This is a genomic window from Pseudomonas sp. (assembly GCF_030690725.1).
In the GTDB taxonomy this organism is placed as follows: Bacteria; Pseudomonadota; Gammaproteobacteria; order Pseudomonadales; family Pseudomonadaceae; genus Aquipseudomonas.
The window spans coordinates 1-109,441 of the sequence record NZ_JAUYGD010000068.1 but is presented as its reverse complement, the minus strand read 5'-3'; the positions used below and the strand labels follow the sequence as shown (position 1 = coordinate 109,441).

The following is a 109,441-nucleotide window of genomic DNA, read 5'->3' as shown; positions in this document are numbered from 1 at the left end:
TGTCGGTTATCTGGTGGCGGCGTTCGGTGCGCTGGGCTTCTTCTTTCCGGTGTTCGGCAGCGGCAACTCGCCGGCCGCCATCGCGGGCGCTTCCATCGTGCTGTGGGTCATCCACTTGCTGGTGCTGCGCGGTATTCAAGGTGCTGCGGTACTGAATGCGGTGGTCACGCTGGCCAAGATCGTGCCGCTGCTGCTGTTTATCGCGCTGGTGGCCATGGCCTTCAAGGTGGAAACCTTCAGCCTGAACTTCTGGGGCGATGCCAGCCTCGGCTCGGTGCTTGATCAGGTCAAGAGCACCATGCTGGTGACGGTCTGGGTGTTTATCGGCATTGAAGGCGCCAGTGTGTATTCGGCACGGGCGCGCAAACGTGAGGACGTGGGGCGCGCCACAGTTATCGGCTTTCTGATCTGCTTGCTGCTCTTGATGTCGGTGTCGTTGCTGTCGCTTGGGGTATTCAGCCAGCCGACCCTGGCCGGCCTGAAAAACCCATCAATGGCGGGCGTACTGCAAGACGCTGTTGGCACCTGGGGCGCGGTACTGATCTACGTCGGCCTGATTGTCTCGGTGGGCGGCGGCTTTCTGGCCTGGATGCTACTGGCGGCGGAATCCCTGTTCAGCCCAGCGGGCGGCGGCGTGATGCCGAAGTGGCTGGGGCAGACCAACGACAAGCACGTGCCGGCCAATGCGCTGTGGCTCACCAACGGCATGGTGCAGCTGTTTCTGATTCTGACGCTGTTTTCCGAGGCGTCTTATCTGGCGCTGATCTCGCTGTCCACGGCGATGATCCTGCTGCCCTACCTGTTCAGCGCGGCCTACGGCCTGTTGCTGGCCTGGCGCGGTGAGGGCGTCAAAGCGGCCATCCAGCGTGCTGACGTGCCCATCGCTGCGTTGGCCACGGTCTACTGCTTATGGCTGCTGTACGCCGCCGGCTTCAAGTATCTGCTGCTCAGCGCCCTGCTTTATGTCCCGGGCGTGCTGCTCTATGCCTGGGCCAAGCGCCAGCGTCAGGAACGCATGTTTACCCCTTGGGAGTGGGCGATTCTGGCCGCTCTGGTGGTGCTGGCCGGCGTAGCCGCCACGCTGCTGCTGATGGGGCGGCTCGGGCTGTAAGCGCTCTGCATTTTGCATCTGCGCATTTGTGAACAGGAATTCAATGTCATGACGACCCAAGGTTTGCACTCTGAAATTGGCCGCTTGCGCCGTGTACTGGTGTGCCGCCCAGGTCTCGCGCAGCAGCGCCTGACGCCGGCCAATTGCCGCGATTTACTGTTCGACGACGTACTCTGGGTCGAGCAGGCACGCAACGATCACGCCGCCTTCACCAATGCCATGCTCAGCCGCGATGTTGAGGTACTGGAGCTGCATGACCTGCTGGCTACCAGCATGGCCAACCCAGAGGCGCGCACCTGGCTGCTGGACCGCAAACTCGCCCAAGGCACTGTCGATAGCGAGTTGGCGCAGCAACTAAGGCCCTGGCTAGAAGCACTGCCGCCCATGCGCCTGGCTGAACACCTGATCGGCGGGCTGGCGCGTGCCGAGCTGCCGTTTGAGCCAGAAGGGCTGCTGGCCCGCTATGCCACTGCGCATGACTTCCTTCTGCCGCCGCTGCCCAACACGCTGTTTAGCCGCGACAGCAGCTGCTGGATCGGTGATGGCGTGGTGCTGTGCCCCATGTACTGGCCGGCTCGGCGGCAGGAAACGCTGCTGACTGCTGCGGTCTATCGCTTCCATCCGCTGTTCGCTGGCAAGACGAAAATCTGGTGGGGCGACCCCGATGTCGATCATGGCGGTGCGACCCTGGAAGGCGGTGATCTGATGCCGCTGGGGCATGGCGTGGTGTTGGTCGGCATGGGCGAGCGCACCTCGCCGCAGGCTGTAAGCCAGCTGGCCCGGGCATTGTTTGCCCAGGGCGCAGCCACCCACGTGTTGGCCGCGCAGATTCCCAAGTCGCGCGGTGCGATGCACCTGGACACCGTATTTACCTTCTGCGACGTGGACCTGGTGACCTGCTTCCCCGAAATGGTTGACGCGATCCGCGTGCACAGCCTGCGCCCCGGCGAGCGCGAAGGCAGCCTGGATGTGCGCAGCGAAAGCCAACCCTTCCTGGAGGTTGTGGCCGCAGCACTGGGCCTGGCCAAGCTGCGTTCGGTCGCCACCGGCGGCGACGCCTGGCAATCCGAGCGTGAGCAATGGGACGACGGCAACAACCTGCTGGCGCTGGCTCCGGGCGTGGTCATGGGCTACGCCCGCAATACCCACACCAACACCCTGTTGCGCAAAGCCGGTGTTGAGGTGATCACCATTCCCGGTTCGGAGTTGGGCCGCGGTCGTGGTGGTAGCCATTGCATGAGTTGCCCGATTGAGCGTGACGCGCTTTGACCTCTATCCCCTTTGAGAGCAGCCCATGAGCTTTAACCTGCACAACCGTAGCCTGCTGGCATTGAAGGATTTCGCCCCCGATGAGGTGCGCTACCTGCTCGACCTGGCCGCCGAACTCAAACGCTCGAAAGCGGTGGGCAACGAGCAGCCGCGCCTTACGGGTAAAAACATCGTGCTGATTTTTGAGAAACCCTCGACGCGTACCCGCTGCGCATTCGAAGTGGCGGTGCACGACCAAGGCGGGCACGTGACCTATCTGGATGCCGGCAGCTCGCAGCTCGGCCACAAGGAATCGTTGAAGGACACCGCCCGCGTTTTGGGGCGCTACTACGACGGCATCGAGTACCGCGGCTTTCATCAGAGCGTGGTTGAGGAGCTGGCGCTTTACGCCAAGGTGCCGGTGTGGAACGGCCTGACCGATGAGATGCATCCCACACAGATCCTCGCCGACTTGCTGACCATGCAGGAGTTTGGCGAAAAGCCGCTGCATGAATTGAGCTTCTGCTACCTCGGCGACGCCAGCTTCAACATGGGCAGCTCGCTGCTGGTGGGCGGCACGCAAATGGGTATGGATGTGCGTATCTGCTCGCCAACTGATCTACAGCCACCTGCCGAACTGGTGGCGCAAATGCGCGAGCTGGCCAGCCGCACCGGGGCACGCATTACCCTGGAAAGCGACCCGCTGAAGGCCGTGGCCGGCGCAGATTTTCTCTACACCGATGTCTGGGTCTCAATGGGCCAGGACGATGCGGTGTGGCAACAGCGCATCGATAAACTGCTGCCCTATCAGGTGACCACGGCGCTGATGCAGGCCACTGGCAAGCCACGCAGCAAGTTCATGCACTGCCTGCCCGCTTTCCACAATCTGGAAACCGAGGTGGGCCGCGAGGTGCACGAAAAATATGGCCTGAGCGAGATTGAAGTCACCGACGAGGTGTTCGAGTCCGACGCCTCCATCGTCTTCACCCAGGCCGAGAACCGTATGCACACCATCAAGGCCGTGCTGGTCGCGACCCTCGGATGACGCCGCCAGGAGCCCACTCATGAAAGTCGTCGTCGCCCTGGGCGGGAATGCCTTGCTGCGACGTGACCAGCCGCCCACAGCGGAAAACCAGTTAGCCAACATTCGCCGCGCCGCCGCCCAATTGGCGCGCGTGGCCGCCAACCACGACCTGGTGCTGACCCATGGCAACGGCCCGCAGGTGGGGCTATTGGCCCTGCAAGCGGCGGCCTACATTGACGTGGACGCCTACCCGCTGGACGTGCTCGGCGCGCAAACCGACGGCATGATCGGCTACCTGCTTGAGCAGGAGCTGGCCAATCTGTTGCCCGCAACGCGGGCGATCACCACGCTGATCACCCGGGTGGAAGTGGATCTGCAGGACCCGGCCTTCGGCCACCCGAGCAAACCCATCGGGCCGATCTACACCCAGGCCGAGTCCGTACACGTGGCTGCTGCCAGGGGCTGGAGCATGGCGGCGGACGGTGCTGCGTTCCGCCGCGTGGTGGCCTCGCCTCAGCCGCTGCGCGTGCTCGGCATACAGGCGATCCGCTGGCTGTTGGAGCGGGGCGCACTGGTGATTGCGGCCGGTGGCGGCGGTATCCCGGTGGCGCGCCATGGTGAGGGCAAGGTTCTGCATGGCGTGGAAGCGGTGATCGATAAAGACCTGTGCAGCAGCCTGCTGGCGCGTGAGCTGCATGCCGAGGTGCTGGTGATTGCCACCGATGTGGCGGCTATCTACCTCGATTGGGGCAAACCCACGCAACGCGCCCTCGGCGCGGTCACGCCACAACAACTGAGTGAGCACGCGTTCGCCGCAGGCTCCATGGGGCCTAAGGTCGCAGCTGCGCAGGCTTTCGTCCTGGCGACCGGTCAGCGTGCGGTAATCGGTTCGCTGGAGCAGATCGAAGAGATGCTCGCCGGCACCGCCGGCACTCAGGTCTGTCCGGCAGTGATGGACACGGCCCCAGAATCAGCAATGCCAACTCTCTTGATCTCTGACAAAACCTCTCGCACCTGAGCAGCGTTTACTGCTGCAAGCAACGTGTCGGTAGACGACCCAAGGTGGCTCGATGGACTTCAAGGATTACTACAAGGTGCTCGGGCTTGAACCGGGGGCAGATGACAAAGCCGTGAAGACGGCTTACCGCAAACTGGCGCGCAAATATCACCCCGACGTCAGCAAGGAAGCGGATGCGGAAAATAAATTCAAGGAAGTCGCCGAAGCCTATGAGGTGCTGAAAAGCGCGGAAAAGCGCGCCGAGTACGATGAACTGCGCAAATACGCTGAACAAGGCCGCCCCTTTGAGCCGCCACCGGGCTGGCAACCGTCAGGTCATGCGGGGTTTACCGGTGGTAACAGTGCTGGCAGTGAGTATTCCGAGTTTTTCGAGTCGCTGTTTGGTGGCGCGGGGCGTTTCCAGGACGCCGGCCGCAGCCGCGCGCGCAGAGGCCAGGACGTTGAAATGGCTCTGCCGTTGCTGCTGGAAGAAACCCTGAGCGATGACACCAAGACCATTGCCTTCCAGCTCCCGCAATACAGCGCTGACGGTCAGCCTTTGCCGGCGATCAGCAAGACCTTGAATGTAAAAATCCCGCCTGGGGTCAGCAATGGCGAACGCATCCGCCTGAAAGGGCAGGGCGCGCTGGGGGTTGGTGGCGGCGGCCATGGCGACTTGTATTTGGTCATTCACTTCGTGCCCCACCCTTTGTTCGACGTAGAGGGGCACAACCTGGTCCTCACCGTGCCATTGGCGCCTTGGGAGGCCGTGCTGGGCAGCCAAGTTACGCTGCCGACACTGAGAGGCAAAATCAACCTGCGCATACCCGCCAATACCCAAGCAGGGCAACGGCTGCGGGTCAAAGGCAAGGGGCTGCGCAACAAAGCCGGCGAGCCGGGTGACCTGTATGCATTGTTCAAGATCGTCATCCCGGCGCAAGCCGACGAGCCTGTGCGTGCGCTATGGGCACAGCTGGCCGAGCAAGCCGCCTTCAATCCGCGCGCGCAGTGGAGCCAGTGATGAGTAGCCAGATCCTGCAATTAGATATTCACGAGTTCTGCCTGTGCGCTGAGCTGCCGCAGGCGGTGCTGCTGGAGATTGTCGAGCACGGCATCGTCGAACCCTGCGGTGCTACACCGGAGCAATGGCGGTTTAGTAGCCATGCACTGTCCGTCGCCAAGCGGGCGTTGCGCTTACAGGTTGAACTGCAACTTGAGTGGGCCGGTGTGGCCCTGGCGTTGCAGTTGCTTGATGAGCTGGAGCAGCTGCGCGCCGAAAACAGCCACCTGCGGCGCCGCTTGAGCCGCTTCGAACAGCCCTAGCTCGCACGGTGTGACGCCGAGTGTCGCAGTAGCCAATTCCTTTGTTTAGAGACTCAAGGTCATTATGTCAGTCAGCCGAAAATGGATCTTTCCTGCCGCCAGCGTTGCCGTCGTGGCCATTATCGCCGGCCTGCTCTGGTACACCCTGCGCCCCGAGGGCCTGGGGGATGGCTTCGCCAGCGGTAACGGACGGATTGAAGCCACCGACGTTGACGCGGCCAGCAAGCTACCGGGGCGCATCGCCAGCATTGAGGTTGAGGAGGGCGAGTTCGTCGAGGCCGGGCAAGTGATTGCGCGCATGGATACCCAGGTACTCCAGGCGCAAGTGCTGCAGGCCCAGGCGCAAATGCGCCAGGCGCAAAACAGCCAACTGACGGCCAGTGCTCAGGTGCGCCTGCGCGAGAGTGAGAAAGTCACCGCGCAGGCCATCGTGCGCCAGCGCCAGGCGGAAGTGTCTGCCGCGCAAAAGCGCCACGCCCGCAGCGCGATCCTGGTCAAACGCAATGCCATGGCGCAGCAGCAACTGGATGACGACCTTGCCCGGTTGCAAAGCACCCAAGCCGCTCTGGCGGCCGCAGAGTCCCAGGTTATTTCGGCTGAGGCGGGCATTGCCGCCGCACAGTCCCAGGTGATTGAGGCGCAGTCGGCTGTGGAGGCCACCCAAGCCAGCGTCGAGCGCTTACAGATCGATATCGAGGACAGTCAGCTCAAGGCGCCGCGCGCAGGGCGTGTGCAGTACCGCATCGCCGAGCCGGGCGAGGTGATCGGCGCAGGCGGCAAGGTGCTTAATCTGGTCGACCTGAGCGATGTCTACATGACCTTTTTTCTGCCCGAGCAGCAGGCCGGTCGGGTAGCGCTGGGCGCCGAAGTTCGCCTGGTGATCGATGCCGTACCGCAGTATGTCATTCCGGCCAAGGTCAGCTATGTGGCCAGCGTCGCCCAGTTCACGCCGAAAACCGTGGAAACCGCCAGCGAGCGCGAAAAGCTGATGTTTCGGGTTAAAGCACGGCTTGATCCAGAACTGTTGCAGCGCCACCTCACTCAGGTGAAAACCGGCGTACCCGGCGTCGCTTATCTGCGGCTTGACCCACAGGCCGAGTGGCCTGCAGAACTGGCGATCAAGGTTCCGCAGTGAGCGCGCCTGCAGCGCCAGTCGCGCAGCTGCAGGATGTCAGCCTGCAGTACGGCAAAACCTGCGCCCTCAAAGCCGTCAGCCTGGAAATTCCCGCGCAGTGCATGGTTGGTTTGATCGGCCCCGACGGTGTGGGCAAATCCAGCCTGCTGGCGCTGATTGCCGGCGCACGCAAAATCCAGAGCGGGCAGATCGAGGTGCTCGGCGGCGACATGGCCAGCCGCGCTCACCGCCGGCAAGTCTGCCCACACATCGCCTATATGCCCCAGGGGCTGGGCAAGAACCTCTATCCGACGCTCTCGGTGATCGAGAACCTGGACTTCTTTGCCCGCCTGTTTGGCCAGGCCGAGTCCGAACGCAAAACCCGTATTGCCGAACTGCTGCGCAGCACGGGCCTCAGTGAATTTGGTGAGCGGCCGGCGGGCAAGCTGTCCGGCGGCATGAAGCAAAAACTTGGGCTGTGTTGCGCGCTGATCCACGACCCTGACCTGCTGATCCTCGACGAGCCGACCACGGGCGTCGACCCGCTGTCGCGTAACCAGTTCTGGGAATTGATCGAACGCATTCGCCAGCAGCGCCCGCAGATGAGTGTGCTGGTAGCCACCGCCTACATGGAGGAGGCCGAGCGCTTCGACCATTTGCTGGCCATCGATGACGGCGCCGTATTGGCCACCGGCAGCCCGGCCGAGCTGCTGCAACGCACTCAATGTTCAAGTCTGGAAGAGGCGTTTATCGCCCTGATGCCGGAAGCCAAACGCCAGGGCCATAAGCAACTGGTGATCCCGCCACGCCCGGCTGGCGAACAGGATATTGCCATTGAAGCGCGCGACCTGAGCATGTGTTTTGGCGATTTTGTTGCGGTCGATCATGTTGATTTCCGCATCGAGCGCGGGGAAATTTTCGGCTTTCTCGGCTCCAATGGCTGCGGCAAAACCACCACCATGAAGATGCTCACCGGCTTGCTGCCCGCCAGCGAAGGGCAAGCCCTGCTGTTCGGTCAGGTGGTCAATGCCAGCGACATGGCCACGCGCAAGCGGGTCGGCTATATGTCGCAGTCATTCTCGCTGTATGCCGAGCTGAGTGTGCGGCAGAACCTGGTGTTGCACGCCCAGCTGTTTCACGTACCGGCCACGGAGATAGCAGGGCGGGTGACTGCCATGGCTGAGCGTTTTAGCCTTGGCGACGTTATGGAGCAGCTGCCCGAGCGCCTGCCGCTGGGTATTCGTCAGCGTCTTTCACTGGCTGTAGCGGTTATCCATAAGCCAGAAATTTTGATCCTCGATGAGCCGACGTCAGGCGTCGACCCGATTGCCCGTGATGTGTTCTGGCAGATGATGCTCGACCTCTCGCGCAATGACGGTGTGACGATATTTATCTCCACCCACTTTATGAACGAAGCCCTGCGTTGCGACCGCATCTCCTTGATGCACGCCGGCAAAGTGCTAGACAGCGACACGCCCAAGGCCCTGATGGCCAAGCGCGGCCTGCGAACCCTGGAGGCGACTTTTATCGCCTATCTGCAGGATGCCGTCGGCGAAAAAGCTCAACAGCCCGCACCAGAAGCGGCGGCTCCAGCAGCGCAGGCCAATACGCTGAAACGCAAGCGCTTCAGCCTGCTGCGCCTGTTCAGTTATACCCGCCGGGAAGCCCTGGAACTGCGCCGCGACCCGATTCGCGGCAGCATGGCGTTGCTCGGCAGCCTATTGCTGCTGTTTATCATCGGCTACGGCATCAGCCTGGATGTCGAGAACCTCACCTACGCGGTGCTCGACCGCGACCAGACCACCACCAGCCAGGCGTACGCCCTCAACCTGGCCGGCTCGCGCTACTTCATCGAGCAAGCGCCGCTGCGCGATTACGACGAGCTGGACCGGCGCATGCGCAGTGGCGAGATCAGCCTGGCGGTGGAAATCCCGCCCAACTTCGGTCGTGACCTCAAACGCGGTGGCGTACCGCAAATCGGCATGTGGCTCGACGGCGCCATGCCGATGCGCGCCGAAACCATCAAAGGCTATGTGATGGGCCTGCATGCCGGCTACTTGCAGGAGCTGGCCCGCCAGGACAGTGCGTCAACCCGTAGCAGCCTGCCGACCCTGGAAGTGCGCTACCGCTACAACCCGGATGTGGAGAGCCTGAATGCCATGGTGCCGGCGGTGATTCCGCTGCTGCTGATGCTGATTCCGGCCATGCTGACCGCCCTTGGCGTGGTACGCGAAAAGGAGTTGGGCTCGATCATCAACCTGTATGTCACGCCGGTCACCCGCCTGGAGTTTCTGCTTGGCAAACAACTGCCTTACATCGCCCTGGGCATGCTCAATTTTGTGCTGCTGGTGATCGCGGCGGTGTGGGTGTTCGATGTGCCGCTCAAGGGCAGCCTACTGGCTTTGCTAACCGGTGGCCTGCTGTATATCAGCTGCGCCACGGCCATGGGCTTGCTGATGTCGACCTTTACCCGCAGCCAGATTGCTGCGGTATTCGGCACGGCCATCGTCACCCTGATTCCGGCCATCCAGTTCTCCGGGCTGATCTACCCGGTGGCATCACTCGAAGGCTTTGGCGCGCTGGTTGGGCAGATTTATCCCACCTCGCACTTTCTCATCATCAGCCGTGGGGTGTTCTCCAAAGCGCTGGGTTTCACTGAGCTGTACAGCTATTTCATGGCGTTGCTGATTACCATCCCCGTCCTGCTGGCACTGTGCACCAGCCTACTGAAAAAGCAGGAGGCCTGAGATGGAACAGCTGGCGAATATCTACCACCTGGGGCTCAAGGAACTGCGCAGCCTGCAACGTGACCCTGCGCTGCTCTTGCTGATTATCTGGGCCTTTACCCTGGGCATCATCACGGCGGCCACGAGCATGCCGGAGAGCCTGCACAACGCCTCGATTGCAGTGGTCGACGAAGACCGCTCACCGCTCTCGGCACGCTTGATTGATGCCTTTCAGCCGCCGTTTTTTCGCACGCCGCAACGTATCGAACTGAGCGAAATGGATCACGGCATGGACTCCGGGCAGTACACCTTCACCCTCAATATCCCGCCGGATTTCCAGCGCGATGTACTTGCCGGGCATAGCCCCGCGATCCAGCTCAATGTCGATGCCACACAGGTAAGCATGGCATTTACCGGTGCGGGCTATATCCAAATGATCGGCGCCGAGGAAGTCAGCGCGTTCTTGCGCCATTACCGTGCCGATCTGCCGCAGCAGGCCGCATTGGCCGTGCGCGTCGCGTTTAACCCAAACCTGACGCGCAGCTGGTTCGGCTCGGTGATGGAGGTGATCAACCAGATCACTATGCTGTCGATCATTCTCACGGGCGCGGCACTGATTCGCGAACGCGAACACGGCACCATCGAACACCTGCTGGTGATGCCGGTGACGCCACCCGAGATCATGCTGGCCAAGGTCTGGTCGATGGGCTTGGTGGTGCTGCTGGCCACTGCGTTGTCGTTGCTGCTGGTGGTGCAAGGCTGGCTGCACGTGCCGATTGCCGGCTCGCTGCCGCTGTTCTTGTGCGGCGCGTTGCTGCACCTGTTCGCGACTACCTCAATGGGTATTTTCTTCGGCACCGTCGCGCGCTCGATGCCGCAATTGGGCCTGTTGATCATTCTGGTGCTGATCCCGCTGCAGATCCTTTCCGGCGGCACCACACCGCGCGAGAGCATGCCCGAGCTGGTGCAGCAGATCATGCTGGTGGCGCCCACCACCCACTTCGTCGATCTGGCCCAGGCGATTCTCTATCGCGGCGCCGGGTTTTCGACTGTTTGGCCGCAGTTCCTGGCAATCATTGCCATCGGCGCGCTGTTCTTTGCCGGCGCGCTGCTGCGCTTTCGCAAGACGCTGGCACAGATGTCCTGAGGGTGGCGCAGCGAGTGCTTACGCCACCACGGGGTTTGCGAGTAGTTGGCGACAGATAGAAATTGGCCCGCCGCGCTTAAACGAATACCTGCCGAGCCATCCCGCGCGGGATGCGGTTTCTACCCGGCAGTTGCTCCAGGCGCTGCTGCCATTCGGCGCGGGGTTTCAGGGTTGCGGTTGGCTTTACCATTTCAGCCGCTGCAGCAGCCTTCGCCGCTTTTGCGGCGGCTCTAAGCTCAGCAAGACTGGGGGTTTTACGGACAGGTTCGGCAGTGCCTTTTTCAACGCTGCGCAGGCACAGCTTGCATGAAACCTGAGTGACATCCTGGGTGCTGCTCAGGTTCGAGCCCGTGCGTCCACATGCGACATTTTCCGCGGACGCGGTGTAGTGAATAGCCAACGTGTTGTCTCCTGCATTTTTGGGGCGCGGGATTCTACACGCTTCGGTTCGCACGCCAACTGCTTATTGCGGGGCGAGGCGGAGCTAGGGGGGATGAGGGCCGAATAGTGGCGGCAGGTCGAAGCATGCGCAGTGGTTGGTGGCAACCCTTTTGCCCTGGGTTTTCACTTCACTGCGACAGTTGTTGGGCGGAAGGCGCCGGTTGTCGTTGCTCGGCACATGCACGGATTTACTTCGAGTAATGAGAGGATATTAGGAATACTTTTGTTATTGGGCCGAGTTTCCCGGCAATCGTCCGAATCGCTGCTGGGATTAAGGGCGCTACTCCGTGGCGCAGATCCTCAAACTGCGTTGATGGGGGAAAGTTCAAGTTGGAAGGAGTGATTGGCAGGGGCCGCCTGAAGTATTTCTGCATGTGGATAAAAGTGTCTGAGAATCGACGATAAAGCCATTTTTTGTTCAATTGGCATGCGGCAGCCAAACACGGCACCTGTAAGTTCTCTAGTGCCAAATTTTCTATCTTCATGAGGGGCGTGCTTGTTGCGCCCGTCCCCTGCAAAAATTCGCCACTCATTTTCATGCTTCCATGCATCCGACTTTGTATAAATCAATGTGTTGATTCGTTTGGTAGTGTCGAAAGTAATTAATCCAGCCAAAAAGTCGGAAAGTTCGTTTTCCTCAAATAGCATCGGGATATCAGGCGTGTAAGACATTTTATGTGCCATTTGATATGGGCTATCTGCCCCCGGCTCATTCTGGAATCGCAATACTACGCCTTTGTTGCTGTCGGCATAATAGGCCCACATAAGTTGATTGGTAGGTGAGTCTGTCAGGCATAATATTTTGCTCGTGGAAAGATGCTCTCTTGTAGCTTGGTGTGTTTGGTGTATGTTTTTGTCGAGTGCCGCGAATGATTTTTTTATGCCCTCATCCATTTTTTTTATAAAATGCTGCTTTGATATTCCTTGGATATGTGGTCTCAGAATATTAATTGCGACTGACATTTGGTTTTTTGGATGGCCGATGAGTTCGCCCGTAAATACCTTCCATAGTTTTTCTAGAGCATTTTGGAGCACTGCGTTACGGTCAAAGTTAATACTAAGGTCGAACTGGATGTCGTACGGGTCATTTAATGTGGCTGGAGTGCTCCAGCGGAGGGTCTGGTTTTCAAGCACAATTTTTGCAGTGCTATAAGTCATGTATTTATAAAAAGCTTCAGGCATTGTCTCGGGCTCTGACGGACTGATGGACATGGTGCCATCATGGCTCGTCCTACGAGTTAATGTGAACCACCCTGGTTTAAATACAAGCTCGAATTGTTGCCCTTGGCCGATTCTGTTGAAAAAGTTCCAGCGCGATTTTTGTCCATGAAAGAGCATTAGCGACGTTGAAGTCTAGTTCGATCAGACGACGGAGCTGTCTTGGTTTTTACGTAGCAACGCCGAAATTGAGCGATTTATGAGCTGCCAAAAAAGTTCTTTCAGCGGCCGACTGTTTTCAAAAGAATCGGCCGCTAACAACCCATCCCTAATTTTCGTTATTGGTTTCCCCCTAATCATAGGTTCGGGCATGCACATATCGCTGGTCACCGCAATTTGCCATACACGGTATTGCTCGACAGAATCGCGCCCCGATTCGGCTTAATGGCCGGACGTCGAGGCTGAGAAGGGGCTGGGGTTGAACGAGCAGACATTGTCTATGCGCCTGGAACGTGTGGCGGCGTATGTGCCGGCAGGGGCGCGGTTGGCGGATATTGGCTCGGATCACGCCTATCTGCCGGTGGCGTTGATGCGCCGTGGGGCTATCGAGGCTGCAGTGGCGGGGGAGGTGGCGTTGACGCCGTTCCACGCGGCCGAACGCAGCGTGCGTGAAAGCGAGCTGAGCCAGCGCATCAGTGTGCGTCTGGCAGATGGGTTGGCGGCGATTGAGGCGGGCGATGCAATCACGGCAATCAGCATCTGTGGAATGGGCGGCGAGCGGATTCGCGACATCCTCGATAGCGGTAAAGCTCGCCTGAGTGGCCAGGAGCGTTTGATCCTGCAGCCCAACGGCGGCGAGCAGCCGCTGCGCCAATGGCTGATGGAAAATGGCTACCGCATCCTCTGTGAGGAGGTGCTGCGGGAGAATCGCTTTGCCTACGAAATCATCGTGGCCGAGCGTTCTGGCCCGGTGAGCTACAGCGCCGAGGAGCTGTACTTTGGCCCGCTGCAGATGCAGACGCGCAGCCCAGCGTTCCTGGCCAAGTGGCAACGCATGTTGCGTCTAAAGCAGCAGACCCTGGCCGACTTCGCTCAAGCGCGGCAGGCGGTGCCACAGGAGAAAGTGCAGAAGGTCGCTCAACAGACGCAGTGGATTACTGAACTGCTGGCGTAAGCCGGCCTCAGGCGGCGAGTGTGCAGCGCTAGACCGTCGGCACTGTTCCTCCATCGATTACAAATTCACTGCCAGTGATGGCGGCTGCGCGGGGCGAGGCCAGAAAGGCAATCAGGTCAGCCACCTCTGAGGGCTTGGCAGGGCGGCCGAGCGGAATACCGCCGAGGGCATCCATGATGATCCGTTTCCCTCCCTCGTAATCGGTCCCGGCTTCCTGCGCCAGCCGCTCGGCCAAGGCCACCGAGGCTTCGGTTTCAATCCAGCCCGGCGACACCCGCACCACACGCACACCTTGTGGTGAGACTTCTTTCGACAGGCTTTTGCTGTAGGTCGACAGCGCCGCCTTGGCCGCTGCATAGGCCGTGGTGGCTTCGGGCAAGGGCAGGCGGTTCTGAATCGAGGTCACATGGATGATCACCCCGCTCTGGCGCTGCAGCATCTGCGGGAGCAGGGCGCGATCCAGACGCACGGCCGGCAGCAGGTTCAGATCGAGTTCGCTTTGCCACTGTGCGTCGTCCAGTACCGCAAAGCCGCCGCTGGGGGCCGACGAACCGCCCAGGACGTGGACGATGATGTCCACAGCGCCCAGCCGTTGCCTGGCTGCGGCGACCAGGGTTGCGCAGCCTGCCGGGGTCGCGAGGTCGGCCTGTACGAACAGCTCAGCCGGCAGATCGCTGCTGGCCTGTCGGGCGCAAGTCAGCACCTGTGCCCCTTCGTCAAGAAACAGCTCGACTACCGCGCGGCCGACGCCTTTGGTGCCGCCGGTGACCAGCACGCGTTTGCCGCTCAGGTCGAGGTTCATGGCGCAATCTCCAGCGTGCGGATCTGGCCGTCCTGCAGCAGAAACACATGATTCAGTTGCAGCGGGCTGCCGGGGAAGTTCCCGACCAGACGCGCCGTCACAGTCAGCGAATCGTCATTCTGCGTCGCCGCCAGTGGCTCGACGCGGTAGGTGAATGTCTGGCGGGTTTCCTGTTGCCAGGCTTCGATGGCGGCAATGCCCTGGTGTGTGCGGTTTTCGTCGGTCACGCTGGCGTCCGTGTAGAAGCAGGCGGCAAGGCGCGAGATGTCACCGCCATTGCTGACATCAAAGTAGGTCTGTACGGCGTCAGGCAGGTTCAGGTTCATGGCCTGATCTCCTCTCACAGTGGGTTGGGATTCACGACTGTGATCTTGCCGCTCGATGGATAGTTTGCTCAACTGGGACAGCTGTTAATGACATATCCCGAAAATCAGGACAATCACATGGCAGATTCGCGCCTTGGTCTCAATGAGTTGGAAGCGGTGCTGGCTGTAGCGCGCCGTGCCTCGTTTCGCCAGGCGGCCATCGACCTCGATGTGTCGACCACGGCCTTGAGCAACACCATTGCCAAGCTGGAGGCGAGCCTCGAAACGCGGCTGTTCAATCGCACCACCCGCAGCGTGTCGCTGACCGAAGCGGGCGCGATGTACCTGGAGCAGGTCGGCCCGGCGTTGCAGGACGTGCGGGCAGCGCTGGAGGCGGTGCGCTCGCACAATGCCGGGCCGTCGGGAGTGTTACGCATCAATGCGTTCGCCAGTGCTGCTCGCTCAGCGTTGCTGCCGCTGGTGCTGGCGTTTCTGCAGCGTTACCCGAAGGTGCATATCGACCTGGTGACCGAAGGCCGCTTGGTGGACATAGTCGCCGATGGTTTCGATCTGGGCGTACGGGCTGAGAGTCTTGTGCCCAGCGATATGATCGTGATCCCGCTTGGCCAGCCGCAGCGCTACGCCGTGGTCGGCTCGCCCGCGTACTTTGCCCAGCACGGCCGGCCGCGTAGCCCAGCGGACCTGCTCAAGCATCCGTGCATCCGCATCCGCTTACCCAATGGGGCGATTTATCCCTGGCATTTTGAGCGCGCGGGTGAGGTGATCCGGCTTGATGTGAGCGGCCAGCTCACTCTGGACGAGCCGAGTGTCGCCAAGGCGGTGGTGCAGGAGGGCGTGGGGCTGGGCTTTTTTATGCAGCAGGACGTTCAGGCTGAACTCGACGCCGGACAGTTCGAACGGGTGCTGGAGGAGTGGACGCCGCCCCGTGACAACCTGTGCCTGTACTATCCGAACCGACGTAACCCGTCCGCTGCGCTCAAGGCATTCACCGCCCTGGCACGCGGCAATCTGCCGAGCAAAGATCCGCGGGGGTAATTCACCGACTGCCCACCGCAGCCTGCTATCAGGCGATCAAACCCAGGGTCAGTCCCTTCAAGGTGGCGGCTGCGCGGGTGGAGCAACCCAGTTTGCGGAAAATGCTTTCCATGTGGGTGCGCACGGTGCTCGGGCTGATCTCCAGTCGGCGCGCCACTTCCTTGTTGCTAGCGCCGCGGCTGATTTCCAGGAGGATGGAGCATTCGCGGGTGGTAAGCAGCGCGCTCTTCGGCTGCGGCAGCCGGCGTTCGCCGCGTGCGGCTGCGATCACCGCTTCGCAGATGTCGCCGTCAAACAGGCCGCGGCTGGCGTCCTGTTTGAGCAGCCGCGCTGCCTCCGATTCGCTGTGGGCGGGTCGCCAGGGCCTGGCGCTTCTTAACGCTACCCAGGCGACAGCGCTGGCGAGTAGGCGATACTCAGCGCGCTGGGCATCGGCCGACGCGCCGCGAAAGTAGCCGCTGCCGTCGAGTCGTTCGTAGGCATGGGCGGCAATTTCACCAGGGATGGTCAGCTCACTGATCTGTCGTGATGCCTTATGCGTCCAGTAGGGGACGAGGTGGATGCGCTCTGTGGCGCCGTAGGGTAGCGGCCCGGCAGTGTTCCACAGCTGATTGGAGACGGCTGCGCGGCCCAGGCCATGGATCAGCGCCGCCTTGCCAATCTCGGTCTGGGCTGGCTCCGACAGCCCCCACAAGCGCGCGGCCTCGACGGCAATCAGCGCCACCTGCCGGGAATAACCTGCCAGCCAGGGCAACTTCAAATCGATCACGTCACCCACCAGGGTCAGTGATACGGGGCGTTCGAGCCTGGTGCCGTCCAGCCCGTCGGGCGGTGTTTCCAGTTCCGCCAACCATGCCTTGGCATTGCTCACCAGCAGCGCGGCGAGGGCGGCGGGGTAGCGGCGGTCGGCCTGTTGGCTGATCCAGTTCAGCGCGGCGTCCAGGCCATGGGCGCGACAGAGGATGTCCAGATCCCCGGCCAGCACCACCTGGTAGGTCACGTCCGGGATGTGCTCATGGCTTACGCCAAACGGCCGACCGGTGCCGTCATAGGTTTCGAATATCCGACACAAGCCTGAGTCGACGGCCTCGCCGAGCTCGAGGGTTTTCGCGATCTGCGCAGATACCTCGCAGTGCACCACAGCGAGTGGAGCCGCCTGGTGCACGGCGTTCATCTGTTCGGCGCCTAGGGTCTGGTCGAGCATCGCGCGGCGGCCATCGACATCATTGCCCAGCAGATGGGCGAAGCCATCGGCGTTGGCGGTGCAGCCGGACCAACGCAGCAAGGCGACCTGCTGCGCCGTCGTCAGATGGTCGCCGTCGCCGTGCATGGCGCGGGCCAGCATCTGCGCCAAGCGGGCAACGCGTTGGGAGTGGCCGAGTGGCTGGCCCATGCTGAGGTCGCCGACCTGGGAGATAGCCGCCAGTGCCCCGCTCAAGGAGATGTCGAATCGCAACGCGCTAGCCATAAGAAAAGCCCCAGGGTCGGATAAATGACCGATACCCGCCAAGCATGTGGGTCCGCAGAATTTGAGCTCCCAACACAGGAGTTCACCCCATGAAAACATTCAAGTCGCAACTCGTCACCGCCGCCTTCGCCCTGGCCAGCACCTTCGTGGCGAGTGTCAGCCAGGCAGGCGAGGCAACGCCTTCGGTGGTCATCGTACACGGCGCCTTCGCCGACGGCTCTGACTGGGCCAAGGTGGTGCCGTATCTGCAGGCCGAAGGGGTTGCCGTGACGGTCGTGCAAAACCCGCTGACCTCGCTGGCCGATGATGTTGCCGCCACGCAACGCGTGCTGAACAACCAGTCGGGCAACGTGGTGCTGGTCGGGCATTCATGGGGCGGCACAGTGATCAGTGAAGCCGGCGCCCATGAGAAAGTCAGCGCCCTGGTGTACATCGCTGCCTTCGCCCCCGACGCTGGGCAATTCACTGGCGAACAGGGCAAGGGCGCGCCCACACCTCCCGGCATCAGCCAGATCAAGGCAGACAGCAACGGCTTCCTCTACCTGACGCCAGAAGGCATGGCCAAGGACTTCGCCCAGGACCTGCCGGCGGCACAAACCGCTGTGATGACCGCGACCCAAGGCCCGATCAAGGCATCGGCTTTCGATGACCGCACCACAGTCGCTGCCTGGAAGACCAAACCGTCCTGGTACCTGCTCGCCACTGACGACCGCATGATTCACCCCGACGTGCAGCGCTCCAGTGCCAAGCGTATCGGCGCCACCTTGATCGAAGTAAGCGCCAGCCATGTGCCGCAGCAGTCGCAGCCGGCCGCAGTAGCCAAGGTGATTCTCGAAGCGGTACGCAGTGTCGATGCGCAGTGATTGTTGCTCACCGATAAGGTGCATAAAGCGCGGTAATACGTAGGGTGGGTTAGGCGCGAACCGGGTTCAGATAAACACCACCGACGCTCAACGCGCCGTAACCCACCCTACAAAGTCGGCCTGCACAGATAATGGGTACATAGCCAAAAATGAAGCGCTTAACCTCTCCCGGATGTGCTCGCAGCCACTGCATCGTTTCAGCAGTAGGCTGTGAGCAGGCGCTACGCTAGTAGCGCTTTATGCAATTCTTAAAGCCAATCTCGACGTTGGGCGGTGAGTGTGGATAGGTTTCAGGAGATGAAGGTGCTGCTGGCCGTTGCCGAGGCGGAAAGCTTTGCCGGTGGCGCCAAGCTGGTGGGCATGTCGCCGCCCAGTGTGACCCGGGTGATTGCCGGTTTGGAGAAGCGCTTGGGTACGCTGCTGCTGGCGCGCAGCACCCGTAGTTTACGCCTGACCGAGGCGGGGCGGCGTTATGTGGAGGATTGCAAACGCATCCTGCTGGAGCTGGAAGAGGCCGAAGAGTTGGCCACCGGCAGCAGTATTCGTGCACGGGGTAATCTCACCGTGACGGCGCCGGTGATGTTCGGCGAGCTGTACCTGATTCCGCTGATTACCGAGTACCTGTCGGCGCATCCGCAGGTGACGATCAATGCGCTGTTGGTGGATCGCCTGGTGAATATGGTGGAGGAGGGCGTGGATGTCGCCATCCGTATTGGCCAGTTGCCGGAAACCGGTCTGCAGGCCATCAAGGTCGGGCACATCCGCCCGGTTATCTGCGCCGCGCCGGCCTTTCTCGAACGCTTTGGTCGACCGCAGGAGCCCAAGGAGGTTATGGCTGCGCCCATCGTGATGTCGTCCGCCAGCAGCCTGCTTACTGATTGGCAGTTCAACCTGGGCAGCAGCTCTCTGACCCTGCATCCCAAACCGCGTCTGCTGGTGAGCTCCAATCAGGCGGCGATCAATGCCGCATGCCTGGGCTGGGGGCTGACGCGGGTGTTGTCGTATCAGGTGGCTGAGCGGGTGGCCAAAGGTGAGCTGGAGATCATTCTCGATAGCTTTGAGGCCGCGGCGCTGCCGGTGCATGTGCTCTATCAAGGCGGCGGACGGGTGCCGGCCAAGGTGCGCACCTTTGTCGACTTTTGTGCCAGTCGTTTCCTGCAGGACCCGGCGCTGCAAAAGGTCGGGAGCGCCTAGCGCATGAGCCGCTATCAGCAGATGCAGGTGTTCGCAGCCGTGGTGCAAGCCGGTAGCCTGGCAGCGGCGGCGCGGCAGCTGGCGCTTTCCCCTGCGACCATCATGCGCAGCATTGCCGCACTGGAAGCACGGCTGAACAACCGCCTGCTTATTCGCGGGCCGCGCGGCGTCGAGTTGAGCCCGACGGGCGAGCAGTTTGCCGTCAGCTGTCGACAGATTTTCGAACAAGCCGCGGTTGCCGAACGCTCCGCCGCCGGCCTGCATGCATGCCCTGCCGGTCGCTTGACCCTGTCGTTACCGATGCTGATGGATCAGCAGGTATTGATGCCTATCGCCCTCGATTATCTGGCGGCGTTCCCCGACGTGCAGCTGGTTACCCGGGCCAGCGAAGGCGTGCCCAAACTGCTTGAGGAAGGCATTGATATCGCCCTGGTGGTGGGCCATTTGCCGAACTCTTCCGGGTTCGCCATGCCGGTGGGTAGGGTGCGGCCGATTGTCTGCGGCGCTCCCGGCTATTTGGCAAAGTGGGGGCGCCCGCAGACGCCGGATGACCTCAAAGCACACCGCGCGGTATTGACCACAGCCAGCGGCCAGCACAACGAATGGCGCTTTCGCTGCGAGCGCGCCACGCGACTGGTGAGGCCCGCGCCAGTGCTGACCTGCACCACCCAGCGCGCGGCCATCCATGCCGCAACCCTGGGATTGGGGCTGATTCGCTGCATGAGCTACGAGGTGCACCATGAAGTGCGCAGCGGCTTGCTTGAGCCGGTATTGAGCGGCTTTGTTAGCCAGGACCTGCCTGCACAGTTGATCTACCGCGACGGCCGCCGGGCCGAGGCACGGGTGCGCACTTTTATCGACTTCGCCACGCCCAGGCTGCGCGCTCATCCGGCATTTCTTGGCTAACAGCCGCATTCTTTTGCAAAACGAAATTATGCATTGCTCTGCATGGTGATTCTGCTTAGCCGCGAGTGAGCGCAGCATGAACCTACCAGCGCAAAAGCCGCCAACCCGGTTTGACGCCGCTGACTACCCTGACCCCATACGGAGCCGCACCATGTCTCAGCCAGCTATCAAACTTTATCGTGTCCCGCTTTCAGGCCATGCCCATCGCGTCGAGCTGTTGCTGTCACTGCTGCAGCTGCCCACCGAACTGGTATTTGTCGACATCCCCAATGGGGCACATAAAAAGCCTGAATTCCTCGCGATCAACGCTTTCGGCCAAGTGCCGGTTATCGACGACAACGGCACCATCCTCAGCGACTCGAATGCCATCCTGGTTTATCTGGCGAAGAAATATGGCAAGGGCGCCTGGCTGCCTGAAGAGCCTCTCGCGGCGGCGCGTATTCAGCGCTGGCTTTCAGTTGCGGCCGGCCAACTGGCTTACGGCCCGGCATCTGCGCGGCTGATCACGGTGTTCGGCGCACGATTGAATACCGAGGAAGTGATCGCTCGCTCCCACGTCCTGCTCAAAGTGATGGATGGAGAACTGGCCAGCACGCCTTTCCTGGCGGGCGACAGCGCCACCCTCGCTGATATCGCCAACTACAGCTATATCGCCCATGCCCCGGAAGGCAATGTCTCGCTGCAGGCCTACCCGAATGTGCGCGCCTGGCTGGAGCGGGTCGAAGCCCTGCCAGGTTTTGTGCCGATGCAGCGAACTGCAGCAGGTCTGCAGGCAGCTTGAGTCCGCCACAGGCTGCCGGGCCTCCCGGCAGCCGTCTTGAGGAGCGCATTGCATGGATCATCTGCCCAAACACCGTCGCTCGCCCTGGCATGCCGGGGAAAAAACGCTTCAGGAAACCTACGGCGTCTCCGAACGGCTGGAGGTAATCGGGCAGAAGGTTATTCGCGATTACATGCCCGACCAGCACCGCGAGTTTTACCAGCAACTGCCGTTTATGCTGGTCGGCGCGGTCGATGCACAGCAGCGACCCTGGGCGACTCTGCTTGAGGGGCCGGAAGGTTTCGTCACCTCGCCCGATCCGCAGCAGTTGCTACTGACTGTACAGCCTGATGCGCAGGACCCGGCCGCTGCCGGCCTGCAACCCGGCCAGGCCATTGGCCTGCTCGGCATCGAACTGCATACGCGTCGGCGCAACCGCATCAACGGGGTGATCCAGCAGGTGTCTGCCGCTGGCCTGGCTGTGGCGGTCGAGCATTCCTACGGCAACTGCCCCAAGTACATCCAGGCCCGCAGCTATAGCCGCACTACGGCGCCGCTGAAGCAGCGCGCCGCGCGCGAGGATTTCACCGCGCTGAATGCCCGCACCACCGAGATGATCCGCGCGGCTGACACCTTCTTTATCGCCAGCTACTTCGACCATGACGCGCACAGTCGCTCGGTGGATGTTTCACATCGCGGCGGCCGCGCCGGCTTTGTCAAAGTCGAAGGCAATCGGCTGACCATCCCCGATTACGCCGGCAACCTGTTCTTCAACACCTTGGGCAACCTGCAGGCCAACCCTGTCGCCGGCTTGCTGTTTGTCGATTTCACTACGGGCGACCTGCTGCAACTCACCGGGCGCACTGAGCTGATTCTCGATAGCCCGATGATCCACGCCTTTGAAAGTGCCGAGCGTCTGTGGACCTTCGAGGTTGAACAGGCGGTATTGCGCCCGGCTGCCGTATCGCTGCGCTGGGAATTTCACGACTACGCGCCGACCAGCCTGGCCACCGGTAATTGGGCTGACGCGGACGAGAAACTGCGGCAGAACGAGCAACGCCGACAGTGGCAACAATGGCGCGTGACCCAGGTGCAGCAGGAGAGCCAGGACATCCGCTCGTTTTATCTCCAGCCGCTGGATAAGTCGGCGGTGGCGTTCACCCCTGGGCAGCATATGCCGCTACGCCTGCAAACAGCTGGTGCTGAGGCACCGCTGATCCGTACCTACAGCGTTTCCAGCGCGCCGTCTGACGGGCATATCCGCATCAGCGTCAAGGCCCAGGGGCCGGCCTCGTATCACCTGCACCAACAGGTGCAGGTGGGCGATGTGCTGGAGGTTCGCCCGCCGATGGGCAGCTTCACCCTAAGCGAGGAAACCGAGCGTCCGGTGGTGTTGATCGCTGCCGGGGTTGGCATTACACCTTTGCTCTCGATGATCCGCGAGCTGGCCGCGCAGAATGTTCAGCAGCAGCGGCAACGCCATGTGCATCTATTCCAGAGCGCCAGAACCCTGGAGGACTTGCCGTTTCAGGCCGAACTCAAGGCGCTGCAGCAACGTGATGCCGAGCACCTGCATATCCACCGCGCACTCAGCAGCCCAGGCACTGAGGCGGTTGTTGGCCGTGACTTTGAAATCGCCGGCCGCCTCGACTTTGCCCAGGTCAAGGCGCGGCTGCCGCTGGATGACTACGACTTCTACCTGTGCGGCCCCGGCGGTTTTCTGCAGGCCATGTACGACGGGCTGCGGGCGCTGAATATCCCTGATGAGCGTCTCCATGCCGAGGCATTCGGCCCATCGACGCTAAAGCGCTTAGCCGTTGAACAGTCTGCTGTGCCGATTCAGCTGCCCGCCGCCAGCGCCCCTGTGCCGGTTTATTTCTCCACATCAGCAAAGGAAGCACGCTGGACACCGGGCAGTGGCAGCCTGCTGGAACTGGCGGAAAGCCGGGGTCTTAATCCCGACTTCAGCTGCCGTGGCGGCTCTTGCGGGACCTGCAAAACGCGCCTGGTCAGCGGCAACGTGCATTACCCCAACCCACCGGCGCAACTACCGGAGAGTGACAGCGTGTTGATCTGCTGCGCAGTACCGGCGGAACTGGACGGCGCTATCCAACCCCTGGTGCTTGATCTCTAGTGAGGTGCTGCGACATGAACAGCGAAATACTTGGCGGCTACGACTCGCCCGCAGCGTTGCGGGAAACGCCAGGTGAGTGGGAGGTGAACTATCTGCTGCCACAAATGCTGCCCGGTGCGGAGTACCCGACGTACGCCACGACGGCCTGGCTATCGCACGGATTGAAGCAGCTGTTCGCCGCGTTGCGGACGCCAAGAATGGCTCCCCGGTGGTTCAGTCGACGCGCTGTGAGTGCGCAGCCATAACCCGTTATCGCCTCTCTCCATTTACAAAAAACAGGAGCAACCGCCATGTCTAACGCTGAAATTCGTCAACCGATTCCGCCCTTTACCCGCGAGTCCGCCATCTTAAAAGTCCGCCTCGCCGAAGATGGCTGGAACAGCCGCGATGCGGCAAAAGTGGCCCTGGCCTATACCCCGGATACCCAATGGCGCAACCGCGCGGAGTTCGTCACCAGCCGTGCCGAGGCGCAGGCGTTTTTAGCGCGCAAATGGCGCAAGGAGCTGGAGTATCGGCTGATCAAGGAACTGTGGGCGTTTACCGATAACCGCATCGCCGTGCGGTATGCCTATGAATGGCACGACGACTCGGGCAACTGGTATCGCTCCTACGGTAACGAGAACTGGGAGTTCGCCGAAAACGGCCTGATGGCCCACCGCTTTGCCTGTATCAATGACCTGCCCATTCAGGAGTCCGAACGCAAATTCCGCTGGCCATTGGGGCGTCGTCCTGATGACCATCCGGGGCTGTCGCAATTGGGGCTATAGGTCCAGTCGACTTAGGCTGGTTAGCGTTGCGCGGTAGTGGGCGGTAGTCAGCTTTCGGTCAGGAACGGGCTGTCTGGCTTATAAATAAATCAGTCCCCTTTTTCACTTAGTCCCCTTTTTCACTTTTTCACAACTTGGTGGTTCACCTCGACCAATTCTTACTGGTTTTGCCCTAAAAGTTCTTCAGAAGTTAGCCACGGTGCCATCGCCATATAGCTGCTTTCCTTCTGCGACCGATCTCCAAGCAGCTCGTACCGGGTTCTTAACAGATTCATCACTGAGGCGAGCCTTTGCGTGAGACTGGAGCTCCTTGGAGTCAACGAGGTTACCAACAGCAGAGTTATCGGGGAGAGCATAACTTTGCCCATGGTTGGAGCTGAATGCATGCTTCAAGAAGTGCAGGGCAAATTGATCTAGCGTTGGATCTTGCTGTTTGAGCGCTTTGAACACCTTCTTGGCTAGTGGACTTGGGGCTGACTGCATGATCGTCCAAAGAATACGTGAGGGATCGCATTTGGACCAAAGCGAGCCATTTTCCACTGCCTTAATGGCATTTTTCGTAAATGCTTCAACTGCAGTTTTTTGCTCATCGGGAATGCATTCGAGCGGATTGTCATCCTGATGGCGGTAATAACTCCTGCTCATGAAGTAAGCGGTTGCAGATAGCGACCCAGGATCAGTCGCAATCGAGAGGGCAACTTCACCTGCACTGAAGCCGGAGTGAGGGATCAGATTTTTGATAGCAGAGATAGCCAAGGCATCCGCTGTCATGGACAAGAATTTCCGCGGCTCGCCAGAGCGGGCTGAAGGCTCTTTATCGACCATACGGGCAATTGCCAAGCACAGTTCAAGAGGATCTTCGACCTCCTCTTGTGAGGTTGACTTTGTGATGCTCCCCACCAAGTCGAGGAAACCTAAGCAGTTTTCTGGGGTGAGCTTTGCTTCGATTTCTGTGCGTCTACGGGGGCTAACAACATATTGCCTGGCCTCTACCAGACTTACATCGGTGGTCCCAATTGCCATGCTTAAGGCGATGTTCAGGCGGCTAGGGGCAGCTAGATGTCCTTCGATGTCGATTGAGCGGTCGAATACGGATCTACCACTAGCTTCGGATGATGCTGGGAAAAGGTGATGCACGAGCTTGCGGACTGCATCTGGATTCGGGCTTTTTGCAAACAGCTTGTTCATCTTTTTCCGGTGTACTTTTTCGAGATTGATCTGCTTGCCGCCCACATAGACGGGCGTCTGCTGAGTCGTGAACAAGTCCGGATTCTTTCGCAGTGCGTGATAAACGAGGGGGGCTCGAACCATCAGGCAGGCCAGTCCTAGAATGTCTGCAAGTACGATCTCCCCGCGCAATCCTGGCTCAATAACACTCAAGGTGTTCATTACCCGGGTCACATCTCGTGGATGCTCCAGCAGCTCGCGAAGGCCATAGAAATATAGGGACTGGAGCCGCTCATCCTGGTTCTTGAAGTAGTTCGCGCTCGCTGCATCGGGTAGCGCGTCCAGAGCATTGTTCAGGAGCCGCAAGCGTGCGTGGGCGGAAATCGCTGGTAGAGGAAGGCGGACCTGAACAATCTTATCGAGGTAGCTGGCGGCCTGGGGCACTGTCACTGCCTTCAGGGCGCGGCAGACATAGTCAGGGTCCCAGGCCACCACGTAACCCACATTGGGCAAATGACCTACAGCCTTGATAATCCGAACCATCTCGAAGACTTCGGTTGGGAACAGACGATCTACGTCATCAATGAATACGTAGATCTTTTTATCTAGCTTTCGCAGAGCTCTTTCGAGCCGCTCTTTCTGGCCTTCGATATCGCGCATTTTCTCGTCAGCAAACCCGCCGGCAGCATTACCCCCTGACTCGACAACGGCTTTGACAAGCGATGCCAATGGCTCTGCCCCTGGAACCCATTTCACGAGATCAAAGACCTTGGCGTAGTTGAGCAGAGCCGCCGATGCTTTTTGGGCTTTTGCTGCGTGATCTTGAACGTCGATTGCAGCCGCGATGGCGGCTAGGAATTGGCGAAGGAGCGCATCTCGATCACCGATCAGCCAAGGATTGAAGTGAGCGATTACTGGTGGCTTGCGTGAGTCTCGCTTGAGCAGCTGCTCCATCATGGAGAACACCGATGACTTGCCGCTGCCCCACGGACCCTCAATCGAAAGCACAAACCCTGCCGTCGAAGACACCCGTTGGAGAGCCTTAACCGCGGCGGCAGCAAACCCTCCCCGGTCCAGCATGTCTTGGTCTAGTGCATCTGTTTTCGATAGGGGCTGGTCAGAGTCGATGAACGGAAGCTCTTTCTTCATGGTTGTGATGCATCCGATGCGTAGGGTGGGGCTCATGCTCGGTGACGTGCGCCGGGCTGTCGGAACGGAGGAGCAGTAACAGCAGAATCAGTACAAGGAAAAGTAAGGCTTTCGACATGTGGTACTCAAGGTCTGGGTGATCAACCTTGTTTGTATCCGGCGAGGTAATTTACTTCCACTCAAAGCGCTGCAGATGGTCTCAAGTCCCCTGCGGCTGTAGGTTGGCGTCCCCTCAAGAGTCATGCTGATTGGTAAGGGTAAGGGTCTGCAGGTTGCGCTGCTCTCGCTGGTACTCCTGCTGGTTTCCGTGCCGTGCATGACTCTGTGGGCGTTGCTCGGTGTGGGCAGTGCGCGGGCGTTGGGCTCGCCACAGGCGCTTAGGCGTCTGAACCAGATACTGGCAGGCAGGCTGCTACTTTCTGACTGGTTGGCTGTGCTGCTTTGATAGCCGCGCAATGGCTGCACATTAACAGCAATACAGCGACGGGATTGCCGCCTTGCGCGGCAATCCCGTTTTGCTTCTAACCGCGCGACAGCGGTGGCGTGCGCGGTGGCACCAGGCGCTTCGATCCGGTGGACTCGAACGCAGCGGCAAAGCGCAGCAGGGCCGAGTCGTCATAGGCGCGGCCGGCGAAGGTTAGGCCTGCGGGCATGCCGATATCGGCCATTACGCCCATCGGCACGGTGACGGTGGGCACGCCGAGGTGACGGATGGCCAGGTTGCCGTTGGCCACCCAGACGCCGTTGCTCCAGGCGATATCCGCAGACTCTGGATTGACGTCCGCATCCGCCGGGCCGACGTCGGCGACGGTGGGGAACAGCACGGCGTCGAGGCCGAGGTTATCCATCCAGTCTTCCAGATCAATCTTGCGGGTGTGTTCCAGGCCGCGTAGGCCATCGGCCAGGGTTTCGATCTGCTCCCAGTTCTTCAGGCCGCGCTTGGCCATGTTGACGTATTCATCCATGCCTGCGGCCAGGTCGCCCTCGCGGTTGGGCAGGGTGCCGGGGTCGTGGGGAAAAATCTGCGGGCCGTCGACGTCGGCCAGCTTGTTCAGCTTGGGATCACCGTTGGCGCGCAGGAAGTCGTCAAAGGCCCAGCCGCTCAGCTCCCACAGTTCATCATGCAAAAATTCCGGGGTGACGATGCCGCGGTTGTATACGGTCGGCGCACCGGGGCGGTCGCCTTCGCAGTTGGACACCAGCGGGAAGTCCACTTCGATGACTTCGGCGCCGGCGGCTTCCAGCGCCTTGCGCGCGGCCTCCCACAGGTCGATCACTGAGGCTCGGGTGTGGATGCGCTGGCCGGTTGGGCCACCGATGCCAGGGTTTTCGCTGGTGCCGGCGGCGTCATCCTGGTTGATAAACATGCGCGGCACGCCAAAGCGTTTGCCGGCCAGGGCATCGGCCTTGGCGGCGAGGTCGGCATAGGCGGCGGGGCGCACGTCGGAGGCTTTCGGGATCGCGACCCAAGGCTGCAGGCGCCAGAGGTCGCCACGGTTGTCCGGGTCGTCGGCGACCACGATATCGAGTACTTCGAGCAAGTCGGCCATGGTTCGCGCGTAGGGCACCACCACGTCCATGGTCGGCGTCAGTGGCCAGTTACCGCGCACCGAGATCACTCCGCGCGACGGCGTGTAGGCGCACAGGCCATTGTTCGAGGCTGGGCCGCGACCGCTGGACCAGGTTTCTTCGGCCAGACCAAAGGCAGCAAAGCTCGCCGCTGTGGCGGTGCCGGCACCGTTGGATGAGCCGGAAGCGAAAGGCGCGGTGAGGTAGCCGGCGTTGTACGGGCTTTCCGCCCGGCCATAGACGCCGCGCTGCATGCCGCCGTTGGCCATGGGCGGCATATTGGTTTTGCCCAGGCAGATGGCCCCGGCGCCGCGCAGACGCTCGACGGTAAAGGCATCGCGATAGGCGACCAGGTTCTTGAAGGCCGGGCTGCCAGAGGCGGCGGTGAGGCCCTTGACCAGGTAGCTGTCCTTGGCGGTGTAGGGAATGCCGTCAAGTGGGCCAAGCGTTGCGCCACGGGCACGGCGCGCATCGGATGCCTGGGCTTCCTTGAGCGCATCGGGGTTGCGCACCACCACTGCATTGAGTCGGGTCGGCGTGCCGGCAGCGTCGTAGGCGTCGATGCGGGCGAGGTAGGCCTGCACCAGTTCGACCGCCGTGGTCTGGCCGGCTTCGAGCGCGGCGCGCAGTGAAGCAATGGAAAGCTCGGTTACCTCGATCATGCTGTCACCGCTGGCTGTTGAAGAGGGTTGTTCATATCGGTTCTCGTGGCGCTGTTGGGTACGCGTTGAATAGGTTGCTGGCGGCTATTTTAGCCGCGTGCCGGCGTGGTCAGGCCCTTGATCACCGCCGGGCGGGCGACAAAGGCTTGTAGCACCCGCTGCACATTGCTAAAGCGCTCGAACTCCACCAGCTCGCCGGCCTCGTAGAAGCCCACCAGGTTGCGCACCCAGGGGAACACAGCGATATCGGCGATGCTGTAGTCCTCGCCCATGATCCAGCTACGGCCTTGCAGGCGTTGCTCGAGTACCCCGAGCAGGCGCTGGGATTCGGCGACGTAGCGGTCGCGCGGGCGTTTGTCCGGGTAATCCTTGCCGGCGAATTTATGGAAGAAGCCCAGCTGGCCAAACATCGGGCCGATGCCGCCCATCTGCCACATCAACCACTGCAGGGTTTCGTAGCGCGTGGCGGGGTCCTGGGCCAAGAGCTGGCCGGTCTTTTCCGCCAGGTAGATCAGAATCGCCCCGGACTCGAACAGTGCCAGCGGTTTGCCGCCTGGGCCGTTGGGGTCGAGGATCGCCGGGATCTTGTTGTTGGGGTTGAGCGAGAGAAATTCTTCACTGAGCTGATCGTTAGTGTCGAAGCTGACCAAGTGCGGTTCATAGGCCAGGCCGATCTCTTCCAGCATGATTGAGGCTTTCACGCCGTTGGGCGTGGGCAGCGAATACAGCTGCAGGCGCTCGGGGTGTTGGGCGGGCCATTTTTGCGTAATAGGGTAAGCGGCAAGGGCTGACATGGGCGCTCCGGATTAAGGTGGCGAAAGGCGCAGGATAACGGTGATTGGCCATTTGGTCAGGTTGCAGGTTTTTCCCCGCGCGCAGAAATCGGTATGGTTGGGGCCATCTCAACCCCAGCCCACTGGAGAACCCCGATGAGCCTGCACGGCGAATACGACAACCAGAATATCTTTGCCCAGATCATCCGCGGCGAAGCCCCTTGCTACAAGCTCTACGAGGATGAGGATGTGCTGGCCTTCCTCGATGTGTTTCCGCAGTCCTTCGGTCATACCCTGGTGATCCCCAAGCGCTCGGCGGCGCGCAATATTCTGGACATCGACAGCGACAGCCTGAGCAAGGTGATGGCTGTGGTGCAGAAACTTACGGGTGTGATCATCGACGAGCTGGAACCAGCTGGGGTGCAGGTGGCGCAGTTCAATGGCGCGCCTGCTGGGCAGACGGTGTTCCATATTCATATGCATATCGTGCCGCGCTATGCCGGCGAGACGCTCAGTGTGCACGCCGGCGGCAAGGCGACTCCAGAAGAGCTGGCGGCGCTGCAGACGCGTCTGCTCAAGCGCATCGCCAGCTGATAAAACCCTGGCTGTGGCGGCGTGAAAGTCTGTACTTGAGGCCGGCCGCGCCAGGGGCAATACTCAAGCCGTTTTGGCTGTTTCTCTTTGCTGTTTTCTGCGCCCATGGAGGGCTTCCATGCGTCATATGCGATTGATTTGTGCCGTTTTACCGCTGTTGCTGTTGGCCGGCTGTTCGTCCTGGAAGCCCGCGCCAGAGGATGTCAAACCTGTGCCAGCGGACCGTTTGTTGGGCTATCAGGAGCCGCTGGGGCGGGGCGGAGAGTTGCAGGTCAATCGTGATGTTGGCGGCATGGGCGGTGGTTGCTATGTAGCCGTTCTGGTCGACCGCAAGGTGGCCGCGCGCATCGGCGTGGGCGAGCAGGTGCGTTTTCAGGTGCCGGTCGGCACGCGGGTGCTGAGCATTGGTATCGATGAGATGGACGACACCCTGTGCGGCATGGGCCGCCTGCGTCGTGAGCTGGCGGTGAAGGTCGAGCCGGGCTCGCAGCAGAACTTCCGTATCGTCAGCGATAACCGCAAAGGTTTCGACATCCTGCCGATTACCCAGTAACGCGCAACGCGCCGGTGCCTGCCCGTCAGGTGCCGGTGTGCTCGCTCAGCAAGGCTTCCAACCACTGCATAAATACCCGCACCCGCTGCGGCTGATGACGGCGCTGGGCATACAGCAGGCTGATCGGCATGGGCGGCGGCAGATAATCCGGCAACAGGCTGTGCAGCTGCCCGCTGGCCAGCAGCTCGCTGACGCCGATCAGCGGCGCCTGAATAATCCCCAGGCCGCCCAGGCATGCGCCTTCATAAGCATCGACGTTATTCACCGTGACATTCCCCGCCATCGGCAGCTGCTGCAGTACGCCGCCGGCCAAGTATTCGAAACCCTCTGAGCGACTGCCGAGCACCGGCACGTAGTGGATCAGCCGATGTTGGGCCAGGTCATCAAGGCTCTGCGGTGTGCCGTAGCGCGCCAGGTAGGCGCCGCTGGCACAGTTGACCATCGGCAATTGGCCGAGCGGCCGTACGATCAGGTTGGGCTCGTTGACCACGCCGATGCGCAGCACGCAGTCGAAGCCTTCGCGCACCAGATCGACGCGCCGATCACTGCTGCTGATCTCCAGTTCGATACCTGGGTGCAGCGCAGTAAATTCCCCCAGACGCGGTGCCACCAGACGTCGCGCCAGGCCAGTGGGCATGTCGATGCGTAGGCGGCCGCTAAGCTGCGCGCCGTCCTGGCGGAACAGGCCTTCCAACTCATCCATATTGGCCAGCATGTCCTTGCTGCGTTCATACAGCACCAGGCCGTCCTGAGTCGGTTGCACCTTGCGTGTGGTGCGGTGCAGCAGACGTGTGCCGAGCAGGGTTTCCAGGCTCTGCACTTGCTGCGACACGCTCGACCTGGGCAACCCAAGGCTGTCGGCGGCCTGGGTAAAACTGGCCAGCTCGTTGACGCGGACAAAGGTGCGCAGCAGTTCCAGGGTATTCATGGGCAGCAGCTCCGCTGAATTGTTCGTGATTTATGATCAGTGTTTTCAATTTTGCATAGTTTATCCAGCTTAAGGCGAGCAATAACCTGTGCTCACTGATTTCAACCACGGCACTGCTAGTCAACTGAAGGAGCACGCATATGACCCGTAAAATCGCACTGATCACTGGCGCAAGCCGCGGCCTGGGGCGCAACACCGCCCTGCATCTGGCGGCGCAGGGTATCGACATCATCGGCACCTATCACAGCCAGGCGGCTGATGCGCAGAGACTGGCAGTTGAGATCGAACAACTCGGCGCGCGTGCGCTGATGCTGCAACTGGATGTCAGCCAGAGCAGCAGCTTTGCCGCGTTTGCCGCAGCAGTGACGGCGGGGCTGCAGAGCACCTTCGGCCGCAGCGATTTCGATTTTCTGATTAACAACGCCGGTATCGGCATCCACGCCAGCTTTGCCGAAACCACTGAGGCGCAGTTTGATCAGCTGGTGAATATTCAGCTCAAGGGGCCGTTCTTCCTGACTCAGCAACTGCTGCCGCTGATCGCCGAGCAGGGCCGCATCGTCAATATCTCCACCGGCCTGGCACGTTTCAGCCTGCCGGGTTATGCCGCCTATGCGGCGATGAAGGGTGGTATCGAGGTGTGGACGCGCTACCTGGCCAAGGAGCTGGGGCCGCGCGGTATCAGCGTCAACGTGCTGGCCCCCGGCGCTATCGAGACCGATTTCGGTGGCGGCTTGGTGCGCGACAACAGCCAGGTCAACGCCTTTATCGCCGCCAATACCGCCCTGGGCCGGGTCGGCCTGCCGGACGATATCGGCGGCGCGATTGCCATGCTGCTAAGCGACGGCGGCCGCTGGATTACCGGGCAGCGGATTGAGGCATCGGGTGGCATGTTCCTTTGACGCTGTTCATCCTGTGATGGGGCTGGCTGCGTTTAGCTGGCAGAGGCGTAGAATCCGCTCGGTTTAATAACGGAGGCGGGTTGTGAAGGGATTGCCGATTGCCATTGTCGGGGCCGGTACGGCGGGGTTGGCCACGGCGTTGTTCCTCGTTCGTCAGGGTTTCAGCGTGCGCCTGCTGGAGCGCGTGCCGGAGCTGCAGCCAGTGGGGGCCGGGGTGTTATTGCAGCCTTCGGGGCTGGCGGTGTTGCAGCAACTGGGGTTGTTTGCCGAGTGCAGCGGCTTGGGCGCGGCGGTCAGCCGCTTGTACGGTACCTCGGGCAATGGTCGGGTGATTCTCGATACCCGTTATGCACATTGGCAACCCGGCAGTTTCGGCATGGGCATTCACCGCAGCGTATTGCTCACCGCCTTGCTCAATGCGGCGCGGCAGGCTGGGGTGCAGATTGAAACCGGCGTGCATATCAGTCGTTTCAGCCAGCACGGCAGCCATGTGCAGCTGTATCGCCAGGACGAACAGGGCGTCGAGCAGCCATTCGGCGAGTTTGCCGCGTTGGTGCTGGCCGATGGCGTGCGCTCGGCCCTACGCGGGCTGATGCAGGTCAAACAGTGGTTGCAGCCGTACCCCTGGGGTGCGCTGTGGAGCATTGTGCCGACCCCGACTTCGTCGGCAAACGCGCCGGATGCCACGGACCTGCGCCAGTGGTACCGAGACTGCGCGCAGATGTTCGGCATCATGCCCACCGGGCGTACCCACCTGAACCGCGAGCAGGCCCTGAGCAGCCTGTTCTGGAGCCTGCCGGTGGCGCAGTTTGCTGCCTGGCGTGAGGCCGGTTTGGCGGCCTGGAAAGCCCAGGTGCTGCAACTGGCCGGCAGCGCTGCCGAACCCTTTGTTGAGCTGATTGAGCATCCTGAACAACTGAGCCAGGCGGTGTATGCCGATGTGCGCATGCAGCGCTGGCATGATGGCCGGGTAATCGCCATCGGCGACTGCGCCCACGCCATGAGCCCACAACTGGGCCAAGGCGCCAATATGGCCCTGGTGGATGCGGCTGCTTTATCCGCCGCAGTCACCACGCAAAGCACACCGAGCGACTGCGACTGGTCAGCAGTATTCGCCGCCTATGCCAGCAGCCGGCGTGATCACCTGCGCTACTACCGTCAAGCTAGCCGCCTGCTCACCCCACTGTTCCAATCCCACAGCCGCAGCCTGGCCTGGTTGCGTGACAGTGTGTTGCTGCTGGCGCGGCACAACCCTCTGGGCCGCGCGCATGCGGTCAGCACCCTGGTGGGTGGGCGCAGTGGTTGGCTGTGGTCAAACGCTGAACAGTGCGCACTGCATACGTGGAACGGGGAGCAGGCGCAGGGCGAGTGACTGTGGAGTGGGCACGAAGCGCGTGGCCACCTTGTACAAGGCTTAGCGGTTTGTGAGTACCTAACGCGCCAAGCCGGATCATCAGCTAGAACGCCCCAGCCGTTACAGCTGCTCTGCCAGCGCGCTCTGGTTATCCGCGACGAATCTGGCCACTTCGGCATCGCCTTGATGCAGTTTTTCGAAGCAGTGCTGGTGCAGTACGGCATACAGGTATTGCGGGTCGACTACTGGGTCTTGCGCGTCGTGCAGGCCGGCGGTGCGGGCGGCCTGGTCAAGCGTCGTGCTGCAGGCCAGAAGCGCCTTGTCGATCTCTGCCAAGAGCTGCTGTTGTGCGTCTTCCAGCAGTACGCAGAGTTGTTCTTCTTGGGCCTCGGTCATAGCGGTTGTTCCTGGGTTGGATTGAGGGGTGTACTGTCGAGTGTTTTTAGCTGTTGCAACTGGCGCCGGAGCATCCAGATCACCACCAGGCTCAGGCAGACGTTGGACAGCGGCAGTGCCAGCCATACGCCGTTAAGGCCCAGCAGCAGTGGCATCAGCGCGAGGAAGGGCAGTTGGATCAACATATTGCCCACCGTCACCAGGGTGGCGTAGCGGGCCTGGCCCATGGCCTGAAAGAAGCTGGCGGCCAGAATGATAAAACCATCAAGAAACATGGCGAACAGGTGCAGGCGCAGGCCCAATACGCTGGCGTCCAGCAGGGCTTGGTCGCTGCCGCTGAAAATCCCGGCAAACAGCCTGGGCAGGATTAACAGCGCCGCAGTCATCAGTACGCCACTGCCCACCGCCGTGAGCAGACCCAGGCGCAGCACACGGCGGACCTTGTCCGGCTCGCGGGCGCCGTAGAAGTAGCTGACCAGCGGCTGCATGCCGCCGCACACGCCTTCGGCAAACATGTAGTAGAAGGCCATCAGGTAGCCGGCGATGGCGTAGGCGGCCACCTGCAAGGGGCTGCCGTAGTGCATAAACAGCAGGTTGTGCAGCACCACGACCAGGCTCATGTAGAGGTACATCAGCATGCTGGAGAAGCCGGTGGTGAGGATGTCCAGGCTCTTGCGCAGGTTTAGCGTACAGGCGGCCAGGGCCATCTGCAGCGGGTTGTGACGGCTGCAGATAAAACCCAGGCAGATCAGCACCGACAGGCTTTCGCCGATCACCGTGGCCAGGGCTGCGCCGTGCAGGCCCCACTCCAACTTGATGATAAACAGGTAATCGAGCGCCACGTTGGTGAGGGCGCCCACCAGCATGGCCAGGGTCGCCAGGCGCGGTGCGCCGAGGTTGCGCACCAGTAGGGGCAGGGCGATGGAGCCGAATACCAAGGGCGTGGCCCAGCCGAGCACCAGCAGGTAGTCGTTACCCAGTTGCGCCAGGTCGTTCTCGGCGCCTTGCATGGCCATAAACGCCGGTCCACTCAGCACCACCAGCACGCCTGTAGGTATGCCCAGGAGAACCAGCAGCCAGAGGGCCTGGGCCAGGTAGCTACGTGCCTCCGGCCACTGCGCGGCGCCTTGGGCCAGGGAGCATTGAGCGCCGCCGCCCATGCCGATCATCATGCCGATGGCCAGCATCACCCCGGACAGTGGCCAGGCCATGTTGATCGCCGACAAACCGGTGGCACCCATGGCGTGGCCGATAAAGATGCCGTCGACGACCATGTACAGGCCGCTGATCATCAAGGCGGCGATGGCCGGGATGCTGTAGCGCCAGAAGGTGCGGGTGATGCTTTGACTGTTCATAAGGTTTTCACGGGTAAACGATTGCGCGGCTGGGTCAGCCGATTTCGAGGGTCTGGCAGGCTTTGGCCAGTAACTGGCTGAGCTGCTGCATTTCTTCAGGGCTGAGGTTCTGTTCCAGGCTGGCGGCGGTTTGCACGTAGACATCGCGCTCTTCCTGTTCCAGCGCATTGGATTTGGCCGTGGCCAGCAGGCGCATGGCGCGGCCGTCGTCACTGCAGGGCAGGCGCTGCAGGTAGCCGCGTGCTTCCAGTTTGCTGGCCATGGCACTGGCGCTGGCTTTGCTGACGCTCATGCGCTCGGCCAGTTCGGTCAGGCGCAGGCCGTTTTCGGCGGACATCAGGGCATACAGGTAATCCAGCTCGCTGTTGCTCAGCTCCATGCTGCCGCTGTGCTGGGCGTACTGCCGCCAGTGGTGCCACATGTGCCATTGCAGGCGTTTAAGGCTGTCGGTGATGGGCATGCGTGCTCTCCGTTATATTTCGTTAGGCTAACTAACTATATGAAGTGTAGCAAGCCTGCAGTTGATCGACGGAGGCCTGTGTAGGGCTTGAGGTCAACGATAGCGGGCGAGTATTTCGTCGAATTCGCCAGCCTGTTTCATCTGCACCATGGCGCGCAGCAGAGCCATGGTCGGGACATCCGGGGCATCGCGGACGATGCAGGCGATGGGATCGCTAGCCACTTCGCTCAGGTAGTGCAGTTTCTCCCCGGGCGCCTGGTGGCGGTTGAACCAGTGCAGCGAGAGTTCGTTGCTGATGGCGTAGCGGTAGCGCCGGGCGCTGAGTTTGAGCAGCACCTGATCCTGGGTGCGAGCGTCTTCGCGCTGGATCTGCTTGCTGGCGAACAGCGGTTCCAGGCGCGGATAGGTGAAGCCGAGGACGGTGCCCAGGCGCTCATTGAGCAGCTGCTCGGGTTGCAGTTTTTCGGCAGTTACGCCTGCCAGCACATCGCGCTGGGTCATAAAAGGCAAGCTCCAGATATAGCGATAGTGGCCGCTGTTGACCCAGTTCGGGCTGACGTAGCAGCGCACATCGATCTCGCCGCTATCCAATGCATGCTGTACGCGCATACGCGGCATCACCACCAGCTCGGCCTTGCGTCCAACCTTGGCGGCCATGCGCTGTTGCAGGTCGACCAGAATGCCTTCCACCGCCTTGCCGTCTTCGATACGCACCATGGGCATGGCCCAGCTGTCGTTGATCGAGAAGCGCAGCGCCCGCTCGGCGGCGAGTGATGCGCCGCTCAATGTGAGCAACAGCAGGGCAGGCAACAGCTTGGGCACCAGGGCAGATCCTTTGCGCTGTGGGCGCTTCAGCGGGTCATCGGCAGGGCTGCGCCCATCAGTGCAAACATTCCGCCGCAGCAACGGTTGAAGCCTTTGCCAGTGCGTTGCAACCAGGGGCGAACGCGATGGGCCATGCGTGCCAGCAGGTATTCGACACTGCCTTCGACCACGGCAAAGGTCAGCGCCATGATGGCGAACTGCAGCCAGAGGTCGCCGCGCGGGTCGAGAAACTGCGGCAGAAACGCGCCGAAAAACAGGATCACCTTGGGATTTGACAGCGCCGACAGCAGGCCCTGGCGAAACAGCTTGAAAGCGCTGGTCTCTGTGGCCTTCTCAGCCATCGCAAGGTGCAAGGGTGGCGCGCGCCAGAGCTGAATGCCGAGCCAGATCAGGTAGGCGCCACCGAGCCATTTGAGAATGGTCAGGGCCTGCGCCGAGGCTTGCAGCAAGGTGCCGATACCGAGCATCGACAAGGCCATCAGCAGGGTAAAACCCAGCACTCCGCCGCTGACGGTAAACAGGGTTTTGCGATGGCCATATAAAGCGCCATGGCTGAGCGCGAGCAGGCCGTTGGGGCCTGGGGTCAGCGCCAGGCCAAATACCGCCGTGACAAAAAGCAGCCAGGTATGCAGAGCCATAAGACAGGTATCCAGAAGCGGGAGAGTGCAGGGCAGAGCCTGCGTGCTTCTGTTTTTTCATGCTGTGACTGGATAGTCAAGCCGCCTTAGGTCGCAGCGGCGGATATGCCGAGGCAACGACCCTGCCGGTGAAGGCAGGGCCGTCGTTATCAGCGGTTGGCTTCCTTGAAGTTATCGTCGGACGGTTCCTTGCTGTAGGCGCCCTGATCCTGCACCAGTTTCTTGCTGCCATTCATCAGCGTGGTGATGCGGCTGTCGCTGGTTTTCGCCGAGGCGGCCTGGTTGCTGGTGCCGCTGATCAGCGGTGGGTTGCTGCTGAACGACCACAGGTAGTGCCACACGGCGGCATTGTGTTTCTCGGTCAGCTGTGTGGTGTTGAAGTACCAGGGTTTTAGCTCGCTGAAGGCGGTCATGTTCATCAGCCCGGTGTTGCTGTCGCCGATAAAACCGGTGCTGCTGGCCCCGGAGGTGCGGTAGACCTCGAAGATCACGCCCTTGGTTTTCAGCTCGCTGACATAGGTGCGGCACACTTCGCCGACCCACTTGTTGCCTAGGAAGCTTTTCGCGTTGTTGGAGTAGAAGGGGTCGAGCAGGGCGACGCGCTTGGGCAGCAGCTTGCTGTTAACTGTTCCGGCCGTGACGGCATCGCTGATCTTCTTGGTCAGGACGATGGCCATCTGGTTGCCCAGGGAGTGCCCGGCAATGCGGATATTGCTGCCGCTGTAGCCGGCGAGGTTGGCCTTATAGCTGTTGAACAGCAGGTCGCTGGCCGATTGAGTTGGACCGCTGGCGTAAACCCCGCTGCTGTTGCGCCAGCGCATGGCGCGCGGGCCGCTGGCGGTCCAGATCTTGGCTTCGGCGTCTTTGACTTCGCCTTCATCGGCGAACTGGTTCCAATACAGCACGCCGACGTTGTAACCGGCGGCGAGCCAGGCGTGGGCCAGATCCAGGTCTGGGCCGCCGGCATCTTTACGGTTGAAGGTTTCGCGATTCTTCTTTTGCGTCGAGCCGTTCTGCCAGCCGTGGATATAGATCAGGGTCGGCTTGCTGGCCACGTAATAGGCGTTGCTCTGGCCGGGCACGGCTTTTTGCCAGCTGTCGCCGTAACCGAACCAGTACAGGCCGTGGTCGAGATTCTGGAAGGTGCTGTCGGGGAACACACCCACGGCGGCCTGGCTCAATGGGGCAAAACTCAGCACCAGCAGTAAAAGCAGCTTGCGCATGGCGGAAACCTTTCTTGTTATTAGGGAAAGGCGAGCATATAGATTGTCCGACAATCATCTATCACCCGGACGGGTGAGGCTGCTCAAGCGCCAGTGCGCGGGCGCTGGCGGGATGTGTCTTGCGCCACGTTGTGAGCATCTTTGCCTCAATAGCCGGCAGCTTGTTGCAGTTGGCCTGACGTGCTGAGCGGACGAAGCCCCCCTGGCTGTGGCAAACTCCGTGGCTCGTAACAGGACGTTTCATGGATCGAGTTTGCTGAGCCTGTCAGCCGTTTTTTTGCCCATGGCCTAGCCTGCCCTGGGCGTATTGCATAACTGGCCGCTGCCTGCGGCGAAGAACAGAGGAATGACTGTGCATAACGTCGTGATCAGTGGTACCGGCCTCTATACCCCGGCAAACAGTATTTCCAACGATGAGTTGGTCGAGTCGTTCAACGCCTTTGTCCAGCAATTCAATGCCGACAACGCCGCGGCCATCGCCAGCGGTGAAGTTGAAGCGCTGAGCGAATCGAGCAGCGGCTTTATCGAAAAAGCCTCGGGCATCAAGAGCCGCTTTGTCATGGACAAGGCCGGCATCCTCGACCCCAAGCGCATGGCGCCGCGCCTACCGGAGCGCAGCAATGAAGACTGGGGCATCCTCTGCGAAATGGCCGTAGGCGCCGCCAAGGACGCCATGGCCCGCGCCGGCAAGACTGCCGCCGATATCGACGGGGTGATCGTTGCCTGCTCCAACCTGCAGCGCGCCTACCCGGCGGTGGCGATTGAAGTGCAGGCCGCACTGGGCATCCAGGGTTTTGGCTATGACATGAACGTCGCCTGTTCCTCGGCCACCTTCGGCATCCAGGCTGCGGCCAACAGCGTGCAACTGGGTCAGGCCCGCGCAGTGCTGATGGTCAACCCGGAAATCTGCACCGGCCACCTGAACTTCCGCGACCGCGACAGCCACTTTATCTTCGGTGATGCCGCCACCGCGGTGATCATCGAACGTGCCGACCAGGCCACCTCGAACTACCAGTTCGATATCGTCGGCACCAAGCTGATCACCCAGTTCAGCAACAATATCCGCAACAACTTCGGCTTCCTCAACCGCTGTGCGGAAGAGGGCGTTGGCGCCCGTGACAAGCTGTTCGTCCAGGAAGGCCGCAAGGTGTTCAAGGATGTCTGCCCGATGGTTGCCGAGCTGATTGCCGCACACCTGGCGGAGAACAAGCTGAACGTCGGCGACGTGAAGCGTTTCTGGCTGCACCAGGCCAACCTCAACATGAACCTGCTGATCGCGCGCAAGCTGCTCGGCCGCGATGCCGAGCCAGGCGAAGCGCCGGTGATTCTCGATACCTACGCCAACACCAGCTCGGCCGGTTCGGTAATCGCCCTGCACAAATACCAGGAAGACCTGCCGAGCGGCGCCCTGGGCGTGCTCAGCTCGTTCGGTGCGGGCTATTCGATTGGTAGCGTGATTCTGCGTAAGCATTGATGGAGTACCCGGCTGATCAGGCGCTGCTGACTCGTCTACGGGCGGGCGAGCAGAAGGCCTACCGCGAGCTGGTCGCCACCTATCAGGGGGCGATGCGCGCGGTGGCTTTTGCCATTGTCGGCAGTCGCAATGCCGATGAAGTGGTGCAGGATGCCTGGCTGGCCGTGGTGCGCAGCCTTGATGGTTTTCAGGCGCGCTCCAGCCTGAAGACCTGGCTGCTGACCATCACCGCTAACACCGCGAAAACCCGCCTCAAGGGCAATCGCCGCGAAGTGCTACTCGACGATATTCCCTCGCCCCACGGCAGCATTGGTGATGAGCGTTTCAGCGCCGATGGCCATTGGCTGCTGGCGCCGCATGCCTGGCATCACGACTCCCCGGAAGCACTGCTGACCGAGGACGAATTGCGCGAATGCCTGGAGAAAACCCTGGCCAGCCTGTCCGAGTTGCAGGGCAGCGTATTGCACCTGCGTGAGCGCGAAGGGCTGGAGTTGGAGGAGATCTGTAATCTTTTGCAGGTCTCGCTCTCCAATGTGCGGGTGCTGCTGCACCGCGCGCGTCTCAAGGTATTCGCCACCTTGGAGCATTTTGAGGAGACCGGCCAATGTTGAGCTGTAAGGAGTTGGTGGCCCACTCCAGTGAGTTTATTGATGGTCAGTTGGGCCTGGGTAAACGCATGTCAGTGCGTTTGCATCTGGCCATGTGTCAGCACTGCCGGCGGTTTATCAAACAGATGCGCCTGAGTCAGGCGGTACTGCGGCAACTGCCGCCCGGGCAGAGCGCCGAGCTGGATAAGTTAGCGGCCAAGCTGGCCGAAGTTCGGCGCAATAACGGCTGATTGCCAGGCGATTGGCCTGGCTCAGTTCTCGGTTATTCGGCTTCCTGCGCGGCCTTAAGCGCCTCATAGGCCGGCGCGGCGTAGATGCCGACTTCCACCGCCAGCTCCATCACCCGCGCCAAGTCTGTGCTGTACACCAGTACGGCTTGCAGCTCGTCATCCAGCGGCTCGCTGAAATCCAGCAAGATATAACCTTTGGTTTCCGGGCTGAGGCTGGCGAGTTGCACCTGGATGCGATTGAGCGCTTTCAGTGGCTCGACCTTGGCCAGTTGCTTGGCTTTGAGCACAAAGCTCACCTCTGGTCCGAACGATTCGACGATCTGCTGAAACAGCGCATCATAACTATCGGCCTGAAACAGCACGGTTTCCGGCAGGCTGCCGATCACCACCCATTCGCCCAGCGGGATCGGGAAGCTGTCGTCGAAATTGATATCCGGGTTGGCGGCGAGAAACGCCTGCGGGTCGGCATAGGCCTGGGCGGCCTCGGTGGCGATGCGCGTGACTTCTTCCGGCAGCATGCAGCCCGAGCTTATTTTGCTGATCAGTTCTTCAAGCTGGGCTTTCATTGGGGTCATCCTGCGGCAGAAAAGAGGTCGGCAAGGATAGCCGCAAATGGCTGTAAACGCTGCATTTGTGCGCTTTTGCGGGCGCATTGGCGGCCATTCTTACGTGTTTTTAACTGCCCGGCATAGAGCCTGTCTGTGCGATTGCGTACAGACAAAAAAACAGATTGGCTTATGCTGTCGTGTGCAGTTCAGGCTCTGTAGCGAGCGCATATCAATCGCCAACAGGCCTAAGAAGACCGGAGACAGTGATGTCCGCAGCCCCCTATCCGCAACAAAACCATCTGCTTGCCACCTTGCCTGACGAAGTGCTGGAGCGCCTGTTGCCGCACCTTGAGCTGGTGGAAATGCCGCTCGGCATGGTGCTCTACGAATCGGGCGATACGCTGCGGCATGTGTACTTTCCCACCGATTCGATTGTGTCCCTGCTGTATGTGATGGAAAGCGGCGCGTCGGCGGAGATTTCCGTGGTGGGCAATGACGGGGTGATTGGCGTGGCGCTGTTTATGGGTGGCGAAAGCACCACCAGCCGCGCCCTGGTGCAAAGTGCCGGCAGCGCTTATCGGGTGCTCGGCAAACGCTTTAAAGAAGAGTTCAACCGCCATGGCGACATGCTGCAGCTGATGCTGCGTTACAGCCAGGCGCTGATTACCCAGATGGCGCAGACGGCGGTGTGCAACCGCCATCACTCGATTGACCAGCAGCTGTGCCGCTGGCTGTTGCTGTCGCTGGATCGCCTCTCCGGCAGTCAGCTGGCCATGACCCAGGAACTGATCGCCAATATGCTCGGCGTGCGCCGCGAGGGCGTTACCGAGGCGGCCGGCAAACTGCATCGCCTGGGTGTGATCGATTACAGCCGTGGGCTGATCACCGTGCTGGATCGCGACAAGCTCGAACGCCTGAGCTGCGAGTGTTATGCCGTGGTCAAGCGCGAAACAGACCGCCTGCTGCCTTATAAAGTGGCGCATCCGGCGCACTAACCTGTTACGCGCGCGGTTAGCAATTTAATGGCTTGGCTTGAGTGCCGTAGCGCACAGAGCTTTGCCAGATGCTCAGGCAGACTGCAGCGGCGAGAGCGTCAGGCACCGCTGTCGTGCCATTTTTTGGCAAGCGTCGTGCTCGGGACAAGTGAATGTCTGTTAAAGCACCGCTGCATATCCTCAGCCTTCTGATCGAAGGGCTGCCGGCCAAACAACGCAAACAACTCCTTGATAACTGCGAGCCGGTGGACCTGGTTTTTGGCAATGTGCTGCATGAAGCCAACCGGCCGATTCGCCATGTCTACTTCCCCCTCAGCGGCTTTATCTCACTGGTCACCACCCTGGATGGGCATCAGCCGCTGGAAATGGGCCTGATCGGCAATGAAGGCATGCTCGGTGCCACTCTCGCTCTGGGCATCGGCCTGGCGCCTATGCGTGCGGTGGTGCAGGGTTCCGGCAGTGCCTTGCGCATCAGCAGCCAGTTGTTCAAGCAGGAGTTGCTCAGCAGCCCGGCGCTGTTGCGTTCGCTCAAACGCTACCTGTATGTGGTGCTGGCGCAGTTGTCACAGAGCGCGGCCTGCACGCATTTTCATGCAATCGAGCCGCGCCTGGCGCGCTGGCTGCTGATGACCCACGACCGCGCCCACGCCGATCATTTCCACCTGACCCACGAGTTTCTTGCCGACATGCTCGGGGTGCGCCGCAGTGGTGTATCGATTGCCGCCGCGGCATTGCAGGCGCGCGGCTTGATCAGTTACAGCCGGGGCGAGATCAATATCCTTGATCGCGTCGGGCTGGAACGCGCGGCCTGTGAGTGTTATGCCGCATTGCAGGCCGATTACCGCGCGCAGTTCTAACCCAGAGTGCCGGTTACCTGGTGCAGCGTATTGATCGGCGAACTGATGCCGCTGCGCAGCAGGTTGGCGAAGTTTTGCGCGCTGACCGGGTGGCTGAACAGAAAGCCCTGGCCTTCGCTGCAGTGATGGCTGCGTAGAAACTCCAGCTGCGCGGTTTCTTCGATGCCTTCGGCGATCACTCGTTTCTTGAGGCTGTTACCCATGGCAATCACGGCGCTGACGATAATGCCGTTGCTGTTGTGGATATCCTGAACAAAAGAGCGATCAATTTTCAGCACATCGATGGGGAACTGGCTGAGGTAGCTGAGGCTTGAGTAACCGGTGCCGAAATCGTCCACCGCCAGTTGTACGCCGAGCGTCTTGAGCTGCTGCAGGATCGTGGCGCTGGCCTGGGCGTCGCGCATCAGCACGCTTTCGGTGATCTCCAGTTGCAGGTTGTTGGGGTCAAGGCCGGTGACCCTCAGGGCGCTTTCCACGCTGTCGACAAAATCCTTGCGGCGAAACTCCAGGGCCGAGATGTTCACCGCCACCGACTCCAGGGCATAGCCGCAGTTCTCCCAGCGTTTGGCTTGGGCGCAGGCGTGCAGCAGCACCCAGCGGCCCAGCGGCACGATCAGCCCGCAGGCCTCGGCCACTGGAATAAACCGCCCTGGCAGAATCATGCCCCAGGCCGGGTGCTGCCAGCGGATCAGCGCCTCGGCGCTGGTGATTTTGCCGCTGTGCAGGTCGATCTTCGGCTGGTAGTGAAGGACAAATTCGCTGTTTTCCATGGCTGTACGCAGGTGCGCTTCGATCAACTGGCGCTCAACTGCGTGAACATTCATCTCGTGGCGGAAGAACTGGTAGTTGTTGCGGCCTTCTTCCTTGGCCAGGTACATCGCCGTGTCGGCATTCTTGATCAGGCCTTCGGCATCCGTGGCATCGTTGGGGTAGGTGCTGATGCCGATGCTGGAAGTGATGTGCAGCTGCTGCTGGCCAATGCTGTGGCTCACGGCCAGGGCACTGAGGATTTTTTCAGCGGTGCGTGCGGCATCTTCGGCCGAGTGGCTTTCGCTGAGCAGCACAACAAATTCGTCGCCGCCCAAACGGCTGACCGTGTCGGAGCTGCGTACGCAGTCACTCAGGCGCAGCGCCACCGCTTGCAGCAGCTGGTCGCCGACGCCGTGGCCGAGCGAGTCGTTGATGTGCTTGAAGTTATCCAGGTCGAGAAACAGCAGCGCCAGATGGCTGCTGCGCCGCTCGGCCAGGGCAATCGCCTGGTTGATGCGGTCATTGAGCAGGGCACGGTTGGGCAGGTTGGTCAGGGCGTCATGCTGCGCCAGGTGGGCCATCTTTTCGGTCATGGCGTGGGCGGCGGTCATGTCGTGGAAGACCATCACCGCGCCTTTGAGGCGCCCGGCTGAATCATGGATCGGCGCGGCGGAATCTTCGATGGCGGACTCGCTGCCATCGCGGCGGATCAGTATCGTGCCGGCCGCCAGCACTTTGCCTTCATCGTGCTGCAGCACCTTGGCGATGGGGTTGGCCACCGCCTCGCGGGTTTTGTCATTGACCAGGTGCATCACGCTGGCGATTGGCAGGCCATGGGCTTCGTCGAGTTGCCAGCCGGTCATATGTTCGGCGGCGCTGTTGAGGTAGTCGACGTTGCCCTGCAGATCGGTGCTGATCACCGCATCACTGATCGAGTTGAGCGTCAGTTCGGCGCGGGCTTTTTCGATGAACAGCGCTTCTTCTACGGCCTTGCGCAGGATGATATTGCGCAGCGACTGCGGCACCAGAGAGCTGCCCAGATACCCTTTGGACAGGCAGCCCTGGGCGCCACGCCGAATCACCTCATCGGTCTGCGCATCGTCATCAATATCGCTAAGGGTCATGATCGGAATGCTTGGTACCAGGGCGAACAGTTGATCAAAGGTCGCCAGGCCCTGGCTGTCGGGCAATTCCAGGTCCACCAGAATGGCATCTATGGCTTTGTGCTCAGCGGCTTGCAAGCGCGCTAGGGCGAGGTCAAGGCGCGCCACCGATTCGCTGCTAAAGGGTCCGTCCTGGGCTCTTTTCAGGGCTTTTTCCAGTGTGTCGGCATCTTTACAGTCAGCGGTGATGATCAGAATGCGATTAACCATGGTGCCAGTACGTCCTTGCGCAACATTGCGCAGGGCGTGTTAAGCGCTGCGTTGCCGATATGGCAGTAACCTTCGTGGTGAGTGCAGTGTTGCAGCGCACTCAGAAACGTAGCTTTGGCAGGGCTGGTTCATCGTTTTGTGGTGCTTTGACCGGCAGGTTGATCCAGCGGTTGCCTGGACGCTCCGTGCTATTGGCGGGGGTGGCACTCTCTGTTTCGGGCTGCAGTCTGGCGTTGTAGAGGTCGTCGCTCTCGTCCGCTGCGGCGCTTGGTGCGTGCAGCGGCGCGCGGCTGAACACGTCAGGCGCAAAAACCTCGGCATATGCGCTGCCGCTTAGCAGCGCCGCCAGTATCAGGGTACTGCAGCGGGTCATTGCGCGGGTGTATCCAAGCCTGTGCATCTCATCTCTCCACTGCAGCCGAGCTTTATCTGGAGCCTTTCCAACGTACAACGTCCGGCCGTGGCGATTGACCCGCGCGAGCGTCGAAAACTGCGTGTATCTAGGTGGGTTTATTGCTCAAGGAGGCGCCGCGCGGTCTGTGTCTGAGGCTGGCCGTGCGGGCGTAAAGGCAAGGTGGCGCTGGGTTGGTCTATCCATAATCACCTCTGAGCAAATCCCATGCGGGCGCACATAACGGGGGCAGGGATCTTAGATACATGGCTTGTCGGGGCGTTGTCGGTGCGCTAGCGCACCTAGCGTGCATGCGGCTTAAAGCCTGCTCGGTTTAGCCAGCCAGGCTGCTAAACTGGCGCACTTTTCACCGCCCGACCATCCTCTGGAGCCTGTTGTGAGCCCGCGTATTCACCCTTTGGCCGGTCAGCCGGCACCTGCTTCCCTGTTGACCGATATCTCTGCGCTGCTGGCAGCCTATTACGATCTGCAGCCGGACCTGAGCGTGGCCAGCCAGCGCGTGGCATTTGGCACCTCCGGGCATCGCGGCAGCTCCATGGCGCACAGCTTCAACCAGGCGCATGTGCTGGCGATCAGCCAGGCGATCTGTGATTACCGCAGCAGTCAGGGCATCAGCGGCCCGCTGTTTATCGGCGCCGACACCCATGCGCTGTCGCAACCGGCGCTGGACAGCGCGATTGAAGTGCTGGCAGCCAATGGCGTACAGACCATGATCTCCGCTGGCGGTGAGTTCACCCCGACGCCAGCGATCAGCCAGGCCATCCTGGTGCACAACCAGGGCCGCAGCTCTAGCCTTGCCGATGGCATCGTCATCACCCCGTCGCACAACCCGCCGGACAGCGGCGGCTTCAAGTACAACCCAACCAATGGCGGCCCGGCCGACAGTGATATCACCACCTGGGTGCAGAATCGCGCCAATGCGCTGCTGGAAGGCGGCCTGCGTGAGGTCAAGCGCATGCCCCTGGCGCAGGCGCGGCAGGCGGCCAATGTGCAGGAATACGATTACCTCGGCAGTTATGTGAATGACCTGGGTAATGTCATCGACTTCGCCCCGATTCGCGCAGCCGGCCTGCGCCTGGGTGTCGACCCATTGGGCGGCGCCGGGGTGCATTACTGGGCGCGCATCGCCGAGCAGTACGGCCTCAATCTGGATGTGGTGAGCGAGATTATCGATCCGCAGTTCGCCTTTATGAGCCTGGATTGGGATGGGCAGATCCGCATGGACCCATCCTCCAGCCATGCCATGCAGCGCCTGATCGGCCTGAAGAACGGTTACGACATCGCTTTTGCCTGCGACACCGACTACGACCGTCACGGCATCGTCGCGCCAAGCGTCGGCTTGCTGCCGGCCAACCACTTCCTCAGTGTGGCCATCGATTACCTGTTCCAGCACCGCCCGCAGTGGAGCGCCACGGCGGCGGTGGGCAAAACCCTGGTCAGCAGCGCGATGATTGACCGCGTCGCTGCGCGCTTGGGCCGGCCACTGCAGGAAGTACCAGTGGGTTTCAAATGGTTTGCCGGCGGCCTGTTCGACGGCTCGCTGGGGTTTGGCGGCGAGGAGAGCGCCGGGGCGACCTTCCTGCGCCGCGATGGCCGGGTCTGGACCACTGACAAGGACGGCATTGCCCTGGCCCTGCTGGCCGCCGAGATGACCGCCGTCAGCGGCCGTGACCCTGGCGAGCTGTACCAGGGTCTGAGCGATGAGTTCGGCGCAATCTATGCCGACCGCATCGACGCACCGGCGACACCTGCGCAGAAAAAAGCCCTGGGCAAACTCTCGCCGGCGCAGATCAGCAGCCGCGAGTTGGCCGGTGATGCCATCACCCAGGTGCTCGACAAGGCGCCGGGCAATGGCGCGGCGATTGGCGGGATCAAGGTGATCAGCGAAGGCGGCTGGTTTGCCGCGCGGCCATCGGGCACCGAAGACATCTACAAGATCTACGCCGAGAGCTTTCGCGATGCGGCGCACCTGCAGCGTATCTTTAGCGAGGCGCAGCAGATCGTCGATGGTGCCCTGACTGGCGAATAGAGCTGCGTCCGTTGGTGCGATAGCGCACCGACGGCGGCTGCGGTGGCGTACAGGATGAAAGAGCGCTTGGGTGCCATCTCGGCACCTGTTGTTCCGGCGCGCTGCAACTCATCAAGGAGAACGCCATGAGCCTGGGTACCATTTTATTGATCGTGCTGGTGCTGTTGCTGGTCGGCGCCATACCGGCCTGGCCACACAGCCGCAGCTGGGGCTACGGGCCTACGGGCGGCTTGGGCGTAGTGGTGGTGGTGCTGTTGGTGCTGCTATTAATGGGCCGAATTTAAAGGCTATGTAGCCATTGCGTGTGCATGCAATGGGTAGGTTGGTGTTGAGCGCCGCGAAGCCCAACAGGCTGTGACAGGTCTCGTTGGGCTTCGTCGCGTTGCTCCTCAACCCAACCTACCCACTTGGCTGACGTGTCCCTTTCACCTGATCTGATCAGGCGTTAGTCTGCGCAGCGTATCCCTCGCTGTGGTCGCCGCATGTACCGTCTTGATCTGAAAATCCGCCTGCATAACGGCTCTGATATTGCCATCGGCCCCGGTAAGGCCGAGCTGTTGGCGGCTATTGCCCAGCACGGCTCGATCAGCGCCGCCGCGCGCGCCATGGGCATGTCCTATCGGCGTGCCTGGCTGTTGGTGGAAACCATGAACCGCAGCTTCAAACAGCCGCTGGTCAGCACCCTGGCCGGCGGCAAACAGGGCGGTGGCACCCAGCTTACCGCCACTGGTGAGCTTGTTCTGCAGCGCTACCGCGCCCTCTGCGCCGCCGCCTTGGCAACGGTGCAGAGTGGCTGTGATGAGCTGGCCGAGCTGCTGGCCGAAGCGCCCTCTAATACCGACCTATAACTCGATCCGCAGACGATGCGCCGCGCCATCCAGCGCCACTTTCAGCTGTCCTTGTGAGCAATCGATAGGCTGCTCGTCCAGCCAGGCCTGGCGAATGCCCTGGCTGCGTTGTGCCGGGTTGCTCAGCTCAATCTGGTAATGGCTGCCGGCCAGGGCGATACGTGCGCTAAAGCCTGGCCAGTCGGCCGGAATGCAGGGGTTGAGCAGCAGCCAGTCACCCTCGCGGCGAATACCGAGAATTCCCTCCACGCCGGCGCGGTACATCCAGCCGGCCGCCCCGGTGTACCAGGTCCAGCCGCCGCGCCCGTTGTGCGGCGCCACCGCGTAAACATCGGCGGCCAGCACATAGGGCTCGACCTTGTAGCGCTGGCAGGCTTCAGGGCTGTTGCCGTGGTTGATCGGGTTGACCAGGTCAAACAGGTCGAACGCCTGCTTGGCCGAGCCGAGCTGGCAGTACGCCAGAATCGCCCACATCGCTGCGTGGCTGTATTGCCCACCGTTCTCCCGCAGGCCCGGCGGGTAGCCCTTGATATAGCCGGGCTCCAGTGGGGTTTTGTCGAACGGCGGGGTGAACAGCAGGGCGATGCCGTCGTCCTCGCGGATCAGCTGGCGCTGCATGGCGGCCATGGCCATATTCGCCCGCAGCGGATCGGCGCTGGCCGACAGCACCGCCCAGGACTGGGCAATCGAGTCGATCCGGCATTCGCTGCTTTGTACCGAGCCGAGCCAGGTGCCGTCATCGAAGGTCGCGCGGCGGTACCACTGGCCGTCCCAGGCATAGGTCTCCAGTGCCAGGCGCAGCTGCTCGGCATGCGCTCGCCAGCGGGCCACGCGGGCGCTGTCGTGCGCCTCGGCATAGGGGCTGAACAGCGCGATGCTGCGCAGCAGTAACCAGCCGAGCCACACACTTTCGCCCTTGCCGTGCTCGCCGACACGGTTCATGCCGTCGTTCCAGTCGCCGCCACCAATCAGCGGCAGGCCCAGTTCGCCGGTCAGTTGCAGGCACTGGTCGAGGCCACGGGCGCAATGCTCAAACAGCGAGGCCGGCGCATCGGCCTGCATCGGCTGGAAGAACGCATCGTGCTCGCCGGCGGCCAGCAGCGGGCCTTCGAGAAAGTCCAGCGGCTCATCGAGAATTGCCGCATCGCCGCTGCACTGGATGTACTGCGCGGTGGCGTAGGCCAGCCACACCCGGTCATCGGAGATGCGCGTGCGCACGCCCTGGCCGGAATGCGGCAGCCACCAGTGCTGCACATCGCCTTCGATAAACTGGCGGCTGGCCGCGCGCAGGATATGCGCGCGGGTCATGGCCGGGCTGGCGAAGGTGAGGGCCATGCCGTCCTGCAGCTGGTCGCGGAAGCCGTAGGCGCCGCTGGCCTGGTAGAACGCCGAGCGCGCCCAGACGCGGCAGGCCAGGGTCTGATAGAGCAGCCAGCCGTTGAGCATGATGTCCATGGCGCGGCTTGGGGTTTGCACCTGTACCGCGCCGAGCACCCGTTGCCAGTGCGCCTGCACCTGGGCCAGTACGGCGTCCAGATCGGCCTGGCGATACTGCGCAATCAAGGCACTGGCCTGCTGTTCGCTGGCGCATTGGCCGAGCAGCCAGAGCACTTCAACGCTTTCCCCCGGCTGCAGTTCCAGCTGGCATTGCAGCGCGGTGCAGGGATCGAGCCCCGCGCCCAGGCTGCCGCTTAGCGGTATTTGCCGGGCCAGTGCGGCGGGTTGCGTGAGGTTACCGTTACGCCCGATAAACTCGCTGCGATCAGCGGTCCAGCTGCTTTGCCGGCCGCCCAGGTCGCTGAATGCGCTGCGCCCGGTAAAGGCGATGCTCCACGGGTTGCGTGCCAGGATGGCACCGGTGGCGCTGTCCTGGCGGCTGAGGATAAACGGTGCATTGGCCGCCCGTGTGCTGCCCAGCACCCATTCGGCATAGGCGGTAACGCTCAGGCGGCGTGGCCGGCCGGAGAGGTTACGCAGGGTCAGCCGGGAGATCTTGATCGGGTCGTCCAGCGGCACGAACTGCAGCAGCTCCATGGCAATGCCGCTGGCCTGGTGGCTGAAGCGGCTGTAACCAAAGCCATGCCGCGCTTCATAGTGGCCGCTGTCGCGCAGCGGTTGGGCGGTGGGGCTGAACAGCGCCAGGCTGTCTTCGTCGCGCACATACAGGGCTTCGCCTGGCGGGTCGCTGACCGGGTCGTTGGACCAGGGCGTGAGCTGGTTTTCCCGGCTGTTGTCGGCCCAGGTGTAGCCGCTGCCTTCGGCCGAGACCTGAAAGCCGAACTGCGGGTTGGCGATCACGTTGATCCACGGCGCCGGGGTGTTGCTCCAGGCGTTCAGGCGCACCACATACTCGCGACCATCTAGGTCGAAACCGCCCAGGCCATTGGCAAACTCCAGCGGGCTGAGCGGCGCCGTGTGGCATATGGGAATAGGCTGCGCACTGTGGTTGCCGGTGCTGGCAGGTACGGCGCTGGGGCAGGGCGGGATACGCGCCAGCTGCTCGCTGATCGGCCCGCGATGGGCCACCAGCAGCACCCGTGCCACCGCTTGCAGGTGCTCACGGAACTCGCCACTGAGCAGGTCGGCGCGCAGCACGAACACCGAGCCTTGCGCCAGTTCGGCGGCAAAGCGCGGGCGTGACTGGCTGCTGCGCACGGCGGTTTCGATGGCCACCTGCAGGTCCTGCAGGTAGGAGGAGGCATGTTCGTTGACGATCACCAGGTCCACGGCCAGGCGCTTCATCCGCCAGTATTCGTGGGCGCGCAGCAGTTGCCGCACCTGGGCAATGTCTTCGGCGTCACTGATGCGCAGCAGGACGATCGGCAGGTCGCCGGAAATCCCTTGGGACCACAGCCCGGACTGGCTGCCGAGGCCGCGCAGCAGGCTGGCCGGTGGTGCGCGAAAACGCGAGTCGGCATACAGGATCGGCGCCGCCAGGCGCTGAAAATCGGCGGCTTCGGCGGCGAGCATGTCGAGGTGGCGCAATTGCACCTGGGCCTGGGTCCAGGCCAGGGTTTTCGCGCGCTCGAAGGCGCTGCGGTCGTGGTGCTTGTCGATCAAATCAAGCAGCGCCTCACGGGTAGGCGCCACCACCGTCCAGAACGCCACACGGGCAATCTTGCCGGGCTCGATCAGCAGACGCTGGCGCAGCGAGAAGATCGGGTCCAGTACCGTGCCGACGGTATTCGATAGGCGCTGGCCCTGGCGGATTACCGCGGCGGCATGCAGCGCACAACTGCGTCCGAGAAACTTCGCACGGTCGGATTCGTACTGCGGCTCGGCGCTCACGTCACCTTCAACCACGGCAAAATGCGCGGCCCACAACGGCTGCTCGCTGGCGCTGCGCGGACGCCGTGTGGCAATCAGCGCGGCGAAGGCGGGCAGGTATTCGGTGACCACAAACAGTTTGGAGAACGCTGGGTGGGCGTTGTCGCTGGCGGCGCTGGCGAGCACCAGTTCGGCGTAGGAGGTCAGTTCGATTTCCCGCGCCACGCGGCCGCTGTTGGTCAGCGAAACACGGCGTACCTCACCGTCGTCTTCGCCGGAGACCAACACTTCCAGGCTGGTGGTGAGGTTGCCGTCGTGGCGGCTGTAGCTGGCGTAGTCCTCGGCGAACACTACTTCGTCATAGGGGTTGCCGCTGCTCGGCTGCGCGCCTAGGGACCAGTGCGTGCCGTTGCGGGTGTCCCAGAGAAAGATAAAGGAGCCGTGCTGGTCGCGGGTGCTGTCTTCCTGCCAGCGGGTGATGGCGATGTCGCGCCAGCGGCTGTAACCCGCACCGCTGGCAGTGAGCATCACGCTGTAACGGCCGTTACTGAGCAGGTGGGTGACCGGCGGGTTGCCGTTGAAGTGGTTCAAGCGGCGTTCATTGTGCAGCGTGCAATCGGCTTCTGCGGCGCAGGCGCTGACCTCTTCGGCGCGCGGGTGGGCGACGGCGACATTGCGCGGCATGCGTTCCTGCAACAGCAGCTCGCAGGCCTGGATCATGGGTTCACGGTGAAAGCGCGCACGCATCTGGCCGTCATGCAGGGTGTTGGCAATGGCGACGATGCTCATGCCCTGGTGGTGGGCCATAAAGTTGCGCACGATGGCAAACGGCTGCTCATCCGGCAGCCGTGTGCGGGTGAAGTCCAGCGCTTCATAGAAGCCATAACGGCCCAATGCGCCCTTGGCGGCTAGGCGGCGGTAGTTGGCCAGGGCGCCTTGTGGGTCGACCATGGTCGCCAGGCCCGTGGCGTACGGGGCAATTACCCGGTTGGCGGACAAGCCGCGCTTGAGGCCCAGGCCCGGTACGCCGAAGTTCGAGTATTGGTAGGTCTGCTCCATGTCGCGGGCGTTGTAGGCCGATTCGGAAATCCCCCAGGGGATGCCCAAATCATTGCCATAGGCGGCCTGGCGCGCGACCACCAGGCGGTTGGTCTGCTCCAGCAGACTGCCGGCCGGGGCGCGCATCACCAGCGAGGGCATCAGGTATTCGAACATCGAGCCGGACCAGGAAATCAGCGCTGAGCCGCTGCCCAGTGGCGTGGCGGTGCGGCCCAGGCGGAACCAGTGGCGGGTGCTGACATCGCCCTTGGCGATGGCGAACAGGCTGGCCAGGCGCGCCTCCGAGGCGAGCAGGTCATAGCAGCTGCTGTCCAGGCTGTTGTCCGCCAGGCAGAAGCCAATCGACAGCAGTTTGCGCTCCGGCTCCAGCAGGAAGGCGAAATCCATGCCCAGGGCCATGTTGCGCGCCTGCTCGGCAACGCTGCGCAGTTCGTCGTGCAAGGTTATACGCTGGCTATCCGTCAGCTCGGCATCCTGTTGCAAGTCGCCCAAGGCCTGGGCCAATGCCTGCAGCCAGAACTGCAGGTCGCCGGCCTGGTTGTCCGTGTCCAGTGGGGCGAAACCGCTGGCTAGCTGCGCGGCTTTTTCACTCAGGCGCAGCAGGGTTGGCAGCAGGCCGTGCAGCGGCTGTGCGCCATTCAGGCCCGCTTCGATCTGTTGCAGTAATTCGTGCAGCTGTTGGCTGCGTTCATTCCCGGCGGCGGGCAGGGCCGCCAGCGCGGCGCGGGCCAGGTGCAGGTTGTCGTGCAGGCCCAGGCGCGCATCCGCGCTGACCGGCGCCTTGAGCCATTCCTCGCAGGCATTGGCGACCACCAGCAGGTGGCCGGCCAGGTTGCCGCTGTCCACCGACGACACATAGGCCGGCGCCAGCGGGCGTAAATCTTCGGTGTCGTACCAGTTGAAGAAGTGCCCGCGATGGCGCTGCAGCTGCTCCATAACCGCCAGGGTGGCTTGCAAGCGGGCGAGGGTGCGCTGGGTGCCGGCCCAGCCGAAATCGCGGGCGGCGATGGCGGAGAGCAGGTACAGGCCCATATTGGTCGGCGAGGTGCGGTGGGCGATGACCGGCTTGGGGTCTTCCTGAAAGTTATCCGGTGGCAGCTGGTTGTCGGCTGGCGTGACGAAGGTTTCGAAGAAGCGCCAGGTGCGCCGGGCGATCAGCCGCAGCTCAGTGGTTTGCGACGGGTCGACCAGCAGGCGCTTGGACATGCGCGGTGAACGGCTAACCCGCATGGCGATAGCTGGCGCGCTAAGCCAGAGCAAAGCGAACGGCAGCACCAGCGGCCAGATGGCCGGCGACCAGAGCAGGGCAGCGGCGCAGAGCAACAGGCCGAGCAGCGTGCCGCCAGCCATGCCGCTGTAAAAGCCCAGCAGCTTCAGGCGCGGGCTGATCGACGCTTGTGCGGCAGTGGTCCACTCCAGCAGGTTGCGCCGGGTGATCAGCAGGCGGGTCAGGGTGCGGCTGATCGCATCGAGCATGCGCCAGCTCTGGTCGGCGAGAAACGTCAGGTTCAGCACGCTTTGCTGCAGCGCCAGCAGCAGGTCATCGCGCAGCTTGCCGAGGTGGCTGCGCCAGCGGATACCGGCGCGCGCCGGCAGCAGGCCGAAGCATAACGGCAGCAAGGCCGGGATCAGCAGGCTGGCAATCAGTAGCAGGCTGGCGCACAGCGCTGCCGGCAACGGCAGCAGCCAGCTCAGGCCCAGCGCTGCCAGGGTGGCGGGGGCCAGCAGGGAGCGGCGCAGGTTGTCGAGCATCTTCCAGCGGCCGATGTTCGGCAGCGCTTGTTTGCCGCGTAGCGGGCCGAAAATCCACGGCAGCAGCTGCCAGTCGCCACGGGTCCAGCGGTGCTGGCGTTTGCCGGCGACGTCGTAGCGCGAGGGGAATTCCTCGACCACTTCCACATCCGAGGCCAGGCCTGCGCGGGCGAAGACGCCTTCGAACAGGTCATGGCTAAGCATGCTGTTTTCGCCTACTCGGCCGGCCAAGGCGGCCTCGAAGGCATCGATGTCGTAGATGCCCTTGCCGGTAAAGGAGCCTTCGCCGAACAGGTCCTGGTACACATCGGACACGGCTGCGGCGTAGGGGTCCATACCGCCGGGGCTGGAGAAGACCTTCTGGTACAGCGAGCCTTCGCGCTGCAAGGGCAGTGACGGGGTTACCCGGGGCTGCAGAATCGCGTAGCCGCCGACCACCCGTTGTAGCTCGGTGTTGAAGCGCGGCTGGTTCAGTGGGTGGGCCATCTTGCCGATCAGCCGCAGCGCCGCATCACGCGGCAGGCGGGTGTCGGCATCCAGGGTAATGACATAGCGCACATCTGTGGGCACGCGCTGGCTGAGCCCCGGCACCTGGGTAAAGCTGGTGTCAGTGGCGCCACGCAGCAGGCGGTTGAGTTCATGCAGCTTGCCGCGTTTGCGCTCCCAGCCCATCCAGACGTTTTCACTGGGGTTGAACTGCCGGCGGCGGTGCAGCAGGAGAAAACGACTGCCGGCGATGCCGGGGCCGTAACGCTGGTTGAGCTGGTCGATGGCGGCGCTGGCCAGTTGCAGCAGGGCGTCGTCGCTGGCCAGGTGCTCCTGGTCGGCATCCAGGCCATCGGTGAGCAGGGCGAAGGTTAGGTCGCCGCCATGCCCGGCCAGGTGATGCACTTCCAGGCGCTCGATCTGCTCCAGCAGATCGGCCTTGCTGCCGAGCAGGGTCGGCACGGCAATCAGCGTGCGCAGGTTGCTGGGCACCCCTTCGCTAAGCTCCAGGCCCGGCAGGCCCATGGCGCCGAAACTATTACTTACAGCGCGGTTGACCAGCGCGGTGGCCACTTCAGTGGCCGGCAGAAAACCTAGCAAGCCCAGCGCCAGCAGCCAGCCAGCGGTGACGCCCTGGCCGGCCAGGCTGTACAGCGCCAGACCCAGTAGCAGGCTGGCCAGGCCGACGATGGCGCCGACGTAGCCGGGCATGCCGAGGTGGATATGGCCACGGCTGATGCGCAGACGCAGCGGTGGACGGAAGTTGATGCGCTGCTCCAGCGCCAGGCGGCCTTCGGCGATCAGGTGGTAGCCGGGGTCGCTTGTGCGTGGGTCGGCATGCTCGGTTGCGCCGGCCAGTTGGCTGGCCTGCAGGGCCTGTTCGGCAACCTCCAGTTCACTGCAGGTGCTGCCACGGGCCAATTGCTCAATGGCGCTGCGGTACTGGTTGCGGGTGGCGAAATCCATCGCGGCAAAGTCGCTGCGCGCGCCCAGGCGGGCATCTACCAGGCTGACGTTCTCGAACAGCTGCGCCCAGTCGATGGAGGAGATCAGGCGCATGCTGTTGATGATATTGCGCACCGTGAGGTTGGACGCGCCCTGGCGCTGCAGGGCGTGTTGCACCACTTCATCGATGCTGCTGCCCTGCGCGCCGAGGCGCTCTTCCAGCCAGCCCAGCGCTGGCGTGGTGAGCGGATCATGGTCACGCAGGCGCTTGGCCAGTTGTGCGGCAAACGGCTCGCTTAACGCGGTGCGGGCGCGCTCGTGCAGTTCCCTGTCGAGCGCCGCGTGCGGGGCGTCTTTACCCAGCAGGCGGCTGGCCAGGGCATCGGCGTCGGCCCGCGCGCTGCGCCCGGCGGTCATCTGGTCGGCCAGGCGGCGCAGGTTCTCGATCAGCACGATGCGCAAGGTGATGGCCACCGCCCACAGCTCGCCGATGGTCAGCGGCTGCACCTGCTGATAGGCGACGAGAAAGCGCTGCAGGATGTCCGGGTCGAAGTGGCTGTCGGTGTGGGCGATAAACGCCCAGGCCATACCCAGCACCCGTGGGTAACCGGCAAAGGGGCCGCTGGCGAGTTTTGGCAGCTGGCGGTAATAGCCGGGCGGCAGGTCATCGCGGATCTCGCGAATCTGCTCTTCGACCAGGTGGTAGTTGTCCAGCAGCCACTCGGCCGCTGGCACCACGCCGCGGCCATTGGCCAGCTCCGCAGCACTGGCGCGGTAGGCGGCGAGCAGCACCTTGGCGTTGTCATTCAGGCGGCGATGCAGGGACAGCACGGCGGGCGGCTTGTTGCTCACCGGCTGGGCAGCGGCCAGGGTGCAGGCGTGTTGTTCGAGGCGTTCGATGCCGAACAGTTCTTCGCGTACTGGGGCGTGATCAAGCCATGGCGAGGGTGCAGCGGCACGGCTGAATAGAGCAGAGAAGACTGAGGTCATAGGGCGCGGTTCCAGCCATCATTGGCATGCGCGATAGGCGTCGAGGTGCGAGACCCATCTGAGAAACCGCGACAGCGGACCTACGAAGTCACGATTGCCGTGCCCCTGTTGCTTCGCCGTGCTGATTTTGCATATTGGCCGCTGACGCTGGTGTGACCGGTCAACACCCAAGACCCGGGTACCGCGATGGCGGGGTAAACCTGCACCATCGGGAAGAATGCTGTCGCAGCATTGTCGCCACCCTACAGCACGCTGCTGGCTGGCGTCTGTTCGCTAACGGACATAGCTGCAAATGGGCCGGCGTTTAGCGAAGTTGGGTTTCTGCCAGGGTCAGGCTGCGCGGAATAAGCGATGCGTCCCAGTGCTGGCTGGCCCAGTGCAGCAGTTCAGCGGGCTGGCCGTAGCTGGCTCCATCCGGCAACTGCTGGCCAAGCGCACGCAGAGCGCGGATCAGCAGTGGCGTTGCTTGATCGGTAGGCAGCGGTGGCGAGCGGTAGGATTTTCCCAGCTTGTGGCCATCCGGCTGGATAATCAGCGGCACATGCAGGTAGCGCGGCTGCGGCAAGCCCAGCAGCTCCTGCAGGTACAGCTGGCGCGGGGTGGAGTCGAGCAGGTCGGCGCCGCGCACTATATCGGTGATGCCCTGCCAGGCATCGTCGAGCACCACCGCCAGCTGGTAGGCATACAGGCCGTCGCGGCGCTGGATCACGAAGTCGCCGACCTCGCGGCCCAGATGCTGGCGGTACTCGCCCTGCACGCGGTCGACAAAGTGGTAGCTCAGCTCCGGCACGCGCAGGCGGATCGCCGCATCGGCAAAACCGTGGCCGGCATTGCGGCAGGTGCCGGGGTAGATGCCCTGGCTGCCTTCCAGTTGCTTGCGCGAGCAGGTGCAGGCGTAGGCCAGGCCCTGGCTGAGCAGGCGTTCGACCAGCGCTGCGTACTCGCCGTGGCGCGCGCTTTGCCGCACCAGCTCGCCATCCCACTCGAAGCCGTAGCTTTCCAGGGTGCTGAGAATGCCTTCTTGGGCGCCGGCGACTTCGCGTGGCGGGTCGAGGTCTTCCATACGCAGCAGCCAGCGACCATTTACCGCGCGCGCGTCAAGGTACGACGCAAGGGCTGCGACCAGTGAGCCGAAGTGCAGATAACCGCTCGGGGTGGGGGCGAAGCGGCCGATATACGCGGGTGTGTTCATTTGCCGTGGCACACACAGGGAGACAGAAACAACAGAGGGTGCCGAAGCACCCTCTGGGTCAGATCAGGAACCGATCTGTTTTTCTTTGATTTCCGCCAGCGTCTTGCAATCGATGCAAAGGGTGGCGGTGGGGCGTGCTTCCAGTCGGCGGATGCCGATTTCTACGCCGCAGGAATCGCACCAGCCGTAGTCGTTGTCTTCGATCAGTTGCAGGGTTTCGTCGATCTTCTTGATCAGCTTGCGCTCGCGATCACGGGCACGCAGTTCCAGGCTGAATTCTTCTTCCTGGCTGGCGCGGTCCGCTGGATCGGGGAAGTTGGCTGCTTCGTCCTGCATATGGTGCACAGTACGATCAACTTCCTGCATCAATTCCAGCTTCCACTTGTTGAGGATGCCGGTGAAGTGGGCGCGCATCGGCTCACCCATGTATTCCTCACCCTTTGTTTCTTTATAGGGCTCGAAACCACGAGTCAGTTGGCTGCTTTTTGCTTTTGCTTTGGTGGGCATGGATGACCGCCTCTCACTCTCTCTAATCCACTGCGCAGGACGGTGTCCCTTGCCGATCCTACGTCGCGTAGAACTGGCCCTGCGGCTGCAAGCGGGCGAACTTACCAGAACAACTCCCGCCGCGCCACTCCCGGTTGTCGTGGTTGCGCCGGGTATGCTTTAGAATCCGCGCCTTAATCCAGACCAAGGCAGTCCCATGGCCCAGTCCTACAGTGCGCGCAGCCGCGCCATAGAACCTTTTCACGTGATGGCGCTGCTGGCTCGTGCCAATCAGCTGCAGGCCGACGGCCATGATGTGATTCACCTGGAAATCGGCGAGCCGGATTTCACCACCGCCGCGCCGATTGTCGCTGCCGGGCAGGCGGCCTTGGCCGATGGGCACACCCGTTACACCGCCGCACGCGGCCTGCCGGCCTTGCGTGAGGCGATTTCCAGTTTCTATGGCCAGCGTTACGGTCTGGATATCGACCCGCAGCGCATTCTGATCACGCCCGGTGGTTCTGGTGCGCTGCTGCTGGCCACCAGCCTGCTGGTCGACCCCGGCAAGCACTGGCTGCTGGCCGACCCCGGTTACCCCTGCAATCGGCACTTTCTGCGCCTGGTCGAGGGCGCAGCGCAGTTGGTGCCGGTTGGCCCGGATGTGCGTTATCAGCTGACTCCAGACCTGATCGAGCGTTATTGGGACCAGGATAGCGTTGGCGCGCTGGTGGCGTCCCCGGCCAACCCGACCGGCACCTTGCTTAGCCGTGATGAGCTGGGCGGGCTGTCTCAGGCGCTAAAAGCGCGCGGCGGGCATCTGGTGGTGGATGAGATCTACCACGGCCTGACCTACGGCGTGGACGCCGCCAGCGTGCTGGAAGTGGACGATGAGGCCTTTGTACTCAATAGTTTTTCCAAGTATTTCGGCATGACCGGCTGGCGTCTGGGCTGGCTGGTGGCGCCACCGGCTGCGGTGCCGGAACTGGAGAAGCTGGCGCAGAACCTTTATATCAGCGCGCCGAGCATGGCTCAGCATGCCGCGCTGGCCTGTTTTCAGCCGCAGACCCTGGAGATCCTCGAGCAGCGCCGCCACGAGTTTCAGCGCCGTCGTGATTTCCTCCTGCCGGCGTTGCGTGAGCTGGGCTTCAAGATCGCCGTGGAGCCGGAGGGCGCCTTCTATTTATATGCCGATATCAGCGCCTTCGGCGGCGATGCCTTTGCCTTCTGCCAGCACTTTCTGGAAACCGAGCATGTGGCCTTTACCCCCGGCCTGGATTTTGGCCGCTATCAGGCCACGCAGCATGTGCGTTTTGCCTACACCCAGGATCTACCGCGCCTGCAACAGGCGGTGGATCGCATCAAGCGTGGCCTGATCAGTTGGCAGGCCCATGCAGTTTGAGCCGCCGCTGGAAGAAGGGCGCCTGCTGCGCCGCTACAAGCGCTTTCTCGCCGATATCGAGAGCGCCAGCGGCGAGCGGCTGACCATCCACTGCGCCAATACCGGCTCGATGCTCAACTGCATGAGCGAGGGCGCGCGCATCTGGTTCAGCCGCAGCAACGACCCCAAACGCAAGCTGCCGGGCACCTGGGAGATCGGCGAGACACCGCACGGGCGTTTGGCGGTGATCAATACCGGGCGGGCTAATGCCCTGGTGGAAGAGGCGCTAAATGCTGGACTGATCACCGAGCTAAACGGCTTTACCAGCCTCAAGCGCGAAGTGCCTTACGGTCAGGAGCGCAGCCGGATCGACTTTCGTCTGGACTACCCCACAGGCGTGGCGTTCGTCGAAGTTAAGAGCGTCACCCTGGGGTTCGCCGATAGCCGCGTCGCCGCCTTTCCCGATGCGCGCACCGAGCGCGGCAGCAAACACCTGCGCGAACTGGCGGCACTGGCCCGTGAAGGGATTCGCGCGGTGCAGCTGTATTGCGTGAACCTGACGGACATCGACGCGGTGCGCCCAGCCGATGAAATCGACCCAGCCTATGCCGCTGCGTTGCGTGAGGCGGTGAGCGCCGGTGTTGAGGTGTTGGCCTATGGTGCGGTGATCAGCGCGCAGGAAGTGCGGTTGATCAAGCGTCTGGATGTGCGGTTGTAGGAACGGAGCTTTCCGTTTCAACCCGTAGCCCGAACAAGCGCAGCGCAGTCCGGGGTTGGATGTTTGCGCAGTGGCCTGTGAGTAGGATGGTGATTGTTTCCCGGATTGCGCTAAGGCTTATCCGGGCTACGGTGCTGTTGTAGGAGCGGATCTGTCCGTTTCAACCCGTAGCCCGAACAAGCGCAGCGCAGTCCGGGGATGGATGACTGCGAAGTGGTCTGCGAGTTGGGAGATGATTGCTCCCCGGATTGCGCCGGGGCTTATCCGGGCTGCGGTGCCCGCGCCTACAGGGGCGTCAATGCTGCGTTCTGCCGGCCGGCAGCTCCGCTACTGGTTGCATGGCAGTACGTAGATGCTGCTCGAACAGCTCGACAATCGCCGGCCAGCCCTGGCGCGAGGCATGTAGCCGGGCATTCAGGCGCACCCGGCGCAGGCCCTCGTGGTCGGTCAGCAACCAGCTGGCGGCGTCGATAAAGCCTTGTTCGTCCTCGGCCACTGCCAACGCGCCGTTATGCCCGTGGCGGATATGTTGCGCAGCCGCCGCCTGATCAAACGCCACCACGCCAAGCCCGGAAGCCAGGGCTTCGAGCACCACATTGCCGAAGGTTTCCGACAGGCTGGGAAACACAAACAGATCGCCTGAGGCGTAATGCGCAGCCAGCGCTTCGCCGCGCTGCAGGCCGCAGAACACTGCATCCGGTAGTTGCTGCTGCAGGCTGGCGCGCTGCGGGCCGTCGCCGACCAGAATCAGTTTCAGCCGCCGCTGCGGGTGCGCCTGTTGCAGCGCCTGAAAGCTCTTGCTGAGCAGGACCAGGTTCTTTTCTGCGGCCAGACGGCCGACATGCAGGATGGCGATGTCCTGTTCCGCCAGGCCCCAGCGCTCGCGCAAAGCTGTGCAGCGTTTGGCCGGGTGGAACAGCTGGCTGTCGACGCCCCTTGAGAGCAGTTCCAGATTGTCGAAGCCACGCCGCTGCAACTCGATCTGCTGGCTGACGCTGGGCACCAGGGTCATCTGCGAGCGGTTATGGAACCAGCGCAGGTAATTGGTCAGCAGGCGGGTTAACAGGCCAAAGCCGTAATGCCCGGTGTATTGCTGAAAGTTGGTGTGAAAACCGCTGACCACCGGAATCTGCAAACGCCGCGCGGCGCGCAGGGCGGACAGACCCAACGGGCCTTCAGTGGCGATATACAGCACATCCGGGCGCTGCCGTTGCCAGTTGCGCAGCAGCTTGTGCATCGACGACTGACCCCACTGCAAACCGGGGTAGCCGGGCAGCGGCCAGCCACGGGTCAGCAGCAGGTCCTGATCGACCGCGCCGCGCGGGTCGACGCTTTGTCGCGGACGTACCAGTTGCACGCGATGGCCATGGCCACGCAAGCCCTCGACCAGGCGCCCGAGGGTATTGGCTACGCCGTTGATTTCCGGCGGGAAGGTTTCGCTGATCAGCGCGATATGCAGGGAAGCTGTGCTCATGGCAGCAGTCTCCGCTGCCGCTATGTAATGACTGTGACGCTTTGGTTGCGTTTGTATTTCAGTCGAGCAGTTCGATCAGCTGTTGGCGCAGCCAGGTGTGCGCCGGGTCGAGGTGCTGTTGCTGATGCCAGATCAAGCTGACCTGCACCGGCGGCATATCGAAGGGCAGCGGCGCGATTTCCAGCGCATGCACCGGAGCGAAGGCTTCGGCCAGACGCGCGGGCACGGTGCCGAGCAGGTCGGTTTGAGCGACGATGGCTGGGATCGGCAGGTAGTTGGGTAGATGCAGCGCCGCCTGCCGGCGCACCCTGGCCGAGCCGAGGACGATTTCCAGCGGCGAGCCACGTCCGGCGCGTGGGGTTACCGTGATATGCCGCGCCTGCTGGTAATCCTCAAGGCTCAGCCCGCCGGCAAAGGCTGGGTGGCCGGCGCGGCCGATGGCCACCAGCGGTTCTTCGCGCAGCGGCGCGTAATGCAGGTCGGGCGAATCGAAGTGCAGGTAGTCGATGGCCAGGTCCAGCGCGCCGCTTTCCAAACGCTGCACCAGGCTGTCGGCATCATCGGCTTGCACCAGCAGCTCGACCTGTGCGGCGACTCGCGTCAGATGCGCCTGCAACATGGGCAGCAGCGCGGCTTGCGCGTAGTCGTTAAGCGACAGGCTGAAGGCATGCGGCGTTTGCGGGTCAAACGGCTCGGCCGGGCCCAGTCCTGTCTGCAGCAGGCGCAGCGCCTGGCGCACCGGCACATACAGAGCCTGGGCGCGGGCGGTGGGGGTCAGGCCACGGGCGGTGCGCAGGAACAGCTCTTCACCCAGTTGCTGGCGTAGGCGGGCGAGGGCGTTGCTCACCGTCGACTGGCTCAGGTGCAGGCGTTCGGCAGCGCGGGTCAGGTTGCCTTCCTGCATCAGCGCATCGAAGACCAGCAGCAGGTTGAGGTCGAGCTGACGCAAATTCGTTATCAAGAATAATGCTCTTTCTGAATATCCATTATCGGAATGATCTGGCCGCGCCTAGACTGCTGTCAATCCGCACAGGAGTCATGCCGTGGCCTATAACAACGACAATGCCCAGGCTTTCCGCACACGTTATCGGGATGCCATCCACCCGCTGTACAACCCCTGGCTGCATGCCGGCTTTGTGTTGGCCTACGGCCTGACTTGTATAAGCCTGCTGTGGCGCACGCTGGACGCGGTGGCGCTCTGGCAGTGGCTGCTGGTACCGCTGACTCTGGTGTTCTTCAGCTGGGGCGAGTACCAGGTGCACAAGCGTCTGGGGCACAACAAGACGCGCTTCGGCCAGCTGTTCTACAAGCGCCACACCGGCGATCACCACAGCTTTTTCATCGAAGGCCAGATGCGCTACGAGACGCCGCGTGACTGGCGGGTGATCCTCTTTCCCGCCTGGCTGATCGTGCTCTATAGCCTGCCGCTGCTGGGCATCTGGTGGCTGTTGGCGCACCTCGACGGCAACCTGGCGGCGCTGTTCGTCGGCAGCATGCTGCTGGGGTATATGAGCTACGAGGTGGTGCATGCCTGCGAGCATCTACCGGCCGAGCACCCTGTCGCGCGGTTGCCGTGGATTCGCCAGATGCGCCGCCTGCATGCGTTGCACCATCGCCGTGAGCTGATGCATTCGCGCAACTTCGGCATCGTCCATCCGCTGATGGACTGGCTGTACGGCACCCTGCACTGGGAGCCGGAGCCGACGTATCAGCAGAACCGCCAGCAGCATCGCGTGCATATCGCCCGCCCTGCGGACGCGGTGCTGAGCTATGCCGCCGCCCCGGCGCATTGGCCCGAATGGCACCCGTCGTCGTTACGCATCTATGTAAGTGATGGGGGCCGCGAGGGCGCGTTGCTCGCCGGTGAAGTATTTGAGGAAGATATCCACGCCGGTGGCCGCGCCGGCCATCTGCGCTGGGATGTGCTCGACTACCAGCCGGCACGCCGCTGGCAGGCCAGCGCCCGAGGCGATCACGGCCTGGGGCTGCTGCTGACCTACGAATGCATAGAAGTGGAGGGCGGTTGCGAGTTTGTCCGCACCCTGGAATACGGTTTCGACGGTGCGCTGATGCGCCTGGCCAACCGCCTGCTGCTGAGTCGGCGTATCGAGCGTGAATCCCAGGCTTCGATGCAGGCGCTGCGCGTGGTACTGGAGCGCAACTAGTGTCATGACAGGGTTCAACTGTTGCAAACCTGTAGGAGCACGCCATGCGTGCGAATCGCCGGCATGGCCGGCTCCTACAACCCGTTGGCTAACGCCGCATGGGGCTCCACGATACTTGATCGTTGATACGACACTAGCCTGCAGCGAAAGGACTCAGGGGGCGGGCGTGAGCGCCTGCTCCTGGCGTTCACGCACCCAGAACACCGTGGCGCCAGCCACGGCTGCCGGCATCATCAGGATATTCAGTCCTGGCACCAACAGCGCTGCATAGGTGATGCCGCCAAATCCAAGGCTCTGCCAGCGCTTTTCCCGCAGCCAGGCGAGCATGTCCTGCCAGCTCATCTTGTTGTTGTCTGCCGGGTAGTCGATGTACTGAATCGCCATCATCCATACGCCAAATAGCAGCCACAGCGGCGCCGCGATCAGGTTGACCACCGGGATAAAGCTCAGGATCAGCAGGCCAATGGCGCGCGGCAGAAAGTAGCCCAGCTTGCGCATTTCGCGGCCCAGGGTGCGTGGCACCATTTCAATCAGTTCGCCCCAGCGGAAGGCTGGGAACGGGTCTTCGCCGCGCACCACCACCTCGACCTTCTCCGCAAGAAAGCCGTTAAACGGCGCAGCGATGATATTGGCCAGTAGGGTGAAGCTGAAAAACACCATCAGCAGTACCAGCACCACAAACAGCGGCCACAGCACGTATTCAAGAAAGCTCAGCCAGCTCGGCAGGCTGGGCATAAAGGTATCGACCCAGCCGCCGAACTGCTGCAAGGCCAGGTAAATCAGGCCAATAAACAGGATCAGGTTGATCGTCAGGGGCAGCAGCACAAACAGCCGCAGGCCAGGGCTCAGCACCAGTTTCAGGCCTTCGCTGAGGTATTGCGGGCCGGTCAGTACGGGAGCGGGCATGGGGAGAGTCTCCGCGAGGTTGAAGTCGCGCCGACCTTACCGGCTTTGTGTGGCAGGTGAAAGCCTCTGCAACGGGCGCTAACGATTGCCGGTGTGCGCTTATAGCGCTTGCCTATGCACAGTATTGGCAAAGCATATTTCCGCAGTGCGTCGGGCAGGCATAGGCTGCGCAGCATCCCTTTGTGGGGCTTTCGACCTTATTACCTTCCCCTAGGTCCTCGCGAAAGTCCCTTTTTATTGCTGCCGGCATTGCCGGGAGGAGCTGTTGATGTCTGCTGATCGTCATGCCCGCGTGATCATTCTGGGCTCCGGCCCTGCCGGCTACAGCGCTGCGGTCTACGCCGCACGGGCCAATCTTAAGCCGCTGCTGATCACCGGCCTGCAGGCCGGCGGCCAACTGACCACCACCACCGAGGTGGATAACTGGCCGGGTGATGTGCATGGCTTGACTGGCCCTGCGCTGATGCAGCGCATGCAGGAGCATGCCGAGCGCTTCGAGACGGAAATTGTTTACGACCATATCAATGCCGTGGACCTGGCCGGCAAGCCGTTCACCCTGGTTGGCGACAGTGGCACTTACAGCTGCGATGCGTTGATTATCGCCACCGGTGCCAGCGCCCGTTACCTGGGGCTGCCAAGTGAAGAAAGCTTTATGGGCAAGGGTGTTTCCGCTTGCGCCACTTGCGATGGTTTCTTCTACCGCAACCGCGATGTAGCGGTGGTCGGTGGCGGCAATACTGCGGTGGAAGAGGCGCTGTACCTGGCCAATATCGCCAGCAAGGTGACCCTGGTGCATCGCCGTGAAACCTTCCGCGCCGAGAAAATTCTGCAGGACAAGCTGCAGGCGCGGGTCGCCGAAGGCAAGATCGTCCTCAAGCTGAATGCCGAGGTGGATGAAGTGCTCGGCAACAACATGGGCGTGACCTGCGTGCGGGTGAAGAACAACGATGGCAGCTTTGATGAGCTGAGCGTTGACGGCCTGTTCGTCGCCATCGGCCATACGCCGAACACCTCGTTGTTCGAGGGGCAACTGGCGCTGAAGGACGGCTATCTGGTGGTCAACGGCGGCCGTGAAGGCAATGCTACCGCCACCAGCGTACCGGGCGTTTTTGCTGCCGGCGATGTGGCTGATCACGTCTACCGCCAGGCGATCACCTCGGCCGGGGCCGGCTGCATGGCGGCGCTGGATGTGGAGCGTTATCTCGACGGTCAGTAGGTCTGAGAATGCCAAAAGCCTCGATTGATTCGAGGCTTTTTTCTATCTGCTGTCTGCTTAGACCCAAGTATTCAACTTCAAATCCCGCGAACTCATGCGCAGAAACTGATCGCTGGCTTTGACCAGCAGGGCATGCTCGTCGACGGTCAGTTCGCTGCTCTTTTTGCCCTGCGCTTCGCTGCGGTACAGGGTTCTCCCGCCTTCTTCGCGCAGGCGCTGGTAGCGCTGGCTGCGTGCTTCCACCTTGAGCGTCAGCAGGTCGACGTAGGCGACTTGCATCAGTTCGCTCTGCCCGGTTTCCAGGGCGCAGCGCTGCAGGGCTGGGGTGTGGGTAAAAGGCGATTCGGAGAGCATCACCTGCTGGCATTCGCTGAGGTCCGGGCGTGGTTCGCCGTTGTGGAACCAGTTGCCACGGATATCGCGCTTGAGGTTGAGGCTGCGTTGGCCGTGGTTGTCGACCTTCAGCCACAGGCGCCGAAAGCGCCAGCGTGGGTCGCAGTTGAGCACGTAGGTGGCAGCGATGCTGTGGCCTTGCAGGCTTTGCATCAGATGACTGGTGGCGTTGATGCCGTGTTCATCGATGTTCAGGCGCAGGTTTTCCACGCCGGGGTTGTGCCATGGTTTCCATACCAAGGTCTGCTGCATTTCAGCGACTCCAAGCCAGGTAAGGTTGGAGAAACCGGGGAGGCGCGGCAATGACGCTGCACGGAGCACCTTCCCTGGTGTTCTCGTTCAAGTAATGGCGCGCAGCATAGGGGGATTTAAGTGTGATGTCTGTCAGCTTTTGCCGACAGTTGCGCAAGAACTTGCACGCTTGGTCTGTCGAGTGATTACAAACTGTTGCGCTGCAGTGACGGTTGCTCGAAACGTACACCAGTCAGGCCGGTGTCCATCAGTGCGCGGATATTGCCGTGGTCGCTGCCGCTCGGGGTGGCCAATACGCTGCGGTAATGTTCGCCAAAGCACAGCAGGGTTTCTTCCAGGCTCAGGCCTTCGAGCAGGGCCAGACCGAGGGTTTTGCACGAGCCTTCGTTCTGCCCGGCCGCGTTGGCCACATTGCCATTGCTGAAGGCGCTGGGCTGGTATTGGTAGTGCTCGGCGATAAACGCCAGAGTTTCGGCGAAGGTGAAGTGCTCGCCGCGCAGCTTGGCGCGAAAGTCGGTGAGGTTGCTCATTACTTGTTTCCTTTGCTGAAGGCGGCCTGCTGCTCGGCGCTGGCTTCCTTCTGGTATTTGGCTTTCCACTCGGCATACGGCATGCCGTAGACCTCTTCACGCGCCTCATCCGGGGTGATGGCCACACCGATATCGTCGGCGGCGGCCTTGAACCACTTGGACAGGCAGTTACGGCAGAAACCGGCGAGATTCATCATGTCGATGTTCTGCACATCCGGGCGTGAGCGCAGGTGCTGCACCAGGCTGCGAAAGGCGGCGGCTTCAAGTTCGAGGCGTTCTTGCTCGGTCATGGCGATGCTCTCTAAAGGCAGGCGGGAGTGCGTGGCGGCGATGATAAGAGCATGCCCGCCTGGCGGCAACGACCCGGCGCAGGACGCACCGGGAATCATCTGAGCAATTTTTCAGCCTGTTGCTTAACGGTGCCCGGCGAGGGTGATCGACACCGATTCGGCAAAGCGCAGGGCGTGCAGCTTGTCCACTTCCACTTCGGCATAACATACCGCCTGATTTCCCATCACCAGGTCGAGGATTTCCTGGGTCAGGCGCTCTAGCAAGGCGAAGCGGTTGCCTTCGACGTGGCTAATCACTGCCTTGGTGATGGTGCGGTAGTTGAGGGCGTGGTCGATATCGTTATCACGCACCGCTTCCACGGCGGGATAGAGGATAGTCAGGTTGATCAACACGTCCTGCTTGTTGTTGATCTCCTCTTCCTTGATGCCAATGTAGGTGCGCAGGCGCAGGTCCTTGACGCGGATGCGCGCCATCCCAGGTTCCAGTCGCGGCATTACTTGCTCCGTCCGATCAGTTGCAGGAATTCATGGCGAGTGTTGCAGGATTCGCGGAAGGCTCCAAGCATCACCGAGGAGGTCATCACCGAATTCTGCTTCTCCACGCCGCGCATCATCATGCACATGTGTTTGGCCTCAACCACCACGGCCACGCCAGCGGCGTTGGTAACCTGCTGGATCGCATCGGCGATCTGTTTGGTGAGGTTTTCCTGGATCTGCAGGCGGCGGGCAAACATATCGACGATGCGCGCCACTTTCGACAGGCCGAGCACCTTGCCGGTGGGGATATAGGCCACGTGAGCCTTGCCGATAAAGGGCAGCAAGTGGTGCTCGCACAGCGAGTACAGCTCGATATCACGGACGATCACCATCTCGTCGTTATCCGACTCGAACAGTGCGCCGTTGACCACTTCGTCAAGGCTCTTGTGGTAGCCGTTGCACAGGTACTGCATGGCCTTGGCGGCGCGTTTGGGCGTGTCCAGCAGGCCTTCACGTTCGGGGTTTTCACCAACGCCGAGGAGAATCTCGCGGTAGTGGTCGGGCAGTTCTGGGGTCATTACAGGGTCCTCGCGGCCAGGCTCATTTGAGATGGCGGCCGCCGTTGACAGTCAGTGTGGTGCCGGTGACGTAGGGGTTGTCGAGCAGGTAGCGCAAGCTTTGGTAGATCACCAGCGGCCCGGGTTCGATGCCCAGTGCCGATTTGTTCAGGGTTTTGCTGCGGTAGTCGGCGTCGTCGTCCGGGTTGAATAGGATCAGCGCCGGGGCGATGCCGTTGACCTTGATCTGTGGGGCGAAGCGCGCGGCAAACGACAGGGTCAGGCTGTCCAGTCCGGCCTTGCTGGCGCAGTAGGCCGGCCGGTTGGCGCTGCCTTTGCGCGCCACGTCATCGCTGATATGCACGATATCGGCCGGCGTTGAGCGCGCCAGCAGCGCTTGGCAATGCAGGTTGATCAGGTAGGGCGCGAGCATGTGCACGCTAAACAGTTGCTGGAAGGCCGCCGCTTCTTCGCCCGGCGCCTCCACCAGCCAGTCGGAGGCGTTGTGCACAATGGCGCGCAGGCTGTCGGTGTGGTTCTTGAGCTGTTCGATAAACGCCAGGATGCCGGCTTCGCTGGCAAAGTCCGCCTGCAGGGCCAGGGCGCCGCGCTGCCTGAGCGCAGCAAGGCCATCGCGCTCGCTGCGGTAGCTGACGATCACGGCGTGACCATCATCAAGCAGGCGTTCGGCGCAGTACAGGCCGATACGCTGGCTGGCTCCGGTTATCAGGATAGGGGCGGCGCTGGCGCTCATGCTCGACTCGACAGAAGAAAAGGGTGGGTTCAGCGACGCTGTGCCGGGTTACCTGACCAGTAGGGCGCGGCCTCGACTGAACCAGAAGTAAAGTTATACCAGCAATAGGCTTTGTACAACCATGCGGCCTGTGCGGGTACTGGTCTATTCCACATCATTTAGCCTATTTCATTGAGCTGTATCGGTATTTTTTGTTCGGGAGGGCTGAATAAAATTGTTTTTATCGTGTACAAGGTTGGTTTTCTTGTACAGGTATGTGCCGTTATGAAGCCTTGGCAGTTGAGCATTGCGGTGCTGTGTGGGCGGGTGCGCCATGTCGAGGTGCTCACCCTGCGCTGTTGTGGCTACAAGGTGCAGGTGGTAGGCAAGGCTGGCGGCGTGCGCACGTTGGAGTATGCGGCGGGGCGAGCGCTGTGGCCTGGATTGGCATTGCTCAAGGCGCGTCTGCGTCGTTGCGGCGTGCGGCAGATGCTGTTGCTGCAGCCGGAAAGCCACGATGAAATTATTGCTCGCCCGGCCTTGCTTGAGCCTGATCCAGGGCTGTGGATCAAGCTGCGCTGATGGCTTATCGCGGGTTTCTGCTGGCAGTGCAGGTGGCGTTTCTGCAGCGCCGGCTGGCGTCCGGGTGGGGCAGCCAGTCGAGGTGTGGGCGTAGCCGGCAGAACAGTCGGTAACCCAGCTCCAGCAGCGGCCGTAATGCCGGCCAAGCCAGCGGCGCGGCCCAACGCTCGAGGCCGGCTGCACGCCAGCTCCACAGCGTGGCATCAAGGCCGGTCACCCATTGGCCATCGGCGAAGCGGGCATGCAGGCGGTTCTGCAGGGTTTCTCGGCTGTGGCCGACGGACTCGGGATGAAAGTCGTTGAGGCCGATATCGACCAGGCACAGGCGCTGCACATCGGCACGCTGACGCAGCAGTTGGATCTCGCGGGCGCACAACGGGCAGTCGCCATCGTAGAAGAGGGTCAGGGGCCAACAGGGTTGCTTGTTCATGGTCTAACTCTTTGTATAAGTCTTGTACAAAGTATGCCGGAAATAGCTGAGTTACAATGCGTGCAACATTTTTTCTGTGATACCTGCGCCCATGTCCGATCACGTTGGTACTGCGTCCCTCGTTTCGAGTGCCCTCAAGCAGGAAGAGTTATTTCCTATCCGTGAGGTGGCGCGCCTGACCGGCGTCAATCCGGTCACGTTGCGGGCCTGGGAGCGGCGCTATGGGCTGATCCAGCCAACCCGCACCGACAGCGGTCATCGCCTGTATTCGCAGGTGGATATCGAGTCGGTGCGCAGCATCCTGGCGTGGATCGAGCGCGGTGTGGCGGTGAGTAAGGTTGGCAAGATTCTGGCCAAAAGCAGCTCGATCAAATCTGCCAGTTCACCGGTCTATGAAGAGGTCAGCGCCAGCGAGTGGGGCGAGTGGCAAGCCCAGTTGCGCCGCGCCATCAGTGCCTTCGATGAGCCGCGCCTGGATCGTCTGTATGGCCAGATTTTCTCCAGCTACCCGCTACCGGTGGTGTTTCAGGACATCCTCATGCCGCTGTGGCAGGAGCTGTTGCTGCGTCAGGACGAGTACGGCCAGACCAGTGAATGGCTGTTTCTCGATACCTTCCTGCGTGCCCGTACCTTGCAGCGCCTGCAGGTGTTGCGCGCCCAGGTTGAGGAGCGTGTGCTGTTGGCAGCCTTGCCGGGCCACTGCCGCGAGCTAGAGCTGCTGGTGGCTGGGCTGCTGCTGAGCAGCGCCGATACCGCCGTCAGTGTGCTCGGGCTGGGTCAGCCGCTGGAAGAACTGACCTTGATCTGTGAAAAAATGCAGCCCCAGGCCCTGGTGCTGTTTTCCAATCAGCCGCCCAGTGATGACTTGCCCAAGGTGCTCTCGCGTCTGGCGCTGGCGCTGGATTGCCCGCTGGTGATGGCCGGCGATGGTGCCGATCTGGCCGAGGAAAGCCTCAGCGGTTCGCCGATTGCCTGCCTGGGCAACGAAGGGCGCCTGATGCAGCGCCGCCTGCAGCAGTTTCTGGCTGGCCACCTGGATACCTGATTTCTTCTATTAAGCACGCCTGAATAAGCGCAGTCGCCGTTGTGGCAACTGCGCTTTCGCCTGCCTGCAATTTGTTGCTGATTCCGATTAGTTGTACAGCTTGTACAGAAAACTGCTTGCTATCTGGAGTTTTAGGCTATACAAAAGCTATACATTGTTTGTTTGTGTATAGCTTGTATCCACTTGTACAGCTTGAGGACTCAGCAACATGACCCAATATCGTGCACCCCTTCGTGATATGCGTTTCGTTTTTGACGAGGTGCTCGACGCTTATGCCACCCTGCAGTCGCTGCCTAGTCAGCGCGAGTTCGGAAACGACCTCGGTGGCGCCATTCTGGAAGAAGCCGCCAAGCTGGCGGAAAACGTGCTGGCCCCATTGAATGGGTCAGGCGACAAGCAAGGCTGCGCGTATGACCCGCAGAGCAAGTCGGTAAAAACCCCGGATGGTTTCCGCGCCGCCTATCAGCAGTTCGCCGAAGGCGGCTGGACCGCGCTGGCCTGCTCGCCTGAGTTCGGCGGCCAGGGGCTGCCCCATGTGCTGAATATGATGGTCGAGGAGATGGTCTGCTCGGCCAACCTGTCGCTGGGCATGTACCCGGGTCTGACCCATGGCGCGATCAATGCGCTGACCGCTCATGGTGCGCGTGAATTGCAGGAGCGCTACCTGCCGAAGCTGATCAGCGGTGAATGGACTGGCACCATGTGCCTGACCGAGCCGCAGTGCGGCACCGACCTGGGCTTGATCCGCACCCGCGCCGTACCGCAGGCGGACGGCAGCTATGCCATCAGCGGCACCAAGATCTGGATCACCGGCGGCGAGCACGATCTGGTCGACAATATCCTGCACCTGGTACTGGCTAAACTGCCCGATGCACCGGACAGCGTGAAAGGCATTTCGCTGTTCCTAGTGCCCAAGTTTCTTGAAGATGGCAGCCGTAATCCGGCCTTCTGCGGCGGCCTGGAACACAAGATGGGTATCAAGGGCTCGGCCACCTGCGTGATGAATTTCGAAGGCGCCCAGGGCTGGTTGATCGGCGAGCCGAACAAGGGCCTCAAATGCATGTTCACCATGATGAACTCGGCGCGCCTGATGGTCGGCATGCAGGGTCTCGGCATTGCCGAAAGCGCTTATCAGGTCAGCCTCGGTTTTGCTAAAGAACGCCTGCAAAGCCGTTCGCTGTCCGGCCCGAAAGCAGCGGACAAACCGGCCGATCCGATCATCGTGCACCCGGATGTGCGGCGTATGCTGCTGCGCCAGAAGGTGATGATCGAAGGTTGCCGCGCGCTGGCGTACTTCACGGGCCTGCATGAAGACGTCGCCCATGATCACGAAGATCCTGCGGTACGCGAGCAGGCCGATGATCTGGTGCAGCTGCTGACCCCGGTTGTGAAGTCCTTCCTCACTGATGAAGGTTTTAACTGCGCCAACGAAGGCCTGCAGGTGCTAGGTGGTTCCGGCTTCACCGAAGACTGGGGCATTGAGCAACTGGTACGTGATTCGCGAATTACCCGCATCTATGAAGGCACCAACGGCATTCAGGCGCTGGATCTGGTCGGGCGCAAGCTTGGTCTGGGTGGCGGCCGTGCGGTGCGTAATTACTTCGCCCTGGTCGAAGGTTGGCTCAAGGCCAATGCCGAGGCTGAGCACGTCACTGCGGTAGGTGCTGCCCTCAATCAGTTGCAGCAAGCCACGCTGTGGATTGCCAGCGAGGGGATGAAAGACCCCGAGCAGGCCGGCGCCGCAGCAACCCCTTACTTGCGTTTGTTTGCCCTGACCAGCCTGGCCTGGATGTGGGCACGCATGGCTGCGGTGGCCAAGGCCAAGCTGGCGGCCGGCAGCACGGAAACCCTGTTCTACGGCGCCAAGCTGAAGTCTGCGGATTTCTTTATGGCGCGCATCCTGACTGAAACCGCCAGCCTGCTGGCTGAGGTCAAGGCCGGCAAAGCCACGCTGATGGCCTTCAACGAAGAGGAATTTGCTGCCTGACACGACTGCGCAATCCGATAGCCATCAGTTCCGCCCATTTTCGGCTATCGGATTTTTTTATCCCTGCTGCAGGCGTTTCGCCTGCACTTTAGGCCCGCCTGATTGCGGGTCTTTTTTTGTCTGGGATTTGCGCGGAATGTGTTGGGGGCTCAACGGCGCCCAGCATGCAGCCGTTGTTCCTGCTGCAGGTGTTGCTGGTAGATAAACTGGCGCAGCTGCTCATCGCTTTGCGGGTCCAGGGTGTGCAGCTGGTAGGCCAGCAGGCCGTCTTCGGTTGCACGGACGAAAACCCCAGTCACGGCAATCGGCGTGTGCTCGTCTACCGGCAACACCAGATGAAAGCGCTTGGGCGCCTTACGCCGGGCCCGATGCTCGATCAACGCCCCATTCATCGACAGCTGATGAATCCACAGGTCGCTCGGTTGCGCATTGGGCGTATGCAGCGGTAACGGTTCGGGCAGGGGCGAGCGCCAGGCACGGTTGATCTCACCTTCATCGAAAATCTGCGGAGCGCTGAGCTGCAGGCAGGGCGTGCTCTGCTCATCCTGGCTGAGGTGCAGGTCGAAGGTCAGGTGCTGGTTGGCGATATGCGCATGCAGGCTCAGCGGCTCATTGACGGCGCAATGTGAGAGCAGCTCGCTGAGCTGTTTGCCAATATCCACCGACAAGCGCGGTTGGCTGCGCTGTTCGGTGGTTGCGGGCTGGTGCAGCTGGCGGATAAAGGCCAGTTCTGCCTGGGTCAGGAGTGCCTGTTCTTGCATGGAAGCGGTCTGCATCAATCCCTAGAAGCTGTTGTGACCGCTGCACTGGGGATTAGTTACTGCCGGTCGTCGCCTGCAGGCGCGCCAGTTCTGCCTTGAGTGTCGCCAGTTCGGCTTCCAGCTGGGTGACCCGCTCCTGCGCCTCGACCTGCTCGGTAACGTTCTTCTGGATACCGATGTAATAGGTCAGCTGGTCGGCATCATTGACCACCGGGGTGATCGACAGCTCGTTCCAGAACGGCGTGCCGTCTTTGCGGTAGTTACGGATGATCTGCCGGCATGGGCGGTGCGTCTTCACCGCTTCGCGGATGGCAGCCAGGCCCGGCTGGTCGCGGTCACCGGCCTGGAGGAAGCGGCAATCCTGATAGAGGATGTCTTCGCTGGCGTAGCCAGTGAGCTTTTCAAAGGCGGGGTTGGCATAGATCAGGATGTTGTCGTCACCTTCCTGTTCGGCCACCACGATGCCGTCGTTGGAGGCGTTGATCACCAGTTGCAGCAGTTTGGCGTTGATCATGAGGCGATTTCCCAGGCTATGTCGGCTGCATTCTAAAACATCCGGGCGGGCTGTCTACTTGCGGCATAATGCCGGGCTTATCGATTTGGTTCTGACTGTTTCGGAGTTCTGCATGAAGATCGCCATCCTTTCCGGTTCGGTGTACGGCACCGCCGAGGAAGTTGCCCGCCACGCCGAGCGCCTGCTCAACGCCGCCGGCCATGAGGCCTGGCACAACCCGCGCGCCAGCCTGGCGGATATTCAGGCCTTTGCCCCCGAGGCGTTTCTGGCGGTGACCTCCACCACCGGCATGGGCGAGTTGCCGGATAACCTGCAGCCACTGTACTTCGCCATTCGTGACCATCTGCCGGCCTGGAGCGGGCTGCCGGGTGGGGTGATTGCATTGGGCGATTCCAGCTATGGCGATACCTTCTGTGGCGGCGGCGAGCTGGTGCGTGAGTTGTATGCCGAACTGGGCATCCGTGAAGTGCAGCCGATGCTGCGCTTGGACAGCAGCGAAAGCGTGACTCCGGAAAGCGACGCCGAGCCCTGGCTGGCCGACTTTATTGCGGCGCTGCAAGGCTGATGCACCCACGCGCGCAGGAACTGATAAGCACGCTGCAGCTGCAGGCGCATCCGGAAGGCGGTTATTACCGCCGTTTGTATGAGTCCTCTGCGCAGCTGGATGGCGGTCGCCTGTGTGGCACGGCGATCATTTTCCTGTTGCCGGCCGGCGCGGTCAGCCGCTGGCATCGAGTGGATGCCGATGAGCTTTGGCACTTCTATGAAGGTGCGCCGTTGGAGCTGCTGCTGGCCGAGCAGCCCGATGCGGTGCGCTGCGCACGTCTGGGGCCGGTGGCTATTGGCCAACTGCCGCAGCGCCTGGTGCCAGCACATGCCTGGCAGGCGGCGCGCAGCACCGGAGCGTTTACCCTGGTCGGTTGCACGGTAACCCCGGGTTTCGACTTTGCCGGCTTCCAGCTGCTCAGTGATGACCTTGAGGCTCAGCGCGACTGGCCCATGCTCACCCAGTTGCATCCCGAACTGGTTTGACCTGCAAGGCCACCATGCTGGCCGCCAGAGCGACTCACCTTTGCGGCATCCCTCGCTAGACTCCTGGGCACTTTAATAACAAAAGCCGAGGAATCCACCATGACCGTTGCCCACGCACTGCCTGTTGTCAGCCTCAAGGATCATGTATCCGCCGCCGAATGGCAGACCCGGGTGGATCTCGCCGCCTGCTACCGGCTGATCGCCCTGTATGGTTGGGATGACCTGATCTTCACCCATATTTCGGCGAAGATTCCCGGCAGCGAAGATTTCCTGATCAACCCCTACGGTCTGATGTTCCACGAGATCACCGCCTCCAGCCTGGTGAAGATCGACCTGGCCGGCAACAAGCTGATGGATAGCCCGTTCGACATCAACCCCGCCGGCTACACCATCCACAGCGCCGTGCACGAGGTGCGCCACGATGTTGGTTGCGTGCTGCATATCCACACCCCGCAGGGTATTGCGGTTTCCGCGCAGAAGCAGGGTTTGCTACCACTGTCGCAGCAGTCGCTGTTCGTTCTCGCCAGCCTCGCTTACCACGGCTATGAAGGCGTGGCGCTGAACCATGATGAGAAGTCGCGGCTGCAGGCGGACCTGGGCGATAAGAACTTTATGATCCTGCCCAACCACGGCCTGCTCACCGCCTTTGGCAGCATTGCCGATGCCTTCCTCGGCATGTTCACCCTGCAGCGTGCCTGCGAGATTCAGGTGATGGCGCAGAACGGTGGCATCGAGCTGATCCATATCCCGCAACAGGTGCTCGATGGTGCTCGCGCAATGATCGCCGGGGTGATGAAAAGCCCGCAGGGCATGGGCGGCGCCTTGCCGTGGCCGGCGCTGCTGCGCAAGCTGGATCAACAGATGCCGGGTTACGCAGCATGACGGCGCTGCCAGGCATTGCCCTGGCGGATTGGCGCAGCGCGGGCCAGGACTTCAGCTTTAACGGCCATGGCATCCGCTATTGGACGGCCGGGCAGGGCGAGCCGCTGTTGCTGATTCACGGCTTCCCCACTGCCAGCTGGGATTGGCATTACCTGTGGGCTGCGTTGGCTGAGCGCTATCAGGTAATTGCCTGCGATATGCTCGGCTTTGGCGACTCGGCCAAACCGCGCGGGCATGTCTACAGCCTGCTGGAACAGGCTGATCTGCAACAGGCGCTGTTGGCGCATCTGGGTATTGGTCAGCCGGTGCATCTGCTGGCCCATGACTATGGCGACAGCGTGGCGCAGGAACTGCTCGCCCGGCACCAGGATGGGCGTATCGCGCTGGCCAGTTGCGTGTTTCTCAATGGCGGGCTGTTTCCGGAAACCCATCGCCCGGTGCTGGTGCAGAAGCTGCTGCTCAGCCCCATCGGCCCGCTGATCGGCCGGCTATTTAGCCGCCAGAAGCTGGCCGCCAGCTTTGCCAAGGTGTTCGGCCCGCACACTCAACCGAGCGCCGGTGAACTGGATGACTTCTGGAGCCTGATCGTTGCCAATAACGGCCCCGCGGTGATGCATCGACTGATCCGCTATATGCCCGAGCGCCGCGTCAATCGCGAGCGTTGGGTGGCGGCGATGCAGGCCACTGCCGTGCCGATGCGGGTGATCGATGGCGCTGTCGACCCGATCTCCGGGGCACATATGGTGGCGCGCTATCGTGAGCTGATCCCCCAGCCGGACACCGTGCTGCTGGAGGGTATTGGTCATTATCCGCAGACCGAGGCGCCAGATCAGGTGCTTGCTCATTATTTGCAGTTCCGTCAACGGCTGGAGGCCGCAATATGCAGCGACGCACTGTCCTGAAAGGAGCCGCCTTGGGCGGTGTGGCAGTTCTGGGCGCCGGGTTCTGGGCATTGCCCAGTGGCGAGGCGCCCGCTGCCCTGAGCCTGGAGGGCGCGCAGCAGGTGTTGGCCGGGCTGGTCGATAAACCGCTGTCGAGCCTTAAAGGCTGGAGCCCGGCAGAGGTATTCAACCACTGCGCGCAAAGCATCGAGTACTCCATCAGCGGTTACCCCGAGCTTAAGCCCAGCTGGTTTCGCAGCAGTGTCGGCCCGCTGGCCTTTAGCGTATTTGCCGCGCGCGGGGCCATGCGCCATTCGCTGGATGAGGCCATTCCCGGCGCTGCTCCGCTGAGTACGCCAGCCACTCAGGCCCAGGCGTTGCAGCGTTTGCAGCAGGCGTTTGCCGATTTCGCTGCGTATCAAGGCGAGTTACAGCCGCATTTTGCCTATGGCGTGCTTAACCATGCCGATTACGCGCAGGCCCATGTGCTGCATCTGTATAACCACCTCAGCCTGATCCGCAGGGCTAACGCATAAAACAGCAGCCCCTGAAAACTCGCCGCTAAAGCGCCTCCTACAACTCGATCAACCGTGGGAGGGGCTTTAGCCGCGACAAGCGGGCTACCTTTATGTGGTTGCCTTAGCCTGACTATCCCGCTGCTTTATTGCGCACCATTCAGCGTCGTGCGTACCTATTGTGACCGGAGCGCGACTGCTGGACACTCGGCGCATTGTTAATCTGCCGAGGAATGCTGCATGAGCGACGCCATCCGTTTTCAAGATCAGGTTGTAATCGTCACCGGGGCCGGCGGTGGTCTGGGCCGCGCCCATGCGCTGTTGTTCGCTAAACACGGTGCCAAGGTGGTGGTCAACGATCTCGGCGGCAGCACCCACGGTGAAGGCGCCAATGCCTCGGCGGCCGATAAGGTGGTTGAGGAAATCCGCGCCGCTGGCGGTACCGCAGTGGCCAATCATGACTCGGTGACCGACGGCGAGAAGATCGTGCAGTGCGCGCTGGATACCTTCGGCCGCATCGATGTGGTGGTGAACAACGCCGGCATCCTGCGCGACAAGACCTTCCACAAGATGGAGGACGCCGACTGGGACCTGGTTTACAAGGTTCACGTCGAGGGTGCCTACAAGGTCACCCGCGCCGCCTGGCCGCATATGCGTGAGCAGGGTTATGGGCGGGTGATCTTCACCGCGTCCACCTCGGGCATCTACGGCAACTTCGGGCAGTCCAACTACGGCATGGCCAAGCTCGGCTTGTACGGCCTGACCCGCACCCTGGCCCTCGAAGGGCGCAAGAGCAACATCCTGGTCAACGCCATCGCCCCAACCGGCGGTACGCGCATGACCGAAGGCCTGATTCCGCCGCAGGTGTTTGAACAGCTCAAGCCCGAGCTGGTCAGCCCGCTGGTGGTGTACCTGGCGAGCAGCGCCTGCGAAGAAACCTCCGGCCTCTTTGAAGTCGGCGGTGGCTGGATGGGCAAAGTGCGTTGGGAGCGCAGTCTGGGTGCTGGCTTCGATCCGCGTGAAGGCTACAGCCCGGAAGACGTGGCGGCCAACTTCGCGCAGATTTGCGACTTCGAGGGCGCCGCCCATCCGAAGGACAATATCGAAGCGATGAAAGAGATGATGGCCAACCTGCAGAAGTTCGCCCTCTGATTGCGCCACTCTGGCGGGGGGATCGGTCAGCAGGCTGATTTCTCCGTCATAAAGGTTTTAAGGTGAAGGCCGGCTAAATGCTGGCCTTCGGCTTTTTGACTGTAGGAGCTGGCCATGCCCGCGAAATCACCATCGCGGCAATGGGCCTGGGTATCAAGATGACTCCGTAGCCCGAATAAGCGCCAGCGCAATCCGGGTTTGGTTTCCCGGATTGCGCCGTGTGCCACGGCTTAGCCGGGCTACGATCGGTGGCTTGGCTGTTTTATCTGTAGGAGTTTCCATGAGCGTGATCATCGAAAAGAACGGTCCCGTCACCACCCTGATCATCAACCGCGCCGAGGTGCGCAACGCGGTTGATCGGCCAACTGCCGAGGCGCTGGCCGCTGCCTTGCGTGCCTTTGAAGCTGACGAGCAGGCGCGGGTGGCGGTATTAGCCGGGGCGGGCGGGACCTTCTGCGCCGGCGCTGATCTGGGGGCGGTGGCCGCAGGCGCTGAGCGTGCCAATCGCCTGGAAACCGAGGGCGACGGGCCGATGGGGCCGAGCCGTATGCAGCTGAGTAAACCGCTGATTGCCGCCATCGAAGGCCATGCGGTGGCAGGCGGCCTGGAGCTGGCGCTGCTCGCTGATCTGCGGGTGATGGCCGATAACGCCGTGCTCGGGGTGTTTTGCCGACGTTTTGGTGTGCCGCTGATCGACGGTGGCACCGTGCGTTTGCCACGGATTATCGGCCAAGGTCGTGCGCTGGATCTGATCCTAACCGGTCGCCCGGTATTGGCCGAGGAGGCGCTGAGCATGGGCCTGGTCAACCGGGTGGTCGCCGCCGGCACTGCCTTGTCCGCCGCGCAGCAGCTGGCGCTGGAGATCGCCGGTTTCCCGCAACGCTGCATGCTCGCCGACCGCGCCAGCGCTTATACGCAGTGGGATCTGCCGTTTGTCCAGGCCATGGCCAATGAGTTTGCTGGTGGTATGGCGGTGATCGCCAGTGGCGAAACCCAGGCCGGCGCGCAGCGCTTCAAGGATGGCACGGGGCGCCACGGTAGATTCTGAGCCGCGTGTTTACGGCTTTCCCGGAATCCCGTATTTGCGCAGGCGCATGGCAATCGCACTGTGCGAGGTGTGCAGACGGGTCGCCAGTTGCCGGGTCGAGGGATGGCTGGGGTAGAGTTTTTCCAGCAGGGCTTTTTCGAACTGGTCCACTGCCGCTTCCAGGCTGCTGACTTCGCCCTCGGCCTGCTGCGCGGCCACTGCGGTGCCAGCGATATCCAGATCATCGATCTGTACCAGATTGCTTTCGCAGATCGCTGCAGCGCGGAAGATCACGTTCTGCAATTGACGCACATTGCCCGGCCAGCGGTTGCCCAGCAGAGCCGGATAGGTGTCTGGCGTCAGGCGGCAGGGCAGGCGTTGGATCTGCGCGCAGGCCTGCTGCATAAAGTGCCGCGCCAGCAGCAGGATGTCCTGGCCGCGCTCGCGTAGCGGTGGCACTTCCAGGTTGAGCACGTTGAGGCGATAAAACAGGTCTTCGCGGAACGCGCCCTCGTTGACCATCTTTTCCAGGTCGCGGTGGGTGGCGCTGAGGATGCGCACATTGACCTTGACCTCACGCTCGCCACCGACCCGGCGGAAGGTGCCGTCGCTTAAAAAGCGCAGCAGCTTGGCCTGCAGGTAGGGCGACATTTCGCCGATTTCATCGAGAAACACCGTGCCCTGGTTGGCCAGCTCCAGCAGCCCTGGCTTGCCGCCGCGCTGGGCCCCGGTAAAGGCCCCAGGGGCGTAACCGAATAGCTCGCTTTCGGCGAGGTTCTCCGGCAATGCCGCGCAGTTCAGCGCAAGAAATGGCGCGGTACGTCGCGTGCTGATGGCGTGACAGGCGCGCGCCACCAATTCCTTGCCGGTGCCGGTTTCACCCTGGATCAGCAGGGGGGCGTCGAGGGTGGCGACGCGCTGGGCGCGGGTTTTCAGGTTGCGAATCGGTGCGGAATCGCCGAGCAGCGAGTCGAAGCCCTCGGCGTGATCATGGTGCAGCGCCGCCAGGCGTTCGCCGATGCGGCTCGGTGCGTACAAGCTAAGCAGGCCGCCGGCCAGTTGCCGTGCGCCGCCGTCGACGCCTTCGGTGATTGGTTGTGCATCCAGCAGCAGGGCCTGGCCCTTGAGGGTAACTTCGCGCATCGGCAGGCGAAAGCCCTGGTCGAGCAGCGCTTGGTGCAGGTCTTTGTCGGCGAATAGCTCACCAATACCCAGACCATCAGGCTGTTGGCCGCAGAGTTCGATCAGCGCCGGGTTGGCCAGTAGCACACGGCCCTGGCTGTCGACCGCCAATACCGGGTCGGTCATGGCGGCGAGCAGGGCATCGAGCTGCAGATGGCGGCGTTGGCCGGGGAGGATGTCGACAATGGTTACCGCCTGCACGCCACGCACCTTGAACAGCGCCTCGCGCAGCTCATCGAGCACCTCGGGGCTCAGGGTCGGCGCGTCGATGTAGACGTTCGGCGGCACCATCTCCACCGCATCCAGGTTGAGATTGCGCCCGCCGAGCAGGGCCAGCACTTCCTGGGTGATGCCAACGCGGTCGATAAAGGTGACGTGAATACGCATGGGAACGGGCGGCCGACTTGCTTACAGGTGCGCCAGTATGCCCGGTCTGCCTGGCTTAGTTAAATCTGTCGGCTCGCTGCCGGCGTGCTGCTGGTAGGCCTTGGGCGACAGACCGTACCAACCCTTGAAGGCCTTGTAGAAGGCACTTGGCTCGCTGAAGCCCAGCTCGCGGCTGAGCGCCTCGATCCGGCAATCCGGTTGCTGCAGACGTTGCAGCGCATGCTGGCGGCGTACTTGAGTCAGTAGCTCGGAGAAGCAGCAGTCTTCCTCGCGCAGGTGGCGATGCAGGGTTTGCCGGCTGATACCCAGATGCCGCGCCACGCCCTCTGCCGACAGCTCGCCACTGAGCAGGCTCTGTTCGATCAGCTGCAGCACCTGCAGGCGGGTGCTGTGCTGCGCCGGCAGCTGGGCCTGCATGGCACTCACGCGTTGCTGCATCAGCCCTTTGAGATAGGCATTGGCCCCCGGCACCGGCAGCAGCAGATCACTCTCCAGCAGATCCAGGTAATCGAATCCCTCGGCGAAGCGTGGCGGCACCCCGAATACCTGTCGATAGATCGCCGGTGCCGCCAGCGGCGCATGGCGGAAACCCACGGCCTGCGGCATCAGTCGCACCCCCGTGAGCTGGCGCGCCCAGCACAGCGCTGAGCTGATGCTGTGTTCGCAGACGACGGCGTGGCCGAGCAGCGGTGCGTTGAACAGGAAGTGGATGCGCACCCGCCCGCCAGATGACTCGACGCGCAGGTTCTCGCCCTCGCTCATGACCGGGATATAGCGGCGAAACAGTTCAATGGCCTCGCCCAGCGTAGCGCTCTGCGCGGCCAAGTGGGCAACCGGCCCGCGGGTGTGCAGGCCGCGCTGCTGGCCGACCAGCAGGCCGATCTCCGCACACGCGCCACGGCTGGCTGCGCGCTGCCAGAGTTGCAATGCCCAGCGTACCGGTACGCGCATTTCCAGGTTCTTCAGCTGCTCCAGCTCGACGCCCAGCGCCTGCAGATCGTCCGGGCCGACCAGGGCGAACCCCTGCAGCGACAGGTAGAGATCGAGCAACTGTGAGGCGGTCGCGCTAGGCGTGTGTACCGGCAGCATGGGCAATCCTTGTTCCAGCCAGAGGGAGTTCGATTGTGCGCCGCCGGTGAGACAAATTGCCATGGTGATGCAACCCCAGGCTATTAACAGCATGGCGCTGACTGACTAGATTGATCGGCAAACAACAACGAGTGCCTCGCACCGCCTGGAGTCCTGCACCATGAATCATGCTGACCTGATCACCTTGCCGCGCCTGCTGTCTCGCTTGCCGCGCCTGCTTGTCGACTTGCCCGCTATCGTCAAGGGGCTGCATATTGGCAACCGCAGCCGTGGCGATTACCCCGTCAGCCTGGCCAGTTGCATTGAGGAGGCGGCGCGCGACAACCCGCATGGCGTGGCGCTGATCCAGGGCGACGAACAACTTACCTACGCCGAGTTTGACCGCTGGGCTAACCAGCTGGCGCACTATCTGCGTGCTCATGGTCTGCGCCAGGGCGACAGCGTGGCGCTGATGTTCGAGAACCGCTTCGAGCTGCTCGCCGGGGTCGTCGCCTGTGCCAAGCTCGGCGCGGTCAGCGCGCTGATCAACAGCAGTCAGCGCGGCCGCGTGCTGGCCCACAGCATCAGCCTGGCATCGCCGCGCATGGTGCTGGTGGGCGAGGAACTGCTGGACGCTTTCACGGAAATCGCAGCGGAGGTGGCGCTGCCCGCCGATGCCTGCCACTACTTTGCCGACCGCCCAACCTGGCGCGACCCCGGCGAGGCGCCCGCAGGCTGGCAGCACCCGGCCGCCGTGCTGCAGGACTATCCCGTCGATGCGCCGTTGCTGGAACGCGCAGTACGCGCCGACGACCCCTGTTTTTATATCTACACCTCCGGCACCACCGGCCTGCCGAAAGCCGTGGTGTTCAACCACGGGCGCTTTATGAAGGGCTACGGTGCTTTCGGTTTCGCTGCCGTGCGCTTGGGCCGCGAGGACCGCATGTACGTCAGCCTGCCGTTCTATCACGGCACCGCCATGGTGGTGTGTTGGGGCTCGGTACTGGCTGGCCAGGCGGCGCTGATCATGGTGCGCAAGTTCAGCGCCAGCCGTTTCTGGGATGAAGTGGAGCGGCATCGGGCGACCGCCTTCGGCTATGTCGGCGAGCTGTGCCGCTACCTACTCGACCAGCCGGCACGCCCCAGCGACGCTACCAACCCGATCCGCGTGATGGTCGGCAACGGCCTGCGCCCGAGCATCTGGCAGGCGTTCAAGCAGCGCTTCGCGGTCGAGCGGGTGGTCGAGCTGTATGCCTCCAGTGAGGGCAATATCGGCTTTACCAACCTGCTCAATCTCGACAACACCGTGGGCTTCTCGCCCTATCCCTACGCCATCGTCCGCTATGACCAGGAGCGCGAGGCGCCGCTGCGCGAGAACGGCCACCTGCAGCGTGTGGCCAAGGGCGAGGCTGGCCTGCTATTGGGCAAGATCACCGACAAGTCGCCGTTCCATGGTTATACCAATGAGCGCGACACCGAGCGCTGCATCCTGCGCGATGTGTTCGAACAGGGCGACGCCTGGTTCAACACCGGCGACCTGATGCGCGACATGGGCTTTCGCCATGCGCAGTTTGTCGACCGCCTGGGTGATACCTTCCGCTGGAAGGGCGAGAACGTTTCCACCACCCAGGTCGAAGCGGTGCTGGATGGCGTTGCCGAGGTCAGCGAGACCGTGGTCTATGGCGTCGAGGTGCCCAACACCAATGGCCGCGCCGGTATGGCCTGCATCCGTCTGGCCTGTGCGCCGGGGGATTTTGATTTCCAGGCCCTGCTCACGCACTTGCGCCAGGAACTGCCGGCCTACGCCGTGCCGCTGTTCTTAAGGCTGAGCGCGGAAATGGAAACCACCGGTACCTTCAAGCACAAGAAAGCGCCGTTGAAGGAGCAAGCCTACGACCTCGACCGCTGCAGCGACCCGCTGTATGCCTGGCTGCCCGGCTCTGACTGCTATGTGCCGCTGAACCGTAAGCTGCACGCGGCCATCAGCGCCGGGAACTACCGCTACTAAGGCCTGACACCTGACTCGCCCTTCGCGTATCGAAGGGCATTCAACCGCAGGTCAGGCGGATGATCACTTCGCTTTCATCGATATCGATATTCAGGCGCTGCGGGTTGTAATCCATGGTCGCGGCGTCGCCGGGGGCGAGCACGCGCAGGGTTTTGGCGTTGGCCTGTTGCTGCACCTGCTGGATCAGCTCGGCGCTGGCATTCTGGCCGAGCACGCCTTGCAGGTTTTCGACGCTGCAATCGCCGGTGATTTCGGCGGTTTGCTGCGCCGGCGGCTGCGAGCTGCAACCGGCCAGCAGGGCGAGCAGGCTGAGGCTGGCGAGGTGGTGACGAAGAGCCATGGTCTATTTCCTTGTCTGGGTAAAACCAGGTCCAGCCTAGCAGCCGCATCCGCTGTAGCTCAACGTTGGCCTGGAAAATCAGCCAGGTTACTGCATCAGCATTTCCGCAAGCCCGGCCAACTTCCCTACAATTGCGCTTTTCCCCAGAGCAGGAGGTTCTGTGCAAGCGGTGATCTCGATTCAACAGCTGAGCAAGACCTACGCCAGCGGCCATCCGGCCCTGCAGGACATCAATCTGGATATTCGCCAGGGCGAGATCTTTGCGCTGCTCGGCCCCAATGGCGCGGGCAAGACCACCCTGATCAGCATCATCTGCGGCATCGTCAATCCAGGCGGTGGGCGGGTGCTGGTGGGCGGCCAGGACATCATCAAGGACTACCGCGCCTCGCGTTCGCAGATCGGGTTGGTGCCTCAGGAGCTGGTCAGCGATGTGTTCGAAACTGTCTGGGCCACGGTGAAATTCAGCCGTGGCCTGTTCGGCAAAAAGCCCAATCCGGCCTATCTGGAGCAACTGCTCAAGGACCTGTCGCTGTGGGACAAGCGCGACGCGAAGATTTTCGAGCTGTCCGGCGGCATGAAACGCCGGGTGATGATCGCCAAGGCGCTAAGCCACGAGCCGCAGATTCTGTTCCTCGACGAGCCGACTGCTGGCGTCGACGTCGAGCTGCGCCGCGATATGTGGAATATGGTGCGCCGTCTGCGTGAGCGCGGGGTGACCATTATCCTCACCACCCACTACATCGAAGAAGCCGAGGAAATGGCCGACCGCATCGGGGTGATCAGCAAGGGCCGGATCATTCTGGTGGAAGACAAGCAGGCACTGATGCATAAGCTCGGCAAGAAGCAGCTGACCCTGCAACTACAGCACCCGCTGGCGAGCATCCCCGCCGAGCTGGCGCGTTACCCGCTGGAGCTGAGCGACGAGGGCCATGCCCTGGTGTTTACCTTCGATACCCAGAGCGAGCACACCGGCATCGCCGAACTGCTCAAGGACCTCGCCCAGCACGGCATCGACTTCAAGGATCTGCAGTCCAGCCAGAGTTCGCTGGAAGAAATCTTTGTGTCTTTGGTCAAGGAGTCGCGCGCATGAATTTCTACGCAATCCGTGCCATATACCTGTTCGAGCTGGCGCGCACCTGGCGCACCTTGTTGCAGAGCATCGCCACCCCGGTGATCAGCACGTCGCTGTATTTCGTGGTGTTCGGTTCGGCCATCGGTTCGAGCATGACCCAGGTGCAGGGGGTCAGTTACGGCGCGTTTATCGTGCCGGGGCTGATCATGCTGGCGCTGCTCACCGAGAGCATTTCCAACGCCTCGTTCGGCATCTACATGCCCAAGTATTCGGGGAGCATCTACGAGCTGCTGTCGGCGCCGGTGTCCTACCTGGAAATCCTCATCGGCTATGTTGGCGCGGCGGCCACCAAGTCGATCATTCTCGGCTTGGTGATCCTGATTACCGCGCGGCTGTTTGTTGATTTCGAGATTCTCCACCCGCTGTGGATGCTGGCGTTTCTGGTGCTTACCGCGCTGACCTTTAGCCTGTTCGGCTTCATCATCGGCGTCTGGGCCGATGGCTGGGAGAAGTTGCAGGTGGTGCCGGCGCTGATCGTCACACCGCTGACCTTTCTCGGTGGCGCGTTCTACTCGATCAGCATGTTGCCGCCGGCCTGGCAGACGGTGACGCTGTTCAACCCGGTGGTGTACCTGATCAGCGCGTTCCGCTGGAGTTTCTATGGCGTCTCCGACGTCAACGTCGGCCTGAGTTTGGCGATGATTCTCGGCTTTCTGTTGCTGTGCATCCTGGCCGTGGGCTTTATCTTCAAAACCGGTTATCGGCTGAAAAGCTGAAGCGCGCCTAATGCGGTAGGGTGAAACGGTTCTGGTTGCGCGGCAGGGGAGTATCGCGCAACCACTGCCGTTATGGAGTGCAATGCAATGGACCATTCTGCCGCCTTGCCGGCTCTGCTGGCGCAGCTCTACCGCGATGAATCGCGCCGCGTACTGGCCACCTTGATCCGTCTGCTGGGCGATTTTGACCTGGCCGAGGAGGCGCTGCACGAAGCCTTTCGTGCAGCGATGGAGCAATGGCCGCAGACCGGTGTGCCGGCCAATCCTCGGGCCTGGTTGGTGTCGGCGGGGCGCTTCAAGGCCATCGACAACCTGCGCCGGCAGCGGCGTTTCCAGCCGCTGGATGACCACGTTGAGTTGGCCTATGACGCACCGCTGGACGAGGGCGAGTTGCTTGAAGACGACCGCCTGCGGCTGATCTTTACCTGCTGCCACCCAGCGCTGGCCAGCGATGCCCAGGTGGCCCTGACCCTGCGTGAAGTCTGCGATCTGGGCACCGAGGAAATCGCCCGCGCCTTCCTCACCACGCCCGCCACCCTGGCCCAGCGTATCGTCCGCGCCAAGGCGAAGATTCGCGACGCACGCATCCCCTATGAAGTGCCTGGACGCAGCGAACTACCCGAGCGCTTGGACGCCGTATTGCGGGTGATCTACCTGGTGTTCAACGAAGGCTATTTCGCCAGCTCAGGCGATTCGCTGACCCGCGCGCACCTGTCCGATGAGGCCATTCGCCTGGCGCGTCTGCTGCTGGAACTGCTGCCCGAGCCGGAAGTGCAGGGCCTGCTGGCGTTGATGCTGTTGCACGAATCGCGGCGCAGTGCGCGCAGCTCGGCCAGCGGCGAAGTGGTGCTGCTGGAGGCGCAAGATCGCAGCCAGTGGGACCCCGCGCTAATTGTCGAAGGTGACTCCCTGGTGTTGCAGGCCCTGCATTCGCGGCGCTTCGGCGCCTACACCCTGCAAGCGGCGATTGCCGCCGTGCATGCCGAGGCCACTTGCGCCGCTGAGACCGACTGGGCGCAGATCGTCGGGCTCTACGACGCTTTGCTGCGTCTGAATCCGTCGCCGGTGATTGAGCTCAATCGCGCCGTGGCGGTGGCCATGCAGCAAGGCCCCGAGGCCGGCCTGACGCTGATCGACGCGCTGCTGGCCAGCGGCGAACTGGCCGATTACCACCTGGCCCACGCCGCCAGCGCCGACCTCAATCGCCGCTTGGGCCGCGTGGCCCCTGCGCGTGATGCCTATCAGCGGGCATTGCAACTGGCGCAGCAGGGCGCTGATCGGCAGTTTCTGCAGATGCGTCTGGACGAGTTGCCGACCGGCTAAGCCGCCATCCGCCTGGCGGATAAGCGCAGCTTGGCTACCGTTGGTCGGGCCTGAAATATTTTGGGAGGCGTTGTCGATTCAGCGCCGCGTCATTCGATTAGTCAGTAACCGCGCCACAACACCGGAGAACGCCATGAAATACCTGTGCCTGGTCTACAGCAACGAGCATGAGCTGCATAACTCGCCCGACAGCCCGCGTGACGAGGAGTGTTTTGCCTACGCCGAGTCGGTAGCAGAAAGCGGCCGCATGCTCGCCGCCGAGGCGCTGGAGTCGGTGCAGACCGCCACCACCGTGCGTATGCGCGGCGGCAAGCTGTCGATCATCGACGGGCCGTTTGCCGAGACCAAGGAACAGTTGGCGGGTTTCTATCTGGTGGAAGCCCGCGACCTTAACGAAGCTATTCAACTGGCCGGGCATATTCCGGCGGCGCGCGTCGGTTGTGTGGAAGTCCGCCCGGTGCGCGAGCTACAGGTCTAGAGCGCACGCTGCCCGCGTTGCTCAATCAACGGAAAAGGAGCACTGCATATGAGTCGTCCTGAATACCCCAAGATTGCCAGCCGTGAGCAGTGGCTGCTTGCCCGCAAGGCCTTGCTGGCCAATGAAAAGGCGCTGACCCAGCAACGCGATGCGCTGAACGCCGAGCGCCGCCAACTGCCAATGGTCAAGGTCGAAGCCGATTACCGTTTTCAGGGGCCAGAGGGTGAACTGAGCCTGGCCGATCTGTTCGCCGGGCGCAGCCAGCTGATCATCTACCACTTCATGTATCACATGGACCGCGGCGAGGGCTGCGACGGTTGTTCCTGTGTGGTCGACAATATCGGCCATCAGGCCCACCTGCATGCCCGCGACACGACCCTGGTGCTGGTTTCCCGCGCGCCACTGGCCGATCTGCAGGCGTTTCAGCGGCGCATGGGCTGGACCGTACCCTGGTATTCCTCGCTGGGCAGCGCGTTCAACTACGACTACCACGCCACCACCGACGAGCAGGTCGCTCCGGTCGAGTACAACTACCGTGACAAGGCCGAACTAGAGCGTCTGGGCCTGAATTACCACGTGCAGGGCGAGCAGCCCGGCGTCAGCGTATTTCTGCGCGACGGTGCGCAGGTCTATCACTGCTATTCCAGTTACGGCCGTGGTCTGGAGATGCTGATGAGCAGCTTTCACTACCTCGACCTCACGCCCTTCGGCCGTGGTGAGGGTTGGGATGGCATGCCCGATCTGGAGGGCAAGGGCATGCACTGGACCCGCCTGCACGACGAATACCAGCAACCGGCAGCGGCGCATGCCTGCTGCGCCTCGACCCAGAAATAAGCACAAGGAGCACGACCATGAGCAACGCCCAAGCGCAGATTCAACAGCAACTGGACTCCTGGTCCGCCGCCTGCCGCAGCAAGGATGTCAGCAGCATCATGAGCCACTACGCCGAGGATGTAGTGGCTTACGACGCCATCGGCCCTCTCCGGTTTCAGGGCCGCGCGGCCTATCAGGCGCATTGGCAGGCCTGCATGGAAATGTGTCCCGGCCCGGGCTTGTTCGAGATCCATCAGCCGAGCTTTCTGCTCAGTGGCGACCTGGCCGTGGCGCATTACCTATTCCACTGCGGTGGCACCGATGACAAGGGCGAAATGCACAGCAGCTGGATGCGCGTAAGCCAGTGTTTCCGCCTGCAGGGCGGGCAATGGTTGATCGCCCATGAGCATTTCTCCATGCCGTGCGACATGGAAAGCGGAAAAGTTTTGTTTGATTTGCAGCCATAGTCTTGTAACTCACGGGGCATAAGGCTTGTAGCGAATTGCCGGAGGGTGCATTGCAGATTTGTGGCTACGACCAACGTCTTAGGGCTTGCCTAAAGGGGGGCTTAGTGGCGTAGGCTGGAGTTGTCGCCTTGCTTGGCGACGCTTTCGCGAACAGTTGAAGAAGGAAAGCTTTATGCAAATCCAAGTTCACAGCGATAACCACATCGAAGGCAGTGCTCGTCTGGTTGAGTGGGTGAGTGCCAGTGTTGCCAGCAAGCTGGAGCGCTTCGATGACGAGTTGACCCGCATCGTTGTCCATCTGCATGACGACAACGGCGCCAAAGCCGGCGCGCACGACAAACGCTGCCAGATCGAAGCACGGCCAAAGGGCCTGCAACCTATTTCCGTCACCCACAAGGCCGAGTCACTGGAACAGGCCATCGACGGCTCCATCGAAAAACTGCACCACGCCCTTGAGCATCAATTCGGCAAACTGCGCAGCAAGCGCGTCACGCCACTGCACGCCGATGAGGCGAGCGATATTCCCGGTCAGGACGCACTGTTGGAAGAGGACTTCCTCGCCGAGGAGCAGCTGCGCGCCGTCAACTAAACGCCACGGGCAGCCGGCCAGGCTGGCTGACCATCTACCCACTACACGCGCCCCCGCAGCTTTCTGCGGGGGCGCTGTCGTTTTCAGGCCTAGGTTGCGCGCGGCTTGTCAGCGGCAACGGCCTGCCTAAAGCGGCAAAGTGATTCCCCTTGGGCGAAAGATGAATGGGCAGAAAAGCCCGTTTTACTGGCTTGCAGAGGGTTGGCCCATATTCTGCAGAAATGCCTGCCAGCTGACCTAAGCAGGGATTCGCCATGACCAGTATCTCCAACAACTCGCCGCTGGCGAGCTACTTCGCCAACACCGCCAAACCCAGCACGGCCGGGGCTGCTGGCAGTGGCAGCAGTACGGATAAACCGAACACCAGCGCGCCAGACCCGCTTGCGGAAATCCGCCGCTTTGCCAGCGGCATGGTGGCCAACAGCCGCGGCGGCCTGCTGCGCGCGATGAACGCCGAGAGCAGCGGTGCCAGCAACGCGATTGCCAGTGATCGCTTTCGCCCGGCGGCTGAGCCGGAGAGCGATACCTCGAAAATTGCCCTGCCGGATGTTGCCGAACTGGACCGTGAAGACGCTGCCAAGCTGCTGGCGCAGATCAACAAACTGGTCGACGCCGGCCTGGACAAGACCGACAGCTTTGTCGGCTACAACGGCGACCAGCAGACCGACTCGCTGACCACCTACCGCGACTGGTTGCAGGCCAGGGGCGGCGTCAGCATCTACGTTTAAGAAGCCGTCTCGGATCTGCTGCGCGTCGGCCCTGCTGCGTTAAGAACAGACTCGGCAAGCCGCTTGCGGCTAACGCGCTTCAGCGCGGCCCGAAGGGCGAGTGAAACGAGTACTGCTCATTTACACCAGTAAACTCCGCTTCCTTGCCTGTTCTTGCCTTGCATGGCTCTAGCTCGCGAGACCCGAAACAGCTTCTGAGTCTTTTTCATCGCTGATCCGGCCTACGCATTGGGCTGGTTTCAGCGCGCGAGGTGCGCCAAGATCACCCGACCACAGTTATGAGCACGCCGCATGGGTATGCTCAGGTCGAGGGGTTTTATGGCTAGCAAGGAATTTATTCGGGCGTTCGCCGCTTTGGGGTTGGCGCTGGTGTGCGCTGCAGGTGCGCAGGCCGCCGAGGATGCGCAACTGGTCGGCTTGATCAACAGCTACCGCAGCGAAGTGCAGCGCTGTGGCGATCAGGCTTCCGCCGAGCTGCCGCCGCTGACGGCCGATCCGCGTCTGGTGCAGCCGGTGGGTCGCTCGGGGGATTTGCAGCAAGCGATGAGTGCGGCGGGCTATCCGATGGTCAACGTGCAGGCAATCAGCCTGTCCGGCCCGCGTGATGCAGCGGCGGCGCTGAAAGTGCTGCAGGAGAGCTTCTGCAAGATTGTGCTCGATCCGCAGTTTGTCGATATCGGCGTCAAGCAGCAGGACCGTGAGTGGCGCATTCTGCTGGCCCGACCGCTACTGGCGGCGCGCCTGGGCGACTGGCAGGCGGAAGGGCAGAAACTGCTTGAACAACTCAATACTGCGCGCAGCACGGCTCGCCAGTGCGGCAGCCAAGCCTTTGCCGTCGCAGCGCCGCTGACTTGGAATGCCACACTGGGCAGCACCGCCGAAGCCCACAGCCGGGCCATGGCCAACGGCAACTTCTTCGATCACCAGGACCCTGACGGCCGCACCCCCGGCGACCGGGCGGAACTGGCCGGCTACAGCGGCCAGCGTGTCGGTGAAAATATCGCCGCCGGCTTGGATAGCGCCAGCAAAGTGCTCGCCGGCTGGCTGGCCAGCCCCGGCCACTGCGCCAACCTGATGAACCCGCAATTCAGCGAACTGGGCGCCGCCTACGCCAACGATCCCAAGAGCGACGCGGGGATTTACTGGACGGCTTTGTTTGGCGCGCCGTAACCCGTGGTGGTAGCGCTGCTCAGCGCACATTGATGCGCAGCGCCACCCCGCCGACTATCTTGCCGTTCTCTCGCTGCACCAAATCCAGGGTAAAGCTGCTGCCGCGCTTGGCGTCTGCCGGCACCATGACGCGCAGTCCCAACCGTTGCGACTCCAGTGGGCGTAGCACGACTGGCAGCTGCGCCTGTTTACCCTTGGCAAACTTCAGCTCCAGTGCGGCGGGAAAGGTCTCGGCGAGTCGCTCCGGGGTCTTACTGGTCAATAGCTGATCGGTGCTTGGCATTGCCGCGCAGGCGTGGCTGGCGCAATCCAGTGGCTCATCTGCCATAGGTTTTGCTCTGGCTGTCGAAGTGTCTGCCAGCTCCGGCAAGCGCAGGGCACTGGCCTTGAGCGTGGGCGCCAGCGCGCGTTTATCCAGCAGCAGGCTGGCTTGCAGTGTTTCCAGCCCCTCGGGGCGCAGCAGTTCGAATAGCACGCTGCGCGTCTGCCGGGCGCGCAGACTGGTGGCCATAAAGGGCAACACTATCCACAGATTGGGGGCCAGATCGATCACGCTGAGGTTCTTCTGCGCCAGGTTGTTCTGCTGCCACACATGGCGTCCGGCCTGCGGATGATCGAAACGGCTGAACAGCGCAGCCAGCAGGCAAGGGTGGCTGCCCACTGGCGGTATTGCATTGCGCGGCAGGCGCGCCTTGACGATGCGCGTCTCGCCGGGGCCTAGGTCGAAATCCGCTGCTGCGGTAACCGCCGGGAGGAAGTCGGCTGGGTAGACAAACTGGCTACCGGCGTACTGCTTGATATTGAAACTGACCACCAGATACCGTGCGCTGGCCGTGGCGCTCCGGTTGCGCACGCGGGCGTGAATCCAGTTGTCCTGGCCGAACTCAAGGTTCTGATGTTCCAGGCCATCGTCGTCGCGGTTACGAATCCACAGATCCGGTGAATCCCAGAAACGTCCGCCCCAGTTGTTGGCGCCGGGATCGGCGGCATCGTCGCGCAGCCAGACATCCGGCAGCGGCGCCGGATCGGGTAGGCCGTAGACGAAGCGGTGGAAGGCATCCACGCAGGTTGGGTTGCCACCACGGGCCAGTAGAAAGCACTCCAGCTCTTCGGTTTTTACCGGTTGCGGGTAACGCGCCAGATAGAAACTGCGCATCAGATCGCCCAGCGGCGCGGCACCGAGCAAGCCAGCCATGCCTTTCCAGAAACGTTCGCCAGCTCCGTAGGAGGAACCGTGGGTAACCCGCACCCACGGGTTGCGCGGGCACAACGCTAATGCCGCTTCGGCGAAGTTGAAGGGCTGCACACCCGCCGCGCCGTTGTCGTGGTAGGTCGTCCAGGCTTCGTCGAACCAGGCGTCGGCCTGGCTTGCCGGCTTCAGCCCGCGCGCCCACCAGCTGTGAAAGGTTTCGTGGCGCAGTGGGCCGGTGCTGGTAGTGGTGCCGCCGTCGTATTCCATGCCGCCCTGGTGGATAAAGGCGGTAAAGCGGTTGCCGTGGATATAGCGTCCGGAGCTGTTTTCGTTGTCAGCGAGGAAGCCGGCGATGGCGTTGGCCTGGTTAAGCAGATTGGCGGCGTTGCTGGTGAGTTTCCAGGTGGTGATCGCGACATTGCTGCCGGATACCGGCAGCACGGTATTCACCGTGGTGCTTTGTAGGCTGTCGCTGGCGCGTAGCTCCAGCAGTGGCGACAGGGCGCTGAAACGCGCGGGAAAGTCGATGCGCCAGTGATTGGCGCCCAGCACGTTGAGGGTGCCATTGCTGATCGGTGTATGCGCCACGGCGGTGCCTGTCAGGCGCAGTTGTAGGCTTAGCTCGAACTGATCGTGAATCAGGTTGGCCGGCACAAAGGCTTCCAGATAACGCCCTGCGCCCAGGTCAGTAAAACCGAAGTTGAATGCCAGTCGCGGGCCCGCGCTCCAGACGATCTGCGGTAGGTAGGAGCCGGCCATGGAGGCCTGCGGCACGCCGACCGCATAGGTCAGGCGCAGGCTGTGGCTGCTGCCTGCATCCAGCACCCGGTTGAGCACGCGCAGATTGGCATTGGCGCCACCGCCGAAGTCATGGCTGGCAACATCGGCTGGCGCAACCACCACGCTATCCAGCCACACACCGGTGACGCTTTGGCGCAGGTCGAAGATCGGGCAGCCAGCATGTTTGCCGAGGCGAAACTCCAGGGTGGCGTCGCCGCTGATCTGCTGCGTGGCGGCATCGAACAGCAAGCTGGCGTCGATTCGCACGATATCCATGGGCACCGCCCACAGACCATCGACCAGTTTGGGTGGCGGTGCCAGGGCCAGGCTGCTGTTTGGCGCAGCCAGTGGCGGTAGCTTGGCCAGCAAACCGGCCAGACCGCTGACGCATTCGCCTTCGCTGGCCACGCAGTTGCCGCTGTTGCGCTTGAGAATGGCGCGCCAGCCATAGCTGCGGGCCGCCTGCACATGGGCCAGGTTCTCGGTAATAAAGATCGCCCGTTCACTGGCCGCGCTGTGCTGGGCCTTGCTCAGCGCCAGATCGAAGATCGCTTGTGCGGGTTTGCCGAGGTTGCCCGGCAGTTCGCTGGACAGGGTGATCAGCGCCGGCTCGATATAGCGGGCCAGATGCAGCGCTGTAAGTGTCGCCAGCACGTTGGCCACGCTGGTGCTGGCTGCCTGATCGGACAGCAGGCCGAGGCGATAGCCGCGTGCCTTGAGCACTTGCAGGCAATCCAGGCAGTCGGCATAACGCATCCGTACGCCGCCGGGGCCGGTAAATGTCAGGGTATCGCCCAGGTCGAAGAAGACTATGGTGGGAACAATTGAGCCAGACATGGTGCCTCCTTGGCGATGCGTAAAAGGCTCTTGCTAGGGGCCGTGCCTCTGCACGGCATGCTCCGTTCAGGGCGCGCGGCGATAGCTGAAGCGACAGCCCGCAGGGTCGGTAAAGGTCAGGGTGCCGTCACTGAGGCTGTAGGTGTAAGTGACGACTTCGTCATTGGCGGTAGAAATGGCCAGCTTGCCGGGCCCCTGCAGCGCCCAAGTACCCTGGTCCCACCAGGTGAAGGTGCCGGCGGGTTCGCTGCTGCCGACATACAGGCCATTGCTCTGCAGGTGCAGGTGCGCGGCATAACCGGCGGCGCATTGTTCCTGGCTGTTCTTGTGCCAGTTGCCTGACAGTTGTGCCTCATGCAATTCCATTCTGACTCTCCTTGGTCGCTTGGTTTGGAGTGCGCGGGGCATGGGCCCCGCGCATTCCGTTTTACTGCGTTTGCACTACTTGGCGCTGGTCAGGCGAGTTGGCTTGGCCTTGGCCTTGCCGGCCTTCGGCAAACTGCCGCCCGCGTCGCCGAGCAAGCGTTCGAGCTTGTCATGCTCGCTGCCGCTCATCACCGTGTCGTAATCGAGCAGCGCCGTCGCCGCTTTGGCGTCTGGTTTGCGCTTCATAAAACGACTGGCCAGGCGCTTGGTCTCGATGGCGGCAAAGTGCGGTTTGAGCACCGGAGAGTCCAACGCCGCCTGGATCGCCGCGATGCCGTCAGTCAGGTGATCACCGCCGATGGCCAGCACCAGATGGGCATCCGGGGTGGTGAGCACCTTGTGCGCAGCTTCCGCGTGATTGGCGTCGACGGCAGCGGTGACCATCACACTGGCGCTGTCCGCCAGATGGGCAAGCATGCCATCCACTTCCCAATGCACTTCGACCTGCACCTGGTGGATGCCCGATACACCGAACAACGCACCTTCGGCGCCGCGCATCAGGGTCATCGACTCCTCGATCTGCTCACCAGGGTTAAGCACCTTGAATGGCGAGTCTTCGATGCAGTGGATGATGGTGCGGAAGGTCCGCACGTTGCCCGATGGGTCGGTCACGCTGCCGCTGACGCTCTCGCTTTTCAGGCTCAGGCTTGCCGGCACCAGCAGCGGCTGATCACCATGGTTGCGCAGGGTGACGCCGATCCGCACTGGTGCCCCCAACGGCAGTTCGCCGAGCAGCGGGGTGATCTTCAGATCCAGGCCAAGCACGTCCGCTTCCAGATCCGTCGGCGAGATGCTTGGGGTGGCTGTGGAGGCGCTGCCGAAGGCTACCGAACCTGGACGCACGAAGGGGTCAGGGTAGTGACGCAGTTGCTTGAGGTTATCCGGGTGGAAGGACCACTGGATATTGCTCGGGAACGGCGTGGCAGGCGTACCGGCAGCCGCGATCACATCGCTCGTGCACATAAAGCCGAAGTCCGCCGAGTTGTGGTACAGGCCCATGGCATGCCCCAGCTCATGCACCGCAGTGCGGAAGTAGGGCGCTGCCGCCGTGCCAAAGCGCTGACCGCTGACCGTGCCCCAGCCGGCGGAAATGGTCCAGTGCGAGGCAATCCCCACACCCTCGCGTGGCACGTTGTTGGAGTCGGTGCCGCCGTTGTCGTACATGATTCCGCGTGGAGTGGAGTCGATGTTCTTCACCGCCAGCACGTGATAGCGCCACTCGCTGTCGAGGTTGACCACCGCGCGCCGCGCCAGCATGGCCGCGTGCATTTCTGCATTGGACCAGGAGTTGCCGCTGGGCTCGGCGACATTGGTATCGCTGAGGTGCACTGTGGTTTGCCAACCCACCGCATCCATCAGGCTGGTCCAGGTATGGCCGATGCCGCTGTTGGTTGGTCGTTCGGAACCGCTGACGGTGTCGATCTCCACCGTGCAGCGGCGCAGGTAGGTGGATAGCCAGCCCATGGTCAAGCGTCCGACCACCACATTGGCAGCGTTTTTCACATCGCCTTCGGCATAGTCCGAGGGTGACGGAAAGCCTGCTGGCCCAGTCATCCGTACCATCTGCGCAGTCAGCGTGCTCTCCAGCGCCCAGCTATTGGGCTCTGTGAAGCGATACAGCTGGAAGCCCAGACTGAAGCTGTTGCCCAGGTAGAAGTACTCCGGCAGCGTCGTCACCCGCACGTAGTAGCGGTAGCGCGAGCGCGGCAGAATCGGGATGCCCGACGCCGGGTTGGGGCCCGCCAGCAGGATGGGTCTGGGCGTCAGGCTGACACTGGGTTTGAGAGTGTTTTGCAGCGGTATAGGCGAGGTGATGGGCAGCGGCAGGAAGATCACCGGCCGCTGATAAAGGTCGCCACTGGCCGTGCGGCCTTCGCTGTGCGACTCGACCCGCAGCGTGCCGTCATACGACACCAGCGGTGCACCACTGGGCTTGTAGTTGAGCAGCCAGCAGCCGGCCCGCAAGCTGCGCAACTGCGGGAGGATGATTGGTCCGGGTTGCAGCTGCAGGTTGGGATTGATCGCCAGGTTGGCGTTGCTGATGTTGGCGTTACTAAGGCCGGGGCCATCTTCTGCGCTGGGCGGAAGCAGGTCGGGCATGGGCGGGATTTTCGAACTTTCAGGCAGATGCGACATTGCTGAACACTCCTATTCAACAAGGGGCGCACCCTGCCCGTAAAACTTCTCACTGCTCGAGCTACTGCACTGCTGTGGCACGTCACCCTTGGATTGATATCCATGTGGTTGATCTCATGCACACAGCGCGAAGCACATGAGGAAAATCAGTATGGGACGGCGTTTTTCAATGTGATGTGCCGTCCATCCGGCAAGCTATGCAGTAAGACGAACGGATGCTGGCGTTTGGCTATGGCGCGTGCCTGACGCTCCGCTTATTTGAGCGGCGGGTGAACCCTGGTTCTGGCCGTGGTGCGGGCGGCCAGGCTCATCAGCTGCTGGAATTTTGGACACTCTAGGTGATTTTCCGCCGGGCAGGAGGCCGCGTGGCGCAGGCCGTCGCGGATGGCGCTGAGGCGTTTGATGCTGCGGTCCAGCTCGACGGCCTTGGCTTGCAGCTGCGCGCGGTCAATCGCCGGCTGGTTGCCTGCGGCGAGCATGGTGGCGATTTCATCCAGGGAAAACCCCGCCTCGCGGCCGAGGGCGATCAGCGCCAGGCGTTGGATCACCGATTCGCTGAACACCCGCTTGAGGCCATTACGGCCGATAGAGCGGATCAGGCCTTTCTCTTCGTAATAGCGCAGGGTCGACGCCGGCAAACCGGACCAGCGTGAGACTTTACCGATATCCATCTCTTTCATCCTTGACCTCAAGTTGACTTGAACTGGCAGGCTTATGAAAACAGCCTTTCAGACAAAGCAAAAGAGGTGAATATGAACAGTCAATTGATCCTGCACATGCTGTTGGTGGGCATGGGCGCAACGCTGCTGATGGATGCCTGGGCGCTGGCGCGGCGGCGCTGGTTCGGCATTGCCTCGCTGGACTACGCCCTGGTCGGCCGCTGGCTGGGGCATATGCGCCATGGCCGTTTCCAGCATGCGGCCATCGGCAAGGCGCAACCGGTGCGTGGCGAGCGGCTGCTGGGTTGGTGCAGCCATTACCTGATCGGAGTGGCCTTCGTCGGCCTGTTTGTGGCGCTAGTCGGGCCGCACTGGCTATGCCGGCCAACGCTGTTGCCGGCGTTGCTGCTCGGCATTGTCAGCGTGGCGGCGCCGTTGCTGCTGATGCAGCCGGGGTTCGGCATGGGCCTGGCGGCTTCACGGATGGCCAATCCCTGGCAGGTCAGGTTGCGTGCGTTGGTCACCCATCTGGTGTTCGGCCTGGGTGTGTACCTGGCCGGCTGGCTGGGGGCGCAGCTGTTGGCCTTGCCCCTTTGCCGCTAAAGCCAGTTGCTTAGCCCAGCACCTGCGCCAGATGTTGCTCATAGCGGAGGATGTCGGCCTCGATGGCGGGGCGCTTCATCACGTCGACGCAGAGGAAGGTTGGTAGGGCGCTCATGCCGAGAAACTGGTTGGCCTTGTGGAAGGGCAGGTAGACGGCGTCCACGCCATTACCTTCGAAGAAGTCAGTCGGGTCGTCGAAGGCTTGCTGCGGGGCGTTCCAGGTCAGTGACAGCATGTATTGCTTGCCCTGAATCAGGCCGCCGCTGCCGTATTTTTGCGAGGCGTCCGAGCGGGTGCGGCCGTCACTGGCGTAGAGGCTGCCGTGGCCTTCGGTAAACACCTCGTCGATGTACTTCTTCACCGTCCAGGGCGCGCCCATCCACCAGCCGGGCATCTGATAGATGATCACGTCGGCCCAGAGGAATTTCGCCACCTCTTCGGCGACGTCGTAGCCGCTGTCGATATGGCTGTGTTTGAGGTCAAAACCGGCGCGGTCGAGAAAGGCCAGTGCGGTGTCGTGCAGGGTGGTGTTGTAGCGGCCATCGGAATGGGCGAACTGTTTACCGCCGTTGAGCAGCAGGATCTTCTTCATGGCATGGGCCTCGGTAAATTGATGGCGGCATGCTAGGGCGCGCAGGCGGGTAGCAACAGCCGCTGGCACGCAAATGACATGTGACTAAAAGGCATGAATTGATCAGTTTTAGCTGTTGTAGGGTAAATAAACCCACCCTGCCAGGAGCCTCAGATGGCTGATCACTACGGATTTATCCTGCACGCCCACACCCGGCCGGAAAAGGCCGCCGAGTTTGCGGCGCTGTTCCGCGCCTATGTCGAGCCCAGCCGCGCCGAGGCGGGCTGCATCGCCTACCACATGCTGCGCGATAGCCACGATCCGACGCTGTTTATCTTCTATGAGGTCTGGCAGTCGCAGGAGCATCTGGCCATCCACAGTGCCTTGCCGCATATGCGCGAGTTTTATGCGCGGCGTATGGACTACCTGCGCAGTGATTTCGAGATTCGCCAGATCGAGATGCTTAGCCCGGCGAGCTGAGGGTGGCGAACAGGCCGGCGTTATACGGCCTGTTGATCCCGCAGGCGGCTTATTGCTGCGGCGCGGGGCTGGTGTCGGGCGCAGCGGACCAGATGCGGTAACGCACCTGCACATCGGCCGGGGCGTAGATCACCAGCGGCAGCTTGCTGTTGTAACGCACCAGCAGCGGCTCGCCACCCACCGGGACAAACGCCTGCTTGCGGCTGTTGTCGGGGCAGGCCATCAGGGTGCTCATCGCCGGGCCGACCTGGCCCAGCTCGTAGTAGTTGTAGCTCCAGCCTTCGACGGTTTTCTCCTGCCACTGGCCGCCGAGGCGCTGGGTGTTGCAGTCCACTTCCAGGGTTTTGCCGGCGATCAGCTCGACCTTGTGTTCGGCCTCATCGGCTTGTGCCGGTAGCTCGATCACATGGCGGTTATAGCCGCTGCTGGCCGCCGGGTAAGGCTTGAGCGCCTCGGGCGTGGCGGCGCAAGCTGCCAGGGGCAGGGCGCAGGCGAGAACGAGCAGGGGCAGTTTTGGCGAGGTCATAAAAAGTCCTTGGTGCATGGGCCTTGTGGGCCGTCCGTTGATAGATGTTGCCGATTACTTGATGGGCTTCTCGACCACCACATAACGCTTGCCGCCACTGCGTTTGGCCACGTACATGGCTTCATCCGCGTGGCGCACCAGTTGCAGTTCACTCTGGCCGTGCTCGGGGTGCACTGCGATGCCCAGGCTTGGCGCACTGATCAGGCTGTGGCCTTCCAGCAGGTAGGGCGCGCTGAGGGCGGCAATAATCTTTTCGGCCACCAGGGTGGCATCTTCCTGGCGGCCGATATTGTCGACGATCACCGCGAACTCGTCGCCGCCCAAACGGCCCACCGTATCGGACTCACGCACGCATTGGCGCAGGCGCCGCGCGACTTCCTGCAGCAGCAGGTCGCCGGCGCTGTGGCCGAAGGTGTCGTTGATCTGTTTGAAGTTATCCATATCGAGATACAGCACCGCCAGGCGCAGGCTGTCGCGTTTGGCCCGCTGCAATGCACTGCGTAAGCGATCGAGAAACAGCGTGCGGTTCGACAGCTCGGTTAGTTGGTCGTATTGGGCGAGAAACTCCAGGCGCGACTGCGTGCGCTTGCGCTCTATCGCCGCCGCCACCTGGCTCGACACGAACTGCAGCAGCTCCTGGTCCTGCTCGTTGTAACGCACGCTGGCGCTGTGGTTCTGCAGCGTCAGGGCGCCGATGGTCTGGCTGCCGGAAATCAGCGGTACGCCCAGCCAGTCGAGGGCATGCGTTGCTGTTGCACCATGCTGGGCAAGCCACTGCGGGGCTGTATCAGGGGTTAACAGCAGGGCAGTGCCTGAGCGAATCACTTCGGCGCAGAACGCGTTGGTGACGGCCGGTGCGCCACATGGGTCGACCTGATAGGCAAGGCTGAGCTGGTCACTCGCTGCGTCGTGTAGCGCTACGTAGAAATGCTTGGCCGGCAGTAACTGCGCGATCACCTCATGCACGCGGCCGTAGAGCATGTGCAAGTCGCTAACCGCGTGGGCCGCTTCCGATACCGCATACAGCGCCGCCTGTACCGCCTCGGCCCGTTTGCGCCGGGTGATATCGCGCGCCACACCGACCCGCACCTGCTCGGCCTCAAGCCAATGGGCCGACCACATGATATGCACGATATGGCCGTCTTTATGGATGTAGCGGTTCTCGTGGTCATGCGAGGGCTGGCCCGAGTTGATGCGCTTGACCAGCGCCCGGCTGGCGGCGCGGTCGTCCGGATGCATCAGTTCAAAGGCGGTGCGGCCAATCATTTCGTCGGGCCGATAACCGAAGACCCGTTCGCTGGCCGCGCTGACGGAGAGAAAGCGGCCGTCTTTATCCACTACGCAGACAACGTCCAGTAGCAGATCCAGTAGTTTGTCGTGGGGCAGGTGCGGGTTTGACGTCATGGCCGTGAATATACTGCCCAGTCTGCGCGGTTCGCTAGCGCTATGCTTGCCCCGGATGCGTGAGTCGGTCTAAGGCCGCAATCAGTCATGGCGGTTAATCGGCATTGAGCGGGCGAGTGGGTTGAACCGCCGGCCAGAGCAGCGGCAGCACATGCTCGCGCAGTAGCGGCGCCAGGGTTGCTGGCGGTACGTCACCGGGGGCGAGCCAGCGCAGTTCTTCCAACTCGGCGGCGGCGCTGACATTGTGCGGCAGGCGCGCCTGGAACACGCTGGCGTCGATCCAGGTATCGGCCTCGTTGGCTGCTGCTGCGCGGAACTGGCCGAGTGGCTGCAGGGCGCTGGCTGGCAGGCTGAGGTTAAGCTCTTCGGCCAGCTCGCGGGTCAGCGCGCTGATGGCGTCTTCACCCGGCTCGGCCTTGCCGCCGGGCAGCATAAAGGCCTGGGTGTTGCGTTTGCGCACCAGCAGCAGGCGACCGGTATCGTCGAGCAGGCAGGCGGCGGAAATAGTCAGAATGGTCATTGGCGTTTCGCTTGTATGTGGCGCGCTCAGCGCGGTTTCTCTGTGGCGGCTGTCATGCTGCGCTCAATGCACGATCAACCGTTCGCGTACCAGCGCCTGCGCTTGCTGGGCCATCTGGTCGAGGAGGCGGTCGCGCTGTTTCTCTGCATCACTCATGGCTCGCTTGCCGTGCTGCTTCACCAGGTAGGCGTGAATCTGCCGGACCTCCGTGGATTGGAAGATCGGCGCCAAGTCCTGCACCGCCAGCATGCCGTCCGCGCTGTAGTTGCGGGTGCTCATCAGCACCTGCGGCCCGCGCGCCGCCAGCACCTGAAAACCCATGGTCTCGAAGATGGCGACCTTGCCCGCCACGCAGGCCAGTTCGGCATGCGGGTGGCGGCTGGTCATCTGCTGCAGCATGGCGCCGGCAATCCCATGGCGACGCTGGCTGGCCTGCACGGCCATATAAGCCAGGGTGCAGGACTCGGGGGCATCCTTGGCCGGCAGGTACAGGGCAAAGCCCAGCACCTGGGACGGGTCCTGATCGCTCAGGGCGAGGATCAACCGCGCGCTGCTGTCGATGGCAGTGTCCATGGCCTGCAGATACAGGTGCATCTCGTAGCCAATCACGTACTGGTACAGCTGATACAGCGGGTTGCTCGGCGTCAGCGACAGCGGGCTGATGTCGCTGAGGTAGTCCACCACCATCTGCAGAATCTGGCTTTGCAGCGATTCGGGTGGCGGGCTATCCAGGTGTACAAGGGTGAACATCGTCAGTCTGGCTCCGAGGCGTGCGCGTTGGTGCGGTCGCGAGGGCGGCATTGTAGCGCCCTCGGCTTGGTGTGCTGGCATCGGCGTGCGGGTTGTTGCGTGCGGCGGGCAGACGCTGAACGGCGCAGACCTGGCTTGGGCTATGATGCGCGCCCGCGCAAGCCGCCCGCCCATCATCAGGTCACCATGTCCGTTAATGCCCTCTACACCGACCTGTCTGATTATTACGACCTGATGTGCGCGGATATTGACTACCAGGCGCAAAGCCACTGTATCCACCGGCTGCAGCAGCTGTTCGGCAACGCCGGCAGCCGCCACCTCGACCTGGCCTGCGGGACGGGGCCGCATGTGCGCCATTTTATCGATGCCGGCTACACCAGCAGCGGCCTCGACATTAACCAGCCGATGCTGGACAAGGCCGCCATACGCTGCCCGCAAGCGCACTTTGCCTTGCAGGACATGTGCGGCTTTACCGTGAGTGAGCCGCTGGACCTGATCACCTGCTTTCTCTATTCCATCCATTACAGCGGCGCCATCGAGCGGCTGAAAGCCTGTATCGCTAGCGTGCATGCGGCGCTTGAGGTTGAAGGGCTGTTCTGCTTCAACGTGGTCGACAAGGGCAAAATCGATAACAGCCTGTTTGCCGCGCACAGCGCCCAACACGCTGACGACCACTTCACCTTCAGCTCCGGCTGGCATTACGCCGGCGAGGGCGAGACGCAGGTGCTGCGCCTGCAGATTGAAAAGACCACGGCCGAGCACACTCTTGTGTGGCACGACGAGCACCCGATGGTGGCCGTGGGCTTTGTTGAGCTACAGGCGCTGTTGCAGCCGTACTTTGCGGTGCATGTGTTTGAGCATGACTACCAGAAACTTATCCCGTGGGATGGGCTGTCGGGGAATGCGATTTTTGCCTGCGTAAAGCGTGCTTGAGCGCTCTCGTTGCGCGGCCCTGACTTGCTGAGCAGGGTGTAGCCGTGAGGCGGGCTAAGTTTGCTGGCGCACAGACGCCAGGCAGCAGCGCGCATGACAATGCAGTGTCGTTCACTATGGGGTCGGGCACATCGCCAGAGAATTTCATAAAGCGGCGTATTGGAGTCAATCGCATGAGTATTTCCAAACTGCTGTTTACCGGCATGCTGCTTGCCACCCTGGGCCTGAGTGGTTGTTCGAATATGTCCCATCAGGACAAGACCACCGCTGGCGGCGCAGTGATTGGTGGCGCGGCTGGTCACCTGTTATGCGGCGGCGTGCTGTGCACCGGCGTCGGGGCCGCCGTGGGCGGGGTGATTGGTCACGAAGTTGGCAAGGACGATAAGAAAAAGAAATAACGCGAGCAGCCCGTAGGGTGGATGACGCTTTTTCATCCACCATGGCGGCGGTTGTCCGGGCTACTTGCTGACCATCAAGGTGGACAAGCTTCGCGTTGTCCACCCTACAAAGAAGCTACCGGGGAGTAGGCCGCTGGTGTTCAGGCCGGTTCTGGCATCCGGTTTACCTGCAGCGCCTGCTGCAGCTGCGTCACCAAGGCATCGACCTGGTTCATAGCTTGAGCCACGGACTCGGCCAGCAGTTCACCGCCTACTTCCTGCCCCTCGATGGCAATCTGATGCACCTGGGTGATGCCGATAAAGCCGAGGGCGGTGATCAGGCTGGGTTCCAGATGGTTCATATGCGCCATCGCGCCGCCGGCGCCAAAGCCGACTCCACCTCGCGCCGAGAGGATGACGGCATGCCGGGGGCGGTCGGCGAGCAGCGGCACGTAAGGATCGAGTGGCTTGCTTTCGTCGACCTCCACCGTTCTGCCAGCACGTACGATCTGGTCGATCCACGCCTTGAGCGCGGCCGGCATGCTGAAGTTGTAGAGCGGCGCGCCAATCACCAGCACGTCCGCGGCAATTAATTCATCGACCAGTTGCTCGCTCTCCGTCAGGGTGTCCTGCATCCACGGCTCGCGTTTTTCCTCTGGGGTAAAGGCGGCGGCGATCCAGTCGTGGTCGATGATCGAGGGCGGATTCTGGCCGATGTCGCGGTAGGTGAGGCTGTCTTGCGCGCGGCGGGCCAGCCATTGGCTGACAAAGCGCTGAGTGAGGTTGCGGCTGTGCGAGCCGTGCAGATCCTTGCCGGCGAGGCCGGGGCGGGCGCTGGCGTCCAGGTGCAGGATATGTGGCATGTCGAGTCTCCTTTCGAAGTTGAATTCATCTGTTATTCGCAGCAGACTCAGGCTAAGTTCAGCCGGAACGGGCGACAAACGACGATTATTTTCATGTATGGGTGAGGAGATTTCATCTATGGCGCAGCGCTGGTTACCTTCACTTTCTGCCCTGCGAGCTTTTGAAGCGGCCGCGCGTCACGAAAGCGCCAAGCAGGCCGCCGAAGAACTTTCGGTGACCGCCACGGCGATCAGCCACCAGATTCGCGCCCTGGAAGAGTCGCTCGGGGTCGCGTTGTTTCTGCGCAAGCCGCGCCAACTGGAATTGACCGCCCAAGGCCGCGAGCTGCAACAGGTGCTGGAAAGCGCCTTCGACAACATCAGCGCAACGGCCACACGCCTGAGCGCGCTGCCTTGCCGGCAGGCCATTACCCTCAGCACCACGCCGGCCGTGGCGGTGCGCTGGCTGCTGCCCTGGGTGTGCATGCTGCGCGAAGCCCATCCGAATATTGACCTGCGCATCCACGCCTCGCATGAGCCGGTCACGCTGGATGGCGTCACTGCGGATATCGCCATTCGTTATGGCGACGGCCGCTGGCCGGGGCTGGTGGCGGAGAAGCTGTTAGACAACAGCTTTATCCCGGCCTGCAGCCCACACCTCGGTTTGCATGATGCAGCCGAGCTGCCCAAGCATTCGCTGATTCACTTTCGCAATCAGGCTGCGGTTTCTTCACCCCTTGATTGGGCCCTGTGGCAGAAGAAGGCCCAGGTGCCGGGGCTGGATGTCGGCGCCGGGCTGGTGTTCTCCGACGAGACCCATGCCGTCTCGGCCGCCATCGGCGCGCAGGGCGTGGCGCTGATGAGCCGTCAGCTGATCGAGGATGAACTGCGCGAAGGGCGCCTGGTACAGCCCTTCGGCCCGGAGCTGGAAGGCAAGCCGTTCTTTCTCGTGTACCCGGAAAACCGCAAGCACGACCCGACCATTCAGGCAGTACGCGATTGGGTGATGGCGGTGCCGGGCGGGCTTTGCACGCTGTAGGTTGGGCGGCATAGCCGGCACTCACGGGGCTGGCGTATTGCTGCTTTTTAGGCTTCAATTGCTGCCTTTAAAGCAGCAATTTGGTGTTCTTATGTCGCTAGCCACACTGCTCTTCAGCGAATATCGGCGCAAGGTGCTGACGCTTATGCTCTTGCATGCGGACCGGCAATACCATCAGCGAGAGATCGCCCGGCTTACCGGTACGCTCTCCGGTACGCTGAGTCGCGAGCTGACCAAGATGGTAGAGGCAGGCCTGCTGCTGAAAGTGCCGGTCGGCAACCAAATGCATTACCGCGCCAATCGTGATTGCCCCATTTTTGAAGAGCTTGCCAGCATCCTGCGCAAGACCAGTGGTTTGGCAGATGTATTGGCGGGCGGGTTAGAACCACTCGCAGGACGGATCGAAGTCGCTTTCGTATTCGGTTCTATGGCCAGTGGCAAGGCGAACGCCGCGAGCGATATCGATTTGCTGGTCATCGGCGATGTGGGCTTTAGCGAGCTGGTGACCGAACTCTACCCGCTGCAGGAAATTCTGGGCCGTGAGATCAACCCCAAGGTGTATCCCAAAGCCGAGTGGTTGCAGCTGGTGGCTGAGCAGGGGGCGTTTGTAAGGCAGCTTTTGCAAAGGCCAAAACTGTTTGTGATTGGCACGGAGCATGACTTGATCGAGTCCAAGGAGCGGGAATGACACTGGAAAATTTGCTGGGTCGTTTGCTGGAGCGCATCGAGCCGGATGAGGCAAATGTCGGGCGTCTGCTTGAGGCCGCCAAACGCAGCTTGGCGGACGCCCAGCTGGCCGACATGAGTAGCGAAGGCCGTTTCGAAATGGCCTATAAGTGCATCATGCAATCGGAGAATGCGGCGCTCCAGGCCAATGGCTTCCGGACGCTGACCAGTACGCCGGGCCACCACCAGACCATGATTCAGAGCTTGCCACGTACCATCGGTTTGGATAGCAAGACCATGGTGGTACTCGATGGCCTGCGTAAGCAGCGCAATGTCGCGGACTATTCCGTAGAACCGGTCAGCGCCGCCATGGCTCAAGAGGCTGTGGCTCGGGCGAGCGAATTGCTCGAACAGGTAGAGCAATGGCTGCGAGCACATAAGAACTAATTGGAGTGCCGGGTTGGTTGTTATCCGCCGCTTCCCTGTTGCCTGATCGAATGGCTTCGCTCGCCCTGCGGCTTTTACTCCGCTGCGCTGATTTGTGGCTTAAACCAAGGTAATGGTGATTAAAGGCGCGTCATTTTCAATTCGATGAAGAAAGTGTTAGCGCGTTTTGTCGGTGTTTCTCCGTGGTGGGATCGACCAGGATGATCCCAGTCCACAGCGAGTGACAACGATGAAGCAGCCGATCAAACACTTAGGCTATTGGCTGTGTGCGCTGATGTTCACTGCCGCCGCCGGATGTGCAAGCCAACCACCTGAAAGAGCCAACACCATGAAAAAGCCATTGGTATCCCTTGCCGTACTCAAAGCCAAGCCCGGTAAACAAGAGGCACTTAAAGCGGGCTTGTTGACCCTGATAGAACCGACGCGGGCCGAGCCGGGCAACCTTGATTACGTGTTGTTTGAACGAAGGGATGAGCCCGGCACGTTCTATATGCGTGAAGCGTTCAAGGATCAGGCGGCGCTGGATGCGCATTTTGCGACGCCGTATTTTCAGCGGTTTGCCGCCACGGCTGATGATTTGCTCAGTGAGCCATTGCAGCTGATTTTCTTGGAGCAGGTTTCGGAATGAGCGCGTAGGGTGGATGACGTTTTTCCATCCACCATTGCGGTGGTTGTCCGGGCTACTTGCTGTTTGAATGCGTGGGAGGGGCTTTAGCCGCGAGCTTTGCCGCTTCTTTGGGGCTTTGTATGCGCCGCTTATATGTTGTCTGGTCGAACGGTTCCGCCCTTACGGCGGCTCACTTTTGGCAGACGCCCCAAAAGTAAGCAAAAAGTCTTGCCCCTTGCATCCGGGTCTCGCTGCGCTCGACTTCCCTCTTTCCATCATTGCTCCAGGGCCCGCCGCGAAGGGCCATCCCTGGCCCATCGCGGCTCTCGCGGCATCCATGCCGCTCAACCCCTTACGCAACGATTCCACTCGGCCTTCTGATGGGGCGTTTGGCGTCGTCTGTGAGATTGCTGATGAGTGACAGAAGGCATACCAGCGTTCCGTAGGATGGGTTGAGCTAGGCGATACCCATGCGGTCGATTACACGCTTGATGGGTATCGCTGCGCTCCACCCATCCTACGAATTGGCCGCTACTCCGTAGGGCTTGCCCGCGATGCTTCTGCTGTTGCTCTGCTTTTGCCTTTCGCTCTGCCGTCCACAAATCGCCCAAACAACGCGGTCCCCGAATCCCGTCAGGAGGCCGAGTGGAGGTGCTGTGGAGAGGGGCGTTTGGCATGGATGCCAAACGAGGAACGATGGGCCAGGGATGGCCCACCGTGACGACCCTCGGAGCAGCGCCGGAGCGAGGGAAGTTGAGCGCAGCGAAACCCGGATGCCGGGCGC

108 protein-coding genes and 1 pseudogene (1 of these 109 cut by a window edge) are annotated in these 109,441 nt (G+C 62.0%); 63 read left to right on the top strand and 46 right to left on the bottom strand.

The features are described from left to right. The 9 genes from arcD to Q8O69_RS17895 form a co-directional block, all read left to right on the top strand. On the top strand, nucleotides 1-1,111 hold the 3' portion of the coding sequence (arcD, locus tag Q8O69_RS17935; RefSeq protein ID WP_305593569.1) for an arginine-ornithine antiporter. The gene continues 389 nt to the left of window position 1, outside the view; 1,111 of the gene's 1,500 nt are visible here — the last part of the coding sequence; the start codon falls outside the window, past its left edge; its stop codon occupies nucleotides 1,109-1,111. A 48-nt stretch (nucleotides 1,112-1,159) separates the two neighbouring features. Beyond that, nucleotides 1,160-2,380, top strand: coding sequence for an arginine deiminase (arcA, locus tag Q8O69_RS17930; RefSeq protein ID WP_305593568.1), 1,221 nt, complete (start codon nucleotides 1,160-1,162; stop codon nucleotides 2,378-2,380). Nucleotides 2,381-2,405: 25 nt separating this feature from the next. Continuing rightward, nucleotides 2,406-3,404 (top strand): ornithine carbamoyltransferase, encoded by a 999-nt coding sequence (gene argF / locus Q8O69_RS17925; RefSeq protein WP_305593567.1) that lies wholly within the window; start codon nucleotides 2,406-2,408, stop codon nucleotides 3,402-3,404. 19 nt (nucleotides 3,405-3,423) lie between these two features. Continuing rightward, nucleotides 3,424-4,401 (top strand): carbamate kinase, encoded by a 978-nt coding sequence (gene arcC, locus Q8O69_RS17920; protein WP_305593566.1) that lies wholly within the window; start codon nucleotides 3,424-3,426, stop codon nucleotides 4,399-4,401. A gap of 52 nt (nucleotides 4,402-4,453) precedes the next feature. Then, complete coding sequence (locus tag Q8O69_RS17915; RefSeq protein ID WP_305593565.1) at nucleotides 4,454-5,401, top strand: DnaJ C-terminal domain-containing protein; 948 nt, start codon at nucleotides 4,454-4,456, stop codon at nucleotides 5,399-5,401. Further along, nucleotides 5,401-5,703: a chaperone modulator CbpM gene (locus Q8O69_RS17910; RefSeq protein ID WP_305593564.1), complete on the top strand. Its 303-nt coding sequence runs from the start codon at nucleotides 5,401-5,403 to the stop codon at nucleotides 5,701-5,703. The genes Q8O69_RS17915 and Q8O69_RS17910 overlap by 1 nt, the downstream gene beginning before the upstream one ends. A 64-nt stretch (nucleotides 5,704-5,767) precedes the next feature. Next, nucleotides 5,768-6,838, top strand: coding sequence for an HlyD family secretion protein (locus Q8O69_RS17905; protein ID WP_305593563.1), 1,071 nt, complete (start codon nucleotides 5,768-5,770; stop codon nucleotides 6,836-6,838). Beyond that, nucleotides 6,835-9,564 (top strand): ribosome-associated ATPase/putative transporter RbbA, encoded by a 2,730-nt coding sequence (rbbA, locus tag Q8O69_RS17900; RefSeq protein WP_305593562.1) that lies wholly within the window; start codon nucleotides 6,835-6,837, stop codon nucleotides 9,562-9,564. Before Q8O69_RS17905 ends, rbbA begins: the two co-directional genes overlap by 4 nt. Nucleotide 9,565: 1 nt before the next feature. Continuing rightward, the gene (locus Q8O69_RS17895) at nucleotides 9,566-10,690 is read left to right on the top strand and encodes an ABC transporter permease (RefSeq protein ID WP_305593561.1); all 1,125 of its coding nucleotides are present in this window, start codon (nucleotides 9,566-9,568) and stop codon (nucleotides 10,688-10,690) included. A gap of 76 nt (nucleotides 10,691-10,766) precedes the next feature. Here Q8O69_RS17895 and Q8O69_RS17890 read toward each other — a convergent pair whose 3' ends face one another. Together Q8O69_RS17890 and Q8O69_RS17885 are read right to left on the bottom strand one after the other, a co-directional pair. Continuing rightward, nucleotides 10,767-11,090, bottom strand: coding sequence for a hypothetical protein (locus tag Q8O69_RS17890; RefSeq protein ID WP_305593560.1), 324 nt, complete (start codon nucleotides 11,088-11,090; stop codon nucleotides 10,767-10,769). Nucleotides 11,091-11,431: 341 nt separating this feature from the next. After that, nucleotides 11,432-12,343 carry a DUF2971 domain-containing protein gene (locus Q8O69_RS17885; protein WP_305593559.1) on the bottom strand — a complete coding sequence of 304 codons (912 nt, stop codon included), beginning with the start codon at nucleotides 12,341-12,343 and terminating at the stop codon, nucleotides 11,432-11,434. Between the two features lie 424 nt (nucleotides 12,344-12,767). Between Q8O69_RS17885 and Q8O69_RS17880 the strand changes: the two genes are divergently transcribed. Continuing rightward, nucleotides 12,768-13,463, top strand: coding sequence for a tRNA (adenine(22)-N(1))-methyltransferase TrmK (locus Q8O69_RS17880; RefSeq protein WP_305593558.1), 696 nt, complete (start codon nucleotides 12,768-12,770; stop codon nucleotides 13,461-13,463). Nucleotides 13,464-13,491: 28 nt separating this feature from the next. On the opposite strand, the gene Q8O69_RS17875 is transcribed toward Q8O69_RS17880, so the two are convergent. Continuing rightward, complete coding sequence (locus Q8O69_RS17875) at nucleotides 13,492-14,265, bottom strand: SDR family oxidoreductase (protein WP_305593557.1); 774 nt, start codon at nucleotides 14,263-14,265, stop codon at nucleotides 13,492-13,494. Continuing rightward, complete coding sequence (locus Q8O69_RS17870) at nucleotides 14,262-14,591, bottom strand: nuclear transport factor 2 family protein (protein WP_305593556.1); 330 nt, start codon at nucleotides 14,589-14,591, stop codon at nucleotides 14,262-14,264. Before Q8O69_RS17870 ends, Q8O69_RS17875 begins: the two co-directional genes overlap by 4 nt. Before the next feature lie 117 nt (nucleotides 14,592-14,708). Between Q8O69_RS17870 and Q8O69_RS17865 the strand changes: the two genes are divergently transcribed. Beyond that, the gene (locus Q8O69_RS17865) at nucleotides 14,709-15,626 is read left to right on the top strand and encodes a LysR family transcriptional regulator (RefSeq protein WP_305593555.1); all 918 of its coding nucleotides are present in this window, start codon (nucleotides 14,709-14,711) and stop codon (nucleotides 15,624-15,626) included. A gap of 28 nt (nucleotides 15,627-15,654) precedes the next feature. Here Q8O69_RS17865 and Q8O69_RS17860 read toward each other — a convergent pair whose 3' ends face one another. After that, on the bottom strand, nucleotides 15,655-17,094 hold the full coding sequence (locus tag Q8O69_RS17860) for an HD domain-containing phosphohydrolase (RefSeq protein ID WP_305593554.1): 1,440 nt from the start codon (nucleotides 17,092-17,094) through the stop codon (nucleotides 15,655-15,657). A gap of 89 nt (nucleotides 17,095-17,183) precedes the next feature. On the opposite strand from Q8O69_RS17860, the gene Q8O69_RS17855 reads away from it, so the two are divergent. The 7 genes from Q8O69_RS17855 to Q8O69_RS17825 all read left to right on the top strand — a co-directional run bounded on the left by Q8O69_RS17855 (nucleotide 17,184) and on the right by Q8O69_RS17825 (nucleotide 23,718). Then, nucleotides 17,184-17,957 (top strand): alpha/beta fold hydrolase, encoded by a 774-nt coding sequence (locus Q8O69_RS17855; protein WP_305593553.1) that lies wholly within the window; start codon nucleotides 17,184-17,186, stop codon nucleotides 17,955-17,957. Nucleotides 17,958-18,254: 297 nt separating this feature from the next. After that, on the top strand, nucleotides 18,255-19,151 hold the full coding sequence (locus tag Q8O69_RS17850; protein WP_305593615.1) for a LysR family transcriptional regulator: 897 nt from the start codon (nucleotides 18,255-18,257) through the stop codon (nucleotides 19,149-19,151). A 3-nt stretch (nucleotides 19,152-19,154) separates the two neighbouring features. Next, nucleotides 19,155-20,057 carry a LysR family transcriptional regulator gene (locus tag Q8O69_RS17845; RefSeq protein WP_305593552.1) on the top strand — a complete coding sequence of 301 codons (903 nt, stop codon included), beginning with the start codon at nucleotides 19,155-19,157 and terminating at the stop codon, nucleotides 20,055-20,057. A 151-nt stretch (nucleotides 20,058-20,208) separates the two neighbouring features. After that, nucleotides 20,209-20,838, top strand: coding sequence for a glutathione S-transferase (locus Q8O69_RS17840; protein ID WP_305593551.1), 630 nt, complete (start codon nucleotides 20,209-20,211; stop codon nucleotides 20,836-20,838). Between the two features lie 52 nt (nucleotides 20,839-20,890). Beyond that, nucleotides 20,891-22,951, top strand: a complete 2,061-nt coding sequence (locus Q8O69_RS17835; RefSeq protein ID WP_305593550.1) for a pyridoxamine 5'-phosphate oxidase family protein — start codon at nucleotides 20,891-20,893, stop codon at nucleotides 22,949-22,951. Nucleotides 22,952-22,965: 14 nt separating this feature from the next. Then, the gene (locus tag Q8O69_RS17830) at nucleotides 22,966-23,196 is read left to right on the top strand and encodes a hypothetical protein (protein ID WP_305593549.1); all 231 of its coding nucleotides are present in this window, start codon (nucleotides 22,966-22,968) and stop codon (nucleotides 23,194-23,196) included. 45 nt (nucleotides 23,197-23,241) lie between these two features. After that, entirely contained in the window at nucleotides 23,242-23,718 is a 477-nt protein-coding gene (locus Q8O69_RS17825) for a nuclear transport factor 2 family protein (protein WP_305593548.1), read from the top strand. A 183-nt stretch (nucleotides 23,719-23,901) separates the two neighbouring features. Here the strand turns inward: Q8O69_RS17825 and Q8O69_RS17820 are convergent, their stop codons facing one another. Beyond that, nucleotides 23,902-26,034: a P-loop NTPase fold protein gene (locus Q8O69_RS17820; protein ID WP_305593547.1), complete on the bottom strand. Its 2,133-nt coding sequence runs from the start codon at nucleotides 26,032-26,034 to the stop codon at nucleotides 23,902-23,904. Between the two features lie 274 nt (nucleotides 26,035-26,308). Between Q8O69_RS17820 and Q8O69_RS17815 the strand changes: the two are divergent. Further along, a pseudogene (locus Q8O69_RS17815) lies at nucleotides 26,309-26,479 on the top strand (LysE family translocator); the annotation flags it as partial. 76 nt (nucleotides 26,480-26,555) lie between these two features. Here the strand turns inward: Q8O69_RS17815 and Q8O69_RS17810 are convergent. Together Q8O69_RS17810 and Q8O69_RS17805 are read right to left on the bottom strand one after the other, a co-directional pair. Beyond that, nucleotides 26,556-28,265, bottom strand: coding sequence for an amidase (locus tag Q8O69_RS17810; protein WP_305593546.1), 1,710 nt, complete (start codon nucleotides 28,263-28,265; stop codon nucleotides 26,556-26,558). An 89-nt stretch (nucleotides 28,266-28,354) separates the two neighbouring features. After that, nucleotides 28,355-29,059 (bottom strand): glutathione binding-like protein, encoded by a 705-nt coding sequence (locus Q8O69_RS17805; protein WP_305593545.1) that lies wholly within the window; start codon nucleotides 29,057-29,059, stop codon nucleotides 28,355-28,357. 135 nt (nucleotides 29,060-29,194) lie between these two features. Here Q8O69_RS17805 and Q8O69_RS17800 point away from each other — a divergent pair, with 135 nt between their 5' ends. Continuing rightward, nucleotides 29,195-29,632, top strand: coding sequence for an HIT family protein (locus Q8O69_RS17800; protein WP_305593544.1), 438 nt, complete (start codon nucleotides 29,195-29,197; stop codon nucleotides 29,630-29,632). A 127-nt stretch (nucleotides 29,633-29,759) separates the two neighbouring features. Further along, nucleotides 29,760-30,185, top strand: coding sequence for a 3-isopropylmalate dehydratase (locus tag Q8O69_RS17795; RefSeq protein ID WP_305593614.1), 426 nt, complete (start codon nucleotides 29,760-29,762; stop codon nucleotides 30,183-30,185). A gap of 25 nt (nucleotides 30,186-30,210) precedes the next feature. Here Q8O69_RS17795 and Q8O69_RS17790 read toward each other — a convergent pair whose 3' ends face one another. Then, complete coding sequence (locus tag Q8O69_RS17790; protein WP_305593543.1) at nucleotides 30,211-31,113, bottom strand: LysR family transcriptional regulator; 903 nt, start codon at nucleotides 31,111-31,113, stop codon at nucleotides 30,211-30,213. Nucleotides 31,114-31,253: 140 nt separating this feature from the next. Here Q8O69_RS17790 and Q8O69_RS17785 point away from each other — a divergent pair, with 140 nt between their 5' ends. Beyond that, nucleotides 31,254-32,012 (top strand): SDR family NAD(P)-dependent oxidoreductase, encoded by a 759-nt coding sequence (locus Q8O69_RS17785; RefSeq protein WP_305593542.1) that lies wholly within the window; start codon nucleotides 31,254-31,256, stop codon nucleotides 32,010-32,012. An 82-nt stretch (nucleotides 32,013-32,094) separates the two neighbouring features. Beyond that, nucleotides 32,095-33,384, top strand: coding sequence for an NAD(P)/FAD-dependent oxidoreductase (locus Q8O69_RS17780; RefSeq protein ID WP_305593541.1), 1,290 nt, complete (start codon nucleotides 32,095-32,097; stop codon nucleotides 33,382-33,384). 102 nt (nucleotides 33,385-33,486) lie between these two features. Here Q8O69_RS17780 and Q8O69_RS17775 read toward each other — a convergent pair whose 3' ends face one another. The 6 genes from Q8O69_RS17775 to Q8O69_RS17750 form a co-directional block, all read right to left on the bottom strand. Continuing rightward, entirely contained in the window at nucleotides 33,487-33,762 is a 276-nt protein-coding gene (locus Q8O69_RS17775; RefSeq protein ID WP_305593540.1) for a hypothetical protein, read from the bottom strand. Further along, a complete protein-coding gene (locus tag Q8O69_RS17770) occupies nucleotides 33,759-35,117 on the bottom strand; it encodes an MATE family efflux transporter (RefSeq protein WP_305593539.1) in 1,359 nt (452 codons plus the stop codon). The genes Q8O69_RS17775 and Q8O69_RS17770 overlap by 4 nt, the downstream gene beginning before the upstream one ends. Nucleotides 35,118-35,151: 34 nt before the next feature. Then, nucleotides 35,152-35,577: a MarR family winged helix-turn-helix transcriptional regulator gene (locus Q8O69_RS17765; protein WP_275963350.1), complete on the bottom strand. Its 426-nt coding sequence runs from the start codon at nucleotides 35,575-35,577 to the stop codon at nucleotides 35,152-35,154. 93 nt (nucleotides 35,578-35,670) lie between these two features. Further along, a complete protein-coding gene (locus Q8O69_RS17760; protein ID WP_305593538.1) occupies nucleotides 35,671-36,399 on the bottom strand; it encodes an ABC transporter substrate-binding protein in 729 nt (242 codons plus the stop codon). Between the two features lie 29 nt (nucleotides 36,400-36,428). Then, nucleotides 36,429-37,040 carry a LysE family translocator gene (locus Q8O69_RS17755; RefSeq protein WP_305593537.1) on the bottom strand — a complete coding sequence of 204 codons (612 nt, stop codon included), beginning with the start codon at nucleotides 37,038-37,040 and terminating at the stop codon, nucleotides 36,429-36,431. Between the two features lie 149 nt (nucleotides 37,041-37,189). Continuing rightward, nucleotides 37,190-38,263, bottom strand: coding sequence for a hypothetical protein (locus Q8O69_RS17750; protein ID WP_305593536.1), 1,074 nt, complete (start codon nucleotides 38,261-38,263; stop codon nucleotides 37,190-37,192). Between the two features lie 352 nt (nucleotides 38,264-38,615). Here Q8O69_RS17750 and Q8O69_RS17745 point away from each other — a divergent pair, with 352 nt between their 5' ends. Genes Q8O69_RS17745 through Q8O69_RS17735 form a run of 3 tightly spaced genes read left to right on the top strand, consistent with a single transcriptional unit; the run spans nucleotide 38,616 to nucleotide 40,575 of the window. Continuing rightward, nucleotides 38,616-39,737, top strand: a complete 1,122-nt coding sequence (locus Q8O69_RS17745) for a beta-ketoacyl-ACP synthase III (RefSeq protein ID WP_305593613.1) — start codon at nucleotides 38,616-38,618, stop codon at nucleotides 39,735-39,737. Beyond that, nucleotides 39,737-40,348, top strand: coding sequence for an RNA polymerase sigma factor (locus Q8O69_RS17740; protein WP_275963346.1), 612 nt, complete (start codon nucleotides 39,737-39,739; stop codon nucleotides 40,346-40,348). The genes Q8O69_RS17745 and Q8O69_RS17740 overlap by 1 nt, the downstream gene beginning before the upstream one ends. Beyond that, nucleotides 40,342-40,575: an anti-sigma factor gene (locus Q8O69_RS17735; RefSeq protein WP_305593535.1), complete on the top strand. Its 234-nt coding sequence runs from the start codon at nucleotides 40,342-40,344 to the stop codon at nucleotides 40,573-40,575. Before Q8O69_RS17740 ends, Q8O69_RS17735 begins: the two co-directional genes overlap by 7 nt. 32 nt (nucleotides 40,576-40,607) lie before the next feature. Here the strand turns inward: Q8O69_RS17735 and Q8O69_RS17730 are convergent, their stop codons facing one another. Beyond that, on the bottom strand, nucleotides 40,608-41,141 hold the full coding sequence (locus tag Q8O69_RS17730) for a hypothetical protein (protein ID WP_305593534.1): 534 nt from the start codon (nucleotides 41,139-41,141) through the stop codon (nucleotides 40,608-40,610). Nucleotides 41,142-41,389: 248 nt separating this feature from the next. On the opposite strand from Q8O69_RS17730, the gene Q8O69_RS17725 reads away from it, so the two are divergent. Continuing rightward, nucleotides 41,390-42,118, top strand: a complete 729-nt coding sequence (locus Q8O69_RS17725) for a Crp/Fnr family transcriptional regulator (RefSeq protein WP_305593533.1) — start codon at nucleotides 41,390-41,392, stop codon at nucleotides 42,116-42,118. 152 nt (nucleotides 42,119-42,270) lie between these two features. After that, nucleotides 42,271-42,975 carry a Crp/Fnr family transcriptional regulator gene (locus Q8O69_RS17720; protein WP_305593532.1) on the top strand — a complete coding sequence of 235 codons (705 nt, stop codon included), beginning with the start codon at nucleotides 42,271-42,273 and terminating at the stop codon, nucleotides 42,973-42,975. Here Q8O69_RS17720 and Q8O69_RS17715 read toward each other — a convergent pair. Continuing rightward, nucleotides 42,972-45,098, bottom strand: a complete 2,127-nt coding sequence (locus Q8O69_RS17715) for a bifunctional diguanylate cyclase/phosphodiesterase (RefSeq protein ID WP_305593531.1) — start codon at nucleotides 45,096-45,098, stop codon at nucleotides 42,972-42,974. The genes Q8O69_RS17720 and Q8O69_RS17715 overlap by 4 nt on opposite strands. Before the next feature lie 100 nt (nucleotides 45,099-45,198). Continuing rightward, a complete protein-coding gene (locus tag Q8O69_RS17710) occupies nucleotides 45,199-45,498 on the bottom strand; it encodes a hypothetical protein (protein ID WP_305593530.1) in 300 nt (99 codons plus the stop codon). A 388-nt stretch (nucleotides 45,499-45,886) separates the two neighbouring features. Between Q8O69_RS17710 and pgm the strand changes: the two genes are divergently transcribed. The 3 genes from pgm to Q8O69_RS17695 all read left to right on the top strand — a co-directional run bounded on the left by pgm (nucleotide 45,887) and on the right by Q8O69_RS17695 (nucleotide 48,387). Further along, the gene (gene pgm / locus Q8O69_RS17705) at nucleotides 45,887-47,539 is read left to right on the top strand and encodes a phosphoglucomutase (alpha-D-glucose-1,6-bisphosphate-dependent) (RefSeq protein ID WP_305593529.1); all 1,653 of its coding nucleotides are present in this window, start codon (nucleotides 45,887-45,889) and stop codon (nucleotides 47,537-47,539) included. A 125-nt stretch (nucleotides 47,540-47,664) separates the two neighbouring features. Continuing rightward, complete coding sequence (locus tag Q8O69_RS17700) at nucleotides 47,665-47,823, top strand: DUF3309 family protein (protein WP_305593528.1); 159 nt, start codon at nucleotides 47,665-47,667, stop codon at nucleotides 47,821-47,823. 198 nt (nucleotides 47,824-48,021) lie between these two features. Beyond that, the gene (locus Q8O69_RS17695) at nucleotides 48,022-48,387 is read left to right on the top strand and encodes a winged helix-turn-helix domain-containing protein (RefSeq protein WP_305593527.1); all 366 of its coding nucleotides are present in this window, start codon (nucleotides 48,022-48,024) and stop codon (nucleotides 48,385-48,387) included. On the opposite strand, the gene Q8O69_RS17690 is transcribed toward Q8O69_RS17695, so the two are convergent. From Q8O69_RS17690 to dksA, 3 genes are all read right to left on the bottom strand, one after another. Then, nucleotides 48,382-56,886, bottom strand: coding sequence for a GH36-type glycosyl hydrolase domain-containing protein (locus tag Q8O69_RS17690; protein WP_305593526.1), 8,505 nt, complete (start codon nucleotides 56,884-56,886; stop codon nucleotides 48,382-48,384). The genes Q8O69_RS17695 and Q8O69_RS17690 overlap by 6 nt on opposite strands. A gap of 304 nt (nucleotides 56,887-57,190) precedes the next feature. Continuing rightward, on the bottom strand, nucleotides 57,191-58,078 hold the full coding sequence (gene gluQRS / locus Q8O69_RS17685) for a tRNA glutamyl-Q(34) synthetase GluQRS (protein WP_305593525.1): 888 nt from the start codon (nucleotides 58,076-58,078) through the stop codon (nucleotides 57,191-57,193). 63 nt (nucleotides 58,079-58,141) lie between these two features. Then, complete coding sequence (dksA, locus tag Q8O69_RS17680; RefSeq protein WP_090251641.1) at nucleotides 58,142-58,585, bottom strand: RNA polymerase-binding protein DksA; 444 nt, start codon at nucleotides 58,583-58,585, stop codon at nucleotides 58,142-58,144. Nucleotides 58,586-58,781: 196 nt separating this feature from the next. On the opposite strand from dksA, the gene Q8O69_RS17675 reads away from it, so the two are divergent. Then, nucleotides 58,782-59,963, top strand: coding sequence for a pyridoxal phosphate-dependent aminotransferase (locus Q8O69_RS17675; protein ID WP_305593524.1), 1,182 nt, complete (start codon nucleotides 58,782-58,784; stop codon nucleotides 59,961-59,963). After that, complete coding sequence (sfsA, locus tag Q8O69_RS17670) at nucleotides 59,953-60,660, top strand: DNA/RNA nuclease SfsA (RefSeq protein ID WP_305593523.1); 708 nt, start codon at nucleotides 59,953-59,955, stop codon at nucleotides 60,658-60,660. Before Q8O69_RS17675 ends, sfsA begins: the two co-directional genes overlap by 11 nt. Before the next feature lie 295 nt (nucleotides 60,661-60,955). On the opposite strand, the gene Q8O69_RS17665 is transcribed toward sfsA, so the two are convergent. Together Q8O69_RS17665 and Q8O69_RS17660 are read right to left on the bottom strand one after the other, a co-directional pair. Then, complete coding sequence (locus Q8O69_RS17665) at nucleotides 60,956-62,134, bottom strand: glycosyltransferase family 1 protein (protein ID WP_305593522.1); 1,179 nt, start codon at nucleotides 62,132-62,134, stop codon at nucleotides 60,956-60,958. A 58-nt stretch (nucleotides 62,135-62,192) separates the two neighbouring features. Next, nucleotides 62,193-63,095, bottom strand: a complete 903-nt coding sequence (locus Q8O69_RS17660; protein ID WP_305593521.1) for a LysR family transcriptional regulator — start codon at nucleotides 63,093-63,095, stop codon at nucleotides 62,193-62,195. Between the two features lie 82 nt (nucleotides 63,096-63,177). On the opposite strand from Q8O69_RS17660, the gene Q8O69_RS17655 reads away from it, so the two are divergent. Then, complete coding sequence (locus Q8O69_RS17655) at nucleotides 63,178-64,299, top strand: SRPBCC family protein (protein ID WP_305593520.1); 1,122 nt, start codon at nucleotides 63,178-63,180, stop codon at nucleotides 64,297-64,299. A gap of 153 nt (nucleotides 64,300-64,452) precedes the next feature. Here the strand turns inward: Q8O69_RS17655 and cysZ are convergent, their stop codons facing one another. Further along, nucleotides 64,453-65,205 (bottom strand): sulfate transporter CysZ, encoded by a 753-nt coding sequence (gene cysZ / locus Q8O69_RS17650; RefSeq protein WP_305593519.1) that lies wholly within the window; start codon nucleotides 65,203-65,205, stop codon nucleotides 64,453-64,455. A gap of 268 nt (nucleotides 65,206-65,473) precedes the next feature. Between cysZ and trxB the strand changes: the two genes are divergently transcribed. Continuing rightward, complete coding sequence (gene trxB, locus Q8O69_RS17645) at nucleotides 65,474-66,421, top strand: thioredoxin-disulfide reductase (protein WP_305593518.1); 948 nt, start codon at nucleotides 65,474-65,476, stop codon at nucleotides 66,419-66,421. Between the two features lie 57 nt (nucleotides 66,422-66,478). Here trxB and Q8O69_RS17640 read toward each other — a convergent pair whose 3' ends face one another. The 6 genes from Q8O69_RS17640 to folM form a co-directional block, all read right to left on the bottom strand. Beyond that, nucleotides 66,479-67,066 carry a putative glycolipid-binding domain-containing protein gene (locus tag Q8O69_RS17640; protein ID WP_275963327.1) on the bottom strand — a complete coding sequence of 196 codons (588 nt, stop codon included), beginning with the start codon at nucleotides 67,064-67,066 and terminating at the stop codon, nucleotides 66,479-66,481. 185 nt (nucleotides 67,067-67,251) lie between these two features. Continuing rightward, on the bottom strand, nucleotides 67,252-67,596 hold the full coding sequence (locus tag Q8O69_RS17635; protein ID WP_305593517.1) for a HopJ type III effector protein: 345 nt from the start codon (nucleotides 67,594-67,596) through the stop codon (nucleotides 67,252-67,254). Continuing rightward, the gene (locus Q8O69_RS17630; protein WP_305593516.1) at nucleotides 67,596-67,886 is read right to left on the bottom strand and encodes a DUF1244 domain-containing protein; all 291 of its coding nucleotides are present in this window, start codon (nucleotides 67,884-67,886) and stop codon (nucleotides 67,596-67,598) included. Before Q8O69_RS17630 ends, Q8O69_RS17635 begins: the two co-directional genes overlap by 1 nt. Before the next feature lie 123 nt (nucleotides 67,887-68,009). Then, a complete protein-coding gene (folX, locus tag Q8O69_RS17625) occupies nucleotides 68,010-68,381 on the bottom strand; it encodes a dihydroneopterin triphosphate 2'-epimerase (RefSeq protein WP_275963324.1) in 372 nt (123 codons plus the stop codon). Then, nucleotides 68,381-68,941 (bottom strand): GTP cyclohydrolase I FolE, encoded by a 561-nt coding sequence (gene folE, locus Q8O69_RS17620; RefSeq protein WP_275963323.1) that lies wholly within the window; start codon nucleotides 68,939-68,941, stop codon nucleotides 68,381-68,383. Before folE ends, folX begins: the two co-directional genes overlap by 1 nt. 22 nt (nucleotides 68,942-68,963) lie before the next feature. Next, nucleotides 68,964-69,674, bottom strand: coding sequence for a dihydromonapterin reductase (gene folM, locus Q8O69_RS17615; protein WP_305593515.1), 711 nt, complete (start codon nucleotides 69,672-69,674; stop codon nucleotides 68,964-68,966). A 264-nt stretch (nucleotides 69,675-69,938) separates the two neighbouring features. Between folM and Q8O69_RS17610 the strand changes: the two genes are divergently transcribed. Continuing rightward, the gene (locus Q8O69_RS17610) at nucleotides 69,939-70,235 is read left to right on the top strand and encodes a hypothetical protein (protein ID WP_305593514.1); all 297 of its coding nucleotides are present in this window, start codon (nucleotides 69,939-69,941) and stop codon (nucleotides 70,233-70,235) included. Nucleotides 70,236-70,239: 4 nt separating this feature from the next. Here Q8O69_RS17610 and Q8O69_RS17605 read toward each other — a convergent pair whose 3' ends face one another. Continuing rightward, nucleotides 70,240-70,665 (bottom strand): thiol-disulfide oxidoreductase DCC family protein, encoded by a 426-nt coding sequence (locus Q8O69_RS17605; RefSeq protein WP_371136172.1) that lies wholly within the window; start codon nucleotides 70,663-70,665, stop codon nucleotides 70,240-70,242. A gap of 91 nt (nucleotides 70,666-70,756) precedes the next feature. Here Q8O69_RS17605 and Q8O69_RS17600 point away from each other — a divergent pair, with 91 nt between their 5' ends. Next, nucleotides 70,757-71,710 (top strand): MerR family transcriptional regulator, encoded by a 954-nt coding sequence (locus Q8O69_RS17600; RefSeq protein WP_305593513.1) that lies wholly within the window; start codon nucleotides 70,757-70,759, stop codon nucleotides 71,708-71,710. Nucleotides 71,711-71,918: 208 nt separating this feature from the next. Continuing rightward, nucleotides 71,919-73,697: an acyl-CoA dehydrogenase C-terminal domain-containing protein gene (locus Q8O69_RS17595; RefSeq protein WP_305593512.1), complete on the top strand. Its 1,779-nt coding sequence runs from the start codon at nucleotides 71,919-71,921 to the stop codon at nucleotides 73,695-73,697. A gap of 149 nt (nucleotides 73,698-73,846) precedes the next feature. On the opposite strand, the gene Q8O69_RS17590 is transcribed toward Q8O69_RS17595, so the two are convergent. Both Q8O69_RS17590 and Q8O69_RS17585 read right to left on the bottom strand, forming a co-directional pair. After that, a complete protein-coding gene (locus tag Q8O69_RS17590; RefSeq protein WP_305593511.1) occupies nucleotides 73,847-74,458 on the bottom strand; it encodes a PilZ domain-containing protein in 612 nt (203 codons plus the stop codon). A gap of 52 nt (nucleotides 74,459-74,510) precedes the next feature. Next, on the bottom strand, nucleotides 74,511-74,972 hold the full coding sequence (locus tag Q8O69_RS17585; RefSeq protein WP_305593510.1) for a PAS domain-containing protein: 462 nt from the start codon (nucleotides 74,970-74,972) through the stop codon (nucleotides 74,511-74,513). A 112-nt stretch (nucleotides 74,973-75,084) separates the two neighbouring features. On the opposite strand from Q8O69_RS17585, the gene Q8O69_RS17580 reads away from it, so the two are divergent. The 7 genes from Q8O69_RS17580 to Q8O69_RS17550 all read left to right on the top strand — a co-directional run bounded on the left by Q8O69_RS17580 (nucleotide 75,085) and on the right by Q8O69_RS17550 (nucleotide 80,482). Next, nucleotides 75,085-75,537, top strand: a complete 453-nt coding sequence (locus Q8O69_RS17580) for a flavodoxin (RefSeq protein WP_305593509.1) — start codon at nucleotides 75,085-75,087, stop codon at nucleotides 75,535-75,537. After that, nucleotides 75,537-76,004, top strand: coding sequence for a cupin domain-containing protein (locus Q8O69_RS17575; RefSeq protein ID WP_305593508.1), 468 nt, complete (start codon nucleotides 75,537-75,539; stop codon nucleotides 76,002-76,004). The genes Q8O69_RS17580 and Q8O69_RS17575 overlap by 1 nt, the downstream gene beginning before the upstream one ends. Nucleotides 76,005-76,103: 99 nt before the next feature. Further along, nucleotides 76,104-76,886, top strand: a complete 783-nt coding sequence (locus tag Q8O69_RS17570; protein ID WP_305593507.1) for a class II aldolase/adducin family protein — start codon at nucleotides 76,104-76,106, stop codon at nucleotides 76,884-76,886. Beyond that, nucleotides 76,883-77,788 carry an alpha/beta fold hydrolase gene (locus Q8O69_RS17565; protein WP_305593506.1) on the top strand — a complete coding sequence of 302 codons (906 nt, stop codon included), beginning with the start codon at nucleotides 76,883-76,885 and terminating at the stop codon, nucleotides 77,786-77,788. The genes Q8O69_RS17570 and Q8O69_RS17565 overlap by 4 nt, the downstream gene beginning before the upstream one ends. Further along, nucleotides 77,767-78,303 carry a DUF1569 domain-containing protein gene (locus Q8O69_RS17560; RefSeq protein WP_305593505.1) on the top strand — a complete coding sequence of 179 codons (537 nt, stop codon included), beginning with the start codon at nucleotides 77,767-77,769 and terminating at the stop codon, nucleotides 78,301-78,303. The genes Q8O69_RS17565 and Q8O69_RS17560 overlap by 22 nt, the downstream gene beginning before the upstream one ends. Before the next feature lie 219 nt (nucleotides 78,304-78,522). Beyond that, nucleotides 78,523-79,434, top strand: a complete 912-nt coding sequence (locus tag Q8O69_RS17555; protein WP_305593504.1) for an SDR family oxidoreductase — start codon at nucleotides 78,523-78,525, stop codon at nucleotides 79,432-79,434. 280 nt (nucleotides 79,435-79,714) lie between these two features. Further along, nucleotides 79,715-80,482, top strand: a complete 768-nt coding sequence (locus tag Q8O69_RS17550; protein ID WP_305593503.1) for a crotonase/enoyl-CoA hydratase family protein — start codon at nucleotides 79,715-79,717, stop codon at nucleotides 80,480-80,482. 9 nt (nucleotides 80,483-80,491) lie between these two features. On the opposite strand, the gene Q8O69_RS17545 is transcribed toward Q8O69_RS17550, so the two are convergent. Both Q8O69_RS17545 and Q8O69_RS17540 read right to left on the bottom strand, forming a co-directional pair. Then, nucleotides 80,492-82,030, bottom strand: a complete 1,539-nt coding sequence (locus Q8O69_RS17545) for a sigma-54-dependent transcriptional regulator (protein WP_305593502.1) — start codon at nucleotides 82,028-82,030, stop codon at nucleotides 80,492-80,494. A gap of 21 nt (nucleotides 82,031-82,051) precedes the next feature. Continuing rightward, complete coding sequence (locus tag Q8O69_RS17540; RefSeq protein WP_305593501.1) at nucleotides 82,052-83,119, bottom strand: AraC family transcriptional regulator; 1,068 nt, start codon at nucleotides 83,117-83,119, stop codon at nucleotides 82,052-82,054. A 160-nt stretch (nucleotides 83,120-83,279) separates the two neighbouring features. Here Q8O69_RS17540 and Q8O69_RS17535 point away from each other — a divergent pair, with 160 nt between their 5' ends. Further along, nucleotides 83,280-85,106 (top strand): long-chain-acyl-CoA synthetase, encoded by a 1,827-nt coding sequence (locus tag Q8O69_RS17535; RefSeq protein WP_305593500.1) that lies wholly within the window; start codon nucleotides 83,280-83,282, stop codon nucleotides 85,104-85,106. A 40-nt stretch (nucleotides 85,107-85,146) separates the two neighbouring features. Here the strand turns inward: Q8O69_RS17535 and Q8O69_RS17530 are convergent, their stop codons facing one another. Then, complete coding sequence (locus Q8O69_RS17530; RefSeq protein WP_305593499.1) at nucleotides 85,147-85,446, bottom strand: I78 family peptidase inhibitor; 300 nt, start codon at nucleotides 85,444-85,446, stop codon at nucleotides 85,147-85,149. Between the two features lie 160 nt (nucleotides 85,447-85,606). Between Q8O69_RS17530 and Q8O69_RS17525 the strand changes: the two genes are divergently transcribed. From Q8O69_RS17525 to Q8O69_RS17485, 9 genes are all read left to right on the top strand, one after another. Next, nucleotides 85,607-86,536 (top strand): ABC transporter ATP-binding protein, encoded by a 930-nt coding sequence (locus tag Q8O69_RS17525; protein WP_305593498.1) that lies wholly within the window; start codon nucleotides 85,607-85,609, stop codon nucleotides 86,534-86,536. Next, complete coding sequence (locus tag Q8O69_RS17520) at nucleotides 86,533-87,294, top strand: ABC transporter permease (protein ID WP_090375288.1); 762 nt, start codon at nucleotides 86,533-86,535, stop codon at nucleotides 87,292-87,294. Before Q8O69_RS17525 ends, Q8O69_RS17520 begins: the two co-directional genes overlap by 4 nt. 87 nt (nucleotides 87,295-87,381) lie before the next feature. Next, on the top strand, nucleotides 87,382-88,617 hold the full coding sequence (locus Q8O69_RS17515; protein ID WP_305593497.1) for an RNA polymerase sigma factor: 1,236 nt from the start codon (nucleotides 87,382-87,384) through the stop codon (nucleotides 88,615-88,617). Nucleotides 88,618-88,750: 133 nt separating this feature from the next. Further along, nucleotides 88,751-89,095 (top strand): YciI family protein, encoded by a 345-nt coding sequence (locus tag Q8O69_RS17510; protein ID WP_160013537.1) that lies wholly within the window; start codon nucleotides 88,751-88,753, stop codon nucleotides 89,093-89,095. A 48-nt stretch (nucleotides 89,096-89,143) separates the two neighbouring features. Further along, complete coding sequence (locus tag Q8O69_RS17505) at nucleotides 89,144-89,929, top strand: DUF899 domain-containing protein (RefSeq protein ID WP_305593496.1); 786 nt, start codon at nucleotides 89,144-89,146, stop codon at nucleotides 89,927-89,929. Between the two features lie 17 nt (nucleotides 89,930-89,946). Continuing rightward, a complete protein-coding gene (locus Q8O69_RS17500; protein ID WP_305593495.1) occupies nucleotides 89,947-90,375 on the top strand; it encodes a nuclear transport factor 2 family protein in 429 nt (142 codons plus the stop codon). A gap of 172 nt (nucleotides 90,376-90,547) precedes the next feature. Beyond that, nucleotides 90,548-90,964, top strand: a complete 417-nt coding sequence (locus tag Q8O69_RS17495; RefSeq protein WP_305593494.1) for an HPF/RaiA family ribosome-associated protein — start codon at nucleotides 90,548-90,550, stop codon at nucleotides 90,962-90,964. Nucleotides 90,965-91,218: 254 nt separating this feature from the next. Next, entirely contained in the window at nucleotides 91,219-91,692 is a 474-nt protein-coding gene (locus Q8O69_RS17490; protein WP_305593493.1) for a hypothetical protein, read from the top strand. A gap of 318 nt (nucleotides 91,693-92,010) precedes the next feature. Further along, complete coding sequence (locus Q8O69_RS17485; protein ID WP_305593492.1) at nucleotides 92,011-92,862, top strand: CAP domain-containing protein; 852 nt, start codon at nucleotides 92,011-92,013, stop codon at nucleotides 92,860-92,862. Nucleotides 92,863-92,881: 19 nt separating this feature from the next. Here Q8O69_RS17485 and Q8O69_RS17480 read toward each other — a convergent pair whose 3' ends face one another. The 4 genes from Q8O69_RS17480 to Q8O69_RS17465 form a co-directional block, all read right to left on the bottom strand. Then, entirely contained in the window at nucleotides 92,882-95,671 is a 2,790-nt protein-coding gene (locus tag Q8O69_RS17480) for an HAD family hydrolase (protein ID WP_305593491.1), read from the bottom strand. 66 nt (nucleotides 95,672-95,737) lie between these two features. Continuing rightward, nucleotides 95,738-96,037: a hypothetical protein gene (locus tag Q8O69_RS17475; protein ID WP_305593490.1), complete on the bottom strand. Its 300-nt coding sequence runs from the start codon at nucleotides 96,035-96,037 to the stop codon at nucleotides 95,738-95,740. A 75-nt stretch (nucleotides 96,038-96,112) separates the two neighbouring features. Then, nucleotides 96,113-98,233, bottom strand: coding sequence for a hypothetical protein (locus Q8O69_RS17470; protein WP_305593489.1), 2,121 nt, complete (start codon nucleotides 98,231-98,233; stop codon nucleotides 96,113-96,115). Between the two features lie 254 nt (nucleotides 98,234-98,487). After that, the gene (locus Q8O69_RS17465) at nucleotides 98,488-98,913 is read right to left on the bottom strand and encodes a helix-turn-helix domain-containing protein (protein WP_305593488.1); all 426 of its coding nucleotides are present in this window, start codon (nucleotides 98,911-98,913) and stop codon (nucleotides 98,488-98,490) included. A 72-nt stretch (nucleotides 98,914-98,985) separates the two neighbouring features. Here Q8O69_RS17465 and Q8O69_RS17460 point away from each other — a divergent pair, with 72 nt between their 5' ends. Continuing rightward, nucleotides 98,986-99,495 (top strand): DUF2938 domain-containing protein, encoded by a 510-nt coding sequence (locus Q8O69_RS17460; RefSeq protein ID WP_305593487.1) that lies wholly within the window; start codon nucleotides 98,986-98,988, stop codon nucleotides 99,493-99,495. Nucleotides 99,496-99,505: 10 nt separating this feature from the next. On the opposite strand, the gene Q8O69_RS17455 is transcribed toward Q8O69_RS17460, so the two are convergent. After that, nucleotides 99,506-100,087, bottom strand: a complete 582-nt coding sequence (locus Q8O69_RS17455; protein WP_305593486.1) for an NAD(P)H-dependent oxidoreductase — start codon at nucleotides 100,085-100,087, stop codon at nucleotides 99,506-99,508. Between the two features lie 153 nt (nucleotides 100,088-100,240). Between Q8O69_RS17455 and Q8O69_RS17450 the strand changes: the two genes are divergently transcribed. Further along, nucleotides 100,241-100,546, top strand: coding sequence for a putative quinol monooxygenase (locus Q8O69_RS17450; RefSeq protein WP_305593485.1), 306 nt, complete (start codon nucleotides 100,241-100,243; stop codon nucleotides 100,544-100,546). Nucleotides 100,547-100,595: 49 nt separating this feature from the next. Here the strand turns inward: Q8O69_RS17450 and eco are convergent, their stop codons facing one another. The 4 genes from eco to Q8O69_RS17430 form a co-directional block, all read right to left on the bottom strand. Then, nucleotides 100,596-101,072 carry a serine protease inhibitor ecotin gene (gene eco, locus Q8O69_RS17445; RefSeq protein ID WP_305593484.1) on the bottom strand — a complete coding sequence of 159 codons (477 nt, stop codon included), beginning with the start codon at nucleotides 101,070-101,072 and terminating at the stop codon, nucleotides 100,596-100,598. A 54-nt stretch (nucleotides 101,073-101,126) separates the two neighbouring features. Continuing rightward, nucleotides 101,127-102,476 (bottom strand): diguanylate cyclase domain-containing protein, encoded by a 1,350-nt coding sequence (locus Q8O69_RS17440; RefSeq protein ID WP_305593483.1) that lies wholly within the window; start codon nucleotides 102,474-102,476, stop codon nucleotides 101,127-101,129. A 94-nt stretch (nucleotides 102,477-102,570) separates the two neighbouring features. Continuing rightward, the gene (locus tag Q8O69_RS17435; protein WP_305593482.1) at nucleotides 102,571-102,996 is read right to left on the bottom strand and encodes an NUDIX domain-containing protein; all 426 of its coding nucleotides are present in this window, start codon (nucleotides 102,994-102,996) and stop codon (nucleotides 102,571-102,573) included. Between the two features lie 63 nt (nucleotides 102,997-103,059). After that, the gene (locus tag Q8O69_RS17430) at nucleotides 103,060-103,746 is read right to left on the bottom strand and encodes a GNAT family N-acetyltransferase (RefSeq protein ID WP_305593481.1); all 687 of its coding nucleotides are present in this window, start codon (nucleotides 103,744-103,746) and stop codon (nucleotides 103,060-103,062) included. A gap of 186 nt (nucleotides 103,747-103,932) precedes the next feature. Here Q8O69_RS17430 and Q8O69_RS17425 point away from each other — a divergent pair, with 186 nt between their 5' ends. Both Q8O69_RS17425 and Q8O69_RS17420 read left to right on the top strand, forming a co-directional pair. Then, nucleotides 103,933-104,679 (top strand): class I SAM-dependent methyltransferase, encoded by a 747-nt coding sequence (locus tag Q8O69_RS17425; RefSeq protein ID WP_305593480.1) that lies wholly within the window; start codon nucleotides 103,933-103,935, stop codon nucleotides 104,677-104,679. A 173-nt stretch (nucleotides 104,680-104,852) separates the two neighbouring features. Further along, nucleotides 104,853-105,077, top strand: coding sequence for an osmotically-inducible lipoprotein B (locus tag Q8O69_RS17420; RefSeq protein ID WP_305593479.1), 225 nt, complete (start codon nucleotides 104,853-104,855; stop codon nucleotides 105,075-105,077). Nucleotides 105,078-105,217: 140 nt separating this feature from the next. On the opposite strand, the gene Q8O69_RS17415 is transcribed toward Q8O69_RS17420, so the two are convergent. Beyond that, nucleotides 105,218-105,919: an FMN-dependent NADH-azoreductase gene (locus Q8O69_RS17415; RefSeq protein ID WP_305593478.1), complete on the bottom strand. Its 702-nt coding sequence runs from the start codon at nucleotides 105,917-105,919 to the stop codon at nucleotides 105,218-105,220. 118 nt (nucleotides 105,920-106,037) lie between these two features. Here Q8O69_RS17415 and Q8O69_RS17410 point away from each other — a divergent pair, with 118 nt between their 5' ends. From Q8O69_RS17410 to Q8O69_RS17395, 4 genes are all read left to right on the top strand, one after another. After that, nucleotides 106,038-106,937: a LysR substrate-binding domain-containing protein gene (locus tag Q8O69_RS17410; RefSeq protein WP_305593477.1), complete on the top strand. Its 900-nt coding sequence runs from the start codon at nucleotides 106,038-106,040 to the stop codon at nucleotides 106,935-106,937. Between the two features lie 91 nt (nucleotides 106,938-107,028). Next, nucleotides 107,029-107,625 (top strand): nucleotidyltransferase domain-containing protein, encoded by a 597-nt coding sequence (locus tag Q8O69_RS17405; RefSeq protein ID WP_305593476.1) that lies wholly within the window; start codon nucleotides 107,029-107,031, stop codon nucleotides 107,623-107,625. After that, nucleotides 107,622-108,050 (top strand): DNA-binding protein, encoded by a 429-nt coding sequence (locus tag Q8O69_RS17400; protein WP_305593475.1) that lies wholly within the window; start codon nucleotides 107,622-107,624, stop codon nucleotides 108,048-108,050. The genes Q8O69_RS17405 and Q8O69_RS17400 overlap by 4 nt, the downstream gene beginning before the upstream one ends. Nucleotides 108,051-108,378: 328 nt before the next feature. Next, nucleotides 108,379-108,678, top strand: coding sequence for a putative quinol monooxygenase (locus Q8O69_RS17395; RefSeq protein WP_305593612.1), 300 nt, complete (start codon nucleotides 108,379-108,381; stop codon nucleotides 108,676-108,678). Nucleotides 108,679-109,441: the final 763 nt, after the last annotated feature.

What these genes read in the sequence shown, in the direction of transcription:
- arcA (WP_305593568.1), top strand. Translation starts at nt 1,160, where the DNA reads ATGACGACCCAAGGTTTGCACTCTGAAATTGGCCGCTTGCGCCGTGTA.
- argF (WP_305593567.1), top strand. Translation starts at nt 2,406, where the DNA reads ATGAGCTTTAACCTGCACAACCGTAGCCTGCTGGCATTGAAGGATTTC.
- arcC (WP_305593566.1), top strand. Translation starts at nt 3,424, where the DNA reads ATGAAAGTCGTCGTCGCCCTGGGCGGGAATGCCTTGCTGCGACGTGAC.
- Q8O69_RS17915 (WP_305593565.1), top strand. Translation starts at nt 4,454, where the DNA reads ATGGACTTCAAGGATTACTACAAGGTGCTCGGGCTTGAACCGGGGGCA.
- Q8O69_RS17910 (WP_305593564.1), top strand. Translation starts at nt 5,401, where the DNA reads ATGAGTAGCCAGATCCTGCAATTAGATATTCACGAGTTCTGCCTGTGC.
- Q8O69_RS17905 (WP_305593563.1), top strand. Translation starts at nt 5,768, where the DNA reads ATGTCAGTCAGCCGAAAATGGATCTTTCCTGCCGCCAGCGTTGCCGTC.
- Q8O69_RS17895 (WP_305593561.1), top strand. Translation starts at nt 9,566, where the DNA reads ATGGAACAGCTGGCGAATATCTACCACCTGGGGCTCAAGGAACTGCGC.
- Q8O69_RS17885 (WP_305593559.1), bottom strand. Translation starts at nt 12,343, where the DNA reads ATGTCCATCAGTCCGTCAGAGCCCGAGACAATGCCTGAAGCTTTTTAT.
- Q8O69_RS17875 (WP_305593557.1), bottom strand. Translation starts at nt 14,265, where the DNA reads ATGAACCTCGACCTGAGCGGCAAACGCGTGCTGGTCACCGGCGGCACC.
- Q8O69_RS17870 (WP_305593556.1), bottom strand. Translation starts at nt 14,591, where the DNA reads ATGAACCTGAACCTGCCTGACGCCGTACAGACCTACTTTGATGTCAGC.
- Q8O69_RS17865 (WP_305593555.1), top strand. Translation starts at nt 14,709, where the DNA reads ATGGCAGATTCGCGCCTTGGTCTCAATGAGTTGGAAGCGGTGCTGGCT.
- Q8O69_RS17860 (WP_305593554.1), bottom strand. Translation starts at nt 17,094, where the DNA reads ATGGCTAGCGCGTTGCGATTCGACATCTCCTTGAGCGGGGCACTGGCG.
- Q8O69_RS17855 (WP_305593553.1), top strand. Translation starts at nt 17,184, where the DNA reads ATGAAAACATTCAAGTCGCAACTCGTCACCGCCGCCTTCGCCCTGGCC.
- Q8O69_RS17850 (WP_305593615.1), top strand. Translation starts at nt 18,255, where the DNA reads ATGAAGGTGCTGCTGGCCGTTGCCGAGGCGGAAAGCTTTGCCGGTGGC.
- Q8O69_RS17845 (WP_305593552.1), top strand. Translation starts at nt 19,155, where the DNA reads ATGAGCCGCTATCAGCAGATGCAGGTGTTCGCAGCCGTGGTGCAAGCC.
- Q8O69_RS17840 (WP_305593551.1), top strand. Translation starts at nt 20,209, where the DNA reads ATGTCTCAGCCAGCTATCAAACTTTATCGTGTCCCGCTTTCAGGCCAT.
- Q8O69_RS17835 (WP_305593550.1), top strand. Translation starts at nt 20,891, where the DNA reads ATGGATCATCTGCCCAAACACCGTCGCTCGCCCTGGCATGCCGGGGAA.
- Q8O69_RS17830 (WP_305593549.1), top strand. Translation starts at nt 22,966, where the DNA reads ATGAACAGCGAAATACTTGGCGGCTACGACTCGCCCGCAGCGTTGCGG.
- Q8O69_RS17825 (WP_305593548.1), top strand. Translation starts at nt 23,242, where the DNA reads ATGTCTAACGCTGAAATTCGTCAACCGATTCCGCCCTTTACCCGCGAG.
- Q8O69_RS17820 (WP_305593547.1), bottom strand. Translation starts at nt 26,034, where the DNA reads ATGAAGAAAGAGCTTCCGTTCATCGACTCTGACCAGCCCCTATCGAAA.
- Q8O69_RS17810 (WP_305593546.1), bottom strand. Translation starts at nt 28,265, where the DNA reads ATGATCGAGGTAACCGAGCTTTCCATTGCTTCACTGCGCGCCGCGCTC.
- Q8O69_RS17805 (WP_305593545.1), bottom strand. Translation starts at nt 29,059, where the DNA reads ATGTCAGCCCTTGCCGCTTACCCTATTACGCAAAAATGGCCCGCCCAA.
- Q8O69_RS17800 (WP_305593544.1), top strand. Translation starts at nt 29,195, where the DNA reads ATGAGCCTGCACGGCGAATACGACAACCAGAATATCTTTGCCCAGATC.
- Q8O69_RS17795 (WP_305593614.1), top strand. Translation starts at nt 29,760, where the DNA reads ATGCGATTGATTTGTGCCGTTTTACCGCTGTTGCTGTTGGCCGGCTGT.
- Q8O69_RS17790 (WP_305593543.1), bottom strand. Translation starts at nt 31,113, where the DNA reads ATGAATACCCTGGAACTGCTGCGCACCTTTGTCCGCGTCAACGAGCTG.
- Q8O69_RS17785 (WP_305593542.1), top strand. Translation starts at nt 31,254, where the DNA reads ATGACCCGTAAAATCGCACTGATCACTGGCGCAAGCCGCGGCCTGGGG.
- Q8O69_RS17775 (WP_305593540.1), bottom strand. Translation starts at nt 33,762, where the DNA reads ATGACCGAGGCCCAAGAAGAACAACTCTGCGTACTGCTGGAAGACGCA.
- Q8O69_RS17770 (WP_305593539.1), bottom strand. Translation starts at nt 35,117, where the DNA reads ATGAACAGTCAAAGCATCACCCGCACCTTCTGGCGCTACAGCATCCCG.
- Q8O69_RS17765 (WP_275963350.1), bottom strand. Translation starts at nt 35,577, where the DNA reads ATGCCCATCACCGACAGCCTTAAACGCCTGCAATGGCACATGTGGCAC.
- Q8O69_RS17755 (WP_305593537.1), bottom strand. Translation starts at nt 37,040, where the DNA reads ATGGCTCTGCATACCTGGCTGCTTTTTGTCACGGCGGTATTTGGCCTG.
- Q8O69_RS17750 (WP_305593536.1), bottom strand. Translation starts at nt 38,263, where the DNA reads ATGCGCAAGCTGCTTTTACTGCTGGTGCTGAGTTTTGCCCCATTGAGC.
- Q8O69_RS17740 (WP_275963346.1), top strand. Translation starts at nt 39,737, where the DNA reads ATGGAGTACCCGGCTGATCAGGCGCTGCTGACTCGTCTACGGGCGGGC.
- Q8O69_RS17735 (WP_305593535.1), top strand. Translation starts at nt 40,342, where the DNA reads ATGTTGAGCTGTAAGGAGTTGGTGGCCCACTCCAGTGAGTTTATTGAT.
- Q8O69_RS17730 (WP_305593534.1), bottom strand. Translation starts at nt 41,141, where the DNA reads ATGAAAGCCCAGCTTGAAGAACTGATCAGCAAAATAAGCTCGGGCTGC.
- Q8O69_RS17725 (WP_305593533.1), top strand. Translation starts at nt 41,390, where the DNA reads ATGTCCGCAGCCCCCTATCCGCAACAAAACCATCTGCTTGCCACCTTG.
- Q8O69_RS17720 (WP_305593532.1), top strand. Translation starts at nt 42,271, where the DNA reads ATGTCTGTTAAAGCACCGCTGCATATCCTCAGCCTTCTGATCGAAGGG.
- Q8O69_RS17715 (WP_305593531.1), bottom strand. Translation starts at nt 45,098, where the DNA reads ATGGTTAATCGCATTCTGATCATCACCGCTGACTGTAAAGATGCCGAC.
- Q8O69_RS17710 (WP_305593530.1), bottom strand. Translation starts at nt 45,498, where the DNA reads ATGCACAGGCTTGGATACACCCGCGCAATGACCCGCTGCAGTACCCTG.
- Q8O69_RS17700 (WP_305593528.1), top strand. Translation starts at nt 47,665, where the DNA reads ATGAGCCTGGGTACCATTTTATTGATCGTGCTGGTGCTGTTGCTGGTC.
- Q8O69_RS17695 (WP_305593527.1), top strand. Translation starts at nt 48,022, where the DNA reads ATGTACCGTCTTGATCTGAAAATCCGCCTGCATAACGGCTCTGATATT.
- Q8O69_RS17690 (WP_305593526.1), bottom strand. Translation starts at nt 56,886, where the DNA reads ATGACCTCAGTCTTCTCTGCTCTATTCAGCCGTGCCGCTGCACCCTCG.
- gluQRS (WP_305593525.1), bottom strand. Translation starts at nt 58,078, where the DNA reads ATGAACACACCCGCGTATATCGGCCGCTTCGCCCCCACCCCGAGCGGT.
- dksA (WP_090251641.1), bottom strand. Translation starts at nt 58,585, where the DNA reads ATGCCCACCAAAGCAAAAGCAAAAAGCAGCCAACTGACTCGTGGTTTC.
- Q8O69_RS17675 (WP_305593524.1), top strand. Translation starts at nt 58,782, where the DNA reads ATGGCCCAGTCCTACAGTGCGCGCAGCCGCGCCATAGAACCTTTTCAC.
- sfsA (WP_305593523.1), top strand. Translation starts at nt 59,953, where the DNA reads ATGCAGTTTGAGCCGCCGCTGGAAGAAGGGCGCCTGCTGCGCCGCTAC.
- Q8O69_RS17665 (WP_305593522.1), bottom strand. Translation starts at nt 62,134, where the DNA reads ATGAGCACAGCTTCCCTGCATATCGCGCTGATCAGCGAAACCTTCCCG.
- cysZ (WP_305593519.1), bottom strand. Translation starts at nt 65,205, where the DNA reads ATGCCCGCTCCCGTACTGACCGGCCCGCAATACCTCAGCGAAGGCCTG.
- trxB (WP_305593518.1), top strand. Translation starts at nt 65,474, where the DNA reads ATGTCTGCTGATCGTCATGCCCGCGTGATCATTCTGGGCTCCGGCCCT.
- Q8O69_RS17640 (WP_275963327.1), bottom strand. Translation starts at nt 67,066, where the DNA reads ATGCAGCAGACCTTGGTATGGAAACCATGGCACAACCCCGGCGTGGAA.
- Q8O69_RS17635 (WP_305593517.1), bottom strand. Translation starts at nt 67,596, where the DNA reads ATGAGCAACCTCACCGACTTTCGCGCCAAGCTGCGCGGCGAGCACTTC.
- Q8O69_RS17630 (WP_305593516.1), bottom strand. Translation starts at nt 67,886, where the DNA reads ATGACCGAGCAAGAACGCCTCGAACTTGAAGCCGCCGCCTTTCGCAGC.
- folX (WP_275963324.1), bottom strand. Translation starts at nt 68,381, where the DNA reads ATGCCGCGACTGGAACCTGGGATGGCGCGCATCCGCGTCAAGGACCTG.
- folE (WP_275963323.1), bottom strand. Translation starts at nt 68,941, where the DNA reads ATGACCCCAGAACTGCCCGACCACTACCGCGAGATTCTCCTCGGCGTT.
- folM (WP_305593515.1), bottom strand. Translation starts at nt 69,674, where the DNA reads ATGAGCGCCAGCGCCGCCCCTATCCTGATAACCGGAGCCAGCCAGCGT.
- Q8O69_RS17610 (WP_305593514.1), top strand. Translation starts at nt 69,939, where the DNA reads ATGAAGCCTTGGCAGTTGAGCATTGCGGTGCTGTGTGGGCGGGTGCGC.
- Q8O69_RS17605 (WP_371136172.1), bottom strand. Translation starts at nt 70,665, where the DNA reads ATGAACAAGCAACCCTGTTGGCCCCTGACCCTCTTCTACGATGGCGAC.
- Q8O69_RS17600 (WP_305593513.1), top strand. Translation starts at nt 70,757, where the DNA reads ATGTCCGATCACGTTGGTACTGCGTCCCTCGTTTCGAGTGCCCTCAAG.
- Q8O69_RS17595 (WP_305593512.1), top strand. Translation starts at nt 71,919, where the DNA reads ATGACCCAATATCGTGCACCCCTTCGTGATATGCGTTTCGTTTTTGAC.
- Q8O69_RS17590 (WP_305593511.1), bottom strand. Translation starts at nt 74,458, where the DNA reads ATGCAAGAACAGGCACTCCTGACCCAGGCAGAACTGGCCTTTATCCGC.
- Q8O69_RS17585 (WP_305593510.1), bottom strand. Translation starts at nt 74,972, where the DNA reads ATGATCAACGCCAAACTGCTGCAACTGGTGATCAACGCCTCCAACGAC.
- Q8O69_RS17580 (WP_305593509.1), top strand. Translation starts at nt 75,085, where the DNA reads ATGAAGATCGCCATCCTTTCCGGTTCGGTGTACGGCACCGCCGAGGAA.
- Q8O69_RS17575 (WP_305593508.1), top strand. Translation starts at nt 75,537, where the DNA reads ATGCACCCACGCGCGCAGGAACTGATAAGCACGCTGCAGCTGCAGGCG.
- Q8O69_RS17570 (WP_305593507.1), top strand. Translation starts at nt 76,104, where the DNA reads ATGACCGTTGCCCACGCACTGCCTGTTGTCAGCCTCAAGGATCATGTA.
- Q8O69_RS17565 (WP_305593506.1), top strand. Translation starts at nt 76,883, where the DNA reads ATGACGGCGCTGCCAGGCATTGCCCTGGCGGATTGGCGCAGCGCGGGC.
- Q8O69_RS17560 (WP_305593505.1), top strand. Translation starts at nt 77,767, where the DNA reads ATGCAGCGACGCACTGTCCTGAAAGGAGCCGCCTTGGGCGGTGTGGCA.
- Q8O69_RS17555 (WP_305593504.1), top strand. Translation starts at nt 78,523, where the DNA reads ATGAGCGACGCCATCCGTTTTCAAGATCAGGTTGTAATCGTCACCGGG.
- Q8O69_RS17550 (WP_305593503.1), top strand. Translation starts at nt 79,715, where the DNA reads ATGAGCGTGATCATCGAAAAGAACGGTCCCGTCACCACCCTGATCATC.
- Q8O69_RS17545 (WP_305593502.1), bottom strand. Translation starts at nt 82,030, where the DNA reads ATGCGTATTCACGTCACCTTTATCGACCGCGTTGGCATCACCCAGGAA.
- Q8O69_RS17540 (WP_305593501.1), bottom strand. Translation starts at nt 83,119, where the DNA reads ATGCTGCCGGTACACACGCCTAGCGCGACCGCCTCACAGTTGCTCGAT.
- Q8O69_RS17535 (WP_305593500.1), top strand. Translation starts at nt 83,280, where the DNA reads ATGAATCATGCTGACCTGATCACCTTGCCGCGCCTGCTGTCTCGCTTG.
- Q8O69_RS17530 (WP_305593499.1), bottom strand. Translation starts at nt 85,446, where the DNA reads ATGGCTCTTCGTCACCACCTCGCCAGCCTCAGCCTGCTCGCCCTGCTG.
- Q8O69_RS17520 (WP_090375288.1), top strand. Translation starts at nt 86,533, where the DNA reads ATGAATTTCTACGCAATCCGTGCCATATACCTGTTCGAGCTGGCGCGC.
- Q8O69_RS17515 (WP_305593497.1), top strand. Translation starts at nt 87,382, where the DNA reads ATGGACCATTCTGCCGCCTTGCCGGCTCTGCTGGCGCAGCTCTACCGC.
- Q8O69_RS17510 (WP_160013537.1), top strand. Translation starts at nt 88,751, where the DNA reads ATGAAATACCTGTGCCTGGTCTACAGCAACGAGCATGAGCTGCATAAC.
- Q8O69_RS17505 (WP_305593496.1), top strand. Translation starts at nt 89,144, where the DNA reads ATGAGTCGTCCTGAATACCCCAAGATTGCCAGCCGTGAGCAGTGGCTG.
- Q8O69_RS17500 (WP_305593495.1), top strand. Translation starts at nt 89,947, where the DNA reads ATGAGCAACGCCCAAGCGCAGATTCAACAGCAACTGGACTCCTGGTCC.
- Q8O69_RS17495 (WP_305593494.1), top strand. Translation starts at nt 90,548, where the DNA reads ATGCAAATCCAAGTTCACAGCGATAACCACATCGAAGGCAGTGCTCGT.
- Q8O69_RS17490 (WP_305593493.1), top strand. Translation starts at nt 91,219, where the DNA reads ATGACCAGTATCTCCAACAACTCGCCGCTGGCGAGCTACTTCGCCAAC.
- Q8O69_RS17485 (WP_305593492.1), top strand. Translation starts at nt 92,011, where the DNA reads ATGGCTAGCAAGGAATTTATTCGGGCGTTCGCCGCTTTGGGGTTGGCG.
- Q8O69_RS17480 (WP_305593491.1), bottom strand. Translation starts at nt 95,671, where the DNA reads ATGTCTGGCTCAATTGTTCCCACCATAGTCTTCTTCGACCTGGGCGAT.
- Q8O69_RS17475 (WP_305593490.1), bottom strand. Translation starts at nt 96,037, where the DNA reads ATGGAATTGCATGAGGCACAACTGTCAGGCAACTGGCACAAGAACAGC.
- Q8O69_RS17470 (WP_305593489.1), bottom strand. Translation starts at nt 98,233, where the DNA reads ATGTCGCATCTGCCTGAAAGTTCGAAAATCCCGCCCATGCCCGACCTG.
- Q8O69_RS17465 (WP_305593488.1), bottom strand. Translation starts at nt 98,913, where the DNA reads ATGAAAGAGATGGATATCGGTAAAGTCTCACGCTGGTCCGGTTTGCCG.
- Q8O69_RS17460 (WP_305593487.1), top strand. Translation starts at nt 98,986, where the DNA reads ATGAACAGTCAATTGATCCTGCACATGCTGTTGGTGGGCATGGGCGCA.
- Q8O69_RS17455 (WP_305593486.1), bottom strand. Translation starts at nt 100,087, where the DNA reads ATGAAGAAGATCCTGCTGCTCAACGGCGGTAAACAGTTCGCCCATTCC.
- Q8O69_RS17450 (WP_305593485.1), top strand. Translation starts at nt 100,241, where the DNA reads ATGGCTGATCACTACGGATTTATCCTGCACGCCCACACCCGGCCGGAA.
- eco (WP_305593484.1), bottom strand. Translation starts at nt 101,072, where the DNA reads ATGACCTCGCCAAAACTGCCCCTGCTCGTTCTCGCCTGCGCCCTGCCC.
- Q8O69_RS17440 (WP_305593483.1), bottom strand. Translation starts at nt 102,476, where the DNA reads ATGACGTCAAACCCGCACCTGCCCCACGACAAACTACTGGATCTGCTA.
- Q8O69_RS17435 (WP_305593482.1), bottom strand. Translation starts at nt 102,996, where the DNA reads ATGACCATTCTGACTATTTCCGCCGCCTGCCTGCTCGACGATACCGGT.
- Q8O69_RS17430 (WP_305593481.1), bottom strand. Translation starts at nt 103,746, where the DNA reads ATGTTCACCCTTGTACACCTGGATAGCCCGCCACCCGAATCGCTGCAA.
- Q8O69_RS17425 (WP_305593480.1), top strand. Translation starts at nt 103,933, where the DNA reads ATGTCCGTTAATGCCCTCTACACCGACCTGTCTGATTATTACGACCTG.
- Q8O69_RS17420 (WP_305593479.1), top strand. Translation starts at nt 104,853, where the DNA reads ATGAGTATTTCCAAACTGCTGTTTACCGGCATGCTGCTTGCCACCCTG.
- Q8O69_RS17415 (WP_305593478.1), bottom strand. Translation starts at nt 105,919, where the DNA reads ATGCCACATATCCTGCACCTGGACGCCAGCGCCCGCCCCGGCCTCGCC.
- Q8O69_RS17410 (WP_305593477.1), top strand. Translation starts at nt 106,038, where the DNA reads ATGGCGCAGCGCTGGTTACCTTCACTTTCTGCCCTGCGAGCTTTTGAA.
- Q8O69_RS17405 (WP_305593476.1), top strand. Translation starts at nt 107,029, where the DNA reads ATGTCGCTAGCCACACTGCTCTTCAGCGAATATCGGCGCAAGGTGCTG.
- Q8O69_RS17400 (WP_305593475.1), top strand. Translation starts at nt 107,622, where the DNA reads ATGACACTGGAAAATTTGCTGGGTCGTTTGCTGGAGCGCATCGAGCCG.
- Q8O69_RS17395 (WP_305593612.1), top strand. Translation starts at nt 108,379, where the DNA reads ATGAAAAAGCCATTGGTATCCCTTGCCGTACTCAAAGCCAAGCCCGGT.